Below are 114,778 nucleotides of genomic sequence, written 5' to 3'. Positions count from 1 at the left end.
TCGACAAAATACATTCCCTGCCGGACCAGGACGTGGCGGCGTTCGGACCGGCCAGCCTTGTGGTCAGGACCACCAACGACGTCCTGCAACTGCAGAACATCACGGTGCTCGTTTTGAGCATGCTGGTGGCAGCTCCCGTCATGGGTATCGGCGGCGTGATCCTCGCCGTCGAACAGGACGTGGCCCTGTCCTGGATCGTTTTCGCGATTGTTCCCGTGCTGCTGCTCATCATGCTGTTGATAGTGCGCAAGCTCGTCCCGCTGTACCGCGAGGGCCAAAACCTGGTGGACCGGATAAACGGCGTGCTCCGCGAACAGATCCTGGGGACCGCGGTCATCCGGGCATTCGTCCGCCAGCCCTTTGAGATGAAACGGTTCGAGGCCGCCAACGACGCCTTGACAAAGAACAATCTCCGTTCTGCCCGGATCGTCGCGGCCATGCTTCCGCTCGTCATGATCGTGGTCAACCTCTCCTCCGCGGGCGTGGTCTGGCTCGGCGGCCACCGCATCATCGCCGGAGACATGCAGCTGGGTGCACTCACGGCGTTCATCGCCTACATCATGCAGATCCTCCTTGCGATCATGATGGCAATGTACGTGTTGAGCACGGCGCCCCGCGCGGCTGTCAGCGCCGAGCGCGTCACCGAGGTGCTCAACACGGATTCCGAAACGGTCTTGCCGGGCAACGGTGCCGGCGGGTTGGTCCGCCCCGCGAGGCCCGAAGGCTTGCGCTTCGAGAATGTCGTTTTCGCCTACCCTGGAGCCGAAACGCCCGTACTCGACAGCATCACCTTCCATGCGGCTCCGGGGACCACGACGGCGGTCATCGGCTCCACGGGAAGCGGCAAGTCGACCATCGTCAGCCTGGTGCCGAGGCTGCTCGAGGTGAGCAGCGGAAGCATTTCGCTCGATGGCCGGGACATTGCCGGGGTTCCCCTCGGGGCCTTGCGCGAGCAGCTCGGCGTCGTGCCCCAGGAGAGCTGGTTGTTTCGCGGAACCATCGCCGAGAACCTGCGGATTTCGCTGCCCTCGGCCACGGATTCCCAGTTGTGGCATGCCCTTGAAACCGCGCAGGCAGCGGATTTCGTGAATGAGCTGCCGCAAGGACTGGAAACCATGTTGTCCCAAGGCGGCGCCGGGCTCTCCGGCGGCCAGCGACAGCGTTTGTGCATAGCCCGCGCCATTCTGCGCCCGGCATCCGTCTACCTCTTTGACGACAGCTTCTCGGCGCTGGACACCGTCACGGAAGCAAAGCTCCGTGCCGCGCTTGAGCCGGAACTGCGCGGGGCAACCATCATCATCGTCGCCCAACGCGTCAACACCGTGGTGTCGGCGGACCAGATTCTGCTCATCGACGAGGGCCGCCTGGTGGCGCGGGGGACCCACGACGAACTTCTTGGTTCCTCGGAAACCTACCGGGAAATCGTGGCGTCCCAGCTGGAAACGGAAGAAGCCGCGTGAGCAGCGCAAGCGAGCTCCTCGCCGTCACAGGGAAACCATCGCGGTCGCTCCTCCGCCTGGTGGGCTTGATGAAGCCCGCCCGGGGAATCATGGCAGTGGCGATCCTGTGCATCTGCGGTTTCGTCACCCTCAATGTCGTGGCGCCCAAAATCCTCGGCGACGCCACCGACGTCATCGCGGCCGCAGTGTTCGGGGCGAAGTTCGACACGGCGCGATTTGTCTCCCTGCTGCTCGTGGCCGCAGCCATGTATTGCGTCACGGCGCTGTTCAGCTGGGCGCAGGGCCGCCTCAACGCCCTCGCCGTGCAGCGCCTCGCACACGATCTCCGGGAAGCCGTGGAAGCGAAACTGCACCGGCTTCCCGTGGCGTACTACGACGGCCGTTCCCGGGGCGACGTCCTGAGCCGTGCGACGAACGACCTCGACAACGTGTCGCAGACGCTCAACCAGCTCCTCTCCCAGCTCTTGACCTCAACGTTGATGGTCCTCGGTTCCCTCGGGATGATGCTCCTCCTTTCGCCCCTCCTCGCCGTCGTGTCCCTCTTGGCCGTTCCGGTATCGGCCCTGGCCTCGATTGTCGTGACCCGACGCTCGCAGAAATACTTCGTCCGGCAGTGGGAGGCCACGGGCGACGTGAACTCACTCGTGGAGGAAACGGCAACAGGCCATGAGGCCATCAAGCTTTTCAACGCCCAGCCCGCCATTGCGGCCCGCTTCGCTGCCCACAACGATGGCCTGTACGCCGCCAGTTCCAAGGCACAGTTCGCTTCGGGATTGCTGGTACCGCTCATGGCTTTCGTGTCGAACGCCAGCTATGTGGGGGTTGCGATCGTTGGTGCCCTCCAATTCCTTGCCGGAGCGATGAGTATTGGCGGCATTCAAGCGTTCATCCAATTCAACCGGCTCTTCAGCCAGCCGCTTGGACAGATCGGCGGCATGGCCCAGGTACTGCAATCGTGCGCAGTATCCGCGAGCAGGGTCTTCGAACTGTTGGACGCCGATGAAATAACGGGGGAGCCCGGGGAGCCGGGCGCTGGTTCCCGGGCCGACGCCCGCCCGGGCTTTGATGGGCGGTTTGATCTTCCTGCCGGGAGGGTTGCCTTCGAACGCATCTCCTTCAGCTACCGGCCGGATGCCCCCCTGATCCAGGACCTGTCCTTCCATGTTGAACCGGGACAGACGGTGGCGATCGTCGGGCACACCGGAGCGGGCAAAACCACGCTGGTCAGCCTCCTCATGCGCTTCCACGAACTCGCATCCGGGAGGATCACGATCGACGGCGTGGACATCGCCGGCATGCGCCGTGACGCGCTCCGCCGGAATTTCGGCGTCGTCCTCCAGGACCCGTGGATTTTCACCGGGACCATCAGGGAGAACATCGAGTATGGACGGCCAGGTGCCAGCGAGGCCGAAATCGTGGCCGCCGCCGAGGCGAGCCACGTTGACCACTTTGTCCGCTCGCTGCCCAACGGGTATTCAACCATGCTCAGCAACGGAGGAGATCCCCTCAGCCAGGGCCAAAGGCAATTGCTGAGCATCGCGCGGGCACGGCTCTCCGGGCGCCCCATCCTGATCCTGGACGAGGCGACAAGTTCGGTGGATACCCGCACGGAAGTCCTTATCCGGCAAGCGATGCACAGGCTGCGGAGCAACAAGACGTCATTCGTCATTGCGCACCGCTTGTCCACCATCCGCGACGCTGATCTAATTCTCGTCATGGACCACGGACGGATCGTTGAACACGGCACCCATCATTCCCTGCTGAAGCTTGGCGGGCACTATGCCCGGTTGCATGAAGCACAGTTTGCCTCGGGAGGCGGGGAGCTCGCCGAGATGCCCGTGAGGTCCGCCAAGCATCGCGCCGGCCAGGGCGGCAGGGAAGCCTCATGAGCCCGCTTGAGTTTCCAGGTTCCTGGCGTCCCAACCAGTCCAGCACCGTTGCCCTGTACGAGCAGCTTCGGCTCCGCATCATCGAATTGGCCGACGGCGGCACCCTGGCTGTCGGCAGCAAACTTCCGGCTGTGCGGAGCTTGGCCGAACAGTTGGATGTCGCTCCCCACACGGTGGCCCGTGCCTACAAGGAACTTGAAGCTGCGGGAGTAGTCGCAACCCGTGGGCGCAACGGAACAGTCGTGTGCGCACGGGATGACCGCTGGAGCGCATTGGCGGCAGTCGCTGCGAGCTACTCCGCGGCGGCCAAGGCGCAGGGTGCCAGTTTCGCCGAGGCGGTGCAGCTTCTGGCTGCCGCTTACGACGCCGATTGATACCCGTCAGTAGGCCGTGGGATGCCGCATGGAAATTCGAAGAAGTTTTCGATTAGCATTAGTGGGTGCCTAAAGCCGTAGCTGAAGTCCCCGCCGTCGAATCCTTCGCAAGCGTTTCCGCGCAACCACCCGCCGCGCCCGTAAGACATGACCTGTCCCGGCTCGTGGTCAAGGGAGCGCGTGAACACAACCTCCGCAACGTCGATCTCGACCTTCCCCGTGACGCCATGATCGTTTTCACGGGCTTGTCCGGATCCGGCAAGTCGTCCCTGGCTTTCGACACCATCTTCGCCGAGGGCCAACGCCGGTACGTGGAGTCACTGTCTGCCTATGCCCGCCAGTTCCTGGGCCAAGTGGACAAGCCGGACGTGGATTTCATTGAGGGCCTTTCCCCGGCAGTCTCCATCGACCAGAAGTCCACGAGCAAGAACCCGCGCTCCACGGTGGGCACCATCACCGAGATCTACGACTACATGCGCCTTCTCTGGGCACGTGTCGGCCGGCCGCATTGCCCGGTGTGCCACGAACCGATCACGCGCCAGACGCCGCAGCAGATCGTGGACCAGTTGCTGGAGCTCGAATCCGGCACCCGCTTCCAGATCCTCGCCCCCGTCGTCCGCGGACGCAAGGGCGAATTCGTCGAGCTCTTCAAGGAGCTCACCGCCAAGGGCTACTCACGCGCCCGGGTGGACGGAGACCTCGTCCAGCTGAGCGATCCGCCCAAGCTCGGCAAGCAATTCAAGCACTCGATTGAAGTTGTCGTGGACCGTCTGGTGGTCAAGGAAGGAATCAGCCAACGGCTGACCGACTCGATCGAAACCGCGCTCGGACTTGCCGAAGGCCGCGTGCTGGTCGAGTTCGTGGACCTCGATACCGAAGACCCCGCACGGATCAGGGCTTTCTCCGAAAACCTTGCCTGCCCCAATGAACACCCGCTGGCCATCGACGAAATCGAGCCACGCTCGTTCTCCTTCAACAACCCCTTCGGCGCCTGTGCGGCCTGCAGCGGTATCGGCACCAAGCTCGAAGTCGATGAGGAATTGGTGGTCCCCAACCCGGAATTGTCCTTGAACCAGGGTGCCATCGCGCCTTGGTCCCTCGGCACTGCCACCACGGAGTACTGGAACCGTCTCCTCGAGGGCCTCGCCCTGGAGCTCGACTTCTCCATGGACACCGCCTGGGAAAAGCTGCCGCAGGAAGTGCGGCAAACGGTGCTGCATGGCAAAGACCACAAGGTGGTGGTGCAGTACCGCAACAGGTTCGGCCGGGAGCGCAAGTACAGCACGGGCTTCGAAGGCGCCATCCAGTACGTCCACCGCAAGCACGGCGAAACGGACTCGGATTGGGCTCGCGACCGCTACGAAGAGTACATGCGGCAGATTCCTTGCCCGGAATGCAACGGCGCCCGGCTTAACCCGGCCTCGCTCTCCGTGCTGATCAACGGCAAGTCCATCGCCGAAGTAGCGGCCCTCCCGATGCGGGACTGCGCGGACTTCCTCGGCAGCCTCACGCTCACTGACCGCGAGGCCCAGATTGCCCACCAGGTCCTCAAGGAGATCCAGGCCCGCCTGACATTCCTCCTGGACGTCGGACTCGAATACCTGAATCTCGAACGGCCGTCCGGAACGCTTTCCGGCGGCGAAGCACAGCGCATCCGGCTCGCAACACAGATCGGCTCCGGCTTGGTAGGCGTGCTGTACGTCCTCGACGAGCCGTCCATCGGACTGCACCAAAAAGACAACCGCCGCCTCATCGAGACGCTGACGAGGCTTCGCGACCTGGGCAACACACTGATCGTGGTCGAACACGACGAAGACACCATCCACGAGGCCGACTGGGTGGTGGACATTGGACCCGGCGCCGGCGAGCACGGCGGCCAGGTGGTTCACTCCGGTTCCTACAAGGAGCTCCTGGAAAACACGAACTCGCTGACCGGCGACTATTTGTCCGGACGGCGCAAGATCGACATCCCGGCAAAGCGGCGCAAGTACGACAAGAAGCGCGAGCTCAAGGTCATCGGCGCACGCGAAAACAATCTGAACAACGTCGACGCCGCCTTCCCGCTGGGCCTCTTCACAGCAGTCACGGGAGTCAGCGGTTCAGGGAAGTCCACCCTGGTGAACGAGATCCTTTACAAGGTGCTTGCCAACAAGCTCAATGGGGCAAAGCAGGTCGCCGGCCGGCATCGCTCCGTGCAGGGCCTTGAGCACCTCGACAAGGTGGTTCACGTGGATCAGAGCCCCATCGGGCGGACCCCGCGTTCCAACCCGGCCACCTACACCGGCGTCTTCGACAACATCCGGAAGCTCTTCGCGGAGACCACCGAAGCCAAGGTCCGCGGATACCAGCCGGGACGCTTCTCCTTCAACGTCAAGGGCGGCCGCTGTGAGGCGTGCTCCGGTGACGGCACCCTGAAGATCGAGATGAACTTCCTGCCGGACGTCTATGTTCCCTGCGAGGTGTGCCACGGCGCGCGCTACAACCGGGAGACCTTGGAGGTCCACTACAAGGGCAAGACGATCGCCGACGTCCTCAACATGCCCATCGAGGAGGGGGCCGAGTTCTTTGCGGCATTCACCCCTATCGCCCGGCATTTGAACACCCTCGTCGACGTCGGCCTCGGCTATGTCCGGCTCGGGCAGCCCGCCACCACGCTTTCCGGCGGCGAGGCGCAGCGCGTGAAGCTGGCCTCGGAACTGCAGAAGCGTTCGAATGGCAGGAGCGTCTATGTGTTGGACGAGCCCACCACGGGCCTCCATTTCGAGGACATCCGCAAGCTGCTCATGGTGCTGCAGGGCTTGGTGGACAAGGGCAACACCGTCATCACCATCGAACACAACCTTGACGTCATCAAGTCCGCCGACTGGATTGTGGACCTTGGCCCGAATGGCGGTTCAGGCGGTGGACGCGTCGTGGCAACGGGCACCCCCGAACAAGTTGCCAAGTCGACGGAAAGCCATACCGCTACCTTCCTCGCAGAGATTCTCGCCTAGTCCTGGGTGAACGGCCGGGGAAAATTTCGAGTGCGCTCGAAGAATTCCCTGGCCGGCATGTGAGTTTCAGGCATGCCTCAACTCGTGAGAAACTAACCCGGTGACTCAAACAATGGTGCCCGTAATCTTTGATCTGGACGGCACCCTTGTCGATCCTGCAGGTGGCATAACCGGCGGCATCGCCGCGGCCCTGGGCGAAATGGGCCTCCGTGTCCCGGAACAAGCCGTGCTGGACTCCATGGTCGGACCCAAGCTCAGCGATTCCCTGGAGCACATTGCCGGGGTTCCCGCGGGAAAAGTCGACGAAGTCATCGGGCTGTACCGCGGCTACTACCGTTCCGAGGGAATAGGCCAAAGCCGGCTCTATCCGGGCATCCGTGAACTCCTGGAGTTCTTCGCGGAGTCCCGGCGGCCGGTTGCGGTGGCCACCCAGAAACCACAGGGCCTGGCACGCATCGTCCTGGAGCATCACGGCATTGCCGGTTTCTTCGCCTCCATCTGCGGCGCTTCGGACGACGAGTCGATGGCCGCCAATACAGCTCCGGGCAAAGTGGCAATCGTTGGTGCGGCGCTGGCCACCTTGCATTCCCAGCCTGCCGTGATGGTCGGGGACCGTCACCAGGACGTTGCAGGTGCCATGGCCAACGGACTCGACTGCATCGGGGTCAGTTGGGGATTCGCGCCCGACGGCGAGCTTCGGGAGGCGGGCGCCGTCGCCGTCGTCGACACCGCGGAGCAGCTGCTGAAGAAGATCGAAGAACTTGACGCTGTCCGCGCGGCGGCCCTGAGCGAGGTGCAGAACGATGGAAGCCTTTGATGTCATCCGATGGACCACGCGCGGACTGATCTCCGGCACGTGCAGGCCCACGGTCATCGGCCTGGAGAACGTGCCCAAGGAAGGGCCGTTCATTGTGGCCCCGAACCATTTGTCCTTTCTCGACAGCGTGATCGTCCAGGCCCTGATGCCCCGTCCGGTGGGCTTCTTTGCCAAAGCCGAATACTTCACCACCACAGGCTTCAAGGGGCGCGCGATGAAGGCGTTCTTTCAGGCCGTTGGATCCATTCCTGTGGAACGTGGAGAGCAGGCAGCCAGTGTGCAGGCCCTCAAGACCCTCCTGGACATCCTGGAGAACGGCAGGGGCATCGGAATCTATCCGGAAGGGACCCGCTCCCGTGACGGCTTGCTGTACCGCGGGCGCACCGGCGTCGGCTGGCTCGCCCTGACCACGGGTGCGCCCGTCATCCCGGTCGGCCTGATCGGCACGGACAAGCTGCAGCCGGTGGACCGCAATACTGTCCGTCCGCAGCATTTCACCATGAAGGTCGGCGGGCCGCTCTATTTCGAGAAGACAGGTCCCGACCATTCCTTGCCTGCCCGGCGCGAAGTGACTGACAAAATCATGGATGCCATCGCGGTGTTGAGCGGCCAGGAACGCTCAGCCAGCTACAACCAGAGCAAGTCCGCGGAGTAGCTTCGGCGGGCCGGTCGGCCCGTACGGGGGAGTGCGATTCCCTTACTAGACTGGATGCGTGGCAGATCCAGCGAGTTATCGACCCCAGACCGGAGAAATCCCCACCACCCCCGGCGTCTATCGGTTCCGGGATCCGCATGGCCGTGTCATCTACGTGGGCAAGGCGAAGAACCTCCGTTCCCGGTTGAACTCATACTTCGCCAACCCTGCCGGCTTGCTGCCGAAGACGTATGCCATGGTGCACGCCGCCAGCAGCGTCGAATGGACCATGGTGGGCAGCGAGCTGGAGTCGCTCCAACTGGAATACACCTGGATCAAGGAATTCAAGCCGCGCTTCAACGTGGTCTTCCGGGATGACAAGACCTATCCATACCTCGCCGTGAGCATGGGGGAGAAGCTCCCGCGGGTCCAGGTCATGCGCGGTGAACGCCGCAAGGGAACCCGCTACTTCGGGCCGTACACGGCCGGCGCCATCCGCGAAACCATGGACACCTTGCTGCGGGTCTTTCCGGTCCGCAGCTGCAGTCCCGGCGTGCTGAAGCGGGCCCAGGCCAGCGGCCGGCCGTGCTTGCTTGGCTACATCGACAAATGCTCGGCCCCGTGCGTCGGCCGAGTCACCGCGGAGGAGCACAGGGCGATTGCCGAAGACTTCTGCTCGTTCATGGGCGGCGAAGCGAAACGCTTCATCACGCGCCTCGAAAAGGACATGGGCGCCGCCGTCGCCGAGCTGGACTACGAGCGGGCGGCCCGGCTCCGGGACGACATCGTTGCGCTGCGCAAAGTGTTCGAGCGCAACGCCGTCGTGCTTTCCGAGGACACGGACGCCGATGTTTTCGCCCTGCACGAAGACGACCTCGAGGCTTCCGTGCAGGTTTTCCATGTCAGGGGTGGCCGGGTGCGCGGCCAACGGGGCTGGGTCGTCGAGAAGGTCGAAGACGCCACCAGTCCGGAGCTTATCGAGCACTTGCTGCAGCAGGTTTACGGGGAGGACAGCGACAACCAGGGCCGCATTCCCCGCGAAATCCTCGTGCCGGAGATCCCGAGCAACCACCATGAACTGCTTGAATGGCTCGGCGGCCTGAGGGGCGCCAAGGTGGATATCCGGGTGCCGCAGCGCGGCGACAAGGCTGCCCTCATGTCCACCGTCCGGGAAAACGCCGAGCAAGCGCTGAAGCTTCACAAAGTCCGGCGTGCCGGCGACATCACCGTCCGCTCCCAGGCGCTCCAGGAACTGCAGGAAGCCCTTGAGCTTCCCGTGCCGCTGCTCAGGATCGAGTGCTACGACATTTCCCATGTGCAGGGCACCAACGTGGTTGCGTCCATGGTGGTGGTGGAGGACGGACTCCCCAAGAAAGCCGACTACCGGAAGTTCTCCATCACCGGCGCTGCGGCAACAGACGATACGGCGGCGATGCACGACGTCCTGACCAGGCGTTTCAGGCACTACCTGCAGGACAAATCAGCACAGCTCCCGAAGAGCGGAGAGGTTCCGAACCCCGGCGCCGGGGAACCGCCGTCGGACGACGCCGCCCTCACGGGAGCCAAGGCGAAATTCGCCTATCCGCCCAACCTCGTCGTCGTCGACGGCGGGCAGCCCCAGGTCAATGCGGCCGCGCGCGCACTCGCGGAACTGGGGATCGACGACGTCTACGTCGTGGGCCTCGCCAAGCGCCTCGAAGAAGTCTGGTTGCCGGACAGCGACTTCCCGGTGATCCTGCCGCGCACTTCGCAGGGACTCTACCTGCTCCAGCGCATCCGCGACGAAGCCCACCGGTTCGCCATCACCTTCCACCGGCAGAAGCGCGGCAAGGCCATGACGGTCTCGGCCCTCGACGGCGTTCCGGGCCTCGGCGAGGCCAAACGGAAGGCACTCGTGGCCCATTTCGGTTCCCTCAAGAAGATCAAGGCGGCAACGGCCCTCGAGCTCACGGCCGCGAAGGGGATCGGCCCGGCGCTGGCCGAAGCCGTCGTCAACCACCTGGCCGCAGCAGGTGCCTCCGGAGAGGCTGCTCCTGCAGTGAACATGACCACCGGCGAAATCCTTGAAATTTAGCTAGGGTAATAAGCGGACCGCTCCCGAAAGCGGTCCGCCTTTGGGCCATCCCACAAACTTTGGACCATCTCAGAAACGGGGAAACTTGATGTCAGAGCCAACAGCAGGATCCGGCGCGGAGCAGGACGGTCTGGTACCCGTCAAGCCTGTCGAAGCGGAACTGCTGGTGGTGACCGGCATGTCCGGAGCAGGCCGGAGCACGGCATCGGACGCCCTGGAGGACCACGGCTGGTACGTCGTCGAAAACCTCCCGCCCCAGATGCTCGGAACGCTGGCGGAAATCGTCTCTCACGCGCCCCAGTCCATCCCCAAGCTCGCCGTCGTCGTGGACGTACGCAGCAAAGGCCTCTTCACCGATATCAGGACGGCGCTCGGGGCGCTCAGCGCCAGTGGAATCACCTTCCGCCTCCTCTTCCTGGATGCCAGCGACAACGTCCTGGTGCGCCGCTTTGAGCAGGGCCGGCGCCCGCATCCGCTCCAAGGCGGTGGCCGGATCCTGGACGGAATCGCGGCGGAACGCGACGTACTGAAGGAACTCCGGGAATCGGCCGACGTCGTCCTGGATACCAGTACGTACAACGTCCACGGCCTGGCGACCGCCATCACCGAACTCTTCACCGACACAGGCCCTGTGGCGTTGCGCTTGAACATCATGAGCTTCGGCTTCAAATATGGATTGCCCGTGGACGCCAACTTCGTCGCGGACGCGCGCTTCATTCCCAACCCGCACTGGGTTCCGAAATTGCGTCCGCACACGGGACTCGACGCCGACGTCAGCGATTATGTCCTCGGGGCCGATGGAGTCAAGGACTTCATCGACCGCTACGTCCTTGCCTTGGAGCCCGTCCTCGACGGCTACCGGACGGAAAACAAGCACTACGCCACGATTGCCGTCGGTTGCACGGGCGGGAAGCACCGTTCAGTCGCGGTCGCCGTCGAACTGTCCAAACGGCTGGCGCAATATCCCCGCGTCACCGTCACCACGAGCCACCGCGATCTGGGTCGCGAGTAATGGGGGTCCTCACCGGACCCCTGCCGCTGGTTCCACCGAAGGGCGCCCCGGGCAGCCAGCCTGCGAAGGGTCCCACAGTGGTGGCGCTCGGCGGCGGACACGGACTTTCCGCCTCGCTGTCGGCGCTGCGGCTGCTGACCTCGGAGCTGACCGCGATCGTCACCGTTGCCGACGACGGCGGATCCTCCGGGCGGTTGCGCGAGGAGTACGGCGTCCTTCCGCCCGGCGACCTTCGCATGGCGCTGAGCGCCCTGTGCGACGACACCGACTGGGGGCGCACCTGGCGGGATGTCATGCAGCATCGCTTCAAGACGCCGAGCGGCCGCCAAGGTTCCCTCGACGACCATGCCATGGGGAACCTGCTCATTGTCACCCTCTGGGAGCTTTTGGGCGACGCCGTCGCGGGCCTGAAATGGGCAGGTGCGCTTTTGGGTGCCCGCGGCCAGGTCCTCCCGATGTCCTCCCAACCGCTGAACATCGAAGGCGACGTCCGTGTGCCGTTGCCCGGGGGCGGGTACGAACTCCAGTCCGTCAAGGGCCAGGCCAAGTGCGCCGTTGCCGGATCGCTCGAAAACGTAAGGCTCCTCCCGGAAGATGCGCGCGCCTGCATCGAAGCGCTGACGGCCATCGAGCTCGCGGACTGGATCATTCTGGGTCCCGGCTCCTGGTACACCTCCGTGTTGCCGCATTTGCTGCTGCCCGAAATGCGCCAGGCCTTGTGCGACACACCCGCCAAACGCTGCCTGACGATGAACCTCGCCATGGACACCAAGGAAACCTCCGGGATGTCCGCTGCTGACCACCTGGATGCCTTGCGCCACTACGCGCCGGAGTTCAGCGTGGACGTTGTCCTGGCCGATCCGTCGTCGATATCGGACCTCAAGGAATTCGAACGCGCGGCCGGGATGATCGGTGCCGAGGTGGTCTTGGGTAAAGTGGGGGCGTCGAGCCGCCGTCCAGTCCACGACCCGCTGCGTCTGGCATCGGCGTATCACGATATCTTCGGGAATAGTTAGGAACATGCGATGGCACTGACCGCATCGGTCAAGGAAGAACTTTCCCGGCTGGACATCAAGAAGTCGTCCGTCCGCAAGGCCGAAGTCTCGGCCATGCTGCGTTTTGCCGGCGGACTGCACATCATTTCGGGCCGCATCGTGATCGAGGCAGAGGTTGACCTCGCCTCGACGGCGCGGCGGCTGCGCGCGGCGATCGCTGAAGTCTACGGGCACCAGAGCGAGATCATCGTCGTCTCCGGCGGGGGACTCCGGCGCGGTAGCCGCTATGTCGTCCGGGTAGTGCGCGACGGCGAAGCCCTCGCCCGCCAGACCGGCCTCCTGGACGGCCGCGGACGGCCTGTGCGTGGCTTGCCGTCCGCCGTCGTCAACGGCTCGGCGTCGGACGCGGAGGCTGTGTGGCGCGGCGCGTTCCTGGCCCACGGTTCCCTCACCGAACCCGGCCGGTCCTCATCGCTCGAGGTCACATGTCCCGGACCGGAATCTGCACTTGCCCTGGTAGGCGCTGCCCGCCGCCTCGGCATCCAGGCCAAGGCGCGGGAAGTGCGCGGAGTGGATCGCGTGGTCATCCGTGACGGCGACACCATTGCCGCTCTGCTCACCCGGATGGGCGCCCATGACGCCCTCATGGTGTGGGAGGAACGCCGCATGCGCAAGGAAGTCCGGGCCACGGCCAACCGCTTGGCGAACTTCGACGACGCCAACCTGCGGCGTTCGGCCCAGGCCGCCGTCGCCGCCGGCGCGCGCGTGGACAGGGCCTTGGAAATCCTGGGCGATGACGTCCCCGACCACCTCAAGTACGCGGGCGAGCTCCGGGTGGCCCACAAGCAGGCCAGCCTGGATGAATTGGGCCGGCTTGCCGATCCGCCCATGACCAAGGACGCCATCGCGGGAAGGATCCGCCGGCTCCTGGCCATGGCAGACAAGAGGGCCGGTGACCTCGGGATCCCGGGCACTGAGGCAAATGTGACCCCCGAAATGATGGACGAATAAAGCTCCCGTCCTAGAATCGGGAGAGTGTAGATTTCCGGCCGGTTCGCCGGTCGGATGAACAAAACGAGAGTTACCAACCGGACCCCGGTCCACTGCATTGGAGGATTTCGTGACAGAGTACGTACTGCCCGAGCTCGGCTACGACTACGCAGCACTTGAGCCGCACATTTCGGCGAAGATCATGGAGCTGCACCACAGCAAGCACCACGCTGCCTATGTAGCAGGCGCCAACAACGCTTTGGCCCAGTTGGCCGAGGCCCGCGACAAGGGCGACTTCGCCAACATCAACCGCCTCTCCAAGGACCTCGCGTTCCACACCGGTGGCCACATCAACCACTCCGTGTTCTGGAACAACATCTCCCCGGACGGCGGCGACAAGCCCGAGGGTGAGCTGGCTGCAGCCATCGACGATGCCTTCGGCTCCTTCGATGCATTCCGCGCCCAGTTCACTGCAGCCGCCCTCGGCCTGCAGGGATCCGGCTGGGGCTTCCTCGCCTACGAGCCCATCGGTGGCAACCTGCTCATCGAACAGCTCTACGACCAGCAGGGCAACGTCGCCGTCGGCACCACGCCCCTGCTCATGCTGGACATGTGGGAGCACGCGTTCTACCTGGATTACGTCAACGTCAAGGCTGACTATGTCAAGGCTTTCTGGAACATCGTCAACTGGGCTGACGTCGCGAAGCGCTTCGAAGCGGCCCGCGCGAACGCCACAGGGCTGATTGTCCTCTAGGGACACTCCTGCCGCATCGGTGCGTGACGCGGAATACACAAGGATGTAACAAACTTCACATTCAGGTGAATTTCGCCCAAATACCGGATTGTCTGCCCCCGCAGTTGCGGGGGCAGACGTAGTTAAACGTAAGATGGGTCACGGAAGGCGGTTAGCCTTCAGCAATGTGGCTGGTCGCCCTCCGATCTGATAATCACTTCTGCCCAATGATGTGCGGGAATTGTTAGTTGGAATCAAGATCCGACTCACTAGGTGTGCTTGCAAGAGCACCAAGGAGACTGAATAGTGACCACCCGTATTGGTATCAACGGCTTTGGCCGCATCGGCCGCAACTACTTCCGCGCAGCACTCGCCCAGGGTGCGGACCTCGAAATTGTTGCGGTCAACGACCTCACGAGTCCCGAGGCGCTTGCCCACCTTCTGAAGTACGACTCCGTCGGCGGTCGGCTGACCGAGACCGTTGAAGTCAAAGAGGGCAACCTCATTGTCGACGGCAGCATCATCAAGGTCCTTGCCGAGCGCGATCCTGCCAACCTCCCCTGGGGCGAACTGGGTGTTGACATTGTCATCGAGTCCACGGGCTTTTTCACCAAGGCTGCCGCCGCACAGAAGCACATCGATGCAGGTGCCAAGAAGGTCCTGATCTCCGCGCCTGCTTCCGACGAGGACATCACCATCGTCATGGGCGTCAACCACGAGCTCTACGACCCCGCGGCACACCACATCATTTCCAACGCTTCATGCACCACCAACTGCCTCGGCCCGCTGGCCAAGGTCGTCAACGACGCCTTCGGCATCGAGCGTGGCCTGATGACCACGGTGCACGCCTACACGGCAGACCAGAACCTGCAGGACGGCCCCCACAGCGACCTTCGCCGTGCACGCGCCGCAGCGATCAACATGGTTCCCACCTCCACGGGTGCCGCCAAGGCGATCGGCCTCGTCCTCCCGGAGCTGAAGGGCAAGCTCGACGGCTACGCCATCCGCGTTCCGGTCCCGACGGGTTCCGCCACGGACCTCACCGTCACCGTCTCCCGCGAAGTGACCGTTGAGGAAGTCAACGCCGCTCTCAAGGCAGCTTCCGAGACCGAGCAGTTCAAGGGCATCCTGAGCTACACGGCAGATCCGATCGTTTCTTCGGACATCGTCGGCGATCCCTCTTCTTCGATCTTCGACTCCGGCCTCACCAAGGTCATCGGCAACCAGGTCAAGGTTGTTTCCTGGTATGACAACGAATGGGGCTACTCCAACCGCCTCGTTGACCTCACGGAGCTCGTCGCATCCAAGCTGGGCTAGGGTAGACACATGACTTCTCACACCCTCAACGAACTGATCGCTGAAGGTGTCCGCGGGCGGTACATTCTTGTCAGAAGTGACCTGAATGTGCCGCTCGACGGCTCTACAGTGACCGACGACGGCCGCATCAAGGCCTCCCTCCCGGTCATCGAAAAGCTCTCGGACGCCGGTGCCCGCGTGCTCGTCACGGCCCATCTGGGACGCCCCAAGGGCGCTCCGGAAGCCAAGTACTCCCTCAAGCCCGCGGTAGCGCGGCTTGCGGAGCTCGCGCCATTCAAGGTCCAGCTCGCGGAAGACACCGTCGGTGAGTCCGCCAAGGAGCTGGCCCGGTCTTTGGGCGACGGTGACGTCCTTGTCCTGGAAAACGTCCGCTTCGACGCCCGCGAAACCAGCAAGGACGACGCCGAGCGCGGCGCCTTCGCCGATGAGCTCGTGGCCCTGACCGGTGACAACGGTGCCTTCGTGGATGACGCCTTCGGGGCCGTCCACCGCAAGCACGCCAGCGTTTACGACGTCGCCACCCGGCTTCCTTCCTACCAGGGGGACCTCGTGCACACCGAGGTGGAGGTTCTTCGCAAACTCACCACGGATACCCAGCGCCCGTACGTCGTGGTTCTCGGGGGATCCAAGGTCTCGGACAAGCTCGCTGTGATCGACAACCTCCTGGGCAAGGCTGACACCATCCTCGTCGGCGGCGGAATGCTCTTCACGTTCCTCGCGGCGGTTGGGCACAAGGTGGCGGGCAGCTTGCTCGAAGCAGACCAGATCCCCGTGGTCCAGGACTACCTCAAGCGCGCGTCCGACGCCGGTACCGCCTTCGTCATCCCGACCGACGTCGTGGTCGCCAGCCGCTTCGCCGCGGACGCTGAACACGAAGTGGTTGCGGCAGACGCGATCGAAGACAGCTCGTTCGGGGCTTCCGGCATCGGCCTGGACATCGGACCGGTATCCGCAGCGGCTTTCGCCGAGCAGATCAAGGCCGCCAAGACCGTCTTCTGGAACGGCCCCATGGGCGTCTTCGAATTCGAAGCCTTCTCGGGCGGCACCCGTGCCATCGCCCAGGCTTTGACCGAGACGCAGGCATTCACCGTGGTAGGCGGCGGCGACTCCGCCGCAGCTGTCCGGACCCTCGGTTTCGAGGACTCCCAGTTCGGACACATCTCCACCGGCGGCGGCGCCAGCCTGGAATACCTTGAAGGCAAGGAACTTCCCGGCCTGAGCGTTCTGGACCGCTAAGGCTACACGGCCGGCGGGGCGCCCTTCCTGGAAGGCAAGCGCCCCGCCGGCTTTCCCTATCTCAACGCATCTTTGGAGCACACGTGACAACTTCTGCCAACGGAAACTTCATCCGCAAGCCCTTCATCGCCGGTAACTGGAAGATGAACATGGACCACGTCCAAGGCATCACCCTGCTGCAGAAGCTGGCATGGACCTTGTCCGACGCCAAGCACGACTACAGCCGGGTGGAGGTTTCGGTCTTCCCGCCGTTTACCGACCTGCGCGGCGTGCAGACCCTCGTTCAGGGCGACGAGCTGGACGTCGTCTACGGCGGCCAGGACCTTTCGCAATTCGACTCCGGTGCATACACGGGCGATATCTCCGGGCAGTTCCTCAACAAGCTTGGCTGCGCCTACGTCCTCGTGGGACACAGCGAACGCCGCACCATCCACAACGAGGACGACCAGGTCCTCAACGCGAAGGTCAAAGCCGCCTTCCGCCACGACGTCACGCCCGTCTTGTGTGTCGGCGAGGGCCTTGAGGTCCGCCAGGCCGGCACCCATGTGGAGCACACGCTCGCCCAGCTGCGCGCCGGCGTCGAGGGCCTCTCCGTGGAGCAAGCAGGCGAACTGGTTGTCGCCTACGAGCCTGTCTGGGCCATTGGGACCGGAGAAGTCGCTGGTCCCGAAGACGCGCAGGAGATGTGCGCGGCGATCCGCTCGGAGCTCGCCTCATTGTTCGACGATGCGGTGGCCGCCAAGACCCGCCTCCTCTACGGCGGCTCGGTCAAGGCTAACAACGCGGCAGCAATCATGGCCGAAAGCGACGTCGACGGTTTGCTCGTGGGTGGCGCGAGCCTGGACCCCGCCGAGTTTGCTAACATTGTCAGGTTCGAGAGCCACCTCAGCGCGGCTTAGTCCGTTTTAGGTTCCGCTCCCGTTTTCCGCTCTTCTGAAAGGCCGTCGTGGACGTTCTTCAAGTTATTCTGCAGATCCTGCTGGGCATCACCAGTCTTCTGCTGACGCTGCTCATCCTCCTCCACAAGGGGCGGGGCGGCGGGTTGTCCGATATGTTTGGCGGTGGCATGAGCTCAGGATTGAGTTCTTCAGGTGTCGCAGAGCGAAACCTCAACCGCTTCACCATCGTTTTGGGCTGCACATGGGGCGTCGTCATCATCGGGCTTGGCCTCATCATGCGTTTCACTTCAGGCGGAGACTCCTAGCACTGCCCGTGTCGGGATCCTCCGATTAGACTAGGCTGCATGGCCTTCACCGCCATGCAGCCGAACTCTCAAGGGGATCGACGATGGTTCATGGTACTTCCGGATTCCGGGGCACACGGGCCGGCGTAACAGCCGGATCGGCCCCGAGAAACCAGCCCGACTCTGTTGTTGGCGAAAGCCTGCCGCGTATTCGTGTTCCCTATTGGTGCGCCAAGGGACATGAAACGCGGCTTGTTTTCGTTAAGCTCCCGGAAGATCAAATCCCGATTCGGTGGGACTGCCCTAAATGTGGCCTGATTGCCGTGCGCGAACAGGGCGAGGCCACCATGGAACGTGCGGACGAGGAAGTCTTCAAGAGCCACCTGGACTACGTTAAAGAAAGACGCTCCAGCCAAGACGCGGAGATTGTCCTGGCCGGAGCGCTCAAGCGGCTACGCGCCCGCGGGATCCTTGCGGATGAGCTGCTGGGGGACACGTGAGGCCGCGTTTTCATCGATGAGCCATAGGGTCCTCGACCGGCCGCTAGGACCGGAGGCGGGAACCTGGACCGGGTTGGCCCCTGCGAGGGCCAGTCCGACAGCCCCGGCCTTGTCCTCGCCCGCCACGACCATCCAGATTTCCTCGGCCGAATTGATCGCGGGCAACGTCAGCGAAATCCTCGACGGCGGCGGCTTGGGGGAGTTCTCGACCCCCACGACCGTACGGTCCTTCACGCGGATACCCGCTTGCTCGGGGAAGAGTGACGCAATGTGCGCATCCGGACCCACGCCGAGGAGCAGGACGTCGAAACGCGGCAACTCACCGGCCTCCTCCGGACGGTTGTCCGAAGCGTCGGCGGCGTGCTCGGCGGCAGCTGCGGCCTTGAGCCGGGCCGCGTAGTCCGCTGCGGCCTCGTCCGCCGTGTCGAACTCGTCCGTTGAACCCGGTTCGTGCACCCGGGCCGGGTCAACCGGCAAGCTGGCAAGCAACGCCTCACGCGCCTGAACGGTGTTGCGGTCCGTGCTGTCCTTGCCAACGAAGCGCTCGTCACCCCACCAGAAGTTCACCCGGGACCAGTCAACAGCCGGCGCTGCTGGCGAGTCGGCAACCGCTTTCAGGGTGCCGATGCCCACGGTACCGCCGGTGAGGACCACAGTGGCTTCCCCGTGCTTGTCCTGGATGTCCACCAGCTTGGTGATGAGCCGCGCTGCGATCGCGGCCATCAGGACGGCGGAGTCGGGATGGATGCTTACTCTGGGGTCGGCGCTCACTGGGACGGTCACTCCTTGCTATTGGTTCGGGGCAGTCCCATAGTAATCACTTCTCCGAAGACATCGTCCGGATCAAGGCGACGCAATTCTTCGGCGAGGCAATCCCGGAGGCTTCGGCGGGGCAGTGAGATCCGCTGGGCGGGCTGGCCCGGCTGAGTCAGTTCCGCCACGGTGAGGCCCGGACGGACCAGCTGGACGTCGCCCGTGGCGCGGCTGAGCCGCACCCTGCGGATGCCTGTTCCCGCCGGGTCGGCGACGATCTGGACCGGAGCGTCGAGGAACAGGGTGAGCCAGGCGGCCAGCAGCAGGGTGCTGGGCGAGTCCGAAGCCCCCTCGACGGCGATGGCCGTGACGGGGGATTCGTCCACCTGGTCCAGGGCTGCCGCGAGCTGGAGGCGCCAGTTGGTCAGGCGTGTCCAGGCGAGGTCGGTGTCCCCGGCGCGGTACGTCTTCCGGATCCGGGCAAGCGCCGCCGCGGGGTCGGCTTCGTTGGCCGAGTCCGTGATGCGGCGGTGCGCGATGCGTCCGATCGATGTCTCGCAGGCGTTCTCGGGTGCGCCGTGCGGCCACCAGGCCACGATCGGCGCGTCCGGGAGGAGCAGTGCGGCGACGAGGGACTCGCTTTCCTTGGCGAGCTCGCCGTAGCCGCGCAGCACGATGACCTCGGAGGCTCCGGCGTCGCCGCCCACCCGGATCTGGGCGTCGAGGCGGTTGGGCGCTTCGCTGCCTGCGTCCGCGAGGACGATGATCCGGCAGGGGTGTTCGCGGCTGGCCTCGTTGGCTGCCTCGATGGCTTCTTCCTCGAGGCCGGACTTCGTGACGACCACGAGGGTCAGGACGCGTCCAAGGGCGATCACCCCTCCCTGCTCGCGCAGGGAGGTGATCTTCTTGGAGATCTTGGAGGTGGTGGTGTCGGGAAGATCTACGATCATGGCCTTCTCCAGGTTCGTCCGTCGCGGGCAAGGAGCTCGTCGGCCGAGGCCGGGCCCCAGCTGCCGGGAGCGTAGGGTTCGGGCTGTTCGTCGAGGCCGGCCCAGTATTCCTCGAAGGGGTCCAGGATCTTCCAGGACTCCTCGACTTCCTGGTGCCGCGGGAAGAGCGGGGGCTCGCCCAGCAGCACGTCCAGGATGAGGCGTTCGTAGGCTTCGGGGCTGGACTCGGTGAACGAGTGTCCGTAGCCGAAGTCCATGGTCACGTCGCGGACTTCCATCTGCGTTCCCGGTACCTTGGATCCGAAGCGGATGGTGGCCCCCTCGTCGGGCTGGACGCGGATGACCACGGCATTCTGGCCGAAGTCGTCTTCGCCGTGGCCGCGGAAGAGCAGGTTGGGCGCCCGCTTGAACACCACGGCGATTTCCGTGACGCGCCGGCCCAGGCGTTTGCCTGCCCGGAGGTAGAACGGCGCACCGGCCCAGCGCCGGGTGTTGATGTCCAGGCGGATGGCCGCGTAGGTTTCCGTCTTGGAATCGGCCGGAATGCCGTCTTCCTCGAGGTAGCCCTGCACGAGCTCGCCGCCCTGCCAGCCGCCGGCGAACTGGCCGCGGGCGGAGTGGCTGGAGAGGTCCTCGGGGAGCCTGACGGCTGCGAGGACCTTTTCCTTTTCGGCACGCAGGTCGTCGGCGTTGAAGGAGATGGGCTCCTCCATGGCGGTCAGGGCCAGCAGCTGCAGGAGGTGGTTCTGGATGACGTCGCGTGCGGCGCCGACGCCGTCGTAATAACCGGCCCGTCCGCCGGTGCCGATGTCCTCGGCCATGGTGATCTGGACGTGGTCGACGTAGTTGGCGTTCCAGAGCGGTTCGAACAGCTGGTTGGCGAAGCGCAGGGCCAGGATGTTCTGGACCGTTTCCTTGCCCAGGTAGTGGTCGATGCGGAAGACCGCGTCCGGCGGGAAGACGGACTCCACGATGTCGTTGAGCTTGCGCGCGGACTCCAGGTCGTGCCCGAACGGCTTCTCGATCACTACCCGGCGCCACTGCCCGTCGCCGGCCTGCGCCAGTCCGTGCTTGGAGAGCTGTTGGCAGACCTGCTCGAAGGCCTTGGGCGGAATGGACAGGTAGAAACCATGATTTCCGCGGGTGCCGCGGGTTTCGTCCAGTTCGTCCAGGGTGGCGCTGAGGCGCTTGAACGCCTGGTCGTCGTCGAACTCTCCCTGGACGAAGCGGATGCCCTCGGAGAGCTGGTTCCAGACGGCGTCGTCGAACGGGGTCCGGGAGTGCGCCTTGACGTTCTCCTTGACCTCGTTCGCGAAGTCCTCGTTGCTCCAGTCCCGCCGGCCGAAGCCGACGAGCGCGAAGCTCGGCGGCAACAGCCCGCGGTTGGCTAGGTCATAGACCGCCGGCATGAGTTTCTTGCGGGCGAGGTCACCGGTGACTCCGAAGAACACCAATGACGAAGGCCCTGCGATGCGGTTCAGGCGCCGGTCCCGCGGATCCCGGAGGGGATTGCGGTGGCTTGCCTTTCCGGTGGACCGGTAACCGATTTCAGTTTCTGGCATGTTTGGGTTTGTGCCTTAGCTTTCGAGCGCGCTGGCCTGGCCGGCCAATGCGGCGACGATGTCCTGGAGCTGGGCGACACCGGCTCCGCGGTCCGTGAGGTGCAGCCGTAGGACCGGACGGCCGTGGTCCTCAAGAACCTGGGCATCGCCGGCGGCCTGGGCCGCAATCAGCTGACCGAAAGTGAACGGCCGTTCAGGGATGGCGATGTCGCCGCTTGCGGCGGCCGTCACCTGCAGGAACGAACCGATGGCCGGTCCGCCCTTGTGGAATTGTCCGGTGGAGTGAAGGAAGCGCGGGCCCCAGCCGAAAGTCACCGGCCGGCCGCTGACTCCGGCGAGCTCGTCGCGGATGCCTTCGAGCTGCGTGAAGGCGATCCGGTCGAAATATGCCTGGACGCTCAGGTAACCGTCCGTGCCGAGTTCGCCGAGGAGCGCCTTGACGGCGTCGGCGGCCGTTGCAGCGTCGCCGAGCCACGCACCGCCGCGGACCTCGATCGCGCCGTCGACGAAGTTCGCCGGCGTCGGCTCGGGACGCGCGTCCAACAGGCCGCGTGCGGCGATCTTGGCTGCCTCGACGTCGGGCTGGTCAAACGGGTTGATGCCCAGCAGGCGCCCTGCGACCGAGGTGGCGAATTCCCAGACGAACATCTGGGTGGCCAGGCCGCCTGCGATGGCTGCCTCGTTTTCGCCGAGTTCGACGTCGGATTCCGCACCGACGAGCCGGATCACCAGGACGTCGTCCGCGCCGCTGCTGACCTCGGGAGCGGAAGGACCTGCAACAACGGGCAGAACCCCCGTGCCGAGCTTGCCGGTGGACTCGGCGATGAGTTGTTCGGCCCAGTCCGCAAATCCAACGATTCCGGAACCGTCCTCGACGATCACGATCTTGTTGCGCAGCGGGGTGGTTCCGCCCAGTGCGGCACCGAGCCGGAGCCCGATGTTTTCGGGGGAGTCCTCGTTGAGGATTTCCGCTGCTTCCTCGGCCTCATCCAGGAACGCCTGGATGTCGACGCCGGCGAGGCCGCTCGGGACCAATCCAAAAGCGGTCAGCGCCGAAAAGCGGCCGCCAACGTTCGGGTCGGCGTTGAAGACGGCACGGTAGCCGGCTTCGCGGGACGCCTTGTCCAGCGGGGAGCCGGGATCGGTCACGATGACGATGCGGCTCTTGGCATCGATGCCGGCCTCGGTGAAGGCCCGCTCGAATACCCGTCGCTGCGAGTCGGTCTCCACGGTGGAGCCTGACTTGGAGGAGACCACGATGGCGGTCTCGGCGAGGCGGTCCGCGAGGGCAGCACCGACTTGTTCAGGGTCTGTGCTGTCCAGCACGGTCAGCTCGACGCCGGCGGTGCCGGCAATGACCTCGGGGGCAAGCGAAGAGCCGCCCATGCCACACAGGACAATGCGGGAGACGCCTTCGGCCCGGAGGGCATCCCGGAGTTCCAGGATTCCTTCGACCAAGGGCTGGGAAACGGTTGCCGCTTCCACCCATCCGAGACGGATGGCGGACTCGGATTCGGCGTCCGGACCCCACAAAGTGTGGTCCTTGGCGAAAATCCTGGTGGCAATCCGGTCTTCGACAAGTGCCGGGATGTGCTGCTCGATGGCCTGCTGCGCAGCACCGCTGGCGTCGTAGCTGAGAGTGCTCATGTGGGTTAGGAAGCCTTCCGTGCAGAGGCGAGGGCGCCTTCGACGTCGGCCAGAAGTTCCTTCCAGCTGGCGACGAACTTGTCCAGGCCCTCGGATTCGAGGATTGCGACGACGTCGTTGTAGGAAATGCCCAGCCCCTCCAGGTCGTTGAGGACGCGGTTTGCCTCCTCATACGTGCCGGAGACGGTGTCACCCGTGACGACGCCGTGGTCGAACGTGGCGTCGAGGGTCTTTTCCGGCATGGTGTTGACGACGCCCGCGGCGACCAGTTCGGTCACGTACAGGGTGTCCGGGTAGGCCGGGTCCTTGACGCCGGTGGAGGCCCACAGCGGGCGCTGGGGCAGTGCGCCGGCCTCGGCCAGGACTGCCCAGCGCTCGGTGGAGAACAGCTCTTCGTAGACCTGGTACGCGAGGCGGGCGTTGGCGACGCCTGCCTTGCCCTTGAGGGCCCTGGCTTCATCGGTGCCCAGGGCATTCAGGCGCTTGTCGATCTCGGTGTCCACGCGGGAGACGAAGAAGGACGCCACGGAGTGGATCGTGGAGAGGTCGTGGCCGTTTTCCTTGGCCAGCTCCAGGCCGGACTGGAAAGCGTTGATGACGGCGCGGTAGCGCTCCAAGGAGAAGATCAGGGTCACGTTGACGCTGATGCCCTCGGCGAGGGTTGCCGTGATGGCGGCGAGGCCTTCAAGGGTTGCCGGGATCTTGATGTGGACGTTGTCCTTGTTGACCTTCTTGTACAGGTGCTTGGCCTCGGCGATGGTGCCTTCGGTGTCCCACGCCAGGCGGGGATCCACCTCGATGGAGACGCGGCCGTCCACACCCTTGGTCGCTGCCGCGACCGGGGCGAAGAGGTCGCAGGCATCCGCGACGTCGGTGGTGGTGATCTCGAAGACGGTCTCTTCGACGGACGCGCCCTTGGCGGCCTTTTCGGCGATCACGGCGTCGTAGTCGCTGCCGGCGGTGATGGCAGCGTGGAAGATGGACGGGTTGGTGGTGACACCAACCACGTTCTTCTCGTCGATGAGCTTCTGCAAGGTGCCGCTGGAAAGGCGTTCCCGGGAAAGGTCGTCAAGCCAGATGGACACACCGGCGTCGGAAAGCTGCTGGGTGGGAGTCGTAGTCATTTCTTAATCTCCTTGGAAATCTGTTCGTTGCTGTCGGATTCGTCTCGGACGCGTTTCAGCTGCTGAGACCCGCGAGGGAGTCCTTGGCAGCAGCGGCGACTGCTTCTGCCGTGATGCCGAACTCCTTGAAGAGGCGCTTGTAGTCCGCGGAGGCGCCGAAGTGCTCGAGGCTGATGGATCGTCCGGCGTCGCCGACGAATTCCTTCCAGCCCAGGGCCAGGCCGGCTTCGACCGAGACGCGGGCCTTGACGGCGGCGGGGAGCACGGATTCGCGGTACGCGGAGTCCTGCTTGTTGAACCACTCGACGCACGGCATGGAGACGACGCGGGTGGCGATGCCTTCGGCCTGGAGCGCTTCGCGGGCATTCACTGCGAGCTGGACCTCGGAACCGGTGCCGATCAGGATGACCTCGGCCGGGACCGTGGCGCCGTCCTTCGAAGCTTCTGCCAGGACGTAGCCGCCCTTGGCGACGCCGGCGGTGGAGCCGAAGGTGTCACCCTCGGCAACGCCCTCGCCGCGTGCGTAGGTCGGGATGTTCTGGCGGGTCAGCACGATGCCTGCCGGGTTCTCGTGGTTCTCGAGCATGGTCTTCCATGCTGCCGCGACCTCGTTGGCGTCGCCGGGACGGACAACATCCAGGCCCGGGATGGCGCGCAGGGTGGACAGTTGTTCCACCGGCTGGTGGGTGGGGCCGTCTTCGCCCAGGCCGATCGAGTCGTGGGTCCAGACGTACAGCGACGGAACACCCATGAGCGCGCCGAGGCGGATCGCGGGACGCTGGTAGTCGCTGAAGATCAGGAACGTACCGGAGAACGCCCGGGTGCGGCCGTGCAGCGAGATGCCGTTCACGATCGACGCCGCGGCGTGCTCGCGGATACCGAAGTGCAGGACCCGGCCGTACGGGTTGCCCTTCCACGCGCCGGTGGAGCGCGAGGCCGGGATGAACGACGGCGAACCCTCGATGGTGGTGTTGTTGGACTCGGCGAGGTCGGCGGAGCCGCCCCACAGTTCCGGAAGGACCGGGCCGATCGCGTTCAGGACCTTGCCGGACGCGGCGCGGGTGGAGACTTCCTTGCCTGCTTCGAACACCGGAAGCGCGGAGTCGAGCTCGACCGGAAGCTTCTTGGCCTCGATGCGCTCGAGCAGCGCAGCGCCCTCGGGGTTGGCGGTCTGCCATGCTTCGAAGGATGCCTGCCATTCGCTGCGCTCTGCTGCGCCGCGTTCGACGACGGCGCGGGCGTGCGCCAGGACGTCCTCGTCAACCTGGAAGGATCGCTCGGGGTCGAAGCCCAGGACTTCCTTCAGGGCTGCGACTTCCTCTGCGCCAAGGGCGGAACCGTGGATCTTGCCCGTGTTCTGCTTCTTGGGCGCCGGGTAGCCGATGATGGTGCGCAGCGAGATGATGGACGGCTTGGACGTCTCGGCCTTGGCGGCGAGCAGCGCGCCGTAGAGTTCCTGGACGTCTTCGACGTATTCGCCGGTCTTGGTCCAGTCCACGCGCTGGGTGTGCCATCCGTAGGCCTCGTAGCGCTTGAGGACGTCTTCGGTGAAGGCCACGTCGGTGTCGTCTTCGATGGAGATGTGGTTCTCGTCGTAGATCACCACGAGGTTCCCCAGTTCCTGGTGCCCGGCCAGGGAAGAAGCTTCCGAGGTGACGCCTTCCTGGAGGTCGCCGTCGGAGGCAATGACCCAGATGGTGTGGTCGAACGGGCTCTGCCCGGCGGGAGCATCGGCGTCGAACAGGCCGCGTTGGCGGCGCTGCGAGTACGCGAAGCCCACCGAGGAAGCCAGGCCCTGGCCCAGCGGGCCGGTGGTGATCTCGACGCCGGCGGTGTGCTTGTATTCCGGGTGGCCCGGGGTCAGCGATCCCCACGTGCGCAGGGCCTCGAGGTCCTTCAGCTCCAGGCCGTAGCCGGAAAGGAACAACTGGATGTACAGGGTCAGCGATGTGTGGCCGGGGGACAGGATGAACCGGTCACGGCCGATCCAGTCCGGGTGCTTCGGGTCGTGGCGCATCAGCTTCTGGAACAGCAGGTAGGCGGCCGGCGCAAGGCTCATGGCCGTGCCGGGGTGACCGTTGCCGACCTTCTCGACGGCGTCAGCGGCCAAAACGCGGACGGTGTCCACGGCGCGCTGGTCCAGGCTTGTCCAAGTCAGTTCTTGCTCTTCCAAATGTGGCACGTAAACCGAGCCCCTCTCTGTGCTGACGGCTGGTGGCGGCACATGGCAAGCCTCGGGCACAGGATGGCGCCCGCTGCGAAGTGTCTACCAGCCGTTCACCATTGAAACGTTGATCTATCATCCAGACATGCAAATCTGAGAATACGCTTTCTCGGAAACCTGCGTGAGCTGATCTGCAGACAGCTTAGCCCGGTTCGCGGCCCCAAATGGTGGGAATCCCAAAAAATGGACGCATATTCCGTTTTATGAATCACCTCGACGGCAAAGCGCCGGTGAACTTTCGGAAATAACGGAAGGTTCGCCGGTGCCGTGGCGTCGGACAGGCCACGGTATGATATCTGGAGGCCACCAGCGGCGCGTGCGCCATCGATTGCATGCATGGATCGAATGCACGCTTCACCCCGTGCCCCGGATTCGGAGGTGCCAGGATGAACAGGCGCCGCCGCTGCGAGAACACCAGAGCAAAGAACAGAGTGACTGCCAACGTGAGCACAACAGATACGCCCCTCAACGCTTCCCCGGCTGTGGGGAAGGGCGGAATGTCCCGTAAGTTCAAGGCGTATCTGGCACTGACCAAACCCCGCGTGATCGAGTTGCTGCTGGTCAGCACCTTGCCCACGATGATCTTCGCCCAACGGGGCTTCCCGTCCATCGGGTTGATTCTGGCTACGTTGGTGGGCGGCGCCTTTGCCGCCGGCAGCGCAGGGGTCTTCAATTGCTACATCGACCGCGATATCGACAAGTTGATGCACCGGACCGAAAAGCGTCCCCTTGTGACCGGGGAAGTCACCCCACGCGAAGCTCTCGTCTTCGCGTGGATCCTTGGGGCCGCGTCCATCGCCATCCTGTGGTTCGGGGCCAACCCGCTGTCCGCTTGGCTGGGCCTCGGTGCAATTGTTTTCTACGTTGTCATCTACACGATGATTCTCAAGCGCCGCACGGCACAGAACATCGTGTGGGGCGGCGCGGCCGGCTGCTTCCCGGTGCTGATCGCCTGGGCCGCGGTGACCAACACCGTCGAGTGGCCCGCCGTCGTGCTCTTCATGGTGATCTTCCTGTGGACGCCTCCGCACTACTGGCCGTTGTCCATGCGCTACGGCGAGGACTACCGCAACGCCAACGTCCCCATGCTGGGCGCCATCGCCGGCGCCAAGGTGGTTTCCGTCCAGGTGGTCCTGTACGCCTGGGCCATGGTGGTGTGCTCGCTGCTTTTGGTGCCGGTTGGCCGCGCGGGCTGGGTCTACACCATCGCCGCCGTCCTCGCGGGCGCCTGGTTCCTGTATGAATCCCATGCCCTCTACAACCGGGCACAAGGCGGCGACGTTTCCAACAAGGGAGCCATGAAGGTCTTCCACGGTTCCATCAGCTACCTGACGCTTCTCTTCATCGCCCTCGCGGTGGACCCGTTCATCGGTTCCCCGATCATCGGCGGCTGACGTTCCCCGTCCCCGCAGGACGCCCGCCCACCTTCAGGGCCGTTTTCCCACACGCCCGCTCACCTGTAGCGGTAAAACGAAAGACCCTCGCTCACGTCGCATGACGTGAGCGAGGGTCTTTGCTTTGGCTTGCGCAGAGGCCATCAGCCGCCAGGTGCTAGAGCTTCGGGCTGAACCGTGCCACATCCGCCGCGTTCGTGGCGGCGCCCATGAGCAGGGCGGCACCCAGCATGTGAATTCCCACGAGGAGTGCGGGAATGCCGTTGTAGTACTGGGTGAAGCCGATGACCGCCTGCAGGACCGTCACGGCGAGCAGCAGCAGCGCAGCTGTGCGGAACAGGCCGGTGACTCCCTTGCGCAGGACGAAGTAGACAGCGAAGACGGCACCCGCCGTGATGAGGTACGCCGGCACTGCGTGGATGTGCGAGACGAGGTCCCAGTCGAGGTCGTTCCGCGGCGCGTTCGCGTCCCCGGCGTGCGGTCCGGCACCGGTCACGACGACTCCCAAGCACACCGCAACCGCCGAGAAGAACGCGACGGCGGTCATGACTGGGCTCATGGCTCCTGGAATCGCTGCCAACGGCCGCTTCATGAACCGCCCGGTCCGGCCATAGGCGCGGTTGACCAGCAGGGTGGAAAAGACAACCAGGGCCATGGAAACCAGGAAGTGCAGTCCGACAACCCAGGGGTTCAGGTTGGACAGCACGGTGATGCCGCCGATGATGGCCTGTGCCGGAATGCTGGCCAGCAGGCCCACGGCCAGCAGGAACAAGTCGCGGCGTTCCTTGCGGAGGTTCCACAAATACACAAGCATCAGGACCGCGACGGCGGCCAATGCGAACGTCAGCATCCGGTTGCCGAATTCAATGAAGCCGTGGATGCCCATCTCCGGCGTATTCACCAAGGATCCGCTGGTGCAACGAGGCCATGTGGGGCAGCCGAGCCCTGAAGATGTCAGCCGGACCGCGCCCCCGGTGACCACCAGGACCACCTGGCCGATCAGGGACAACATCGCCAGCCTGCGGATCGTGCTGTTGACTTCCGTGGGCAGCTTGTCGGCCAGCTGCTGGATGGACTTCGGGAGGCGGGAAGCCGTGCTCACAGTGTTCTCAATTCTCGGTACTCAATTCATGCTGACGGTTCGGTTCCACTGCGGGACACTCAATTCCATTTGAACCAGCGGACGGCGGCCATGCCAGGAACGACGGTCCACAGCAGCAGCACAAGAACATACGGAAGGGAGACGCTGCCATGGAGGAAAGCATCCCTGAGGGACTGCCCCAAGGCTCCTGAAGGCAGGAAATGCACAATGCTCTGCGCCAGGTCCGGCAGACGCTCGGCAGGAACCACGATTCCGCCGAGGGCGCCCAGCAGGATCCAGAGCAGGTTCGTGATGGCGAGGGTTGCCTCAGGCCGGACGGTGCCGGCGACCAGGAGCCCGAGCGCAGTGAAGGCGGCAGCGCCGAGAACCAAGAGGCCGAGGCCCGGAAGCCAACCTTCGGGCCGTGGATGCCAGCCGAGCAACGCGGCGACGGCGCCGATCACCAGGATCTGGAGGACCAGGACTGCCAAGACGGCGATGATCTTGCCGGCAATGAGTCCGGTCCGGCCCAGGGGGGTGGTCGAGAGGAAGCGGAGCACGCCGTAGCGGCGGTCGAAGCCGGTGGCGATGCCCTGGCCCGTGAATGCCGTGGACATGGCACACAGGGCGAGGACACCCGGCGTCGCGATGTCCACCCTGCTGGCGCCCAAGCCGTCGAGCAGTGGCGTCACGGTGAGTCCCACCAGGGCCAGCAAGGGCATGATCACCGCGAGGATCAGCTGCTCGCCGTTCCTGATCATGGTCAGGGTCTCGTAGCGGCCCTGCAGGAGGATCCTGCGCATCAAGGTCGCCGGTCCGGCGTGGTGTGTGCTGCGCAAAGGGATTGTGCTGGTCATCGGATATCCCTTCCGGAAATGTCCAGGAAAACGTCTTCCAAGCTGCGCGCCTCCAAGCGGAGGGACGCCGGCATGATGCCCTGCTCTGCCCACCAGGCCGTCAGCTTCGCCAGATGCTGCGGCGTCAAGGTGCCCGCAATTGCGTAGCTGCCTGCCCGGCTTTCGGTGACGGTCAGTTCGTGGCCGATGGCCGCGGCAATATCGAGGCCGGCCGGGGCGTCGAAGAACAGTGTGCGTTCAGTCACCCCGTCCATGGCCTCATGGCCGTGGCTCAACAAGTCGGCGACGGTGCCCTCTGCGACGTTGTGGCCGGCGTCGATGATGTAAACATAGTCCGCAAGCCTTTGCGCATCGTCCATGAGGTGCGTGGTCAGGATGATACCCATGCCGGCATCCCGCAGTTCGGCGATGAGCTCGAAGACGATTTGGCGGGACTGGGGATCGAGTCCAGCGCTGGGCTCGTCCAGGAACAGGACTTCGGGATTGCCGATCAGGGCAGCCGCAAGCGAGAGCCGCTGCTTTTGGCCGCCGGACAAGCGGCGGACGCCGGTGCGGCTGAAGGTATCGATGCCCAAGCGCTCGACGAGTCCGTCCAGCGGAAGCGGATTCCGGTACATGCCCGCAATGTGCCGAAGCAGGGGGATGGGACGTGCCGACGGCGGGAGGCCGCCGTCCTGCAGCATGACGCCGACGCGTGAACGGAGGTCTGCGCCGGCGGTGTCGGGATCTTCGCCGAGGAGTCCGATGCGGCCGCCCGTACGTTTCTGGAGGCCTTGGGCACATTCGAGCGTTGTCGTCTTGCCGGCGCCGTTGGCACCCAGCAAGGCGGTGATCTGGCCGCGTTCTGCGAACATTGAGAGGCCGCTGACTACCCGCAGCATTTTGCCGTCAAGGGAAGCCAGCGGGCCAACGTCCTTGATGAGTCCGTCAATGGTGAGGACAGGGGATTCGGGGGATCGCACCAAAGTATTCTACGTGAAGTAGTAGGCCTGCGGAGGGCAAGCCGCCGCAGGCCAGCCTTGCCTTACTGGATGCGCGGACTAAATTACGACATGATTGTGTTGTGTATTCCATGAGGAGTTCTGTTTCCGTGCCCGCAGGGCATAGCGCGGTCATACCCGTGCCCGGTGGCACTGCCGTTGGCGTCGCTGATGCAGAAGACCGCACCCGGAACCGCGTTCTCAACGCGGTGTTGGAGCATGGCCCCGTCAGTGCGGCTGAACTCGGCGACATGCTCGGGTTCACCCCTGCCGCTGTCCGCCGGCATCTGGATCACCTGCAGCGTGCCGGTGTCATAGAGGTAAAGCGCGTCGCGAAGGCGGGTGCCGGCGCGGGCCGGCCGGCCCGGCGCTATGTCCTCAGCTCCCAGGGGCAATCGAAGCTCGGCGATGACTACCTGAACATCGCGAGTTCCGCCTTGCGGCGGCTGAGGGACCTCGCAGGCGAAGAAGCCGTCAGGGACTATGCGGTGGAGCGCTTTGCCGAGATGGAGGCGCGCTACGCACCCGAAGTCGACCGCGCGGGTTCCGACATCGCCGCCAGGGCTGTGGCGCTGTCCAAGGCGCTGAGCCGTGACGGGTATGTCGCATCGGCAGCGTCGATTGAGACCAAGGCGCCCCTGCCCGCATCCCTTTCAAGCGTGCAGCTCTGCCAGGGCCATTGCCCCATCCAGCAGCTCGCCGCGGAATTTCCAGTTTTTTGCGACACTGAGACCGAACTGTTTTCCCGTTTGGTCGGCGTCGATGTCCGCAGGCTTTCCACCCTCGCGCAGGGCGGACACGTCTGCACCACCCACATTCCTACCGGCAGGCCGGCCGCCAAGGAGGCCCTCGGGTTTCCGAAGCTGCCGGCCGCGCCCCATGTCGAATCCAACAATCAGTAAGAAAGGCCGTGATGACGGGTCAATTAGCTGAAGGAACAGCAGAGAAAGCGCTAGCTGACGGTGCTGTGATCTCGGAGATTCTGGAGAAGAATCCCGAGCTGCACGGTATTGGCACCTACGAGTACGGATGGGCTGACAAGAACGACGTCGGCGCCAACGCACGCCGTGGTCTCAACGAAGAGGTAGTCCGCGACATTTCGGCCAAGAAGAACGAGCCGGAATGGATGCTGGACCTGCGCCTGAAGGGCTTGAAGTACTTCGACCGCAAGCCCATGCCTACCTGGGGTGCAGACCTCTCGGGCATCGACTTCGACAACATCAAGTACTTCGTGCGCTCCACCGAGAAGCAGGCTGCCACGTGGGAAGACCTCCCCGAGGACATCCGCAACACCTACGAGAAGCTGGGCATCCCGGAAGCCGAGCGCAGCCGCCTCGTGTCCGGCGTGGCCGCGCAGTACGAGTCCGAGGTTGTGTACCACCAGATCCGCGAGGACCTGGAAAAGCAGGGCGTTATCTTCCTGGACACGGACACCGCGCTCCGCGAGCACCCGGAGATCTTCCAGGAGTACTTCGGCACCATCATTCCGGTGGGCGACAACAAGTTCGCGTCGCTGAACACGGCCGTGTGGTCCGGCGGTTCCTTCGTGTACGTCCCCAAGGGCGTCCACGTGGACATCCCGCTGCAGGCCTACTTCCGCATCAACACCGAGAACATGGGCCAGTTCGAGCGCACCCTGATCATCGCGGACGAGGACTCCTACGTCCACTACATCGAAGGCTGCACCGCTCCGATCTACACGTCGGACTCCCTGCACTCCGCTGTGGTGGAAATCATCGTGAAGAAGGGCGCCCGCGTCCGTTACACGACCATCCAGAACTGGTCCACCAACGTGTACAACCTCGTCACCAAGCGCGCCATCTGCGAAGAGGGCGCCACCATGGAATGGATCGATGGCAACATCGGCTCGAAGGTGACCATGAAGTACCCGGCCGTCTACCTCGTCGGCGAGCACGCCAAGGGTGAGACCCTGTCCATCGCCTTCGCCGGCGAAGGCCAGCACCAGGACACCGGCTCGAAGATGGTCCACATCGCGCCGAACACCAAGAGCTCCATCATTTCCAAGTCCGTGGCCCGCGGCGGCGGTCGTGCAGCCTACCGAGGCCTGGTCCAGGTCCGCGAAGGAGCCAAGCACTCCGCCAACACCGTGCGTTGCGACGCCTTGTTGGTAGACACCATTTCCCGTTCCGACACCTATCCCTACATCGACATCCGCGAGGATGACGTGGTGATGGGCCACGAGGCCACCGTTTCCCGAGTCAGTGAGGAGCAGCTCTTCTATCTGATGTCTCGCGGTATGCCCGAGGACGAGGCCATGGCCATGATCGTGCGAGGCTTCATTGAGCCGATTGCCCGTGAGTTGCCAATGGAATACGCCCTTGAACTCAACCGCCTGATTGAACTGCAGATGGAAGGATCCGTCGGTTAGCAATGACTGAAATCACTACTGAAAAGGCCCGCATCGGCGCGCCATCGGCCAAGCCGTTTATCGACGGATTCACCGAAGAGGGCGAGAACCTCTCACCGGTCAACACCGGTACCAACACGTCTTCCACCTCGGAAAAGACGTCGGAGCAGGCACCTTCGGCGGGGCCGCTTGCAGGCGCCTCGGCCAAGAGCCACTCCCACGGCGGCGGCGTTGGAATTCCGGACAGCTCGCGCGCAGGTCGGCTGACCTCGTACAAGCTGGCTGACTTCAAGCCTCTCACCGGGTTGGAAGAAGACTGGCGTTTCACCCCGCTCAAGCGGCTTCGCGGCCTTCACAACGAGGTCCTCTCCGGTTCGGCACCGTCCGTCGCCGTGACCGCCCCTGAGGGCGTCGTCGTCGAGACCGTGGGGCGGGACGACGTCCGCATCGGCTCCGCGGCCATTCCGGAGGACCGCGTGTCCGCCAATGCCTGGGAGAACTTCGCCGAGGCCACCGTCATCACGGTGCCCGCCGAGCTCCAGCTCGACGGCGAAGTGTCCGTCCTGCTGACCGGCACCTCCACTGAAGCTTCCGCCCAGCACATCGTGATCGTGGCAGGCCGCTTCTCGAAGTCCCGGATCGTCCTGGACCACCAGGGCAGCGCGATCGTTTCTGAGAACGTCGAAATCCTTGTCGAAGACGGCGCGGACCTGACGGTCATCTCGCTCCAGGAATGGAACGACGACGCCGTTCACGCCTCTTCGCAGCAAGCCAAGCTGGGCCGTGACGCCAAGTTCAAGCACATCGTGGTGAGCCTCGGCGGCGACGTCGTCCGCATGACTCCGTCCACGCGCTTCACCGGGCCGGGCGCGGAAGCCGAGATGTTCGGCTTGTACTTCGCCGACGCGGGCCAGCACCTCGAGCAGCGCCTGTTCGTTGACCACGCCGTGGCCAACTGCAAGTCCAACGTCCTGTACAAGGGCGCCCTGCAAGGCCGCAACGCACACACCGTGTGGGTTGGCGACGTCCTGATCCGCAAGGAAGCAGAAGGCACGGATACCTACGAGGCCAACCGCAACCTGGTCCTCACGGATGGCGCACGCGCCGACTCGGTTCCGAACCTTGAGATCGAAACCGGCCTGATCGAAGGTGCCGGCCACGCCAGCGCCACCGGCCGCTTCGATGACGAGCACTTGTTCTACCTCATGGCACGCGGCATCCCCGAAGACGTTGCCCGCCGCCTGGTGGTCCGTGGCTTCCTCAACGAGATCATCCAGCAGATCAAGGTACCGGCGCTCGAAGAGCGCCTCACCGAAGCTGTTGAGCGCGAGCTCGCCGCGAGCGACAACTAATACAAGCCAAGCAGGGAAAACAGACTATGAGCGATCAGCCACAAGGCGAACTGGTATGCAACGCCAACGAGATCCAGGTCAAGCAGGCGCTGCGCATCCTGATCGATGACTACCCCGTAGCCATCGTCAAGGATTCGATGGGACAGATCCACGCCATCGGCGACACCTGCTCGCATGCGGACATTTCGCTCGCCGAGGGTGAAATCGAAGGCTGCGCGATCGAATGCTGGGGCCATGGCTCCCAGTTCGATCTCCGCACCGGACAGCCCTTGCAGCTCCCTGCCTATGACCCCGTCCCGGTCTTCGCCGTCACCCTCGACGGTGACGACGTCTACGTGGACGTGACCAACGTTGTGAACGGCGCGTCAGTACAGAACTACTGAGCGCCAAGTGCCTAAAGACTTACGAAAGAAAGAAGAGCATGTCTACTCTTGAGATCAAGGACCTGCACGTCAGCATCGAGACGGAGCAGGGCACCAAGGAGATCCTGAAGGGCGTCAGCCTGACCATCAAGACCGGTGAGACCCACGCGATCATGGGCCCCAACGGTTCGGGCAAGTCCACCTTGGCTTCCACCATCGCCGGCCACCCGCGCTACAACGTCACGAGCGGCACCATCACGCTCGACGGCGAAGACGTGCTGGCCATGAGCGTTGACCAGCGCGCCCGTGCCGGCGTCTTCCTGGCCATGCAGTACCCCGTAGAGGTTCCGGGCGTCACCATGACCAACTTCCTGCGCACGGCCAAGACCGCAATCGACGGCGAAGCTCCTGCCCTCCGCACCTGGACCAAGGACGTCAAGGCGGCCATGCAGCAGCTGCGCATCGACGCCGACTTCGCACAGCGCAACGTCAACGAGGGCTTCTCCGGCGGCGAGAAGAAGCGCGTGGAGATCCTCCAACTCGAGCTCTTCAAGCCGAAGTTCGCCGTGCTTGACGAGACTGACTCCGGCCTGGACGTCGACGCGCTCAAGGTCGTCTCCGAGGGCGTCAACCGCGCCCACGCCACGGGCAACATGGGTACTTTGCTCATCACCCACTACACCCGCATCCTGCGCTACATCAAGCCGGACTTCGTCCACGTGTTTGTCGATGGCCAGGTTGTCGAAGAGGGCGGCCCTGAATTGGCCGACCGCCTCGAAGAAGAAGGCTACGACCGTTATGCCACCGGCGCCGGCGCAGCCACCATTGCTGCTGCCGCAGCAGCACAGGCCTAGTTAGGACTCCCGCCATGACCGAAATCAACGCGGCTCGCACCAGCCTCGAGGACGTCGAGGAGGCGCTCAAGGATGTCATTGACCCGGAACTCGGAGTCAACGTGGTGGACCTTGGGCTGCTCTACGGTCTGAAGTACTCGGAGGAGGACGGCGCTCTGCTCATCGACATGACGTTGACGACGGCGGCCTGCCCGCTGACCGATGTCCTTGAAGAGCAGGTCGGCCAGTCCCTCGACGGCATCGTCGACGACTGGCGCCTCAACTGGGTATGGATGCCGCCATGGGGTCCCGAGCGGATCACGGACGACGGCAAGGACCAGATGCGGGCCCTCGGCTTCAACATCTAGGAAAACCCTCGACGACGGCCGGTCACCTTCCGCGGAAGGTGACCGGCCGTCGTCGTACCCGCACAGCGTCATAGAACGGCGCGTACCCGCGGCAGGGGCTAAAATTCGATGATGCCTTTCCTGGACAAACTTCAGCTCTGGGCCGGTGAGCGCCCCGACGACACCGCCGTCGTCGTCGGCGGCAAGCGGCTCAGCTGGGCTGACCTTCGGGACGCCGCAGCCTTGCGCCTGGGCGGGACGCCCGCGACGGCGGTACTCGCCGAAGCGAATTCGCTGGACTTCGTGGTGTCCTACACGGCCGCGGTCGCCGGCGAGCGTTGCTGCGCCGTGCTGGACCCGTTGTGGCCGCGCGCCATGATCGATGAGGTCACCGAGAGGATCGGACAAGCCGGGCCCGCCACCGGCCCGACCGCCACAGGCGACGAGCTGTCAGACGGCGGTCCGGACTCCACGTTCCTGATCGGCCTGACGTCCGGAACCACGTCCGTTCCCAAAGCCTTCACCCGTTCACGGCGATCATGGCAGGTTTCGTTTGACGCCTCCATCGAATTCTTCGGGCTGACCCCCGAGGACAGGACGCTCGCGCCCGGGCCGCTGTCCGCGAGCTTGAACCTGTACGCCCTGTCGGAATGCCTTTATGCCGGGGCGCCCTTCCACACTTTGGAGACCTTCGACGTCGGCGATGCCCATGCGGCCATCAGCTACGACGGCGTCACCCGACTGGTCCTCGTGCCTACGATGCTGCGCCTCCTGAGCGAACGCGGCCTGGCTGGAGGAGTGGACGCATCCGGCGTGCGCAGCATTATCTGCGCGGGCTCAAAGCTGGACGCCCGCACCCTGGAGGCGGCGAGGCGGTGGGCACCGAACGCGGCAATCTTCGAGTACTACGGTGCGTCCGAGCTCAGCTTCGTTTCCGGAACGCGGCTTGCTGCCGGGGAGCCGCTCGACGCCGGTGGCACCGGAATCGGCGGACCGTTTCCCGGCGTCGAACTCAGAATCATGGACGACGGCGGCGCGGAGCTGCCCGACGGGACCGACGGGAACATCTGTGTCCGCTCCGGCATGGTCAGCAACGGGTATTTGTGGGGCGACGACGGCCAGGCGCTGCGCTGCCTTGACGGTTGGTACACGGTGGGGGACCAAGGCTATGTGGACTCCGGTGTCCTGCATATCCTCGGCCGCCGGTCTGACATGATCATCACCTCCGGGAGGAACGTCTATCCCGACGAGGTGGAACTTGCCTTGGCATCGGTCCCGGGGGTCTCGGCGGCCGTCGCGGCCGGAATGCTCGATGATGTCCGCGGCCAGAAAGTCGTGGCCGGAATCGTTCCAGCGTACGGTTCGGTGACGGCAACACAGGTCAAGACAGGCCTGGACGGCCTGCTCGCCCGGGACAAGCGGCCCCAGCGGTATTTCGCGCTGTCGGAATTGCCCGTGACGGACCGCGGGAAGGTCAGCCGCCGGATGTTGCTCGACTGGATTGAGAACAACGATCCGCGGGCGAAGCCCCTTGCCTAGCCGTGATCCGGTCACAGGGCCGGACCCTTCGCACCAACCCGTGATCATCGCTGCCCTGCGTACACCCATCTGCCGGGCCAACGGACAACTGAAGGCGCTGCGCGCCGAAGAACTCCTCTCCCCGGTCCTGCGCTCACTGCTGACGGCAACGGGTATTGCCGGCTCAGACGTGAACGACGTCGTGATCGGCAATGCCGTGGGTGGCGGCGGAAACCTGGCCCGGTATGCCGCCTTGCACGCGGGACTGCCGCTGGAAGTTCCCGGACTGACCGTGGACCGACAGTGCGGCTCTGGACTCGACGCCATCGTGCTGGCGTCCCGGCTCGTGGTCGCCGGCGGTAATGGCGTCTTCCTCGCCGGGGGAGTGGAGAGCATCAGTACAGCTCCCTTGCGTGCCAGGCGGAACCAAGACCCCGACGGCGAGCCGGACTTCTACACCCGCGCCACCTTCGTGCCGCCCGGGTTCGGGGACCCGGACATGGGGGTGGCCGCTGAAAACGTAGCGCGGGAGTGTGCCGTCAGCCGCGAACAACAAGACGAGTTCGCCTTGCGGAGTCACCAGCGCGCCGTCGCTGCCGGTGCCGCCGGCGCGTTTGCCCCCGAAATTGTCCCCGTGCAAGCAGGGGAGGCCGTGGTGCAGGCGGATGACGGACCGCGGGCTTCGCTCAAGGCCGGACTCATGGCCCGCTTCCCGCCGGCATTCGTACCGGACGGCACTGTGACGGCCGGAAACTCGTGCTTCGACGCCGACGCGGCCTCCGCCGTCGTGATCACTTCACTGGAGCGGGCACGTCAACTGGGCGCCCCCGACGGGCTGCTGGTCCTGGGCTGTGACACCGCGGGCGTGGACCCGGAACTGCTGGGCATCGGGGCGTCAGTGGCGGCCAAGCGCTTGCTGGCGGAGCTTGGTCTTGAACCCGGGGAACTGGACCTCGTGGAATTCAACGAGGCTTTTGCTTCGCAGACCCTCGCGTGCCTTGGCGCGCTGGGAGTGGAACCGGCACGGGCGAACCTCGACGGCGGAGCGTTGGCCCTGGGACACGCTTACGGTGCGTCCGGGGCTGTCCTGGTGACGCGGTTGCTGGCCCAGGCACGCAGGACGGCCGGAGCGCAACCGGGCCGGCAAAGCCTGGCGCTGGCGATGATCAGCATCGCAGGCGGAATGGGCACCGCGGCGATGTTCCGCTACGCGCAGTTGCAGGGCGATTAGTCTTCGGCGTCGCCAAGGCCGCGCGCGGCCAGGGCATCGCCGGTCTGCCGGGCATAGGCGACCGTCGTGATGAATACCGGCAGCACCAGGGCACGGGGATTGCGCTCAAGGCCGCGCGCCCGGGCTGCGTCGCGGACATCGGAAAATGCGCCGGCGATGAACGGAAGGCTGCGCAGCATGATCGCGATCGTCAGCGCGAAGCGCTCAGGGTCCGCTCCGAAACGCTTGAACGGCTTGGACAGGGCCACCACTCCGTCCAGCAATGCTTGCACGGGAGTCGTGACCGTCAGTACCGACGCCGCCACGACGCAGACAAGCACATTGAGCACAATCCGCGCGGCGACAGGGCCGCCCAGTTGCCACCACTGGAAAGCGCCGATCGCAAGGAGGATGGGCGTTACGAGCCACACGGAGCGCCCGAGCCGTTTGAAGCCCGCACCGCTCAGCAGGAAGAGCCCGCACATCACTGCGAGGACCACTGCCGAGACAAGCCAATCGACAATGAGGAACGATGCGAGGCCGCAGCCGGCAACCAGCAGGAACTTGAGCCATAGGGGAGTGCGGTGCACGATCGAGTCGCCCCGCACGTAGTTGGGGATCAGGACCCCGTGGCCCCTCACGTCGCCTCCACCTTGCCCTGCGGGGATTCAGCCGCGCACAGCGCGCGGTAGTGTTCGACGGCGGCGGTTGCTCCGCCGTCGAACACTATCCGTCCGCAATCCACCACGAGGGCGCGATCCGCTTCGAGGGCAAGGTCGAGATCGTGGGTGGACATGATGATCTGTTGCTCCAGGCCCGCAAGGGTCCGCCTGAGCAGCTCCCGGTTGCGCAAGTCCAGCAGGGTCGAAGGCTCGTCGAGGACCAGCACGGCCGGGTCCACCGCGAGGACGGCCGCGAGGGCGAGCAGTTGGCGTTCTCCGCCGGAGAGCTCATAAATACTCTGGTCGGCGAGGTCCAGGATCCCGAACCGTTCCAGCACGGCTTCCGCACGGGCAGCACGCTCTGTTGAGTTCTTGATGGAGCGCCGCAGGGAGAGTTCCACGTCTTCCCGGCCGGTCGGCATGACCAGCTGCGACAAGGGATCGGTGAAGACGAAGCCCACCTGGCTGCGGACCTGGCGAACGTCCCGAACGCTGTCTGCGCCGTTGACGCTGACGGTGCCTTCGCTGGGAGCCACCAGGCCGTTGAGCAAGCGCAGCAAGGTGGATTTTCCCGAGCCGTTGGCCCCGATGACCGCGATGCGTTGCTCGGTGAGTTCCAACGAGACGTCCCGCAGCAAAGTCTTGGGCGCCGGACTGCCATCAACGGCTACGTGCACAGAGACTTCGCTGAGAATGATGGTGTTCATCTACTGATTGTGCCCGCTCTATTTGACGCGGCGGACCAGGATGTCCGGGAAGGCCTTGTGTAGCGAGACCGCAATGATCGCCGCCAGGACGTTCTTGATGATGTCCCCGGGGTAGTAAGGCAGGTCGGCCAGGAACGCCTTGGCAAAGTCGAACTTGCCGTTGACCATGAAGCCAAGCACTCCGAGGCCGTGGATGAGGACGATGGTGCTGGCCATCGCCGCGGCAAACAGGAAAACGGTGCGGTACTTGACGGTCTTGCGGATCACGATGGCCGCCAACCAGCCGGTTGCGGCCGCCGCCAGCGGAAACGCAATGATGTATCCGGCCGACGGTGTCGCCAGGATACCGAGCCCGCTGCGACCCCCGCTGAAGATCGGCAGTCCCGCGAAACCGAGCAGGGTGTAAAGGCCGACGGCGGCAAAAGCGCGCCCGCCGCCGAGCACGAGGCCGGTCAGGATGACGGTGAGGGTCTGCAGGGTGATCGGCACGCCGAGTGCGCCGACCGGAATACCCGGAATCAGCGTTGAGGCGGCCACGAGGGCCGCGAATACCGCGATGAGGCCGATGTCCGTGGACGTCCAGCGGGTGCGGGGGGAGGTTCGTCGCGTGGATGCGGTTTCGGTGCTGCTCATGGTGTGTCCTGTCTCTGCCTTGGGGGCGGGGGAATCCCTGAAACCGACACTACAGAGCAGCCTGACACGGAATTTTGTAGGGTGTCCACGAGCAGCACCACAAGGCCTTGGGCCCTAGGTACAAAGGCGGCGCTGCTCGCGGGCGGAGTCGTGGCTAAGCTTCGACATCCTCAGCAGCCGGGGTGAAGCCCGCGCGGTCCACCTTGCGGTGGTAATGCATACCGGCGAGTCCTCCCAATGCCGCGGCGATGAGGGTCACCGCTGCCACCACGATGGCGGCGACGATGCCGATGGTGCTGAGCTGTCCCTCATTCACCGGAATCCTCGGGAAGCTGTTCACGCTGGCGAGGATATTGAACCGCGGTCCGGCGAACAAGCCCAGCAAGGCCACCAGCACGGCGACGATAACCGCCCAAAACCAGACCATGAATCCTTGCCTGACGCCGTTGAACCGGGCCATGCGTCCGGCAACGTAGCCGCCGCAATAATAGGAGAGGAACAGGATCACCAAGAGCGCGATGATCCCCGCGATGCCCACGGGCTGCGATGACGCGAGGTTCGCCGCATCACTGGCGTTCGCGTTGTTGGCGAGTCCGACGGCGATCCCCGCGGCTGCGAGGAGGGCGACCAAAAGCACTGCCATTCCGGTGGCGGTCAGCCAGCCGAAAAAGGCGGAGCCGATCTTGATTCCGCCGAACTGCTCCTTTTCGCGGGCGATGACGGTCTCGCGGGTGGCTGCGGTGGGGTCGGTAGCGGCGGGAACTGCCGGATAGCTGCTCGTTTCGTCCACGTAACCGGAGCCGCTTCCACGCACATCACCTACCCGCTCGTTCCGTGCTTCAGCGGCGTATGGGACTTCACCCTGGGCGCGCTCGGCCCGGACGTGCTTGCCATCGGATCCTGCTGTACTGCTCATCGAGAGCCTCCCTCGCAATTGTCCTACCTTCACCTAACCACGCGCCGAAAATAGTAGCAAGGGTACTTACTATTTCCTGATCATCCGCGCCCGCCCTTGCCGCTGGCGAGTGTGGGACCTTGTGGGCGGTAGAATCGTAAAGGCCGTTTGTTCGGCCCTTCCACTTCAGCTGCGCCGTGACCTCCGGTGCTGCGGGTGTTCCCCATTGAAAGGCATCCCCCGAATTGATTACCGTCCAGGAACTCGAACTGCGCGCCGGCGCCCGCCTGCTCATGGACCAGGTGAGCTTCCGCGTGGACAAGGGGGACAAAATCGGTCTGGTGGGACGGAACGGTGCGGGCAAAACGACCCTCACCCGCGTCCTTGCCGGCGAGGGACTGCCCGCGGCGGGCAAAGTCGCCCGCAGCGGTGAAATCGGCTACTTGCCCCAGGATCCGAGGACTCCGGACATGGAGCAGCTGGCGCGCGACCGCATCCTTTCCGCCCGCGGGCTCGACGTGGTGGTGGGAAAGCTGAAGCAGGCGCAAACGGACATGTCCAGCGAGGACGCCACCGTTCAGCGCAAAGCCATGAACCGCTACGACCGTCTCGAAGCCGAGTTCCTTGCGGGAGGCGGTTACGCGGCCGAGGCCGAGGCTGCTGCTATTTCCTCCAACCTGGCTCTTCCCGAGCGGCTCCTGAACCAGCCGCTCAAGACCCTGTCCGGCGGCCAGCGCCGGCGCGTGGAGCTGGCCCGGATCCTTTACTCGGATGCTGAGACCCTTCTCCTGGACGAACCCACCAACCACCTTGACGCAGACTCCATCACCTGGCTCCGCGACTTCCTCAAGGGCCACCAGGGCGGGCTGATTGTGATCAGCCACGACGTGGAGCTCCTCGAGGCGACAGTCAACAAGGTTTACCACCTGGACGCCAACCGGGCGCAGATCGACTTCTACAACATGGGTTGGAAGCGCTACCTGCAACAGCGCGAAACCGATGAACGCGCCCGCAAGCGCGAACGCGCCAATGCCGAGAAGAAGGCCCAGGTCCTCATGGACCAGGCCAACAAGATGCGTGCCAAGGCCACCAAGGCCGTCGCGGCGCAAAACATGGCGAAGCGTGCCGAGCGGCTGCTCGGAGGCCTCGAAGCAGTCCGCGAGAATGACCGCGTGGCAGCCTTGCGTTTCCCGGATCCAGCTCCGTGCGGCAAGACTCCGCTCACGGCAGAAGGCCTGAGCAAGTCCTACGGCTCCCTGGAAATCTTCACCGACGTGGACCTGGCAATCGACCGGGGCTCCAAGGTGGTCATCCTGGGCCTCAACGGTGCAGGCAAGACCACCCTCCTGCGGATGCTCGCCGGGGTGGACAAGCCCGACACCGGCGACATCGTCCCGGGCCACGGGCTCAAAGTGGGCTACTACGCCCAGGAACACGAAACCCTGGACCACGAACGCACCGTCCTGGAGAACATGCGTTCATCCGCTCCAGACATGAAGGACGCCGAGGTCCGCGGGATCCTCGGTTCCTTCCTGTTCTCGGGCGACGACGTCGACAAGCCGGCGGGCGTGCTTTCCGGCGGTGAGAAGACGCGACTGGCCCTCGCCACGATCGTGGCCTCGAGCGCCAACGTGCTGCTCCTGGACGAGCCCACCAACAACCTCGACCCCGCCAGCCGCGCCGAGATCCTCGGTGCCCTGCGGAACTATTCCGGCGCCGTCGTCCTCGTCAGCCACGATGAAGGCGCCGTGGCGGCGCTGAACCCGGAACGCGTCGTCTTGCTTCCGGACGGTGTCGAGGACCACTGGAACGAAGACTACCTGGACCTCATCACCCTCGCTTAGGGGAGCGGGTCAGGGCATTTCCCACGGCACGGAGGCAAGCGGGCGGCCTAGTTCGATGTAGCTTTTCAGATTGGACAGGACCGCCGACCAGCCGCGGCTCGCAATGGCGAGCTGTTCGTCGTCGGCAATGTTCCTGTGATGGACGGTGAGCCGGGCAATACCGTCATGTGATTCGATGGTGAAAGTGACCACATCGGGCTTCACCACCTCCGGAACCGAGGGATCCTCCCACGTGTTCACGAGGCGCGCCGGCGGCGTCGCTTCGAGGATGGTTCCCACGACGTCGGCAGTTCCCGAGCCATCCGTGCGCTGGTGCTCCCAGCGTGAACCTGCCTTCCAGTCCGAGACATTGGCATGGCCCCAGTACTCGGCGCTTTGGGCTGCATCCGTCAGTGCCGTCCAAATCTGGTCCGGGGTGCCTTCGATGTACGTGACGTAGGTGTATTCAGCCATGCTCACCAGCCTAGCCGCAGGGCGGGCCGGATCAACGCCTCAGCGGACCTTCAGGGGCTGGGCGGCCGTAATCCGTTGGAGTTCGCCGTAGCTGATGGAGAACATCGAGTTATGGTCACCCGCGCCTGCCCAAAGAAGTGGGTGCTCCTGGAGCGAGATGTCGAGGATCGTTCGTATGGGCTGCGGGTGTCCAAGGGGAGCTACGCCGCCCACGGCCTGGCCGGTGTGCTCCAGCACGAACTCAGGGCTGGCACGGCGGATCCTGGCTGTTCCCAGGGAGGCTGCCACGAGGGCGGTGTCCACCTTCGCGGCCCCGCTCGCGAGGATCAGCAGGGGTGCACCGTCAAGTTCGAAGACCAGGCTGTTGGCGATGGCCGCAACATCGCAACCGAGCAAGGATGCTGCCGCAGCCGCGGTGGGGACTTCGTCGTCGAAAGTCCGCACCGTGTCTTGTGCTCCGGCGGCGGTCAGCGCCGACTTCACATTCAAGACGGGGGCGGGGGCCGCTTCAGTACCCTTGTGCATCCAGGATCGCGTCTTCCTCTTCTTCGGCCGTCGGCCGCTTCGATTTCCGGGGTGCGGGTGCCTTGCGACGAGGCATCGCGCCGAGTTCTTCCTCTTCCTCGTCCTGGGCGTCGATCAGCGCGTTCCGCGCCTGTTGCCTGGCCGCGTAGCCGAAACCGACGAACATCAGCACGCCGAAGGCGAACCATTGCAAGGAGTAGGAGAGGTGGGTGCCCTCGTCCGTGGCCGGTTTGGCGAACGGCGCGGGCATCACCTGGGCAGCCGGCGATTCCGAGGCCAACTGCCCGTAGGCGCCGGTCAAGATGGGGTAATGGAGTTCCGCGGCGTAGGCAGGAAGATCGATCGATTGCAACTGGCCGTCTACCGCGCCGCGGCCCAGGTCGGCTTCTGAAGCCTGCAAACGTACGACGACGGTGACGTCGCCGGCCGGCGGGGCCGGGATGCTGTCCGGGTGGCCGGGAGTCTTGTTTCCGATGGGCAGCCACCCGCGGTCCACCACCACGGCGTCGCCGCTCGACAAGCGGAACGGGACCACTACCTCGTATCCGGGTTGGCCATTGAGGGGACGGTTACGGACAACGCGTTGGCCCGAAACGTCATAGCTCCCATGGAGTTCCACCTGCGCCCATTCCCGTTCAGGGTCCAATGATTGGAACTGTGCCTTGGCAGCCGAAAAGGGAAGGGGGGTGGCCGAGTAGTTGTTGACGACTCGATTGATTTCCGCCAAGGTCTCTGCCCTGCGGTCCATCTGCCAGCGGCCCAGCAAAACGCAGCCGGTGGCAAAGACCAGGGCCAGGACGAAGTAGCCCAGCCACTTGCTGGAAAAAAGAAAACGATACATTCAGCGGGCCTCGCCTGTGTCAGTGGTCTTGTCGAAAGGTACTGTCTCTTTCCACAGGCCTCGGGTCTGCAAGTAGTCCTCCAACCATTCCCGGTGCTCATCGCAGGACAACCACACCTTGCGGCGCTCCGGAGTATGGATACGGGGATTGTTCCACAGGAGCTGCCACGTGGCAGCCGCGCGGCATGCCTTGCGCGAACATACAGCCGCAGGCGAGCCATCGGGCCCGGCGTGCTGTTCATTCTCCAGCCCCAGCCCGCCCAAAGTGAAGATGTTCATGAAGCCGCCTGTTCTTCCCCGCTGAACGGATAGGTGCGTTTTACGCCGCCGGTGTAGTCATCGGGTTCCGGGCCGGTAGCGTCCCCGCTGCCAGCGTCGTCGTCGATGAGTTCGCCCTGCAAAACGGTGACGGGCGCCGCGGGCGGTTCCCCTTCTTCTGCAGGCGACGCTTCCAGCTCCACGGCCGGGACGTAGTCCAACAAGGCATCGCTGTGGACTTCGGCTTTGTCGCTGCCGTTGGCGATCACCACGGCAATCCAGGGCAGGAACACGGCACCGGCAACGGCGATGATCTTGAACCAGCCGTCGACCACGAAAATGAGGATGAGGCACACCAAGCGGATACCCATCGCCACGGCGTACTTGATCATCCGTTCGCGCATGTCGTCCGAGTGGGCGGCAGCGGCGTCGGTAATGCTGTGCACCACGGGGTCGCCCGAAACGGCGTCCGGACCCCCTGGCGCCTGCAGGGGACTGCTATCTCTTGTCACGGCTGATTCATCACGCTCCAACGGCTCCCCTCAATTCTCTCACCCCGGAACGGGCCTCCCAAACCGCGCCGGGCGCAGCTACCCGCGGCCACGGTCTCCCGGCGGCTAAGATCGATGCAGGAAATCACCCACTTTCAAGCGGCATATTGCTGCCGCGGAACTCTGGAGACCAGCATGTCTGAAGCAGTATCAAACGCCCGCAGTGTCCTGATCACGGGCGGAAACCGCGGCATCGGCCTGGCTATCGCAGAGGCATTCCTCGCCAACGGCGACAAAGTTGCCGTGACCTACCGCAGTGAAACACCCCTTCCGGAGGGCATCCTCGGCGTCAAGGCAGATGTGACCGACGAGGCCTCCCTCGATGCCGCGTTCAAGGAAGTCGAGGCGGCCCACGGGCCTGTCGAGGTTTTGGTAGCCAACGCCGGAATCACCAAGGACACGCTTCTCCTGCGCATGAGCGAGGAAGATTTCACATCCGTCATCGACACCAACCTCACCGGTGCCTTCCGGGTCATCAAGCGTGCCTCGAAGGGCATGATCCGTTTGCGCAAGGGGCGGGTTGTGTTGATCTCCTCCGTGTCGGGCCTCTACGGCGCCCCGGGACAGATCAATTACTCGGCCTCGAAGGCGGGCATGGTGGGCATCGCCCGTTCCCTGACCCGGGAACTTGGCAGCCGGGGGATCACCGCGAACGTGGTGGCACCGGGTTTCATCAACACGGACATGACCGCGGAGCTTCCCGAAGACACCCAGAAAGCCTATTTGGCGAGTGTTCCGGCCGGCCGCTTCGCCGAGGCATCCGAGGTCGCCAACGTGGTCCGGTGGATCGCCAGCGATGAAGCCGCGTACATCTCCGGTGCTGTCATCCCCGTGGATGGCGGCCTGGGCATGGGGCACTAGGCCAGGGTTCCCGCTGGCATGATTGACTCGGGACTTATGGAACGTGGATGTTTTGCACAGGTCGGATGTTTTGAACAAGTTGGACGCTTTGAATAAAGGAGCACGAATGGGACTGCTGGACAACAAGACGGCAATCGTCACCGGTTCTTCGCGCGGCATCGGCGCTGAAGTAGCCAAGATCCTGGCCGGCGAGGGCGCTGCCGTCGTCGTCAACTACCGCCAGAAGGCCCCCCGGGCCAACAAGGTAGTGGGCGAGATCCAAGCGGCCGGTGGCCATGCCGTCGCCGTCGGCGCGGACCTGACCACCCAGGAAGGCGTCCAGGCGCTGGCCAGCGCGGCCATGGAGGAATTCGGTTCGCTGAACGTCCTCGTGCTCAACGCTTCCGGCGGCATGGAATCCGGCATGGAAGAGGACTACGCCCTCAAGCTGAACCGCGACGCCCAGATCAACATGCTCAACGCCGCTGTTCCGCTGATGCCGGAGGGGTCCCGCGTGGTGTTCGTCACGAGCCACCAGGCGCACTTCGTCGAGACCGTTCCCACGATGCCCGAGTACGAGCCCGTAGCCCGCAGCAAGCGCGCCGGCGAAGACGCACTGCGTGAACTGCTTCCGCACCTTGCCGACAAGGGCATCTCGCTCGTGGTGGTTTCCGGTGACATGATCGAAGGCACCGTGACTGCGACCCTGCTGGACCGCTCCAACCCGGGCGCCATTGAGGCCCGCCGGGCCGAGGCAGGCAAGCTGTACTCGGTGGAGGAATTCGCCGCCGAGGTGGCGAAGATGGCCACGGCCGACGTTGAGAGTGGCCACACCGAATACGTCGGCGGCGCCGACTACTTCGGCAGGAGCGCTTTTTAGATTGCAAACACGAAAGAGCGGCCGGGACTGTCTCTCTGAAATACCCAGTCCCGGCCGCTCTTTCGTTGCGTGTGAAATGCCGCCTAAACGCCGGCGATATGCCGGACCGCGTCCAGGTACGGCATGTTGATGGCGGCGTCCGCTACCGCCCGGACGGCGGGCTTGGCGTTGAATGCCACACCGATCCCGGCCGCGCCCAGCATGTCGAGGTCATTCGCGCCGTCGCCCACCGCGATGGTGTGCTCCAGGGCGATTCCCTCGGCAGCCGCCCATTCTCGGAGGTACTTCTCCTTGGCGGCGCGGTCGATCACGTCGCCAAGGACCTTGCCTGTCAGGAAGCCGTCAACGATTTCAAGTTCATTCGCGATCCAGTAGTCCAGCCCGAGTTCCTCCGCGATAGGCCGCAGGATCTGGTTGAAGCCGCCGGACACTACCGCCACCGTATGGCCGGCCGCCTTGAAAGCGGCCACGAGTTCCGCGGCACCCTCGCTCAGGCGGACCTCGGCGCGGACGGCGTCGACGACGGCGGACGGCAGGCCCGCGAGGACCGCCACCCGGGCATGGAGGCTTTGTGCGAAGTCCAGTTCGCCGCGCATCGCGGCCTCCGTCACGGCCGCTACTTCTTCGCGTTTCCCGGCGTGTGCGGCCAGCAGTTCGATCACTTCCTGCTGGATCAGGGTGGAGTCCACATCCATGATCAGGAGCTTGCGCGAAGCGTCACGCAGTGCGTCGGTGACGATCGCGGTGTCCATGCCCGGTGCCGCCGCCTCGGAGACCCTGCGCCGGATGCCTGACAAGTCGGCGACAGTAGCCCCGTCAACGGCCAGGCCCATGGTGTAGACCCCGAAGCGCTCGTCGCCGGATTGCGACTCCGACGTGAAGGAAGCCCCCGAACCGGACAGCACCCTGCGCAGGTGTTCAAGCTCCGGAAGGGACAGATTCACGCCATAGCTGACGGCGGTCAAGTTCGAACTCATGGCTGCAATCTTAGCGAGCGGGGAACCGCCGCCCGAACTCGTGTTTCATTCACGCCGTCGCGCAAACCATGTGACCGGAGTTCCAGTTATCTATCGCCCCTATTTTTGTCCTAGTGTCTACTCCTATGAGTGATGTTCTTGAATTGGCTTCCGTCAGTGTTGTCCGAGGCACCAAGACCCTGTTGGACAAGGTTGACTGGCAGGTCAATGAAGGCGAGCGCTGGGTCATCCTCGGTCCCAACGGTGCCGGCAAGACCACTCTCCTCCAGATCGCTGCCGCCCGGATGCACCCCACGAGCGGGAAAGCCGGGATCCTTGACGAGACGCTGGGCCGCGTGGACGTCTTCGAGCTCCGCCCGCGCATCGGCCTTTCCTCCGCAGCCTTGGCCACCCAGATCCCGGAGCAGGAAAACGTACTGAACGTTGTGGTCACCGCCGCTTATGGCGTGACCGGCCGCTGGCGCGAAGGATACGAGCGCGACGACGAGCGCCGCGCCTTCGGCCTTCTCAACGAGTGGGGGATGGGCCCGCTGTTGAACCGCTCCTTCTCCTCGCTTTCCGAAGGTGAGCGCAAGCGGGTTCAGATCGCCAGGGCGCTCATGACCGATCCTGAGCTGCTCCTGCTCGACGAGCCGGCCGCGGGCCTGGACCTTGGCGGACGCGAAGAGCTCGTCCACAAGCTGGGTGAGCTCGCCCGCGACGAGGACGCTCCCGCCATGGTCCTCGTGACCCACCACCTTGAAGAAGTTCCTCCGGGATTCACCCACGCCATGCTGCTTCGTGACGGCGGCGTGGTTGCCGCGGGACCCATCGAGGAAGTCCTGACAGCAGAACACCTCAGCAACACCTTCGGCCTGCCCCTGGACGTGACCGAGAACTCCGGCCGCTACACGGCCACCGCCCGCCGCTAGGCCGGGCAGCGAGAATCAGTGGAGATCCTTAGCGGCATCCTGGTCTTTTTCGCGGGCTTGTGGGCCGGAACCATCAACAGCGTTGTCGGCTCCGGTACGCTCGTGACGTTCCCGGTCCTCATTGCCCTCGGCTACGCACCCGTCACGGCGACCATCAGCAACGCCATGGGGCTTGTCGCAGGCAACGTGACGGGAGCCTGGGGCTACCGCCACGAACTCAAGGGCAGGGGCAGCCAACTGCTGCGCCTCTTGCCGGCGTCGCTTCTTGGCGGGATCACGGGTGCCTGGCTGCTGCTGCACCTCCCGGAGAAGGTCTTTTACTACGCCGCTCCAGTCCTCATCGTCGTCGCGCTGCTCATGGTGCTCTTCCAACCCAAACTCCAGCGGTGGGTCCAGGACCGGGCCGGCAACCCGGAGCACGCCATCCAGGACAAGCGCCACACCGTGGTCCTGGTGGTCCTGGTGTACCTCGCCGGGGTCTATGGCGGTTATTTCGTGGCGGCCCAGGGCATCCTGCTGGTCGGCATTCTGGGTGTCTTCATGACGGGCACCATCCAGAACGCCAACGCCATGAAGAACATCCTTGTGTTGGCCGTCAACGTGGTGGCAGCGTGCTCCTACCTCCTGTTTGCCTTTGGCCGGATCGAATGGCCTGTCGTGGCCGTCATCGCGGTCAGTTCATTGATCGGCGGACTGGTGGGCTCAAAAGTGGGACGGCGTTTGAAGCCCCTCGCGCTGCGCATCGTAATCTTTGCGCTCGGCATCGTGGCCCTCGGCTTCATGGTCGCCAACCTGCTGAAATAGGAACCTAGTGACCTTCCACTACCTCGAAACCGCTGACGACCCGCGTGTTGCCGACTACACCCAACTGACGGATGTCCACCTCCGCAAGCTCCGCGAGCCCGTCGAAGGCATGTACATCGCAGAATCGTCACGGGTGCTGAGACGCGCCCTCGCGGCCGGGCACCAGCCCCGTTCCTTCTTCCTGGCGGAGAAATGGCTGGAAGACCTCGACGACGTTTTCCAACAGTTCCCCGAGGTACCGGTCTATATCGGCAAGGCTTCCCTGCTCGAAGAAATCACGGGATTCCATCTGCACCGCGGTGCCATGGCTGCCATGCATCGGCCCGCGCCGGTGCCCCTTGAGGAACTCCTGGCCGGGGCACAGCGCGTGGCGGTCCTCGAGGACGTCGTCGACCACACGAATGTCGGCGCCATTTTCCGTTCCGCGGCCGCGCTCGGAGTGGACGCCGTGCTCGTGTCCCCGCGCTGCGGGGATCCCCTGTACCGCCGCAGCGTCCGGGTGAGCATGGGCACTGTGTTCCAGGTTCCCTGGGCGCGGCTCGAGTCCTGGCCGGGTGACCTTGAACGGCTCAAAGAGCAGGGCTTCACCGTCGCCGCCATGGAGCTGACCGACGACGCAGTGGACCTCGACGATCTTGCCGCCGGCAATCCCGGAAAGCTCGCCCTCGTCCTCGGCACTGAAGGCGCGGGCATGAGCCCGGAGACGCTCGCCGCCGTCGACCTCGCCGTAAAGATTCCCATGCGCGCGGGCGTCGACTCGCTCAACGTCGCTGCCGCCTCGGCCGTGGCTTTCTGGGAACTGCGCCCGCGCGACTGACGCGGTTGGTTCAAGCAAGGTGTGGTTTCCGCTATGATTGATTGTTGGCCCGGCACTGGGTATCTGTTTCAGTGCGCGGACCGAATCCATTCATACCTGGCAGCTGGCAAAATCCAGCTGCGTGAACAAAAGGTCCCATTATGAAGTCTGATATCCACCCGAAGTACGAAGCTGTTGTATTCAACGACCTGGCTTCCGGCGTCAAGTTCCTGACCAAGTCCACCGTGTCTTCTTCCAAGACCATCGAGTGGGAAGACGGCAACACCTACCCGGTCATCGACGTCGAAATCTCCTCGGAGTCCCACCCGTTCTACACGGGCAAGCAGCGCATCATGGACTCTGCAGGCCGCGTCGAGCGCTTCAACGCTCGCTTCAAGGGCTTCGGCGGCAAGAAGTAATCAACTTCACCTCCAAGCTTCTGTGAAAGCCCGCACCCGCCGGACCTCCGGTGGCTGCGGGCTTTTGCGTTTTCCGGCAGGATGGAAGCCATGACTTCCAGCATGGCTTTCGAGCAAGACGAACCGCGGCTCCATGGTGAATACAAGGTCCCGGGCGGAAAGCTCGTGGTGGTCGACCTCGACGTCGTCGACGGGCAGTTCGCGCACGTCTCGCTCAGCGGGGACTTCTTCCTGGAACCGGACGAGGCTCTCCTGGACATCAACCGGGCGCTCACGGGCCTTCCGGAAAGTTCGACGCCGGTGGAGATCTCCGCAGCCGTCTCCGCCGCATTGCGCGCGGACACTGTCCTGTTCGGCTTCTCAGCCGATGCGGTCGCCGTCGCTGTCCGCAGGGCGCTGTCCAAGGCCAGCGGGTGGGCGGACCACCAATGGGAGGTCATCCCGCCGTCGGTCCTTCCCACGCACCTCAACGTCGCGTTGGACGAGGTCCTCACCGAGCAGGTCGGGGCCGGGCTGCGCAGCCCCACCTTGCGCTTCTGGGACTGGGAAGAGCCGTCAGTGGTGATCGGCAGCTTCCAGTCCTACCGCAACGAGGTGGATCCCGACGGCGTGGCGCGCCACGGCATCACGGTGGTCCGTCGCATCAGCGGCGGGGGAGCCATGTTCATGGAAGCCGGGAACTGCATCACCTATTCGCTTTATGTGCCGCAGAGCCTGGCGGATGGCATCAGTTTTGCCGATTCCTATGCCTTCCTGGATGCGTGGGTCATGGCCGCTTTGGAAAAACTGGGCATTTCGGCGTTCTACGTCCCGCTCAATGACATCGCCACCGAGCAAGGCAAGATCGGCGGCGCCGCGCAAAAGCGCCTCGCCAACGGCGGAATGCTGCACCACGTCACGATGAGCTATGACATCGACGCCGACAAGATGGTCGAGGTCCTGCGCATCGGCAAGGAAAAGCTCTCCGACAAAGGGACCCGCAGCGCAAAGAAGCGCGTCGATCCGCTCCGGCGGCAAACCGGACTGGCGCGGACGGACATCATCAAGGCCATGCAGGAGGTTTTCACCGAGCGCTACGGCGCCGCGGAGTCCCGCATCACCGACGCCGAACTGGCAATAGCCCGGGAACGGGTGCAGTCAAAGTTCGGTACCGAAGAATGGCTGCACCGTGTTCCTTAGCCGGCCACCTGGAAGCCGGCCGCTTGGGCCGTCAGGGCCCGGAACAAGTGGCTTCGCTGCTCGATGACGATGCGCCGGAGCCCGCGCGGAGCCGCCGTGTGGGCGCTCAGCCACTCGTCCGTGCGCCGGAGCACCGGATGATCCGCCGGAGCCATGCCGTCCCGCAGATCCTGGGTTGTGGGGAACAAGCCCCGCACAATCCGGCTTGCGATCTCGATGCTCCGGGACTGCCAGACATCCTCCAAGCAGGTGAAGTACGGTTCCGTGAAGCCATCCAGGAGTCCGGACGGTGCAAGGGCGAATCCTGCGATGGTCGCGCTCAGAATCTCATTGGAGAGCCCGGTGTCGTTGACGGCGGCATTCCATGCGGCCGTCTTGACGTCGGCACTCGGACGGGCAGCCGCGGCCAGGGCATGGCCTTCGCGTCCCGACGCGGTGCGGTCCACGGCGAGCTCGGCATCCAGTTCCGAGAGCGTGGCCGCTCCGTTGGCTGCCAATGCTTGCCACAGGCTCCACCGGAGATCCGCATCCACCGTGAGGCCGTGCACTGTCACGCTTCCGGAGAGAATGCCGCGGAAGTACTCAACATACGCGCCGTCATGGCGCGACAACTCCGCCAGGGTCCTGGCCCACGCGAGTTGCTGGTCGGAACCCGGCTGGGAGGTCCTCAGCTGCATCGCGCTAGCCGCCATCAGGCCCTTCCGGACCTCATCGCGCTGCGGAGCAGGGACGTAACGCTCGACGGCGGTCACGGCGTTGCCCAGGACGTTGAGGAGCACGCCGATTCCCGGTTCGGCCGGGGCGAAGCGTTCGACGGCGGTGACGTACAGCGCCGCCGGAGTGACGGCGTCGCGCGCCGAATCCCACAAAGCAGTCCAGCACAAGGCCCGGGCCATAGGGTCGCTGAGGCGGTCCAGGGAGGAACGTACCGTTGCCTCGGACCCCGCATCCAGGCGGACCTTGGCATAGCTGAGGTCCTCGTCGTTGACGAGAAGGAGGGCCGGGCGCGGTTTGCCCGCGAGTTCCGCGACGGGGGTGTCGGCACCGTCGGCGTCGAGCTCGATGCCCTCCGTGCGGAGCAACCGGCCGTCGTCGTCAAAGGTGTAAAGACCGATCCTGAGCCTATGCGGCCGGTGTTCCTGCTTGCCCGTGACGGGATCCACGGAGTCCTGCCGCAGGGTGACCGCTGCCATGGCATCGCCATTCCCCGAGATCTCCGCCGCAAGGGTGGAGATGCCCGAGGTCTGCAGCCATTGCCGGGCCCAGGTTCCAAGGTCCCGGCCGGATGCCGCGCCCAGGGCTTCGAGGAGGTCGGCGAGCGAGGTGTTGCCGTACTCATGATCCTTGAAGTAGCGCCGCGAGCCGGCAATGAACGCCTCGAAACCGACGTAGGCTACCAATTGCTTGAGCACGGACGCGCCCTTGGCATAAGTAATGCCGTCGAAGTTCTGCTTGGCGGCTTCCAGGTCCGGAATGTCGGCGACGATCGGGTGGGTGGTGGGCAACTGGTCCTGCAGGTACGCCCAGGACTTGCGCTTGTTCGCGAAATTCACCCACGCGCGGTCCCAGTCCGTGGCCTTGTCCACGCCGAGTGTGCCCATGTAGTCGGCGAAGGATTCCTTGAGCCAGAGGTCGTCCCACCAAGTCATGGTCACGAGGTCGCCGAACCACATGTGGGCCATCTCGTGCATGAGGGTGTTGGCGCGGGCCTGGTACTGGGCATCGGTGGCCCGCGAGGTGAAGACGTACTTCTCCGTGAAGGTGACGAGCCCGGGATTTTCCATCGCGCCGAGGTTGTACTCCGGCACGAACGCCTGATCGTACTTGCCCCACGGGTACGGGTAGTCGAAGAGATCGTTGAAGAAGTCCAAGCCGTTCTTCGTCAGCCGGAAAAGTTCCGCGGCGTCGAAGGACTCCTGCATGGATGCGCGGCAATAGAGCGCCAGCGGAACCTCAAGGTTCGTCCCGTCGTCGAGCGTCGTGCTCCAATGGTCCTCGGCGCGGAAATAGGGACCGGCGAGAACGGTGGTGATGTAGGTGGACATCCGCTTGGTGGTGGCGAAGTCCCAGCGGCTCGTGGCCGGATCGCTCGTCAATTGCGTCCGGGAGACCTCGGCGCCGTTCGAAGCCACCTGCCAGGCGGACGGTGCCATGACGTGGAAGGTGAATTCGGCTTTCAGGTCCGGCTGCTCGAAGTTCGCGAAGACGCGGCGGGCATCCGCCGGTTCGTATTGCGTGTAGAGGTAGCACTGCCCGTCTGCGGGGTCGACGAAGCGGTGCATGCCCTCGCCGGATCTGCTGTAAAGGGCGGTTCCGGTGACCGTGACCTGGTTTTCGGCCTGGAGATTGTTGAGGTGGATCCTGTCGCCGTCCACCACCTCGGCGATGTCGAGTCCTTTTCCGTTGAGGAAGACGCTGTGCACGCCGCCGTGGATGAAATCCAGGAACGTGGAGGAGCCGGGCTCCGCGGAGAAGTTGATGACGCTGCGGCTCGTGTACCCCGGCACTCCGGCATCGGAGGCTTCGCGGACGTCAAGGGAGACATCGTAGCTGTGGGTGCTGATCAGGGCTGAACGGGTGGCGGCTTCGGCGCGCGCCAAGTTGTGATTCGACACCCCGCTATCTAATCATGAGCAAGACCGCACCCAAGCCCAGGAGGGCGATAAGGAACCAGGAGCAAAGCGCTACGAGCACGGCACGGCCGCCAGTATGCAAGAGGGTACGGACGCGGACCGCGGAACCCAGCCCGAACAAGGCCGAGGCGAGCAGGATGTCCTGCAGCCCTCCCGCGGCGTCCAGCACGCCAGGGCCCAGGCCGCCCACGGAACGCACGGCCACCATCGCGATGAACCCGAGCACGAAGAGAGGGACGATCGGCGGGAACTTACCGCCGTCGTCGTCGGCCTCGGCGCCGTTGCGCGACTTCAGCCTCATGGACGAGCGTTGCGCAAGGCCCGCTCCGGCGACGACGGGGGCCAGCAGGACCACCCTGGTCAGTTTCACGACGACGGCGAGCGCCAGCGCCGCCGGGCCGGCGGTCTGGGCGGTAGCTACCACTTGTCCGACGTCGTGGACCGAGGCGCCGGTCCACGCCCCGAATTGTTCGGGGCTCAGGCCCAAGGGGTGCATGAGCAGGGGCAGGACGCCGATGGCGAGCGTTCCGCACAGGGTCACCAGGGCAACGGGCAGGACCGTGTCCTGGTGTTTGATGCGGCGCACCGCGGCCATCGCTCCGATCGCCGAGGCCCCGCAAATGGAGAAGCCGGTGGCTATCAGGAGGGCGCCATCGCGCGGAAGCTTTACCAGCCGGGCCAGCCCGTAGGTGCCTGCGAAACTGAGGAGCACGACGGCGGCAATCAGGACGAGCGCAAACCAGCCGAGGTTGAGGACATCCACAACGCTGACCTTCAGTCCCAGCAACACGATGCCTGCCCGCATGTGGTGCTTGCCGGCGAAGTCGAGGCCCGGGCGGGCGCGTCCGGCAGCCCAGGTTGCTGTGCCCGGTATATTTGCAGCTAACAAACCCAGCGCTACAGCGGCTGTCATGGCAGGGATGGGGGGAAGCAGGGCATGGACACTGAAGGCAAGTCCGGTGGCTGCCACTGCCATGACGATCCCGGCTCCCCATCGGGAGACGGGGATCGGCAAACGCTTGGGGTGCATTCGTCAACCTTGATGCATGCAGGCGCTGAAATGCGAACCGGGTTCACACTTGGTGTCGCAACATGCAGAACGCGAAATGCGTTCGTAATCGAAAAGGTGATTGTCTGAATCCCATGTCAGAGCTATTCCGGGATTACTCCGAGGCCGCCGTCCGTTCCGGCGCCTACGACGAAATGTTCGCCCCAGGCACCGTTGCCCGAAAATCATACGGCCAGGTGGACGGCGCACTCCGCGAGCTTTCGCTTGCCGATGTGAGCGCCCGCGCTGAGTCGATGGCGCGGACCTTCCTGGACCGGGGCGTGACCTTCGATTATGCGGGGGAGGAGAGACCCTTCCCGCTAGATATCGTGCCGAGGGTGATTCCGGCTGATGAGTGGGATGTGCTTGAACGGGGGGTAAAGCAGCGCGTCCGCGCGTTGGAGGCGTTCCTGGATGATGTCTACGGCCGCATGACGGTGGTCGCTGACGGCGTCGTGCCGCGGGCATTGGTCACCACGAGTGCCCATTTCCATCGGGCGGTGCATGGTTTCGAGCCGGCGGGAGGCGTGCGCGTGCATGTCTCCGGTATCGACGTGGTCCGCGATGCGGCCGGCACGTTCCGGGTGCTGGAGGACAACGTCCGCGTGCCTTCGGGCGTGTCCTACGTGTTGGAGAACCGCCGGGCGATGGCAAAGGGTTTGCCGGAAGCGTTCGGGCAGCAGCACATCCGTCCGGTCGAGGAATACCCGCGCCGCTTGCTCTCGGCATTGCGCAAGACGGCCCCCTCCGGGGTGGACGACCCGACCGTGGTGGTCTTGACCCCCGGGGTCTTCAACAGTGCCTACTTCGAACACACCCTGCTGGCCGGGTTGATGGGCGTCGAACTGGTCGAGGGCAGGGACCTCATCTGCCGCGGAAACCGGGTCTACATGCGCACCACCGCCGGTGAGCAGCGCGTGGATGTGATTTACAAGCGGATCGACGACGAGTTCCTGGATCCGCTGCAGTTCCGCTCCGATTCCATGCTCGGTTGTCCGGGACTGGTGAACGCGGCCCGGGCAGGCGGAGTGACCATCGCGAACGCCGTTGGAAACGGGGTGGCCGACGACAAGCTGGTCTATTCCTACGTGCCTGACCTGATCCGGTACTACCTGCACGAAGAGCCGGTGATCGCCAACGTGGAGACTTTCCGGCTCGAAGAGAAGGAAGCCCGCGAGCAGGTCCTCGACCGGCTCGAGGAACTCGTGGTCAAGCCGGTCGACGGGTCCGGAGGCAAGGGCCTGGTGATCGGTCCGGATGCTTCACGGGACGAGCTGGATGCTTTGCGGAAGCGGGTGCTGGCGGATCCGCGAGGTTGGATCGCGCAGCCCGTGCTGCAGCTTTCCACCGTGCCCACCCTCTCGGGAGACCGCTTCGGGCCCCGCCACGTGGACCTGCGTCCATTCGCAGTGAACGACGGCGACGACGTCTGGGTGCTGCCGGGCGGACTGACCCGGGTGGCACTGAAGGAGGGCTCGCTGATCGTGAACTCTTCACAGGGTGGTGGTTCCAAGGACACGTGGGTACTCTCGGACTCCCCGCAATTGCCCGCGGCAGAGCTGCCCCGTTCGGCCATCACGGTCCGTGAACAGGTCTCGGTCTGGCCGGTCGAAAGCAACTGGCGGGACCGCCAATCGGACCAGCAGCAGTGATCGGTCACGCCGTGGTGCCGGAGCAGGACACATCCATCGTTACAACGCAGGACCCGAAGGAGGCACAGCCACATGCTGAGCCGTATTGCTGAATCCCTTTTCTGGATCGGCCGTTATGTGGAGCGGGCCGACGGAACGGCCAGAATCCTGGACGTCCATCTCGAACGCCTGAACCACCTTCCGCTCGAGGAACAACGCAGCGTGGCGAGGGAACTCCTGGCTGTCATGGGAGCCCGGCCGCAGAGCGAGGAGTTCGGCTTGCCGGAGCTGCTTCACGCCCTCGCTTATGACAAGACGAGTGCCACCTCCATTGCCGGGTCCCTGGGGGCTGCGCGGGAGAATGCGCGGCGTGCGCGCGAGACCGTGTCCTCCTCATTGTGGGAGAGCCTCAACACCACGTACTACGGGCTGAACCAGCATCGCAAGGATGTCGTGGGGACGTACCGTTTCTGCAACTGGGTACTGGAACGCACCGCCATGGTCAGGGGCCTCGCGGACACCACAGTGAGCCACGACGAAAGCTGGCTCTTCCTGGTCCTCGGCCGCTCGCTCGAACGGGCCGATATGACCGCGCGGATGCTGTCCACCAGGGATGTCCTCTCCGCGGGAATGTCCTGGGTGAACATGCTGCGTTGCGCCGGGGCCTACGAGTCATTCCTGCGGACCCGCCGTGCGGCCTTCGGAGACCAGCACGCTGCCGAGTTCCTTCTGCTGGACCGTTTGTTCCCGCGCTCCATCGTCTTCGCCCTGCGCGACGCCGACGAGTGCCTCGCGAAGTTGGATCCCTCGGCGCAGCGGGTGGGCTTCATCAATGACGCCCGCCGGATCGTCGGCCAGGCCCGTACCTTCCTTGAGTTCCACCGCACGGACGATCTCATGTCCGAGCTGCCCGAGCATATGGACCGGGTGCAGAAGGCCGTCACACAGGCGTCCGACGCGATTTCCCGTAAGTACTTCAATCAGGCGGATGAACTGGCCTGGGTGGGAGAAGTTTCATGACCCGGCTGAGCATCGTCCACAAGACGGCCTACAAATACAACCGCCGCGTGACCCTGTCGTACAACGAGGCGCGCATGACCCCGCTGACCGATCCGCAACAAGTGGTGCTTGAGTCCTCGCTGAAGATCACCCCGTCGCAGGCTGCGGTGAGCACCTACCGTGACTATTGGGGCACCCGCGTCACCGCCTTCGATATGCAGATGCCGCACGAGCGCCTCGAAGTGGTGGCCACCACCACCGTTGAGGTCCACCGGGTGGAACGGATGGCCCTGGACGAAGAGATCGTCGGCTGGGATGTGATGGCTTCCGACGAGATTCGGGACCAGTTCAGCGACTGGTTGCCCCAGTCGCAGCTCACCGGTCCGGGGGAGGAAGTCCTCGGGATCATTCCAGCCGTCGTGGCCGGCAAGAATCCGCACGAGACGGCCATGGCCATCTTCGAATGGATGCGCGGCGAAATGAGCTATGTGAAGGGCACCACCGGCGTTACCACCAACGCCGAGGAAGCCTGGAACCAGCGTCAGGGAGTCTGCCAGGACCTGGCGCACTTGGCCATCGGCTCCCTCCGCAGTTGCGGCATCCCTGCCCGGTACGTGTCCGGTTATATCCATCCGCGGCCCACGGCCGAGATCGGTGAAACAGTCGCGGGCCAATCCCACGCGTGGCTGGAATGGTGGGACGGCGAATGGCGCAGCTGGGATCCCACCAACCACAAGCCTGCCGGAGACCTCCACGTCACCGTGGCGCGCGGCCGGGACTACCGGGACGTGCCTCCCCTGAAGGGCATCCTGTCCGGGGGCGGCGGCTCGGGTCTCACCGTGACCGTCGAGATCACCCGGCTCACCTAGGAGGCCCGCGGCCCTCCGCCTGGTCTTACCAGGGGGAGGGCTTGTAGTCCTTCAGGAAGACGCCGTACTGGTCTTCGCCGTTTTCGCCCATCACGATCGGATCGTAGACACGCGCCGCACCATCGACCAGGTCGAGCGGAGCATGGAAGCCTTCCTCCATGAGCCGCACCTTGGTGTAATGCGGGCGTTCATCAGTGATCCATCCGGTGTCGACGGCGGTCATCAGGATCCCGTCGCTGTCCAGCATCTCTTGTGCGCTGGTCCGGGTCATCATGTTCAACGCGGCTTTTGCCATGTTGGTATGGGGGTGCCCCGGGCCTTTGTAGGCGCGGGAGAACTGCCCTTCCATGGCAGAGACGTTCACGATGTACTTTCGGTGTGCCGTGGAGCGCTTCATGGCGCCCCGGAGCCGGCTGACCAGCAGGAACGGCGCCGTGACGTTGCAGAGCTGAACCTCGAGCATCTCGAGCGGATCGACTTCGTCCACCACTTGGGTCCAGCTGTTGATGGCCGCAAGGTCGGGAACCAGGCCGCCGGCGTCGATCGCGGTACCTGTCGCGATCCGCGCCAACGACGCGGAGCCCGTGGACAATGCGAGCGAGGTAATCGCATCACCTGCCAGCACGGGATGATCGGTGACGCTTTGGGTGATGGCCAAGGGGTGCTTGTCGTGGGCATGGCCGAAGGTGACCAGCTCCGGACCGCCGTTGGCTGCCTGCAGGGCCTCGGGCAGGGGCTCATCCTCGGCATCCACCAGGGGCTTGTACGCATTCCCCGAACGCCGGACAGTCTGGGCGGCGTTGTTGATGATGATGTCGAGCGGGCCGGCTTCGTTGAGGGAGTCCGTGAGCGCCATGACCTGTGAGGGATCCCGGAGGTCAATGCCCACAATCCTGAGCCGGTGCAGCCAGTCCGCGCTGTCTTCCATGGCGGCGAAACGTCGTGCCGCGTCCTTGGGGAAGCGGGTGGTGATGGTGGTGTGCGCGCCGTCGCGGAGCAAGCGGAGGGCGATGTACATGCCGATCTTGGCCCGCCCGCCCGTCAGGAGGGCACGGCGTCCGCTGAGGTCCGTGCGGGCATCGCGTTTACTGTGGCTGAAGGCCGCGCATTCCGGGCACAACTGGTGGTAGAACGCGTCTACTTGCGTGTAGTGCTGCTTGCAGATGTAGCAGGGCCTGGACCGGATGAGGTGGCCCGCGATTTCGCCCGTGGCCGAGGTAGCCAGCTTGTTCCCGCGGGTCTCGTCGTCGATCCTGTCCGGGGCTGCGGTGGCAGTCAACGCAATGACAGCACGATCGGCTTCCGCGATCTCGTCCCGCTTGGTGACCCGGCGGTGGCGCTTGACGGCCTTGAACATCTTTCCCGTGGCACGACGGATGGCGACGTAGTCCGGGTGCTCCTCGTCGTAGGCGTGGATGGTGTTCAAGACCTTGAGGCAGGCCTGGATCTCTTCAGGCGTCAAATCGGCGGGGCTCATTGGGTCAATTTTACAGGGTCGGGCACAGCAAAGCCTCCCGTGCGGCAGTGGCGGGAGGCCTGCTGCCGCCCGGGAGGCCGGGGGGCTGTCCTGGTTCCGGGGTTCCGGGTCAGACCTCTACCGAGGAAGCCTGGATTTTCGTGACCTGCTCCGCGGAGTCCCTGATGTCGGGGAACTTCTCGGTGGCAGCCTTGATCGCCTCCGGCACCGAGCGGCGGTATTCAGCCGCCAGGGCGAGCTCGGAGGCCTCCGGCTCTGGTACCACCTGGTCCTTTGCGAGCACGGTGATTCCGGATTCGGTGACCTTGAAGCCGCGGGCCCGGTCGAGGTCGGGATCCAAGCCAATGGCAGCCCCGGCGGGCACTTTCACGTTTTTGTCGATGATGGCTCGCTTGACCACGGCACCTGCACCGATGCGCACCTTGTCCATCAGCACCGAGTCCTGGACCCTGGTGGCCGGTCCTACGTAAACATCGTTGGACAGCACGGACCCTTCCACGATTCCGCCGGAGATTACCGAGCCACTGGCCACGATGGAGTCCAGCGCGGTGCCCACGGTGCTGTTCTCGCCCCGGACGAACTTAGCCGGCGGTGAAATACTCTGCCGCGTGTAGATGGGCCATTCCGAGTTGTACAGGTTGAATATCGGAACGGGTGAAATCAGGTCCATGTGGGCGTCATAGAACGAATCGATGGTTCCAACATCGCGCCAGTACGTGCGGTCGCGCTCTGTTGAACCGGGAATATCGTTGAGCGTGAAGTCGTAGACGCCCGCCTCACCCTGGGACACGAAGTAGGGGATGATGTCGCCTCCCATGTCGTGTTTGGTGTCCAGGCGCTCCGCATCGATGCGAAGTGCTTCCACCAGGGCGTCGGCGTCGAAGACATAGTTGCCCATGGAGGCAAGGAACTGCGAGGGATCAGCGGCGAGGCCTTCCGTTTCGGCAGGCTTCTCCACGAACGCCGAAATTTTCTGCGGATCGTTCTTGTCGACCTCGATCACGCCGAACTGGTTGGCCATGTTCAGCGGCTGTCGGACGGCCGCAACTGTGGCCTTGGCGCCGCTGGCCACATGCTGTTGGACCATCTGCTGGAAGTCCATGCGGTAAACGTGGTCCGCACCGACAACGACAACAATGTCGGGGTTGGCGTCGTGAATGAGGTTCAGGGACTGGTAGATGGCATTCGCGCTGCCGAGGAACCAGCTCTTGCCCACGCGCTGCTGGGCAGGAACCGAGGCCACGTATCTTCCCAGCTGGGTGGACATCCGCCAGGTCTCGGAAATGTGGCGGTCAAGACTGTGCGATTTGTACTGGGTCAACACCACGATCTGGAGGTACCCGGAATTGACCAGATTCGAGAGAGCGAAATCGATCAATCGATAGCCCCCCGCAAACGGCACCGCAGGTTTTGCCCTGTCTGCCGTCAATGGCATAAGGCGGTTTCCTTCGCCGCCAGCCAACACAATTGACAATACTTTCTTCAACGCCATGGTGTTTGCTCTCCCTGTACGTCTTTGTAGCCCCCGAAAAAAGCCCGGGTTGCCGGACCCTTTCACACTAGAACACATACTCCGGAAGGACTACGTTAGGTAGCGTGCGCGTAGACATTGTGACTAAAGAGTTTCCACCCGAAATCTATGGCGGGGCCGGTGTGCATGTTGCCGAGCTCAGCCGCGTCTTGGCGAAGCATGTGGATCTGCAGGTGCGTGCCTTCGGCGCGCCCCGTGATGCGGACTTCCACGGTGCGACGGTGACGTCGTATTCCACTCCGGATGATCTGGGGGCCGCGAATGCCGCCGTCCAGACCCTCGGGGTGGATTTGCGCATCGTGCCGGACATCGCCGGAGCGGACCTGGTCCACTCCCATACCTGGTACGCCAACATGGCCGGCCACCTGGCGTCGCTGTTGCATGGGATACCCCATGTGCTCAGCGCCCATAGCCTGGAGCCGTTGCGGCCGTGGAAAGCGGAGCAGCTCGGTGGTGGTTACGCGCTGTCCTCATGGGTTGAAAAGACTGCCTATGAGGCCGCGGCCGCCATCATCGCCGTCTCGGAAGGCATGCGGAAAGACATCCTGCGCAGCTACCCGAACGTGGACCCGGCCAAGGTGCGAGTGGTACACAACGGCATCGACGTCGAGATGTGGCAGCCGGACCACGGCGAAGACGCTATTCGCGCCCTCGGCATCGACCCCGCGAAGCCCAGTGTGGTCTTCGTGGGACGCAACACGCGCCAGAAGGGTGTTCCGTACCTCTTGAAGGCGGCCGCGAGCCTCCCCGACGATGTGCAGCTTGTGCTTTGCCTGGGTGCGGCGGACACCCCGGAACTCGCAGCGGAAACGGCCCGCCTCATCGGCGACCTGCAGAGCAAGCGCGACGGGGTCCTGGTGATCGAACGCATGCTTCCGCGGCATGAGCTCATCCAGGTGCTAAGCCATGCCACGGCCTTCGCCTGCCCGTCGATCTACGAGCCCCTCGGCATCGTCAACCTCGAGGCCATGGCCTGTGGCGCAGCCGTGGTGGCGAGCGCAACGGGCGGCATCCCCGAGGTGGTTCAGCACGGCGAAACGGGACTGCTGGTGGAGCTGGAGCAGGTCACGGACGGTACCGGCACCCCGCTGGATCCCGAGAAGTTCGTCGCCGATTTCGCCGCTGCCCTCAACGAGGTGGTGTCCGATCCCGCACGGGCCAAGGTCATGGGCGCCGCGGGCCGCGTCCGGGCGGAGGAGCACTTCTCCTGGGAGTCGATCACCGAAACAACCCTCGAGGTGTACCGCTCAGTCCTCGCCCCCTGACCCACCAGCCCAACTAACTCGCAGTTAATGTCGTTTTGAGGGCTCATAACGACAACAAATGCGAGCTAGTTGGGAAAGAACGACGACGGCGCCGGGCCCCTCAGCGGGGGTGCGGCGCCGCCGTCGTCGTTAAAGGATTCGGCAACTGTTCACCGGCCGGTCACGGCAGGATGCTAGCTGGCTTTCCTCCCCTTCAAGGCGAGGAGGCTCTTCTCCTCGGCGGGGGCGTTGCCGCCTGCCCGTTGCGCCTGGAAGTAGCCGCGGGCCTCGTCCTGTCGGACCTTCTCGGCCCCCGAGGCGATGGGCGCCCGCAAGTGCTCCTGACCGTAGCCGAAGGAATCGACCAGGTCGCGGGCGTGGGGACGGATCTTGACGAGCAGCCGGTTGATGTAGGCCCCCACGGTGCGTCCGCGCTGCATGGAAAGGCGGCCGTTCATGAGGTACCAGGAGAGGTGCTTTTCGATGAGCGAGAGGCCGAACAGGTCGCGGAGCCAGGTCAGCACTTTCAAGGTATCCGGATCGCCGACCTTGCCGAGGGCTTCCGTGAACGCTTCCCATTGCAGCAGTTCGGCGTGGGCCTGGGCGGCTTCAATCAAATCGTCCTGGTGCTGGTTGAACAATGCGGCGCCCTGATGCTGCGGGAGCTTGTTCGCACCCTTGAGAGCAGAGCCCACCTCAGCCACCATGGACTGCACCCGGTCTGTCAGGAGCGTGCGTTGGCCTTCTTCGTCGCGCAGGGCCAGAGCGGCTTTCTGGACTGATCCGGTGTCTGCCACGAACTGTGCCACTTGCCGCAGGCCGGTCCGGTTGATGGCGACGTCGGCAGCCTGGGCAGCCACGAAGCGGGCCAGCACGCCAAAGTCGACGTTGCGGAACTCCTTGGCGTAGTCGGCCAGGAGGCGCTTGGCGACGAGCTGGAGAAGCACGGTGTTGTCACCCTCAAAAGTGGCGTAGACGTCCAGGTCCGCACGGAGCGAGGCGAAACGGTTCTCGATAAGGAATCCGGCGCCGCCGCAGGCCTCGCGGCACTCTTGCAGCGTGTCGAGGGCGTGCCAGGTGCTCATGGGCTTGAGGGCCGCCGCGAGGGTCTCGAGGTCCTGGCGGTCGGCGTCGGTGTCGTGACGGCCGGAGAAGACGTCGTCGAACTTTTCGAGCAGCTGCTCGTGCGCGAAGCTCGCCGCAAAGGTGGTGGCAAGCCGGGTGAACAAGCGGCGCTGGTGCCGCTGGTAGTCCAGCAGGACCTCCTCGTCGGTAGGGGAAGAAGCGTTGAACTGGCGCCGTTCGGCGGCGTACCGGATCGCGGTGGTCAAGGCCACCTTGCTGGCGGCGACAGCGGCTCCGTCGAGGGAGACCCGGCCTTGTACCAGGGTGCCGAGCATCGTGAAGAATCGCCGTCCGGGGCTCGCGATGGGCGAGGTGTACTCGCCTTCGGGGGAGACGTTGCCGTAGCGGTTGAGCAGGTTGGTGCGCGGGACACGCACATCGCTGAAGTGCAGGCGGCCGTTGTCGATCCCGTTCAGGCCGCCCTTGACGCCGTCGTCCTCGCCGCCGATTCCGGGCAGGAACTCCTTGGTGTCCGGGTCCCTCAGCTCGACATAGAACGCGTGGACGCCATGGTTCACGTTGCGGGTCACCAGTTGGGCGAACACGACGGCGGCCAGGCCGTCCTCGGCTGCGTTGCCGATGTAGTCCTTCCATGCGGCGCGGAACGGGGTGTTGATGACGAACTCCTGGGTGGCCTCGTCATACGTGGCCGTGGTGGCGATGCTCGCCACGTCGGAGCCGTGTCCGGTTTCGGTCATGGCGAAGCAGCCGGGGATCTCCAGGCTCATGATCCCGGGCAGCCACGCGTTCTGGTGCTCCTCCGTGCCGAGGTGCATCACCGCTGAACCGAAGAGACCCCACTGCACGCCGGCCTTGATCTGCAGTGAGGGATCCGCAGTGACGAGCTCCTCGAAGCCGGCGATGTTGCCGCCGTGGTCATCCGACCCGCCGAGGCTGGCGGGGAAAGCCCGGTGCACGGCATTGTTGTCCACGAGGTACTTCAGCTGCCCGAAGACGCGCTTGCGGTGTTCGGTATGCGTCAAGCCTTCGATCTTGTGCACCTCGGGGCGGCCCGCGAGGTCACGCGCCGTGTGGCGAATGTGGCCCCACTTGCCGAGCAACAGTTCGCCAAGGGCCGCGACGTCCACGGTAGGGTCGGCCGCAACGGGCTGCGGGGTTGACGGCGTTCCGGCGGACGCCCGGCTGGAGGAGGTACGGTCCACTACTTCAGTCATGGTGATTCCTTCTTTGGTTCCGAACAACGTGGAGTCATTGCTGATATTCAGGGGAGTTGATCTTGAGTTCCGGGGCGATTCCCACGCACAGCCAGTCAGTGATCCGGGCCGCCATCGTTTCCTGGTCGGGTTTTGCGGCGGAGGCAGGGCTGCCGAGCCACCTTTCGCCGGCGTTGCGGACCAACCCGATGGCCGCGGTGGGCCAGTAGTCGATCAACGCTTCCTTTTCCGCCCCCAGGTGTTCGCGCATCGGCCGGGCGATCATGGCACTGATCGACTCGAAGAAGTGGCCGAGAGCTCCCGAGGCGGCAATGGCATCTTGCGCCGACGGTTCCCCTTGGGAAAGCCGCGTGATGAACGCGTAGACGGCGGGGCTGGACTCCGCCATCTGCAGGTATGCGGAGACCATGGCGAACAAGCCTTCGCGGGGAGTCTGGGCGCTTTCGGCCGCTTCCTTCATCCGCCGTTGCATTTGTCCCAGTACTACTTCGCCCATTGCCTGCTGGAGGCCGGCTTTGTCCCCGAAGTACCGGTAGTACACCGACTTGGAGGTACTTGCCGCGGTCGCGATGTCTTCCATGGAGGCGTCGCTGCCCAGCGCATGGACGGCCTTGCGGGCGGCCTTGATGAGATCGCGTCGGCGTTCTTCGCGGTGGGCCTGCCAGCGGGCGGCGCGGCCGTCGACGGCGGGAGCCTCGCCGTCCGCGGGGAGCGGAGTGCCGGCGTCGTTTTCGGCAGGAAGTCCTAGGCTGGGGATGTTCACGATACTCAGCGTATCAGGTACGCTGGGTATCAGTAACCCGATGTGATCATAAGGAGAAACGCATGCCTGCAGCAGCACATTCCGCGAGCGCACCACACGAATCCCCCGCAACCCAGGGCACGCTCCGCAGGGCCGTGGTGGTTGGCGGGAACAGGATTCCCTTTGCCCGGACCGGGGGCGCCTACACCAAATCATCGAACCAGGACATGCTGACGGCGGCCCTCGACGGACTGATCGCACGTTTCGGGCTTCAAGAGGAGCGGATCGGTGAGGTAGCCGCCGGAGCCGTCCTGAAGCACTCCCGCGACTTCAACCTGACACGCGAAGCGGTCCTCGGTTCGGCCCTTTCCCCGGAGACGCCCGCCTACGATCTCCAGCAGGCGTGCGCCACCGGTCTTGAGACCGTCCTGGGCCTCGCCAACAAGATCAAGCTGGGCCAGATCGACTCGGCCATCGCGGGCGGCGTCGACTCTGCCTCGGATGCCCCCATTGCCGTGAGCGAAGGCCTCCGCGAAGTCCTGCTCGACCTCCATCGCGCCAAATCCCTGCCCGATCGGCTCAAGGTCCTCTCGCGGCTGCGTCCCAAGGACCTCGCCCCGGATGCTCCAAACACCGGGGAACCCAGGACCGGCCTGTCCATGGGGGAGCACCAGGCGCTGACCACGGCCCAGTGGAAGATCAGCCGCGAGGCGCAGGACGAGATCGCGTTCAATAGCCACCACAATCTCGCCGCGGCCTACGAACGTGGCTTCTTCGATGACCTCGTGACTCCGTACCGGGGGCTGAGCCGTGATTCGAACCTCCGGCCCGACACGTCCATGGAGAAGCTGGCCACCCTCAAGCCCGTCTTCGGCAAGGGCCTCGGCGCGGAGGCGACCATGACGGCCGGCAACTCCACCCCTCTCACGGACGGTGCCTCCACGGTGCTCCTCGGCAGCGAGGAATGGGCGGACGCCCGGGGCCTGCCCAAGCTGGCCGTCGTCGTCGACGGCGAGGCTGCCGCCGTCGATTTCGTCCACGGCAAAGACGGACTCCTCATGGCTCCTGCCTTTGCAGTGCCGCGGCTCCTGGCCCGCAACGGGCTGTCCTTCGAAGACATCGACTTCTTCGAAATCCACGAAGCCTTTGCGGGAACCGTCCTGAGTACGCTCGCCGCGTGGGAAGACGAGGAATTCGGCCGCACCCGGCTGGGATTGGACGGTTCACTCGGCAAGATCGACCGTGCCAAGCTCAACGTCAACGGTTCATCCCTTGCCGCCGGCCATCCCTTTGCCGCCACTGGCGGACGAATCGTCGCTTCGTTGGCGAAGATGCTCCACGAGAACGGTCCGGTGAACGGTCGTCCGGCCCGCGGACTGATCTCCATCTGCGCTGCCGGAGGGCAGGGAGTCGTGGCGATCCTTGAGGCGTACTCCGCTCCGGAAGGTCGGTAACCGGCGTGACCGACAAGTACACACAGTTTGTGAGCCACGGGATCGGCAAAGACCTGGCGAAAAAGCTCGGCCTGCCCCAACCTGCCGTGCTCCGGAGGTACCAGCCGGGAGAGCCGCTGGTACCGGGACCCGTCCTGGTGCTCGGGAGCAGCAACGGCAAGACCGCGGGCTCCGACGAATTGGCTGCCGCCCTGGTGGGCTGGGGCCTCGACGTCCGGCGTTCGGCCTTGCCCAAGGAAAGGCTGGGGGCGATCATCCTGGTGCTCGACGGCGTCGAACATCCCGATGAGCTTGCCGGACCCGTTCTCACCGCGGCCCCGTCGATCCGGGATTTGGCCCGCAGCGCAAGGGTCGTCACGATCTCCCGCACCTCCGCCTCCGCGGCCAATCCGGCCGTTGCTGCCGGCCGGCAAGGAGTCGACGGACTGCTGCGGTCGCTGGCCAAGGAACTCCGGGCAGGTGCCACGGCCAACGGCATTCTCCTCGGGGACGGCGCCGGCACCACGAGCCCCAGCACGCTCGGGGCGCTGCGCTTTTTCCTGTCCGGTCGGTCCGCATTCGTGGATGGCCAATTCCTGACGGTCACGTCGGGCACGGGCCGGCTTCCCGCCGACGCCGACAAGCCCCTGGCGGGTAAGATCGCCGTCGTCACGGGCGCCGCCCGCGGCATCGGAGCGGCGATCGCGCGGACCCTGCACAGGGACGGCGCCCGGCTCGTGGTGGTGGATATTCCGGCTGCGGGGGAGCACCTCGCCGAGGTCGCCAACGAGGTCCATGGCACTGCACTGCAATTGGACATCACGGCTGAGGACGCCGGGAAGCGCATCATCGACCACGCCGTGGAACGCCATGGCGGACTCGATATCGTCATCCACAATGCCGGCATTACCCGGGACAAGCTCCTGGCCAACATGGATGAGGGACGCTGGAATTCCGTCATCGGCGTGAACATCGCTTCGCAGTTGCGGATCAACGAGGCGCTCCTGGGCTCGGACCTGCTGCACAAGACCCCCCGGATCGTGTCCGTGGCGTCCACGAGCGGAATCGCCGGCAACCGCGGGCAGACCAACTATGCGGCTTCCAAGGGGGGAGCGATCGGCATGGTCAGGGCCACGGCGCCCTTGCTCGTAGAACGCGGCGGCTCCATCAACGCCGTCGCGCCCGGCTTCATCGAGACCGACATGACCGCCCGGATCCCCTTCGCCACCCGGGAGGTGGCCCGCAGGCTCAATTCGCTGCAGCAGGGCGGCCTGCCCGGAGACGTAGCGGAGGCAATTGCATTCCTGGCATCGGATGCGGCCGCGGGTATCACGGGTGAAGTGCTCAGGGTCTGCGGACAGAACCTGGTGGGCGCATGAGCACGGAACAACCCCTCATCCTGGGAGATCTGCCGTCGCTCTCGAAGCTGTACGTGAATGCGGCGGCGACGGCGGCGCGGCGGAGGTTGCTGGGGTTCCCGGCTGCCACCGCCCTGCCCCAGGGGAGCCACGAGGTCCGCGGGGTGCGGGCCGACGTCGCGAACCTCACCGAGTACCAGCACCTGATCGGGGAGACCGCGAGTGACGCGCTGCCGGCCGGCTTCATCCACGCCCTCGCGTTTCCGGTCTCCATGAGCGTGCTGAACCGGGACGACTTCCCGCTTCCGTTGCTGGGGATGATCCATTTGAAGAACCAGGTGGAGCAGTTGCGGGCCGTTCACTTCAGTGAACCGCTCGACGTCCGGTCCTGGGCCGATAACATGCGCGGCCACAGGGCTGGAACCCAGCTGGACGTCGTCGCCGAAGTCCGCTCAAGCAATGACGGGGCGCTGCTCTGGCGCGGCATCTCGACGTACCTCGCCAAGGGGGTCTTCCTTCCGGGATTCGACAAGGCCCCCGAGGCCGCCGCGCCAGCGGAGTTCAGGGCGCCCGCACCAACCGCAGTCTGGCAGCTCGGAGTGGATACGGGCCGCCTTTACGCTGCGGTATCCGGAGATTTCAATCCGATTCATTTGAGCCTCCTCTCGGCCAAGGCGCTGGGCCTGCCGCGGTCAATCGCGCACGGCATGTACCTCGCCTCCAGGGCCCTGGCCGACGTTGGCTCGGTGAAGGCGGAAGCGTTCCGCTGGGACGTGAACTTCGAGGCACCCGTGTACCTCCCTGCGCGGGTGGCCTTGGAAATCGGCACGGTCCACTCCTCGTCAGGTTCGTGGGAGCGTTCGGACTACGTCGCCTGGAGTCCGCGAAGCGGCAGGAGGCACTTCAGCGGCTCCGTGACGGCCCTGTAAGGCTCCGGTCTCGGTTTTCAGGAACGGCTACGACGACGGCGGTCACCCACGTGGGCCGCCGCCGTCGCCGTTCCCCGCGGAGCGAGGTCGGCAGTCCTGATGACTGCCTCGAATGAATGAGCGGCAATGCAATTCAATAAATGTGATGAACGCGGCATTAGCGTCCGAAAAAGCAAATTCAAAGTTAAACAAACAAAGCCTGGAATTATCATAATTCCAGGCCTTGCAATTGTGCGCGGAGGGGGACTTGAACCCCCACCCCCTTTCGAGGACTAGCACCTCAAGCTAGCGCGTCTGCCATTCCGCCACCCGCGCAGGTGGTGTTCGGAGCGTTCGTTCTGCGCCTCTCGGCGCTTCTCTTTCCTCCGAAGCAGCGAGAAAAACTCTAACACGGTTTCTGGGAAATAAAAAAACCGGAGCGCGAGACGGCGCTGTCAACGGCAATTGGGGCCTGCCGATCGGCGCCAAAACGCGGGAAAGCACGCGGCCAAACGGGCATGCGGTGGGTAGGCTGAGGGAAGCGCGCGGGGAGCGTCAGCACCACCTGCCTTCCCGCCGGAGTTCGTCCATCCCAGCCAGCAAGGAGAGTTCCATGACTGATATCCGACCCGAGGACGAAGTAGTCCGGATCTGCCAGGAACTCATCCGCATAGACACCTCGAACTTCGGCGACGATTCCGGTCCCGGGGAACGCGCCGCAGCTGAATACACGGCGGCGTTGATTAATGAAGTGGGATTGGACGCGGAAATCTTTGAGTCGGCTCCAGGCCGGGCCAATGTGGTCACGCGCATGGCGGGCGAGGACCCCTCGGCCGGCGCCCTCGTGGTGCACGGTCACCTCGACGTCGTTCCGGCCCTCAAAGACCAGTGGACTGTTGACCCCTTCAGCGGCGAACTCAAGGACGGACTCATCTGGGGACGCGGCGCCGTGGACATGAAGGACATGGACGCCATGATCCTCTCGGTCATGCGTGACTTCGCCCGCACGGGACGCAAGCCCAAGCGCGACATCATCTTCGCGTTCTTCGCCGACGAGGAAGCCGGAGGCAACCACGGCGCGCGCTACGCCGTCGAGCACCGGAGGGAACTCTTCGACGGCGCCACGGAAGCGATCTCCGAAGTGGGTGGCTTCTCGGCCACCATCGGAGGCCAGCGCACTTACTTGCTCCAGACGGCGGAAAAGGGCCTTTCCTGGCTGCGCCTCGTGGCACACGGCAGGGCCGGGCACGGTTCGCAAATCAACACGGACAATGCGATCACCCGCCTGGCCGGGGCTGTCACCAGGATCGGCGAATACCGCTGGCCGATTGAGCTGACCCCCACCACCCGGCAGTTCCTCGACGGCGTGACGGAACTGACCGGCGTCGAGTTCGATCCGGACAATCCCGAGACACTGCTCAAGGAACTCGGCACCGTAGCGCGCTTCGTCGGAGCTACCCTGCAAAACACCTCGAACCCCACCTTGTTGAGCTCCGGGTACAAGCACAATGTCATCCCCGAATCGGCGGAAGCGCTGGTGGACTGCCGCACGCTGCCCGGCCAGCAGGAGTTGGTCTTCGAAACCGTCAAAAAACTCGCTGGGGACGGGGTGGAGGTCAGCTACGTCAACAAGGACGTGTCCCTGGAAGTGCCGTTTGCCGGCAACCTGGTGGACGCCATGATCGACGCCCTGCATACGGAAGACCCCGGCGCCAAGGTCCTGCCTTACACCTTGTCCGGCGGCACCGACAACAAGTCGCTCAGCAAGATCGGCATCACAGGCTACGGATTCGCCCCGCTGATGCTTCCGGAAGAGCTCGACTTCACGGGCATGTTCCACGGGGTCGACGAACGGGTTCCGGCCGATTCGCTCAAGTTCGGATCCAGGGTGCTCAACACCCTGCTCAGTAACTACTAGGGAGAACCCCTTGATTCCCGAGGAGATCCTGCCGGACGAGCTGCTCGAGCGCATCCGGGCGCGGGCCGCAGGCTATGACCGGAACAACGTGTTCTTCCACGAGGACCTTGAGGAGCTCGCCGCGGCGGGATGCCTGAAGATCTTCGTTCCGGAGTCCGACGGCGGACTGGGGCTCGGGCTCGAAGCCGCGGCGGCGCTTCAGCGCCGGCTTGCCACGGCTGCTCCGGCCACGGCATTGGCCGTCAACATGCACCTGGTCTGGACCGGCGTCGCGCACGTCCTGGCGGCCCGTGGCGACAGCTCCCTTGACTTTGTGCTGAAGGAGGCCGGACAGGGCGAGGTCTTTGCGTTCGGGATTTCCGAACCGGGTAACGACTCCATGCTCTTTGATTCAGGCACGACGGCGGAACCGCAGCCGGATGGCGGGTACAGCTTCACCGGGCGGAAGATCTTCACGAGCCTGTCGCCGGTGTGGACCCGCCTCGGCATCTTCGGCAAGGACAGCGGCGCACGGGAGGGGAGCGGTGAGCTGGTATTCGGCTTCCTCCACCGGGACTCGCCAGGCCACGAGACACTGGATGACTGGGACACCCTGGGCATGCGGGCGAGCCAGTCGAACACCACGCTTCTCCACGGTGCCGTGGTGCGGCCGGAGCGGATCTTCCGGAAACTGCCTGTAGGACCCAATCAGGATCCGTTGATCTTCGCGATCTTCGCGTGCTTCGAAACACTACTTGCCGCGGTCTATACGGGCATTGCGGAGCGGGCATTCAAGCTGGCCGTCGATGCCGTCACGCGCCGGACCTCGGCCAAGTACGGCGGCCGAAGCTTCTCGCAGGACCCGGACATCCGCTGGAAGATCGCTGACGCCGCCATGGCCATGGATTCCATCCAGCCCCAGTTGGCCTCGGTGGCCCGTGACGTGGATGCCGTGGTTGATCACGGGGCGCAGTGGTTTCCAAAGTTCGTGGGCCTCAAGGTGCGGGCCACGGAGAACGCCCGGAGCATGGTGGATGTGGCCATCCGGGTTTCCGGAGGCTCAAGCTACTTCCGCGGCTCGGAACTCGAACGGCTGTACCGCGATGTGCTGGCCGGGATCTTCCATCCGTCCAACGATGAATCAGCGCACACCACGGTAGCCAACGCGTGGCTGGGCCCGCTCGAAAGCTGAAACGCTCGGAAGCTGGAGCGCGGGACCCTGAAATAACGGCTGTGCTGCTATACGGTGCGCTGCACGTTGAGTACCTTGCGGCGCAGCCAGAACCGGCGACCGCCGCCGATATAGAGGATGCTCCGCTCCAGTTCCCACTTGCCGTATTCGGAGTGCTCCACGAGCCGACGTCGCGCCTCGGGCAAGGAATCGTCAGGGCTGACGGTCAGCACGAGATACTCGTACTGCCTTGCGTAGTCCCGCTGACGCTCCACTGAACTGCTCAGAAATTGTTCTCTCATCCCTCTCCATTTTCGTCTTTTTCGGGCTAACGTGAAGTCATGAGCATCGATCCGCGTGTCGCGCTTCAGTCATTGACAGCCGCCTTGGAAGAGCACCTGATTGCCGCTTCCGCCCGCCGTGGCGAAGGAGATCCCACCGTGGAGGCAGCGTTTTTTGCCGTCGCAGATGCCTTTGAGGTATATGAGGACTCACTATACGAGGCCTACTCGGAAGTCACACCCCTTCAGGTGTTCGACGACGATGAAGAGGATGACGACGAGGAGAATAATGAACTCCTCGATGAAGACGAGCTGGAGATCCTTGATCAGTGATGCAGGCTCAGTAATGCAGGCCAGCAATGGGGGGCCGGCAGCGCCGGAGTAACAGCTAGGTCAGACCGCTGAAACGTCCTCCAATGCCCGGGAAATCTCAGCGGGAAGGGGCGCCAGCTGTGCGTCGAGCAGTTCCTTGAGCTGGACCGCATTGCGTGCTCCGACCACGGCCGTGGAGACGCCTGGGCGGGAGAGCAACCAGCTCAGCGAGACGTCCACGGCGGACCGTCCCAGGCCACGAGCGGCCATGGCCACCGCTTCGACGATCCGCGCCCCCCGCGCGTCGAGGTACTTTTCGACGTAACCGCTGAGGCGGCCTTCGGCCGCACGTGATTCAGACGGAATCTGCCCACGGTACTTGCCGCTGAGCACCCCGCGGCCGAGGGGGCCCCACGCCATGAGTCCGAGTCCTGCGTCTTCGACGGCGGGCACCAGCTCGTCTTCGGGCTTCCTGTGCAGGAGCGAGTACTCGGATTGGTTGGCCACCACGGTGAACCCTGCGACAGCCGCGGCCTTGGCGGTCTGCCAGCCGTTGTAGTTGGAGATGCCGACGTACCGTGCGCGTCCCGAGCGCAGCGCGAGGTCAAGGGCGGAGAGCGTTTCGTCCAGCGGGACGTTGCCGTCCCAGGCCTGCGCGAACCAAATGTCGACGTAGTCAGTCCGCAAACGGGCAAGGCTCGCGTCGAGGGCGGACAGCATGGCTCCGCGGGAGGCGTCCACGCTGCGCCGGCTGTCCGACGTCGAGATCCCCGCTTTCGTGGAGAGGGCAACCTCCGATCGCGACACGACGTCCCCCAGCATGGAGCCCAGGAGTGCTTCGGCTTGTCCGCCTGCGTAGGAGGCCGCGGTATCGATCATGGTGCCGCCCGCGGCGATGAACGTATGGAGCAACTCCCGTGCATCCTGCTCGTCCGTTTCTTCCGCCCAGGACATGGTGCCCAGGGAAAGGGTGGACACCCGAAACCCGCTGTTGCCGACGTAACGCTGCTGCATAGCTGATAGCTTACGGGGAGTTCGCCTAGATCATGACGTAGGGTCTATTCACGTGAACTGGATAGAAGCAGCCTTCCTTGGCCTCGTGCAGGGCCTGACAGAATTCCTACCGATTTCTTCAAGCGCGCACCTGCGAATTGTCGGCTCGTTCCTGCCCAATGCGGCGGATCCCGGGGCTGCTTTCACCGCCATCACGCAACTGGGTACCGAGACGGCCGTCATCGTCTTCTTTTGGCGCGACATCGTCAGGATTGTCCGTGCCTGGTTCGGATCGTTGCGCGGCAAGGTCTCCAGGGATGATCCCGACGCGCGGATGGGGTGGCTGGTGATCCTCGGCAGCCTTCCGATCATCGTTCTCGGCCTGCTCTTCCAGGACCAGATCGAATCCGTCCTGCGTAGCTTGTGGATCGTGGCCACCATGCTGATCGTCTTCGGCATGATCCTTGCGGTAGCCGACGCCGTGGGCCGGCAGGAACGCGAGCTGAGCCAATTGACCTTCAAGCATGGCATCCTTTACGGCTTGGCTCAGGCGATGGCGCTCATCCCGGGCGTCTCCCGCTCCGGGGGAACCATCACCGCCGGCCTGTTGATGGGGTACACCCGGGAGGCGGCTGCACGCTATTCGTTCCTGCTGGCCATACCCGCGGTCTTCGGCAGCGGCCTCTACCAGTTATACAAGGTGGTGTCGAAGGAAGGAATCACCGGGCCTTTCGGCTTGCCGGAAACAGCCTTGGCCACGGTTATCGCCTTTGTTGTGGGCTTCATCATCATCGGCTGGTTCCTCAAATTCATCTCCACCCACAGCTACCGCGTCTTCGTGTGGTACCGCATTCTCCTGGGACTCGCCCTCTATGTACTGCTCGGTTTCAATGTCATCAGCGCCTAGCACTATGGTTGAGGCTGTGAAATCGTGGATCTCCCGCCCTGTGCCTGAACTACCCGGCAGCATGCCCTCTTTGAGGCTGTTCGATACCGCCCTCAGGGCCGTGGTGGAGGTCGAGCCACGCGCGGAGCAATCCATGTACGTGTGCGGCATCACCCCCTACGACGCCACCCACATGGGACACGCGGCGAGCTATGTCGCCTTCGACCTGCTCAACCGGGCATGGCGGGACAGCGGCCAGCGGGTCGCGTACGTCCAGAACGTCACCGACGTCGACGACCCCCTGCTTGAGCGCGCCACCGCCACCGGCGTCGATTGGCGCGAGCTGGCGGCGAGCCAGATCGAGCTTTTCCATACCGACATGGACGCCCTCAACGTGCTGGCCCCGAACCATTACATCGGCGCAGTGGAGGCGATCCCGATGATTGTCCCGGCCATTGAGAAACTGATCGCGGACAAACTCGCCTACCGCGTGCACGGTACCGGCGGCGAGCCCGACGGCGACGTGTATTACGACGTCGAGGCAGCCGGCAAAGCGTCGGATAGCCCGGACGCGTGGACGCTCGGGGACATCTCCGGGCTCGGTGAAGTGGAAATGCTGGAGCTTTTCGCCGAACGCGGCGGCGATCCGGGCCGTTCCGGGAAGCGGAATCCCCTTGATCCTTTGCTGTGGCGCGTTGCCCGCGACGGCGAGCCGCACTGGCCCGGCGCGAGCCTCGGTGACGGACGTCCGGGCTGGCACATTGAATGCACCGTCATCGCCCAGAAGTACCTGCCGGCTCCCTTCACCGTGCAGGGCGGCGGATCGGACCTCGTCTTCCCGCACCACGAGATGGGTGCCGGACACGCGTATTCGCTCAGCGGCGTTCCCTTGGCGCACCACTATGCCCACGCCGGAATGGTGGGCCTCGACGGCGAAAAGATGAGCAAGTCCAAGGGCAACCTGGTCCTCGTGTCCAAGCTTCGCGCCGCAGGCGAAGAACCTGCCGCAATCCGCTTGGCGATCCTGGCCCACCACTACCGCTCGGATTGGTCCTGGACCGATGAAGGCTTCGCAGAAGCCAAGGAACGGCTCAACACGTGGCGGGCGGCCCGGGATATCGCTCCCGAGGGGACGGCGGCGCAGCTGCTCACTCGGATGCGTGCCGAGCTCGCCAACGACCTCAACGCTCCCGGCGCGGTTGCCGCCGTCGATGCCTGGGCCGCTGCGGCCCTTGGCAACCCGTCCAACGCGAATCCGGGCGCCTTCGATTCCGCGCTGGTAAGCGACGCGATCAACGGATTGCTTGGCGTCGAGCTCTAATATCCAAACAACGCGGGGTCGCTTACGGCCCATAATGTCCCTTTGGACGGGCCGTAAGTGACCCCGCGTTGGCTTAGATGCGCACCGCACCCCCGGAGACGGCCCGTCAGGGCTTGTCCTTGCCCCTGCGCTTCAGGTAGCGCTCGAATTCGCGCGCTATGGATTCGCCACTGGCCTCCGGGAGGTCGGCCGTGTCCTTGGCCTCTTCGAGCTGCCGCACATAGGCGGCGATTTCCGGGTCTTCCGTGGCAAGTTCGTCCACTCCGCGCTCCCACGCCTCGGATTCCTCGTTGAGGGCATGGGTGTCCAAGGGCACCTGGAGCAGATCCTCGATCCGGTTCAAGATGGCCAGTTGCGCTTTGGGAGACGGTGGCTGGGCCACATAGTGCGGCACGGCTGCCCACAATGACACCGTGGGCAACCCCGCGAGCAGCGCGAACTCCGCCAGCACACCCACAATGCCTACCGGCCCCTCGTACTGCGACGCCTCAAGGTTCAAGCGCTGCCGCAGTCCGCTGTCGTCCGAGGTAGTGCTGACGGGGATCGGCCGGCTGTGCGGTACGTCGGCCAGAAGCGCGCCGATCAGCACCACGTAGTCAACCTTGAGCGTCTCGGCGTGGACCAGAAGCTCGGCTGTGTAGGCGCGCCAGCGATAGGAAGGCTCGGTGCCGAGCACGAACACCACGTCGACGTTGCTGTCCGGGACGCTCGCCTTGTAAAGGCGCGTGGAAGGCCATTTCACTTTGCGGGTTCCGGCGGCCGTGCGTCGAACGGTCGGCCTGGTGAACTGGAAGTCGTAGTAGTCGTCGGCATCAACGGATGCCACTTTCTTTCCTTGCCACAACTTGTTCAAGTAGTGGAGGGAATCGCTGGCCGCCTCGCCGGCGTCGTTCCAACCTTCGAAAGCCGCGAGCATCACGGTGATGCGCTGGCCTTCGGCTACAGGCTGGAGAAGGCGCTCAGGCTCGGGTGTTGTGGCCTGTCCGTCAGGGGCTCCGTCCAAACTGTTCATTCACTCACCCTACGTCCAACACCGCCACCCATGCATGGCGTGAAGTGACCGGCGTGGCCACACTTCGCCCCCGGCGTAGAACGGCAATTGCCTTCCGTCGTTCCACGTAGACTTTAGGCATGCTTGCTTCAGCCACCCAGCCCTTTGTAAAAGCCGAGCTCAAAGCCGCACTATGGGACATGGATGGCACCTTGGTGGACACCGAGCCATACTGGATTGCCGCGGAACGCGCCCTCGTGGAGTCCCATGGTGGCGCTTGGAGCCATGAACAAGCCATGCAGCTCGTAGGGCAGTCGCTGATGCATTCGGCCGGCATCCTCCAAACGGCTGGGGTGAACCTGGAAAAGCGCGAGATCGTCGACTCCTTGAGCGCCCGGGTCATCGACCGTCTCCGCGTCGAGGTGCCGTGGCGGCCCGGTGCCAAGGAATTGCTTGACGAACTGTATCAATCAGGCGTCCGCTGCGCCCTCGTGACCATGTCGGAAGGCCCCATGGCGCGGGAGGTCGTGGCCAACCTCTCCAAGCCCTACTTCGAGTTCCTCATCACGGGAGACACCGTGAGCCAAGGAAAACCCCACCCGGAGGCTTACCTTGCCGCCGTCGAGCGACTCCAGGACACAGACCCCGGGCTGACCGCAGACCATTGCGTCGCACTCGAGGACTCGGTCCCGGGAGTTGCGTCCGCGATTGCCTCAGGCGTGGTGACTGTGGGGATCCCGCACCAGATGCCGCTGCCGGAGGATCCCCGCCGGGCAACCTGGGACACCCTTCAGGGCAGGAAGGTCGCCGATCTGGAAGCGCTTGTTGCCGCCAGGGCCTCCGCGAATGCGCCCGCCGGGACTCTCCTTGGACGGGCGAACTAAGTGAGCACTCCCCGGAATGGTGGCCATAGCACTCGTCGCGGCAGTAAAGACGGGATTCCCCTCGGCCGGATAGCGGGAATCCCCGTGTACCTCGCTTACTCCTGGTTCATCATCGCGGCGTTCACGGTGATCGTCTACGGTCCAGCTCTGCTCATCCGGGAGCACTCGCTCGGCATCGCCGCGTACTTCGTTGCCTTCGCCTACGCGGTGCTCCTTGCCCTTTCCGTACTGGTCCACGAGCTCGCCCATGCCCTGAGTGCCAAGGCGTTCAACTGGCCCACGGAGAAGATCGTGCTGAATCTCTGGGGCGGACACACACAGTTCGAGAGCTTCATTGCGTCGCCCGGCCGCTCAGTGGTGGTTGCCTTGGCAGGACCCGCAGCCAACTTTGTCCTCGCGGGTGGGGCCTGGCTGGTGCTTCAGACCGGTATCTTCACCGGTGCGGGGGACACCCTGACAAATATCTTCATGTGGGCCAATTTCCTCATCGGCATCTTCAATGTCCTCCCGGGCCTGCCCTTGGACGGAGGCCGCTTGGTGGAGTCCGCGGTATGGAAAGCCACCGGCAGTCAGGAAAAGGGGACAGTGGCGGCGGGCTGGGCGGGACGGATCATCGTGATCGTCCTGGTCGTGTGGATCGTAGTACTGCCCGTGCTGAGCGGAAATACCCCGGATCTCAGCTACATGCTCATCACGATCCTGGTCTGCAGCTTCCTGTGGATGGGAGCCTCGGGCGCCATTCAGCAAGCCACGCTCCGCGGCCGCCTTCCCTTGGTGAGCGCCGCGGCCTTGGCCGAACCCGCCGTCGGGATTCCGAACTCGGCCACCGTCGCCGACGTCCTGCGGGTAGCACCTTACGGCACTCCCGCCGTCGTGATCTGCGGACCCGACGGCCGGCCTCAGGGCGTTGTCGATCCGCATGCCACCGCAGCCGTGCCGCCCTCCCAGGTTTACACAACGCTGGTGACGGCGGTTTCGACCCCGCTCGCCGAGGGCGCCTACGTCCCGTGGAGTTCCAGCGGCCAGGAACTGATCCAGTATCTGGCGCAGCTCAGCGGCACTGAATACGCCGTCGTGGACGAAGTCGGTACGGTCATGGGCCTGCTGCGGCAGCAGGCCGTAGTGACAGCCATTACAGGTAAAGTAGCCCGACGGAGCGGACGCCCGTAGGACCTTCCCGGTAGAGTTACCTGCCGGCCGTGAATTAACCCGGCCGCGCATCACCAAGCAGTAACTGTGGCAACAAAAGACGGCCCAGCCGTACAGGAGCGAGGAAATCCCCATGAGCAGCGAAACCGCCGCCAACTTCACGGCCACCGGCGCCGCCGACACCGCCCTTCAGCCGACGGGTGCGGCACGGCGCCGAGGGCCGTTCCGCGTGGGCGAGCGGGTTCAACTCACGGACGAGCGCGGCCGGATGAACACCATCACCTTGGAGGAAGGCGGAGCCTTCCACACGCACCGCGGCTTCCTCAACCATGACGAAATCATCGGCCAGGTTGATGGCTCCGTAGTCGCCAACAACATCGGCCAGCAGTACCAGACGCTCCGGCCGCTGCTCTCGGACTTCGTGTTGTCCATGCCCCGCGGCGCAGCAGTGGTCTACCCCAAGGATGCCGGGCAGATCGTCACGATGGCCGATATCTTCCCGGGTGCACGGGTTGTGGAAGCCGGCGTTGGTTCGGGCGCCCTTTCGATCTCCCTGCTCCGCGCAGTGGGGGACAACGGTTACCTGCACTCTTTCGAACGTCGCGAAGAGTTCGCGGACATCGCCCGCGGCAACGTGGAAACAATTTTCGGCGGCCCGCACCCCGCCTGGAAGATCTCGCTGGGCGACTTCCAGGAGGAAGTGGTCCGCAGTGAAGAGCCCGGATCCGTGGACCGTGTGGTGCTGGACATGCTCGCTCCTTGGGAATGCCTCGACGCCGTAGCCACCGTCCTGGCCCCCGGCGGCGTGTGGATCAACTATGTGGCCACGGTGACCCAGCTTTCCCGCACTGCCGAAGCCATCCGCGCCGACGGCCGGTTCACGGAACCGGACGCCTGGGAGTCCATGGTCCGTGGCTGGCATCTTGAGGGCCTCGCTGTCCGCCCCGACCACCGCATGGTGGCCCACACCGGCTTCCTTTTGGTCACCCGCCGCCTCGCCGACGGCGTGACCGGAATCTCCGTCAAACGGCGTCCGTCCAAGACCGAGTTCAGCGAAGAGGACTTGAACGCGTGGACACCGGGCGCCGTAGGGGAGCGCGCGGTTTCCGACAAAAAACTGCGTCGGGCGGCACGCGATGCGATTGCCGGCACCCACGTCAAGGACGACCCCACGCCTGCTTCCTGAGGAAACATCACAAACTGGTCCGCATTCCGGATGTCACAGGTTTCCCGACGCTTTTGAGGGCTAAGGTCTATTTATAGAAAGCGGGAAGGAGCTGATGCTTCGTGGATACGTCGAACAATGACTTCGGGCGAACGACGCCGGAGGAGCCAGCGAACAAGGCTGTGACTGAGGGAAAAGCGGGACACGGGGGTGGAGCAATCCAGCCGGTGGACGACTCCGCGGAACTCACCGTCGCGGAACGCCAGATCAACATCCTTCGAGACAAGCTGCGCCACATCGACCGTCAGCTTGCCGCCGCCACCCAGAACAACACCAAGCTCGTGACCATGCTGGAAACGGCGAAGGCCGAGATCCTGCGGCTCAAAGGAGCCCTCGAGCAGGACGGCCAACCGCCGTACAGCTTCGGGACGATCCTGCAGATCAATCCGAGGCGCCAGCCAACGGCAGGCAGCACGGGCCAGGCGGCCACTGAGGAGTCGGTAGACATCTTCAACGCCGGCCGCAAGATGCGCGTGGGCGTCAGCCCGCTCGTGAACCTCAACCAGCTGGCCGTCGGACAGGAAGTCCTCCTCAATGAGGCCCTGCTCGTGGTGACCGGACTGGGGTACGAACGGGCAGGCGAACTGGTCACGCTCAAGGAGATGCTCGGCACGGACCGCGCCTTGGTAGTGGGCAGGGCCGATGAAGAGCGCGTGGTGAGGCTCTCGGGTGCCTTGCAGAAAGTGCACCTGCGGGTCGGTGACGCCCTGTCCCTCGATTCCCGCACCGGCTACGCCTTGGAGAAGGTTCCCCGGGCAGAGGTCGAAAACCTCGTCCTCGAGGAAGTCCCGGATATCACCTACGAGGACATCGGCGGCCTGGGCCCGCAAATCGAACAGATCCGCGACGCGGTGGAACTCCCGTTCCTGCACCCGGACCTGTACCGCGAACACGGGCTCAAAGCACCCAAGGGCATCCTCCTGTACGGGCCTCCGGGCTGCGGCAAGACGCTGATCGCCAAAGCCGTTGCCAACTCGCTGGCCGCCCGCGCCTCCGAACGCGCCGGCAACGTGGACCTGAAGAGCTACTTCCTGAACATCAAGGGACCTGAACTCCTTGACAAGTACGTCGGCGAAACAGAGCGGCACATCCGCCTGATCTTCGCCCGCGCCCGGGAGAAGGCTTCGGATGGCAGCCCCGTGGTGGTGTTCTTCGATGAGATGGACTCGCTGTTCCGCACCCGCGGCACCGGTGTCTCTTCCGACGTCGAAACAACCATCGTTCCGCAGCTCCTGAGCGAGATCGACGGCGTCGAACGGCTGGACAACGTGATCGTGATCGGCGCTTCGAACCGCGAAGACATGATCGACCCGGCTATTCTCCGTCCCGGCCGCCTGGATGTGAAGGTCAAGATCCAACGGCCGGACGCCGAAGCGGCCGCCGATATTTTCGCCAAGTACATCACCACCGACCTTCCTTTCCACGCGACGGATCTGGCAGAGCACGGCGGCGACGTCCAGGCCACGGTCGACGCCATCATCCAGCGCACCGTTGAAGCCATGTACTCCACGGAGAAATCCAACGAGTACCTCGAAGTCACGTACGCCAACGGCGATACCGAGATGCTCTACTTCAAGGACTTCAACTCCGGTGCCGTGGTCCAGAACGTTGTGGACCGGGCCAAGAAGTACGCCATCAAGGACCTCCTGCTGACCCAGCAGAAAGGCCTGCGGATCGACCACTTCCTGCGCGCCGTCGTCGACGAATTCCGCGAGCACGAGGACATGCCCAACACCACCAACCCGGATGACTGGGCACGCATCTCAGGCAAGAAGGGCGAACGCATTACCTACATCCGCACCATCGTCCAGGGCAAGGCCGGCCAGGAGCCCGGGAAGTCGATCGAAACGACTCCCAACACCGGCCAGTACCTGTGACGGCCCGGCCGGAAGGCCTGCCTTCGGACAGGCTTCCCGTCGGCGGGGCCATGCGGGTCATGGGATCGGAAACCGAATACGGCATCCATTCGCCCTCCGCGCCGGGGGCGAACGCCACGATGATGTCCGCGCGGATCATCCAGGCCTACGCCAACCTGACGCGGCAACGGGCGGCCGGCGGCGCCGAGACCCGTTGGGACTATACGGACGAAGAACCCCTGCATGACGCGCGCGGTTGGACACTCGAGCGGAGTGCCGCCGATCCCAGCCAGCTGACTGACAGGCCCCCGGTGCTCGACGCCGAGGCCGTCGCGCTGGCGTACGGACGCCAGGAGCTGGAAGCCGACGGCAGCGACGAGTCCGGATCGCTGCTCATGAACATGGTGCTCGGCAACGGGGCCCGGCTGTACGTGGACCATGCCCATCCTGAATATTCCAGTCCCGAGGTCACGAATCCCCGTGACGCCGTTGCCTGGGACGCGGCCGGCGACCTCGTCGCCTTGGCCACCGTTCGGAAGGTGGCCGCCGATCCCGACCTGCCGCCCATCAACCTGTACAAGAACAACACCGACAACAAATCGGTGTCCTATGGGTCCCACGAGAACTACCTCATGCCGCGCTCGGTGCCTTTCGGGGACATCGTCCGGGGCCTGACGCCGTTCTTCGTCACCCGCCAGGTCATCTGCGGAGCCGGTCGACTCGGCAAGGGCCAGGACGGTTCAACTGCCGGATTCCAGATCAGCCAGCGGGCGGACTTCTTCGAAGCCGAGGTGGGACTGGAAACCACCATCAGGCGTCCGATCATCAACACCCGGGATGAACCGCACGCCACCGCGGACAAGTACCGGCGCCTGCATGTCATCATCGGCGACGCCAACCTGAGCCAGGTGTCGAACTACTTGAAGTTTGGCACCACGGCTTTGGTCCTGAGCCTTATCGAAGCCGGCCAGGCTCCGAAGATCGAAGTACATGAGCCTGTGGCGGGCCTGCAGGCCATCAGCCATGACACCTCCCTGACCGCCACCGTCAGGCTTCTTGACGGACGGCGGGTCACCGCGCTGGATATCCAGTGGATGTACTACGAGGCAGCGGCCAAACTTGGCCAGGAGACCGGGGTTTCCGATTCCTTCAGTGGAGACGGCCATACCCGTGACGTCCTGGAACGGTGGGAGTCGACGCTGGGGCTCCTGGGTAGCAACCCCGCGAGTGCCGCGTCTTCCGTCGAATGGCTGGCCAAGATGTCCCTGCTCGATGGCTACCGGAACCGTGACGGCCTGGAATGGAACGACGCCCGCCTGGGGCTTGTCGATTTGCAGTGGTCCGACGTGAGGCCGGAGAAAGGCCTGTATTACAGAATGCTTTCCCGCGACCGCATGCAGACGATCGTCGACGACGCCACGATCAGCCGCGCCGTCGTCGAACCGCCGTCGGACACCCGGGCGTATTTCCGCGGGAAGTGTGTTTCCAGCTTCGGCAAGGACGTGGTCGGCGCCAGCTGGGATTCAGTCATCTTCGATGTTCCCGGCATCGGGAAACTGCAGCGGGTACCCACCAGGGAACCCCTCCGCGGCACCGAAGCACTCACCGGTCAGTTGTTTCGGAAGCATGCCACAGCCGGTGCATTCCTCCGTGAATTGCTCGGCCTGGACCCGGCCCCGCCCGCCTGAACGGGCAGCTGAGGAACGGCCGCCAAACGGGCCCGACAAAACCGCAGCGTCACGGCCCGCCCCGTGGCAGTATGGCATTACAGGAAGTCCCCGTTGCCGGGGATGGACAGAATGGAGAAGGAAATGGCAGCTCAGGAGCAGCAGCAACCGCAGTCGCGAGACGTCGAGACAGAGGCCGACGCCCCCGAGGCACCGCCCGCAGCGCCAGAGGCACAGGCCTCGGTCGCCACGCAGGGCGTTGACGATCTCCTCGACGAAATCGACGGCGTACTTGAGTCGAACGCGGAGGAATTCGTGCGGGCATTTGTGCAAAAGGGCGGTCAATAGCCAGCCGCCAGCCAAGCCAAGGGCCCGGCCGGCGCGAGGCCGCCGGGCATCGGATGTCAGAGTCGAAGGAGCGCAGCAATGCAGGATCCATCAGCCGGCCACCTGGCCACCCAAGCAACGTCTTCGTTCATAGAGCATCTGCAACGCTCCAGGCCTGAACTCCTTCCCTTCAACCAAGCGCTGCCTGCGGGACAAATTCCGCTGGTGCCCCATGCCACGACAATCGTCGCCCTGAGCTACCCAGGCGGCGTCCTGATGGCGGGGGACAGGCGTGCCACCATGGGCAACGTGATCGCCAGCAGGCACATCGAGAAGGTCTTCCCGGCCGACGAATATTCCGTCCTGGGAATTGCCGGGACAGCAGGCCTGGCTATCGACATCACACGGTTGTTCCAGGTTGAACTGGAACACTACGAAAAGATCGAGGGCACACTGCTGAGCCTGGACGGCAAAGCCAACCGGCTTGGAGCCATGATCCGTGGAAACCTGCCCATGGCGATGCAGGGCCTTGCGGTGATCCCGCTCTTCGCTGGGTTCGACCAGTCGGCCGGCGTGGGACGGCTTTTCTCGTACGACGTCACCGGCGGACGATACGAGGAATTGGAGCACCATTCGGTCGGATCCGGTTCCGTCTTCGCACGTGGCGCCTTGAAGAAGCTGTGGCGGCCGAACCTCACTGAAGACGAGGCCGTCGCCGTCGCCGTCGAAGCCCTCTACGACGCCGCCGACGACGACTCCGCCACCGGCGGTCCGGACCCCGTCCGGCAGCTCTGGCCGGTGGTGTATACCGTCAACCGCGCCGGCGCCCGCCGCGTGCCGGAACGGGAATTGGCGGCGATCGCAGGATCCATTGTTGAATCGCGCGCAGTTGCCGGACGGGAGGCCTGAGATGACCCAGCAGTTCTATGTTTCGCCCGAGCAACTGATGAAGGACCGCGCGGATTTCGCGCGGAAGGGCATCGCCCGCGGCCGTTCCGTCGTCGTGATCAGTTGTGCTGACGGCATCGCGTTGGTGGCGGAGAACCCTTCGCCGTCGCTCCATAAGATCGGTGAGATCTACGACAAGATCGCGTTCGCCGCCGTGGGCAAGTACAACGAGTTTGAGAGTCTTCGCCAAGCAGGCGTCCGCTACGCCGACGTCCGCGGCTATTCGTACGATCGCGAGGACGTCACGGCCCGCGGCCTGGCCAGCGTCTACGCGCAGAGCCTGGGCGCAGTCTTCACCGCGGAACAAAAGCCCTTCGAGGTGGAGCTCGCAGTCGCAGAGGTCGGGCATACGCAAGCCGGCGACCACCTTTATCGGCTGACTTTCGACGGTTCGATCGCCGACGAGAACGGTTTTGTGGTGATGGGCGGCTTGGCCGAGCAAGTAGCCGAGACCGTGGCCGGCGGTTGGAAGGCCGACCTCAACCTGGCCGGCGCACTCCGCCTGGCGGTCAAGGCGCTGGCCACGGACAAGGAAGTCGACGCACTGCCCGGCACCGCCGTCGAGGCCGCAGTCCTTGACCGGAGTCCGGAAAGCGGACGCGGTTCCCGACGGGCCTTCCGGCGGCTCCGGGCGGACGAAATCACGCAGCTGCTGGCAGGGGAGGCCTGAGATGGATAAAAGAATATTCGGGATTGAAACCGAGTTCGGCATTTCGTATTCGAGCCCGGACTCGCGGCCATTGGCTCCCGAGGAAGTCGCCAGGTACCTCTTTCGGAAGGTGGTGAGCTGGGGACGTTCCTCCAACGTCTTCCTGACCAATGGCTCGCGCCTGTACCTGGATGTCGGTTCGCACCCGGAGTACGCCACTGCGGAATGCGACGACCTCGCGCAATTGATTGCCCACGACCGGGCCGGGGAACTCATTCTCGACGACCTCGTCGATGAAGCGCAGGCGCGGCTTGCGGCGGAGGGATTCAACGGAACGGTCTACCTGTTCAAGAACAACACCGATTCCGCCGGCAATTCCTACGGCAGCCATGAAAACTACCTGATTCCGCGGCGCGGCGAGTTCTCGCGGCTCGCCGAGATCCTCATTCCCTTCCTCGTGACGCGGCAGCTGATCGCCGGCGCGGGCAAGGTCCTCAAGACGCCCCATGGGGCCACGTTCGCGTTCTCCCAACGTGCCGACCACATTTGGGAAGGCGTGTCCTCCGCGACGACGAGGTCCCGCCCGATCATCAACACCCGTGACGAGCCGCACGCCGACGCCGAGTTCTTCCGCCGTCTGCATGTGATCGTCGGTGATTCCAACATGTCCGAAACCACCGCCCTGTTGAAAGTGGGAACGGTGGACCTGCTCCTGCGCATGATTGAGGCCGGAGTGATCATGCGGGACATGCGCATGGAGAACCCGATCCGCAGCATCCGGGAAATCTCCCACGATCTGAGCGGTAAGGCCTTGGTGCGCCTGGCCAACGGCCGGCAACTGACGGCCCTGGACATCCAGCGCGAGTACCTCGCAAAGGTCACCGCCTTCGTGGCATCAAATGGAGCCCACAATCCGCACGTGCCGCTCATCCTGGATCTTTGGGAGCGGACGCTCGACGCGATCGACAGCGGCGACACCAGCGGAATAGATACGGAAGTTGACTGGGCCATCAAGAAGAAGCTGATGGACGGCTACATGCGCCGCCATGGAATCGGCCTCGACTCCTCGAGGATCGCGCAACTGGACCTGACGTATCACGACATCTCGCGCAAGCGCGGGCTCTTCTTCCTGCTCCAGTCGCGCGGTGCGGCGAGGCGCCTCGTGGCTGACACGGACATCAAGGATGCAGTGGATGCGCCGCCGCAGACCACCCGGGCAAAACTGCGTGGCGACTTCGTCCGGCGCGCCCAGGAACTCGGGCGTGACTACACCGTGGATTGGGTCCATTTGAAGTTGAACGACCGCGCGCACCAGACGATTTTGTGCAAGGATCCCTTCCGCAGCGTCGACGAGAGAGTGGATGCCCTGCTGGACTCGATGAGCTGACTCCCAGCTTCACCAGCTACTCTGGAGGTTGGCCTTTTAACAGGCCGCTACGCGCATGGCCGAGCCCGGCCCGGCCATGCCCTCCTTTTGCCCCGACGAAAGTTCAATTTGTGCGACGTCTACTAGCAATTCTTATCCCCGGCCTTTTGCTGCTCACCGCCTGCGGCGGAAGTCCAGCAACAACAGCAACCCCGGAGCCCACCAGCCAGTCCGCCGGCGATGTCGCCAAGCTGGATTCCCTCAAGGTCTCCGATAATGGAGACAAGAAGGCCCCCGGCCTGGATTTCACCAAGCCGTTGGACGTAACGCAGCCGACCATCAAGATGGTCAGCGACGGCACCGGTGACAAAGTGAAGGCCGGACAGGTGGCGCAGATCACCTACATTGCCGTCGACGGCAAGGACGGCAAGACACTCGAAGACACCTTCCCGACAGGGTCGCAGCCGGTCGAACTGAACGACCAGCTCAAGACCGGCAGCGCTGTGCTTTACAACGCGCTGGTCGGTGCGAAGGTCGGCGCCGACATCGCTTTTGCCGTCCCGGGAACTCCGGCTTCTGCTGAAGCAGCGGCAACGTCATCCCAGCTGGTGGTCTTCAAGGTCACCGGCGTCAAGGACGCAGTCAAACCCTTGGACAAGCCTGAGGGCGACACCGTGACTCCGCCCGCCGGCCTCCCCACGGTCAAGGTCGACGACAAGGGAATTCCGCAGATTTCCGTTGACGGTGCGAAGGCGCCGTCGGCCCTCGTCGCCCAGGACCTCATCAAGGGCAAGGGCGCAGTCGTCAAGGAAACGGACACCCTGACGGTCAACTACGTCGGCGTCACCTTGGCTGACGGCAAGAAGTTCGACTCGAGCTACGACAAGGGCCAGACCGCCAGCTTCGCGCTGAACGGCGTCATCAAGGGCTGGACTCAAGGCCTGACGGGCAAGACCGTCGGCTCCCGTGTCCTCCTGGTCATCCCCAAGAGCCTCGCATATGGCGACGCGGCCGCAGCCCAGGGCCAGCCCACGGGCGACCTGGTCTTCGTCGTGGACATCCTGGGCGCCCAGTAGCCTTCCGCAATTATCCGAAACACCGTAGCTATCACATTGAGGAGTACCCATGTCATTTGGTCAGCGCGATTACGACCGCACCAAGCCGGAGATCGACTTCCCGGAGGGCGACGTCCCCACGGAACTCGTTATCAAGGACATCATCGTTGGTGACGGCGCCGAGGCCCAGGCCGGCGACACCGTCTCCACCCACTACGTCGGCGTGGCTTGGTCCACCGGCGAGGAATTCGACGCATCCTGGGGCCGCGGCGCGCCGCTGGACTTCCGAGTGGGCGTCGGCCAGGTCATCCAGGGCTGGGACCAGGGACTGCTCGGGATGAAGGTCGGCGGCCGCCGTCGCCTCGAGATCCCCTCCGAGCTTGCTTACGGTTCCCGCGGCGCAGGCGCGGCCATCAAGCCGAACGAAGCCCTCATCTTCGTGGTGGACCTCGTGGCAGTCCGCTAGGTTTCACAGCATGGGAAGGCGCGTCTGCAGCCGGAGAAATCCGGCCGCAGACGCGCCTTCCGCCTTTGGCGGCGGAATTTAGTAACGTTGCAAGGGTGTCCGCATCACGTACCGAACGACTCCTGAACCTGTTGATTGCCCTTCTGAACACGAGATATGGGCTGTCCCGGGCCGTTCTCAGGCAGAAGGTCTATCACGACGCCGGCGGCAGCGACGTCGCGTTCGGACGCATGTTTGAACGCGACAAGTCAGACCTGAAGCAGTTTGGCTTCGAGATCGAAACGCTCTTCGACCACGGATTCGGCGCGGACGATCCCGCCTCGACCCGATACCGCATCGGCAAGGAGTCCAATCGCCTGCCGTACGTGCAGCTGACGCCGGCGGAGGGCACGGTCCTGCTCCTGGCCGCGCAGCTATGGGAGCGCGCGGCGCTCGGCTCAGCTGCGGCAAGCGCATTGCGGAAGCTGCAGGCTTCCGGCGACCTTGCCGACGTCCAACTCCCTGCCGGTGTCCAGCCGCGCATCAAGCCCGCAGGCCAGGCTTTTGACGACATCATCATGGCCATGAACGGCCGGCACCCCGTGAGTTTCGGCTACCGTGCCGCCAGCACCGGCAAGGACGAACGCCGCACCGTGGAGCCTTGGGGCCTCGGGAGCCGGTTCGGCCAGTGGTACGTGGTGGGCTTGGACAGCGCACGCCAGGCGAAGCGGTTCTTCCGGCTGTCCCGGATGACGAGCGATGTCCATGTCGAGACCGGGCATCACTGCGAGACACCTCCGGGGTTCGATATCCGCGCCGAACTGGACAGCCTCACCGAACTTCCTTTGCAGGAGGCCCACCTCGACGTCGCCGAAGGCCGTCTGCTCGGTCTTCGCAAGCGCGCGGTGAGTGTCACGGGGACGGCTGCCACCAGCGGCTCCCCAGGCGGCTGGGACCGGCTGTCGGTGCCTTTTCGGGACAGTGAGCTGCTCGCCGAGGAACTGGCCTCCTACGGTCCCCACGTCCGCGTCGCGGGACCTCCGGAGCTGCGCGATGCCGTGATCCGGCGGCTTGAGGCGGCCGCTGCGTTCGCCTCGAGCCCCGCCGTCGAGGTCCGCTTCTCCGGCGCCGGCCCGGCGCCGCTGGCACGTAAGCGGACCTCCGAAGACCAACTCAACCGCATGCTGCAGCTGGTCCCTTTCCTTGTCCACAACCAGGGCCTGCCGATCCAGGAAGTGGCGGACCGCTTCGGTGTGACCCGCGAGGAACTCGTGGCCGACCTGACCATACTGATTTGCTCCGGCCGGCCCGAGGGTTATCCGGACGACTTGTTTGACATCGATTGGGAGAACGAGCACGTCTACATCCGCGAGCACCTCGAACTCAACCGGCCCATCCGCTTCAGCGTTGACGAGGCTTGCGCGCTGCTCACGGGCCTGGCGACCCTGGGCGGGCTCCCCGCCCAGGCCGGAATGTCGGAGGATGAGCAGAGCGGCGCCCTGGAGTCCGTCACACTGAAGCTCACCGGCGCTGCGGGCGAGGCCGGCCGTTTGGCGGCAGCCGTCGCGGGACCACCCGTAACCCCCGCCGACGCCGGGGCGTTCGACACCATCACCCACGCGATCCAGTCGGGGCAACAATTGCGGCTTCGCTACTTGTCCCGGCAGCGCGACTCGATCTCCGAGCGGGACGTCGACCCTTTCCGGCTGTATTCCTTGGACAACACGTGGTATTTCGAGGCCTATTGCCATAGCAAAGCCGGGCTGCGGAACTTCCGCCTGGACCGCATCGAGGAAGTCACGCCCAATGGCCAGCCGGTTTCCCGGAGTTCCGCCGTCGAGGAAGGCGTTCCGGTGAAGCTGTACACGCCCAACGACGACGACGTCGTCGTCGTCCTCCACTTGACCCGGCAAGGCGTCGGACTGGCGGGCGACTATTACGCTGAGCGGACCGCCGTCCTTCCCGACGGCGGCTTGCTGGCCGAGATCCGGTTCGGAAATGCTGACTGGTTGCCGATGTTCGTCGCGCAGCATGGCGGTGCGGCCCGCATTTTGCAGCCGGCCGAGTTGGCGGACAAGTCGGCGGCGTGGGTGGCAGCGGCCCTCCGGCAGTACAAGCAGGCGGACCCGGTACAAACCGTGAAGGCTGGTTAGACTACTCAAATGCCTTGGTGGTCCTGGATCCTTCTGTGGGTCGCGCTGATTGCGGTATCGCTGCTTTGCTATGTCCTGTTGGGCGTTCGGCTTTTCCGGAAGTTCATGGCCACGGTGCGTGAACTGAGTGAGGCAGGGGAGGCGCTCGGGCACCGCCCGCACCTTCGCGAACATGCCGACGACGACGGCGGGGCCCCGGCGGATGTGTTCGGTGCGGCCGTTTTTGCCTCACCGGAACAGATGCGTCATGATTACGTGACGGCCAAGGCCTCCCGCCGGGAAGTGCGTCGCCAAAAGCGCGTTAAGCGCAAAGCAGAACGGGGCCAACCCCAGTCTCTGCACGACATCGAATTCAGTTAGACGTAGGATGTATTCCAACGAAAGGACTTCCCGTGGGACGACTATTTGATGGCCCTTGGCCAATTGTCATTATCATCATCGTGGCCCTGCTGCTGTTCGCGGCCCCCAAGCTGCCTGCCATGGCCCGTAGCCTCGGCCAGTCAATGCGCATCATCAGGTCCGAAGTCAAGGAAATGAAGAACGACGGGAAGCCTGCGGCCAAGGACGACACGGACCCCGTTGAGGGCAGAGTGGTCAACCACCCCGAAGCGAACAAGAGCGGCAACGACACTGACGTTCCGCCCGCAAACCGTAGCTAAGCAGTAGTGGCAACGAAGACAGGCCGCAAAGCCAACCCCGAAGGGCGGATGGCGCTCCTAGACCACCTGAGGGAGCTTAAGAACCGGCTGATCAAGTCTGCCATCGGCGTTCTCCTGGGCGCCGTGGCAGGGTGGTTCCTCTACGAGCCGGTGGTCAACAGCCTGTCGGATCCGTTGATCAAGATCGCCCAGGAGACCAAGCGGACCGCCGTCCTGAACTTCGCGAGCGTGGGAGATCCTTTCGACTTCAAGTTCCGCATTGCGATCCAGATCGGCTTGGTGCTCTCCAGCCCCATCTGGATCTATCAGGTCTGGGCATTCATTACGCCGGGCCTGACCAAGAAAGAGCGCCGGTACACGCTGGGGTACATGGCGGCCGCGGTGCCGTTGTTCCTGGCCGGGGTCTATGTTGCATGGACAGTCATCCCGAACGTGGTGCGTGCGCTGTTGCAGTTCACGCCGCAAAACGGGGCCAACAACATCGACGCATCCCAGTACCTGACGTTCGCCACGCACATGCTTCTTTTCCTCGGCATCGCGTTCCTGGTGCCGGTGGTGTTGGTGGGCGTCAACATGGCCGGCGTCCTGAGTGGCAAGACCATCCTCAAAGCCTGGCGCATCACGGTCTTCCTCGTGTTCGTCCTGGCGGCCGTTGCCGCGCCCGGTGCGGACGCCTTGTCGATGTTCATGCTCGCCGGCCCTCTCCTTGCGCTGTTCTTCGCCGCGATCGGGCTCTGCATGCTGAACGACAAACGGCGCGCGCGCCAGCAGTCGAAGATCGCTGCTGAGACGGATGCCACGGCCGACATCGCCACACGTGCTTCCGATCTGGAGAATCTCTAGTCTCACGGCCACTAGGCTTGAAGCATGTCCTCCAATTCAGGGGCCCTTTCGCCCTCAGAAGCCTTTCAAGCCGCAGCGCAGCGGAGTGCTGAGTCGAAGACCTACCTTGGCACTTTCGCCCAATCGCTGGAGTTCGAACTCGACGAATTCCAGCGCGACGCCTGCCGTTCGCTCCAGGAGGGCAGGGGAGTGCTCGTGGCGGCGCCCACGGGTGCCGGGAAGACAATCGTCGGCGAGTTCGCCATCTATCTGGCGCTCGAACGCGGACTCAAGGCGTTCTATACGACGCCCATCAAGGCGCTGAGCAACCAGAAGTTCTCCGAGCTCTCGGCGAAGTACGGCGTCTCGAACGTGGGACTGCTGACCGGCGATACCACCATCAACGGCGAGGCTCCTATTGTCGTGATGACCACTGAGGTCCTGCGGAACATGCTGTACGCGGACTCGGACACCCTCGGGGACCTTGGCTACGTGGTCATGGATGAGGTGCACTACCTGGCAGACCGCTTCCGCGGCGCAGTCTGGGAAGAAGTGATCATCCACCTGCCCAGCGAAGTGCAAGTGGTCTCCCTCAGCGCAACGGTGTCCAACGCAGAGGAGTTCGGCGCGTGGCTCGACACCGTGCGCGGGCACACCGATGTGATTGTCTCCGAGCACCGTCCCGTCCCTTTGTGGCAGCACGTCATGGTGGGGCGTGAGATCGTCGACCTCTTCGCCGGGGACACCAGCTTCGACGAGATCGCTCCGGAGGCACCCGACGGCGAAGCTCCTGCACCGGAGGCAGTGCGGGAGCCGGACCGGAATCCCCTGCAGAGGGAGTTCGAAGTCAACCCGGAGCTGCTGTCCATGGCCAGGGCAGAAAGCCAGATGAATTACCGTGGCCGCTTCGGCCATGGTGGGCGTAGTCGCCGCCGGCAGGACCGCCAGCGCGACAATACCGCCGCGGAGCAGCGCAGCCCGGTCCGCAAGGCCAGCCGGCCCCAGATCATCGCGAGCCTGGACCGCCAGGGATTGCTACCGGCCATCACCTTCATTTTCTCCCGCGCCGGCTGCGACGGGGCCGTGGCGCAGTGTGCCGCCGCCGGCTTGTGGCTCACGACGGAGCGGGAACAACAAATCATCGCATCCCGGGTGGATGAGGCCAGCCGTGAGATTCCGGCCGACGACCTGGATGTCCTGGGCTTTTGGAGCTGGCGCGACGGCCTGCTCCGCGGCCTCGCCGCGCATCACGCCGGCTTGCTGCCGACCTTCAAGGAGGTTGTGGAGACGCTCTTCGCGGACGGCCTGGTGAAAGCGGTGTTTGCAACGGAAACCCTTGCGCTGGGCGTCAACATGCCTGCCCGCTGCGTCGTCCTCGAGAAGCTCGACAAGTTCAACGGCGAAGCCCACGTCAACATCACCGCGGGGGAGTACACGCAGTTGACCGGCCGCGCTGGACGGCGCGGAATCGACGTCGAGGGCCATGCCGTGGTCCTCTGGCAACCGGGCACTGACCCTGCCGCCGTCGCCGGCTTGGCATCGCGGCGCACCTATCCGCTCAACTCAAGCTTCCGGCCCACGTACAACATGAGCATCAACTTGATTGCCCAGTTCGGCCGGCCCCGGGCACGGCAGATCCTCGAATCGTCGTTCGCCCAGTTCCAGGCTGACCGTTCCGTGGTGGGGCTCGCCAAGCAGGTTCGCAGCCGCGAAGAGTCGCTCGCGGGGTATGCGGAATCCATGAAGTGCCACCTGGGCGACTTTACCGAGTACGCCAAACTCCGGCGGGACCTGGGCGAAGCCGAGCAGTTTGCCTCGCGGAGCACCTCGCGGGCCCGCAAATCGCTGACCGTCGACTCCCTGACCCGGCTCATGCCCGGCGACATCGTCAAGGTTCCCGGCGGGCGTACGCCGGGCTACGCCGTCGTGCTCAATGCCGATCCCAACTCGCGTGAACCGCGCCCCGCCGTTCTCACGGACGACAACCAGCTGCATAGGATCGGCGCCCACGAAGTCGAAGGGCCGGTCGCTCCCGTGTCCTGGATCCGGATTCCGAAGTCGTTCAACGCGAAACTGCCCAAATCGCGCCGTGACCTGGCATCCGCCATGCGGAATGCAGTGCGTGAGGGACGCCCGCCGGCCCGCGGCACCAACCGGAGCGAGGACTTCGGCCGCGCCCGCTACCTGCCGGACCAGGAAAAGAAGATCGCAGACCTCCGCAGGGCGCTGCGCGCCCATCCTTGCCACGGCTGCAGTGAACGCGAGGACCATGCCCGCTGGGCTGAACGCTGGTGGAAATTGCGTCATGAAACCGATGGGCTCGTCCGGCAGATCCAGGGCCGCACCAATACGATCGCGAAGACATTCGACCGCGTGTGCGACGTCCTCGCCGCCTACGGTTACCTCCAGACGTCCGACGCCGGCCATGTCACCATCAGCGCGGACGGCCAGCGCCTGCGCCGGATCTACGGCGAAAAAGACCTGCTGATCTCGCAATCCATCCGCCAAGGGGCCATTAAGGACCTCGACGCCGCAGAACTGGCCGCGCTGGCGAGCACGATGGTCTACCAAGCGAAGCGCGACGACCGGGGCCTGCGACCCAAAATGCCGTCCGTGTCCCTCGAAACGGCCGTGGACATCGTGGTGCATGAGTGGTCAGCGCTGGAGGACGTCGAGGACAAGAACAGGCTGCCATTGACCGCCGAGCCTGAGCTTGGACTTGTCTGGCCCATCTTCAAATGGGCCAAGGGCCGCCACCTTCAGGAAGTTCTCAGTGGTACCGACCTCGCCGCGGGCGACTTTGTGCGCTGGGCGAAGCAGGTGATCGACCTGCTGGACCAGATGGCCAAGATTCCAGGGCTCGAACGTCGACACACCAAGATATGCCGCGAAGCGATCGACCTGGTCCGCCGCGGCGTGGTCGCGTACTCCAACGTCTCCTGACCCCCACAGATTCCCAGCAAGGAGCATATCCATGACCCATCCAGGCGTGCCCGCCGACAGCCGGCCCCGCAAGGTCACCATGTACCGGAACGGCTCTGTCTACACTGCCGCTGATCCCTTCGCGACCGCAATGCTGGTTGACGGCGACACCGTTGCTTGGGTTGGCTCGGAGCAGGCAGCGACGTCGATTGCCGACTCGTCGATGGAAGTCATCGATCTCCGGGGAGCCTTGCTGGCGCCCGGTTTCGTGGACTCCCACATGCACCTCACCGAGACTGGAATCGCTGCCGGTTCCCTCCAGCTGGCGGGGGTCCGCTCGGCGCGCGAATTGCTCGACGCCGTCGCCCGGGCCGCCAAGGATCTTGGCGCCTCCGGCTCCGTGCTTGGCCACGGTTGGGACGAGTCAGTGTGGGGCGAAAGAACCCTGCCCACACCGGAGGAGATCGATCGCGCCGCAGGCGGACGCAAGGTGTACCTGGCACGCGTGGATGCGCATTCGGCCCTTGCCTCGTCCTCCCTGGCATCCGCGGCGGGACTGGACGGCCTCGACGGCTACGACGGTTCCGCCCATGTCCTGGGGGCCGCCCACACTGCTGCCCGGCTGGTCGCCAGGCAGTTCCCCGACGCCGAACGCCGCCGATACCAGGAAGTGGCACTCCAGGAGGCTGCGGCCAACGGCTACGTCGCACTGGCCGAAATGGCGGCCCCGCACATTTGCAGTGTCGAAGACCTTCGCATGTCCGCCTCGTGGAACTCCGGGCCATGGAGCGAGGACAGGGCAGCCGTCCCCGGAATTCTTCCCTACTGGGGCGAACTGGCCACGTCGACGGAGCATGCCGCTGCCATCCTGGAGGGCCTGGACGTAGACGTTCTTGGCCTGGCCGGTGATTTGAACATCGATGGTTCGATCGGATCGCGAACGGCTGCCCTCAGCGCAGACTACGCCGACGCGCCGGGCCACCGCGGAAGCCTCTATGTCTCCGTCGACGAAGCCGCCCGCCACTTTGCGGCCTGTTCGACGCTCGGCATCCAGGCAGGCTTCCACGTCATTGGCGACGCGGGACTGAAGACGGCGCTGGATGCCTTGGACCTTGCCGCGTCGGAAGTAGGGGAGCAGCGCGTCCGTGCCGCTGCGCACCGGCTGGAGCATGTGGAAATGGCCGACGCCGGCGACCTCGCCCGGCTTGCCAAGTATTCGATCACCGTGAGCGCACAGCCAGCCTTCGATGCCGCCTGGGGCGGGGCCGGAAAACTGTATGAGCAGCGACTGGGGGAGCGAAGCCTTGCCATGAATCCCTTTGCTTCGTATTACTCCACCGGCGTGCCGGTGTGTTTTGGAAGCGACAGCCCGGTCACGCCGTTGCGGCCGTGGTCCAGCGTGAGGGCGTGCCTGGAACACAGCAATCCGGATCAACGCATTTCTGCACGGGCAGCGTTCCTCGGACACACCAGGGCCGGCTGGCGCGCGAGCAAAGAGCGCAATCCGTTCATGGGGCAATTGGTCCCCGGGGCTCCTGCAAGTTTCGCGGTGTGGGAAGTTGAGGAACTGATGGTGCAAGTGGCCGATGACCGAGTCCAGTCCTGGTCCACCGATCCACGTGCTCGAACGCCCCTCCTCCCGGCGTTGGACGGCGGCAGCGATCCCGCTTGCCTGCAGACAGTGCGCGAAGGCCAGGAGATCTTCGCGAGTGAAACTTTGCGGTCATAGTTCCAGATAGCCTGCTTGGCCTGAAGGCCCCTGACCTGCATGGATGAACAAAGCCCCAGCTCAGGGGGCGCTTGACACGATTTGTGAAGTCCGTAGCATTTAGGGTCAACAGACTGCCACAGGGAATACCTGGTTGTCTGGCCGCGGTCGGTTCCGGTTGTCAAAAACAGTCAACGGACCCGTTTCCCACGACCGTGGCACTCGTAGTGGGCAGGTCCACGGTGCTGCAGAAAACGGTTCGGCCACGAGTACAACGCGCGGGCCGGCACTGGACCTGGGCTTGTGGACCTGCCCGCGGCCAGTGGTGACCCTTGTGGCGGACGCCACAGATGTCCCAAAGTACGTCGGGTTGTCGTCCTATAATGGAGAGTTGCGCCTGAATGCCAGCCACGCTGCTGCTCCGGCCCACTGACCGCTCCATCAAGGAAAGGCCTCTTCTTGCGTGTCCTGACGATCATCCCCACGTACAACGAGCTGGAATCGCTACCCAAGACCCTCGGACGGCTGCGCGCGGCTGTGCCCGCCTCCGACGTCCTGGTTGTCGACGACAACAGCCCTGACGGCACGGGACAGCTCGCCGACAGCATCGCCGCCGAGGACAGCCAGGTCCACGTCCTGCACCGCAAGGGCAAGGAAGGCCTCGGAGCCGCGTACATTGCCGGATTCAAGTGGGGCATGGCCGCCGGCTACGACGTCCTGGTTGAGATGGACGCCGACGGTTCGCATCAGCCCGAGCAACTGCCGTTGCTGCTGGAAGCGATCAACGACGGCGCCGACCTCGCCATGGGCTCACGCTGGGTTCCGGGTGGCGGCACCGTGAACTGGCCGCTCTACCGCCAGGCGATTTCGCGCACGGGCAGCACCTATGCCCGGCTCATGCTCGGCTTGAAGATCAAAGACATCACCGGCGGCTACCGTGCGTTCCGCCGCAGCACCCTCGAGGCGCTCAAGCTGGACCAGGTCGAGTCGGTTGGGTACGGCTTCCAGGTGGACCTGGCGTGGCGGGTGGCCAAACTTGGACTGAAGATCGTCGAACGCCCCATTACCTTCGTGGAGCGCGAGCTCGGAGCCTCCAAGATGAGCGGCAACATCGTCGTCGAGGCCATGATCAACGTCACCAAATGGGGGCTGGCTTCCCGCTGGGCCGCGTTGACCGGGAAGAAGACCCGGGTCCCAAAGTAGGCCGGACACACAAAGGCCGGATCTGCGCTCTGCGAAGAGGGCGGATCCGGCCTTTGGCGTGGGCCTTGAAAATCGTGGCTGTTATGCCGAGCGGCGTTCCCCGCGACGTTCGCGCAGGATGTTCAGGCGGTCTTCGAGGATCTGCTCAAGCTCGGGAAGGCTGCGGCGCTCCAGCAGCATGTCCCAGTGTGTGCGGACGGCCTTCTCGTTGGTGTCAACGGGGCGTTCACCATCAACCAGGAGCGCTTCCTTGCCTGTCTTGGAAACCCAGACAGGAGGAATCTCGGCTTCGGAGGAGAAGGTAACGAAGACCTGCTCTCCGTCCGCGCAGCGGTATTCAACCCGTTGACGCGGCGCCGGCTCCACACCGGATTCGGTTTCCATGCTCTGGGCGCCAAGACGCATGCCCCGCAGGCTGCGATCGCTCATGATTACTCCCTCTGTCTGTTCGCGGAACCATGCTCCGCGCTAGCCGGACGCCGCGATGGCGTCGCCCGGACTACTGTCTGCACACGTTGCATCACTAGATGAAACGCCTGACCAAGCGTTAATGTTCCGTTCGGACTGAACCGGCCGGACAAATACACCATTATACGCGGATCGAAGCTGACAGGACAAAGCGAAGGGGACCGGCCAGTTAATCTGGCCGGTCCCCTTGCACGCCGTCCGCAGTTATGGCGACGGTTCCTGCGCAGCTGCAGTTGATTGCGCGTGTCCCGAACTTACGGCCGGTGTGCCCGCCGGGGCAGGGACCTCGGCTGACGGCTTCCCGGAATCGCTGAACAGGTCCGCCACGCCTGATCCACCGTTGGCGCCACCCAGCGCACCGCCGATGCCTTTGAGGGCCTCGCCGACCTCGCTGGGGATGATCCACAGTTTGTTCGATGATCCCTCCGCAATCTTCGGCAGGGTCTGAAGGTACTGGTAGGCCAGCAGCTTTTGGTCCGGGTTGCCCTTGTGGATGGCGTCGAAGACTTTCTGGATGGCCTGCGCTTCGCCGTCGGCGCGGAGGATCGCTGCCTTGGCGTCACCCTCTGCGGCGAGGATTGCTGCCTGCCGCTGGCCCTCGGCCGTGAGGATCGCCGATTGCTTGGTGCCTTCGGCGGTCAGAATCGCGGCACGCCGGTCGCGCTCGGCCCGCATCTGCTTCTCCATTGAGTCCTGGATGGAGTGTGGCGGGTCGATTGCCTTGAGTTCCACGCGTGAAACGCGGATTCCCCAGCGTCCGGTGGCTTCGTCCAGGACCCCGCGGAGCTGGCCGTTGATCTGGTCGCGCGAGGTGAGCGCTTCTTCAAGGTTCAAGCCGCCCACGACGTTGCGGAGCGTCGTGGTGGTCAGCTGTTCAACAGCCTGGATGTAGTTGGCGATCTCGTAGGTCGCCGCCCGGGGATCCGTGACCTGGAAGTAGACCACGGTGTCGATGGAGACAACCAGGTTGTCTTCGGTAATCACCGGCTGCGGCGGGAAGGAAACCACTTGTTCGCGAAGATCCAACAGCGGCAGCAGGCGGTCGACGAACGGGATGAGGATGGTGAGCCCGGGGTTGAGCGTGCGCTGGTACTTGCCGAGGCGTTCCACGACGCCGGCGCGCGCTTGCGGGATGATCCTGATCGAGCGGACCAAGACGATAATCACGAATATGACGAGAACTAGCAGCACAATCGCGGCTGCCGTTCCTCCCAAGCTGTCCATACATCTCCTTCATTCCCCAGTTACGTATTTGATGCGGTATGTGTGCGGCAAAATGCCGGTCGCTCGTCGCCGGACGCTCATCGTCGAACGTACGGCTTGAGCCATGGCGGGATGCTTCTCAGTGCGGGCTGTTTTCCGCCGTCAAGGCGACCACCGCCGTCGCGCCGTCAATCCTGGTGACCTGCACGGTCTGGCCGGCGTCGATGGTTTCCGCCGCGCTGCGGGCGCTCCACACGTCGCCACCGATTTTGACGAGTCCCGCCGTCGCGCTGACAGGCTCCATGACGAGGGCGGATTGGCCGATCAAGCGGTCCACGTTGGTGCGTTGCTCGGCGGGACCCTTGCGGAGATGCTTCAGCGCGATAGGACGGACAAAGGCGATCATCAGCAGGGACACGATGCAAAGGACGACGATCTGCAACCATAGATCGGCTCCGGCGAAGTCAGCGACCAGGGCAGCCAGCGCGCCGGCCCCGAGCATGATGAAGAAGAAGCTGAGAGTCAGCATCTCCACCACGGCGAAAGCGAGAAACACCGTGAGCCAGAGAGCCCACCAGTTGCTGCCAAGCCATTCAAACATCGTTCCCCCTGTTTCCGGACTTGCGGCGGCAGCCGGTCTGCCCCGGACTGCAGCGTCGGCAAGATCACAGTCGCTGTTTTTCCATCCTAGCCCGGTGCGAAGGTTACCGTTAGGAGCCTTGCTCCGGCGCTGTGAAAACGCTGAGGGTGAACTTCGCAGTGGCTTTGACTGACGTTTCCGCGGCCGTCGACGCGAGGAGTGCGGAGCGCTCGAGATGGTGGCCTGCGGGACCCATGAAGGCGACATCGGCGATGTCCCGCCCGCTGAGATTGAGATCCACGTCGAGTCGAACGGTGTCCGCGAGAGTGAAGTACTCCTGCATCGACTCGGCAAGTCGCTCGTCTTTGCCCGGCTCAATGCCCAGCATTCCGGTCCGTTCCGCAATCTCCCCAAGATGTCCGTCGCGCGGAGTCACCACGATCACCCGGCCGCCTGGACGCAGCACACGGGCGAACTCCGGTGGATTCCGAGGGGCAAAGACAACGATGAGGGCATCCACGGCGTGGTCCGCGAGCGGCAGGGGCCGCCAGATATCCCACACCAGGTTGATGGCGCCCGGATTCAACCTCGCAGCCCGGCGGAGGGCGAACTTTGAAATATCAATGCCGATGGCCGCTGCCGGAGTGCGGTCCAGCACTGTGCGCAGGTAGTGGCCGGTTCCGGTCCCCGAATCCAGGACGAGGGATCCCGGCGCCGCCAGGTCCGGGGCCGCAAGCTCCGCGATGGCCTCGGCAACGGGAGCATAATGGCCAGCGCCCAGGAAATCGTGGCGGGCTGCGACCATCTCGGCCGAGTCGGCCTCGAAGACCGTGCCCTTGCCGCTGAGCAGGTTGAAGTAGCCCTGTTTGGCGGAATCGAAACTGTGGCCGGCGACGCAACCCAGCGAAAACGGCGGAGCTTCGTTCAGGCGGAAAGGCCCGTTGCAGACCGGGCAGCGCAAGGAACGGACGGCGTCGGAAAGCATATGGACAATCCTACGGCGGCCGGAGTGGCGCATATCGCCCCGGGGTGACTGCGGCTAGGCTCACCAGCGTGAAAGCCGAACAACTCCCGCTGCTGAATGCCGTCTCTGCTCCCGCCACCCATCCCGATGGGACGCGCGCCGTCGTGTCGGTCACGCGGCCCGATTTCGACGCCGATGCGTACGTAGGGCAGCTCTGGAGCATTCCCTTTGACCAGGCGATGCCACCCCGGCGGATCACCCGTGGCTTCCGGGACACCGCACCGGCCTTCTCGCCGGACGGCAATGTGCTGGCATTCCTGCGGACGACGCCGGACGGCAAGCCGCAACTGCACGTGGTGGAGGCCGACGGCGGGGAGCCGAAAGCGATCACCGACCAGAAACTGGGCGTCTCCGAGTTTTCCTGGGCGCCTGATTCGCGCAGGATGGTGTTCTCCTCGCGGGTTCCCGAAGAAGGCCGCTACGGAACGGTTGACGGCGTCGGAGCCGGGAGCGAAGATCCGCGCCTGATCACCGGCAACCAATACAGGCTCAATGGCTTGGGGTTCACCGCGGACAAGCCGGCCCAACTGTTCGTCGTCGACGTTCCCGAGCCGGGAATGGAACCCCCCGTGGTTCCCGCCGGGAGGGCCGCCAAGGCTCGGGGGTCCGAAGCGGTTGGCTTGGTGCCGCCGGCGGTGCAGTTGACGTTCGGCGACGCCGACCACACCTCGCCGTCGTTCAGCAGCGACGGTACGAGCGTCTATTTTGTCGCTTCGCTCCACGAAGGGCACGACGCCGATATCGCCTCGGGTATCTATCGTGTCCCGGCCGCGGGCGGAGAGACCACGGCGCTGCGTCCGGACGCTGCGCCGCAGTCCGTCCATGAAGTCTGCGAATCCGTGAACGGTGAATGGCTGTTCTTCACGGCACAGGACCTCGGTGACGACGGCCTGGACTTCGTCGCGAGGAACACGGCGCTGTACGCCATGCCGGTCCGGGGAACCAGCGCGACGATGCTCAGCGACGTCGAAAACCAGGACATCGGCGGCCGCCTCGAAGCCCGTGGGGCGGACGGGGTGCTCGCGCTCAACACGAGCCGTGGGAGCGTCCAGCTGATCCAGTGGACAGCCGATGGCGAGAGCGAGGTCCTCGTCAAGGGGCCACTGGTCGTGATCGGAGCGTCCGCGGTGGGGGACGTCGTGGCTGTCACGTATGGGGACGCCTCGAGCAGTGGCGAGGTCGGCGTTCTGGAAAAGGGCGAATTCCGCTTGCTCACGGACTTCGCCAAGGGGTTCCGGGACGGAGCTACCGTCCTTGAACCGCATGAGTTCACCGCCACCGGCACTGACGGATACCCGGTCCATGGCTGGGCGGTCCTGCCGGAGGGGAACGGCCCCCATCCCGTGCTGCTCACCATCCACGGAGGTCCTTTCGCCCAGTACACGGGTGCCTTCTTCGACGAAGCGCAGGTATACGCCGAGGCGGGATACGCCGTGCTGATGTGCAACCCGCGCGGTTCCGCAGGATACGGCCAGGCGCACGGTGGAGCCATCAAGGAAAAGATGGGCACGGTGGACATGGCGGATGTGCTCACCTTCCTGGAGGGTGCGTTGGAAGCCTTTCCGGCAATGGACAGGGAATCGATCGGCATCATGGGCGGGTCCTACGGCGGATACCTCACCGCCTGGGTCATCGGCCATGAACACCGCTTCAAGGCAGCCATTGTGGAGCGCGGATTCCTCGACCCGGTCAGCTTTGCCGGCTCCTCGGATATCGGATGGTTCTTCGGCGGCCAATACACGGGAGGCTCATCCGAGCAGATGGCTGCCCAAAGCCCCATGGCCGTGGTGACTGAAGTGCGGACGCCCACGCTGGTGATCCACAGCGAAAACGATCTCCGGTGCCCGGTTGAACAAGGCCAGCGCTACTTCGCGGCCCTCAAGGCGCAGGGCGTGGAGGCGGCGTTGCTCCTCTTCCCGGGTGAGGACCACGAACTGTCGCGATCGGGCACGCCGCACCACAGGCGGCAACGTTTCGAGCAGATCCTGGCATGGTGGTCAACGCACCTGCCTTCCAGGGCAAATCCGCCGCGCGAAACCGGTTCAGTTACGCGTTGAGGAAACCGAGTCCGCTGCGTGCCTCGTCGATTCCGGGGTACGCCCAGTGGGCGGAGTACTCTCCATCGTTTGCCAGCGAACGCAGTTCGGCGCGATCCAGATAGATTCCGCCGTGCAGGTGGTCGGTCTCATGCTGGACTATCCGGGCCTGCCACCCGGAGAATCCGGCCGAGGTCGTGCTGCCGTCAGGACGCTGGTAGTGCAGGCGGACGTCGCGGTGCCGTGTCACCACGGCCTGGAATCCGCGCATCGACAGGCATCCTTCATAGAACGACGCCGTGGATGTCCCCTCGGGCTCGTAGCTTGGATTCAGTATCGCGAAGAAGCCCAGGGGCGTCCTCTGCCGGATCTCCGAGGCAAGAGGGTCGACATCGAAATGGTCTTCGAGCACAGCCAACTGCAAGGGGATGCCGAGCTGCGGCGCCGCGAGGCCCACGCCGGGAGCGGCATGCATGACATCCCGCATCCGCTCGATCAGCTGCGCCAATTCGGTGTCGTCGAGCTGGCCGTCATAGGGCGCTGCGCGCTGGCGCAGCACGGGATGGCCGACCTGCACGATGGGCGGGAGGCCTTCAAGACCGAGTAACTCCTGGACTGCGCTGCGGATTTCCGAGGCAGTAAATGTTGTGTCCGGGCCGGAAGGCAGGGGACGCGTCTCAAAGTCCATGGATTGAGCTTAGTGTCAGTGCATCGTGAACCGACGGGCAACAAGCTCCGAGAACAGGGGCAACGTGATGGCCCGACCGATCAGGGCGTTCCGTGCGCTGAGGACTTTTGGCGGCAGGGGGCGGCCGAGGGCCATATTCAGGCTGGCCTGCCAGATGGCTTTCTTCGCCGCACGTTGGCGGTCCCGCTCGAAACCGGCCAGCTGCTTGCCGGCGGGGCTGTTGGCGGATGTCCGCAACGCTTCGCTGATGATCGGCGCCAAGGCAACTGCGTCCAACCAGCCCAGGTTCATCCCTTGTCCGCCGATCGGGCTGATTTCGTGCGCAGCATCTCCGAGAAGGGCGATCCGTCCGTGGACCATCCGGGAGACCAGCCGCGACGTGACGCCGAAGGCGCTGATCATCGTATTGCTTGCTGAGTCCACCGCACCGCCGGTCCGCTTCGTGATGAGGGTGGCGAGCGCATGCGGAGTGGGTTCCTGGCACGGGGCGCCAAGCCGGACCACCCACCTTCGGATGCCGCCAGGGAGCGGAAAGGACTCCACGATTCCTGCCGGCTCAAGGAAAAGGACCGCGTTGTGGCCGTACAGCGATTCATCCCTGAAGTCGCCCATGACGTAGTAGTCGGGATAGGTGCGGAGGTGTGGCTCCAGTCCCAGTCCCGCGCGCACTGCCGAGTGTACGCCGTCGGCCGCCACCACGAAGCGCCCCAGGAACTCCACTGGAGCCCCGGCTTGCTGTCCCCGCAACCGCAGGTGCCCGCCGTCGTCGACGACTTCCTCAACGTGGACGCCTCGGTGGAGGGCGTCAGGATCCAGGTCGATGACCCTGGACTCAAGGGCCTGGGTGGTGAGGTATTGCGGAACCGAAAGGATGAACGGGTACTCAGCCGAGGCGCGGGCGAAGTCCATGTCGGCGACTTTCCGGCCGCCGCTGTACGCGGCACCGTGGCTGATCCGCACGCCTGAAGAGACCAGCGGATGGGCGGCGCCTACGGTGTCCAAAGCGGCCAGGGCAGGAGGATGTATTCCTATGGCGCGGGTCTGGCGGATCCGCGATTCGCGTCTTTCCAGAACTGCAACGCGATGCCCGTTTTGCAGGAGCAGAGCTGCCATGAACAGCCCGACAGGCCCGGCTCCAACCACCACGACGTCAAACATCGGGGACCTCGCCGGGCCGGTAGACCAGCAGGTTGTGCCACATGCCGTTCGATTCAACAGTCCAGGCCGGGGGAGTGGCGGCACGGAGTTCCACCGCTGTGTAGCTTCGCCTGATGGAGGTGAGGCCGTCACCGTGGATATAGGATCCGACGCCGAGGGGCCAGGATCCTGCCCAGAAGAGCGCGTATGCCACGCGACTGCGCTTGAGGTCGTTGTGCAGGGCGAGCCTGCGGCACAGGCGTTCGGAATCGCCGAGGAACGAGTCGAGTTCCGGGGCGGTCAGATGGTGGAGGACGTGGTTCGAAATAACGACGTCGAACGTGCGCCCTTCTGACACGAGCTCCGAGCTGAGTGCCTTTCGGTAGCTCACGCCCTCCACCGGCGGTGCGGAATTCGCAAAATGGAAGGCACGCTCGTCGGGGTCGATTCCCGTGACTTCCAGGCGGTAACCGTCCGCCGCGGCACGGCGCGCGAGGCTGCGGGCGACGTCTCCACCGCCGCAGCCGATGTCAAGGACCGTGGTGGGCGCCGCCGTCGTGAGCAACGGCTTGATCCGTGAGCTGTAGGTGGCGCGCCAGCCGGACACCACCGCGTTGACGATAGGAAAGCGCGCGTAGCTCCGGTTGAGGCGCTCGAGCTCGCAATCGGGGCGGTCCATGTCTTCGACGGCGGTCACATCCCGTGCGGCGAGAAAGCCTCTTGGGCGGGGGCGGGCAGCCATCACGGAGCCAGCATCAGAGATCCGGGGAAACCCGGGTGAACAGCCCTGTCTCCACGGTGAGGCCGGGGCCGAATGCCATGGAACAGATGCGCTCCTCCCGCTGTGCCGGAGCCTGTTCGAGGATGTGCTTCAGGACGAAGAGCACGGTGGCGCTGCTCATGTTGCCGTAGTCGCGAAGGACTTCGCGCGCGGGAATCATCTGTTCTTCGGTGAGTTCAAGTTTCGACTCGACTTTGTCGAGGATGCTGCGGCCGCCGGGATGGATGGCCCAATGCCTGATATCCCGGTAGGGGAGTCCGGCCAGGGAAGGGTCCTGCGCAAACAGCGGCTCAAGCGCGCCGGTGATGTGTTCCTCGATGATGTGGGGCACATACGTGCCGAGAACCATTTCGAAGCCTTCGTCGCCAATGTTCCAGGCCATGGCTTCTTCGCCGACGGGCGTCAGGACAGTCTCGAAATGATCCAGCCTGATCGCCGGGTCCGGCCCCTCAGGTTCGCGGGAAGCCACGACGGCAGCCGCCGCACCGTCCGCGAAGATCGCCGACCCCATGATGGTGTCCGGATCATTCGAGGTCCGGACATGGAGCGAGCAAAGCTCCACGCAGATGACCAGGACCACGGCGGAAGGATCGGCCTGGCAAAACTGCCGGGCCGCCCGGAGGGCAGGGAACGCGGCATAGCAACCCATGAAGCCAAGATGGTAGCGCTGCACGGCCGGACTGAGCCCGAGGGCCCGGACCACTTTGTAGTCGGGGCCGGGATTGAAAAATCCTGTGCAGGAAACAGTTATGACATGAGTTATGTCAAGCAAATCGATATCCGGACATTTCCCTACAGCGGCTTTGGCAGCCTCAATAAACAATTTGGTGGCTTCGACGGCAAAAATTTCATTGCGCACCTTGGTGCTGGGGCTAAGGACACGCCCCGTGGCGGGGTCGAAGAACGACGGATTCTCGGAATGATTATCAAGGGACAATTCGGAGACAGCAGTGAAGCGAGTATCGATCGCTGCTGAATCGAAGCAGGTTCGCACCAATCGGGATCCAAGCCGCGTCAGGCCGGGTTGGGAAGCGAAAACGTCGCGTGCTTGTGGTTGCACAAGCACGGTGGGCGGAACTGCAGTTTCCAGGGACCTCACGTAGACCGGCATGCTTCATTGTTGGCGACGAAGATGCCGTTGACAATGGCACAGCGTGGATATGTGGACGTTTTGAGGGGCATCGGCTGTTTCCGGGGATTCCCAAACGTTCTGCGTCACAAATTGAGGCGACGACCTACTAGTTCTAACAACAGCCCACTTTGTCCGCTCGCCTAGCGGCTGGACGGCAGGCAAAGTGGTCCTAAGTACTTTTGGGGAGGTGCGCAGGTATGCAACGGGAGCTGGATGTCGGGGTTGCGCGGGTCAAGGTGAACCGGCTGCGGCTCCGCTTGGCCGAGCTGGACCGCCAGGCGGGTGTTCTTGACCGACTGGTTGGCCAAGTGGTGAAGCTTGCTTTGGAGCTGTATGAGGCACAGGCGTGGAAGGCCTTTGGGCTGAGTACGTGGGCCGAGTTGGTGGAGGCTGAGCGGCTGGTCCTTCCACGTCTGGGAGGCAGCGCCCGGGTCAATGTCGCCATGGAGCTTGCGGCCGGAAATTTGTCGTTGCGTGCCATCGCCCCTGTCCTTGGCATATCCCACGGGACAGTAAAGACCCTGCTCGCGAAGGGAATCGCAGAAGGTGGAACGCTACCGCCTGTGACACTGTCGCTGGACGGCAAAAGACGCCCGAGTGCCCGCGTTGTACCAATCAATGTGATCGCAGGCGAACTGGTCCACGCTGATTCCAGCCCTGAATCCGACTCCGATTCCAACGCGGGAGTCTTCGATGTCGAGGGCTTCCTGGCGGATGTCGGCGCTTTGGGCGTGGATCACGGTCCTTCCGACGCGGCCGTGCTGGCTGAACTGCACCTGCGGGAGCTGATGGACTCCATCAGGAATATGGGGGCCTCGGAGCTTGTCGTGCAGCGGCTGCCCGAGGCGCATCCCGCACGACGACGCCGGCTGGCCGCCCAGTTCCACGCGGCAGCGGAACTAATGAGCGATGTTGCTAAGCAGTGGGGTGTTGCAGCGTGAGTCCCGGAGTCCGTAGCCGGTTTTCGACGCCAGCCGAACGGGACGCCCTTCTGAGGGACCTGGTAGAAACATGGCAGCGAGAGGGCCGGGACGGCCCGTCGACCAGCGAGCTGTTCGGTTCGTTTCTTCCGGCGCTGTTGTCCGGTTTCCAGCACGAGTTCCCCTCGATTGCCCCCGAGGACGCCCTGTTCTACGCCACGGAAGTTCTTTGCGCCAGCGGGATCCCCGCGGACGTCCCGGCCTGTGCCTGGCTTCTTACGGTGGTCCGCAATGGGCTGCGAACCTGGACGGTCACCCAACGCCACTGGCTCTCAGAGCGGGATGTTCGGGACGGCGTGTGGGCGCATCTGAAGAAGAACCAGGATCTGGGGGAGGGGACGCCGCTGGTATCGGTGTACGGACAGGAGTGCGAGTGGCCCCCGATTCCCCTGGCTATGACGCCCATGCCCGCCGGTTCATCGCCTCTTTGGCAGGAACTGAGGGCGTTGCTTGTCCGTGCCGGCTGGGATCGCGACGTCGCCGAGCACGGCCTGCAGGTGATTGAACAACGGGCGTCCCAACACCTTGAGGAGATCTCCTTCGGATCAGAGCCGGGGCCCGCGCTCTCCCGGTTGGAAACGAACAGGGTGTTGAGCTGCGTGCCCAGGGGCCACAAGAGGGCGCTCGTGGACTTCGTCTGCAGCGAACGCGGCTACCTCTGGGGCCGCCTCCACGGAATTTCCCCCGTCAACGCCCTTGCCCTGCCCGGGGTTCGCGAGGCGTTGGAATCGCTTATCTGGAACAAGGCGAGGCCCAAGAACTCTAGGACGAAGAGCTACGCGTCCCGAAATATGCATTCCTGTGAGGACATCCCTGCGTGACAGGGCCATCTCGTTCTGGACTGGAGTGGTGGGTCATGGCCAGGGGACTGCGGTGACCACGGTGTTGTTGGCGAACTGGGCTTGCCCGTCCATTGGCACGAAGGGGCTGGCAAGATCACACGTGACAACCCTCAGTAGGTGTGGGCCCTCGGTGGCAAAGGCATCTGCGGGCAAGGACGTTTTGGCCAGCGATTCGAGCCCGACGATCTTGTACCGGCACGTCACGCCGGCCTTGTCGGATAGGTAGAGGGGCATGCCCTTGGTCACGTGTGCGAGGGAAGCCATCGGCGCCAACGACCCATCCCGGAAGTTGACGTGCCCGGCCAGCAGGGTCGAGCCCTTCGTGGCACACCCAGGGGCGGACCCTATGTAGCGGGCGGCTTTGGAAGCATCCGGGACCACCAGGTAGCCGGAATCGTCACGGCCTTCGTCTACGAGCCCTACTTCGAGGTCCACGCCCGGGATGGAGAGCGTGCCAGGACGAAGGCTGGGGATCGCAGCCGGGCCAATGTAGGTGTCCGGTTCGGCGGAAGTAAACGCGGACAGGACAGGTATCGGTTGAGCCGGCGGGGGAGCGGGCGGTGCTGTGAAAGCCAGGACGCCTGCGGTGGCTCCGGCCACGCCAAACGAAGCCACGGCGGTCAGTGCAACCCGGTTCCGGCGGGCGCGGGAATGGTTGCGGGTTTGAATCATCGGATTTTCCTTGTTTGTTAGGCGGGGCACCCGGTGATCAGCCTCGGTGGCCGGCTCGGGGTGCCCCGCGTCAATTTGGTGGGGCCCGCCAAGGGGTGTTACCCGGCGTGTTCGTCCGGATACTCGGCAGGTGTTTTAGCTCCTCGGTTATCGAAGCGCCTGCGGTAGAACAGCCCAGCTCCTGCGAGGAGAGCCAGTGCGAGGGTGCTGGCACCTGCGATCAGCAGCGGCCCGTTCGGCCCGGCCTCCGGTGCAGACGTCGGCGCAAAGCCGGTGTTGATCATCAGGGCCGGCTTGTTCGGTGTAACGGTGACTGTTTCGGGGAAGGCGATGATGGTCTCGTTCTTTTCGCCGCAGTTGCCCTTGTGCAGCTGCGCTGTGAATGGTCCCTTGCCTTGGCCTTTGTCGATGGTCAGATTGAGCTCCTCGACGTACCCGTAGGTGCCTTTGTGGGCGATGGTGTGGCCCGGGTAGGTGATTTCACCCGTTGTAGTGACGTCCTGGTCCGTGGAGGTCCAGGTGGGGTTGGCGCAGACGGCCTGGGCGGATCCGTCGGTCGAATCGTCGAATTTGTACTGGTTCACTTTGGTGGTGACTTTGATGCCGGTGCCGGAAGGGATGGTGCCCGAGATCATTCCGATGTCGTGAGCCACGAGCGGCACGGTGCCGTTCTCGGAGGCTTTGGTGACAATCGAAGGTTTCTCGACCGGCACGGTTTCGTTGGGCAGCAGTTCCTTGCCGTCCCATGCCATGGTGGACTCGGTAGGGTTGATCTTCTCGGAGAAGTACAGGTTGGCTGTCTGGCCTATGGCCCACTTCTCGACGACGATCTTTTCCCATGGAACCTCGACGGCGGCGGTCCTGAATTCGCCGTTGCCGGTGACCTTGGTCGTCACGGTACCGATGACCTCGGCATCGGCCGGGGCGGCGTCGGTGCCGCCGGCAACCGGGGAGGCGGAGGTCAGGACCAGATCCGTTGTCACGGTGAGTTCTTTTCCGGGCTCGTTGCCGGTCACGGTGACGACGTCGTGGACCTTGCCGTTTTCAATGATCGATGCCTTGGTCGCGACCTCGGGCTGGTATTTCTGGATCGTCTCTTCGTTCGGGTCGTTGAAGCCTGCCGTCCAATCAGCACGGAAGTACTGCTGCAGTTCCGCGGGCTGGGCCGCCTTGGAGAAGCGGGCCACCGGGTAGTAATAGCCGGCCTTGTCCGCCGTTTTGTCCGCGGTCACCGTGATGTCGCCGGGTCCCGTCGCAGTGCCCGTCCCGGAGGCAACCTTCACCGCGGCGGAAGGGACTTGGGCGGCCGGGGTGAGTTTGACCTGGCTGTAGTACCAGTCGACGTCGAAGCGGGCCGGTACGCTCCCGCCGTTCACGAACGCCCAGTCATTGGTGTTTCCCGTGGACGTGTTCACGTGCAGGACGTCCACCAGGGGCTGGCCGCCCTCCACATATCGGGGAGCGGTCGAGCTCGCTACGGGCTGAAAATCGATGATCACTTTGGCATCGGCCGACGTTCCCGCGACGGGTCGTGCCCCGCCGGCAACGAGAAGGTTCTGGAACCCGGGCACCGAATAGGTTGTGGCTGACACCCCGGGTGCGTCGATCGTCAGTGTGACGGACACTATTCCGTTTCCGGTAGCCGCGAAGCTGAGTTGATCTCCGGTACGGAGGTTGACTGCATGGGAGTTCGTTCCTGACCACACGGCAGGGCCGTTCAGAACAGCGCGGGCCGAGAAGCCGCTCAGCTTGTTTCCGGCCGCGGAAACCAGTTCCGTTGAGGTGACTGTCCCGCCGCGACCGCTAGTGTCCACCGAGAGTTTCGGTTGGGCGGAATACGGACCGGAATTGGCCCGGGCGTCGGCCAGCATCGCGGCGGCCTGTGCGCGGACGGCCGGCATCTGCGGATCAGATGAGTCCCGGAGATTAGCGTAGGGAGCCCCGTTGCCGTTCCACGGCGCGTTGAACTTCGGGTCGGCTTCTTGGTGAGCGAGATAAGCCAGCGCGGGGTGGTTGGCAGGGTCGCCCTGGTATTTCTGGATCGCGTAGTTGAGTTGCGGGTTACCCAGGGACCCCACCGCCCCGGATCCGGCCGGGCCGGCCGGGATCCCGACGTCGAAGCAGAACGCCGTGGGACCTCCGGCGGCTCCGTTCAAGTTCAGGGATCCCAGCCACATCGACCAATCCCCAAACGCCCTGGCCGGCGGAGCCTTGACGGTGATGCCCGATTGGTGCATGCCCGGCAGGTCAGTTGCGGCGTGCGCGGCAGGCGCGGTCAAAACGCCACCGGTCCCGACGGCGGACAGAGTCAGTGCGCCGGCGGCTGCCAAGGCGCCGGTCTTGTAGATCGCCCGCCAGTTCCTTCCCCGTCCCGGCGGGTTGCCGGGGCCTCGTTCGAATCTTCTTTGGCTCACTTATATCCCCTTCTCTTCAACCGCGCCCATAGACGCGATGACCACGCTTCGGGTGGTCCTGTATGTAGAGAGCCGGACTAATCGCAGTCCGAGAGAAGGGTTTGGTTTGAGCTGTCGGTTTTGAGGGAGACATTTTTCAGAGCCTTCAACTGTCAAAAATTTGACAGTTGAACCCCTGGATTTGCGCGGACTTCTTTCATATTGCCAAGGACATCAGGCTGGTGTTTCCGGTAGTCGGCATGGCGGGCAGGAAGTCCATGTCCTTCGGGGAAGCGGTGGCCCAAGCGGCCTCGATCACGGTAACCCGGCGGTGTGAGTTACCTGTGGTTTTTGTGAGTTTGGTCCGGGGGAGTAGCCAGGGGATTCGGCCGATGAGGGCCACGGGTGTGAGTTTGGTGCGTTCGCACAAGTTCCGAGCCGTGCGCCGTGGTGGTGAACAACTTGCTAGAGACGGGTTGTGAGCTGTTGACCGAAGACGCTTTCATCGCCAGCGGAAAGCGCCGGTTCGATCAAGGATCGGGCATTCTTGTCCGTTCTCAATGCAGTTATCAGTCGCGACGTCGGAACTGACAGGTTGGATGAGACGACATCCGGCTCGATTCGTCTCATCCGGGTTGTTGGCTTCGTGTGTTTGGCCATGTCGCGGGCAGTTCGTTTCATGCAGAAGTCCGGCGGCCGTCAGCGATCTCAACAACTCACGATCATCCACGCTGACAACTTAACTGAGAATCCGTTAACTGACAGTTGAATGCGAAAAGTGACATATCTGGAATGAGAACGGACAGTTCTTGGAACCGATTCCACTCCCGTTGTT

General features: G+C 64.4%; 105 protein-coding genes and 1 tRNA gene (1 of these 106 cut by a window edge). 66 read left to right on the top strand and 40 right to left on the bottom strand.

The window, feature by feature from the left end; all coding sequences use genetic code 11:
• The 16 genes from KNN17_RS05255 to KNN17_RS05180 all read left to right on the top strand — a co-directional run.
• Positions 1–1,460 carry the 3' portion of an ABC transporter ATP-binding protein gene (locus KNN17_RS05255; protein WP_241707775.1) on the top strand. Its footprint begins 283 nt before the window's first position, so only the last 1,460 of its 1,743 coding nucleotides appear in the window; the start codon falls outside the window, past its left edge; its stop codon occupies positions 1,458–1,460.
• 89 nt (positions 1,461–1,549) lie between these two features.
• The gene (locus KNN17_RS05250) at positions 1,550–3,349 is read left to right on the top strand and encodes an ABC transporter ATP-binding protein (RefSeq protein WP_443627209.1); all 1,800 of its coding nucleotides are present in this window, start codon (positions 1,550–1,552) and stop codon (positions 3,347–3,349) included.
• Positions 3,346–3,723 carry a GntR family transcriptional regulator gene (locus tag KNN17_RS05245; protein ID WP_078108788.1) on the top strand — a complete coding sequence of 126 codons (378 nt, stop codon included), beginning with the start codon at positions 3,346–3,348 and terminating at the stop codon, positions 3,721–3,723. Before KNN17_RS05250 ends, KNN17_RS05245 begins: the two co-directional genes overlap by 4 nt.
• Before the next feature lie 65 nt (positions 3,724–3,788).
• Positions 3,789–6,716: an excinuclease ABC subunit UvrA gene (uvrA, locus tag KNN17_RS05240; RefSeq protein WP_241707774.1), complete on the top strand. Its 2,928-nt coding sequence runs from the start codon at positions 3,789–3,791 to the stop codon at positions 6,714–6,716.
• A 112-nt stretch (positions 6,717–6,828) separates the two neighbouring features.
• Positions 6,829–7,533, top strand: a complete 705-nt coding sequence (locus KNN17_RS05235; protein WP_241707773.1) for an HAD hydrolase-like protein — start codon at positions 6,829–6,831, stop codon at positions 7,531–7,533.
• A complete protein-coding gene (locus tag KNN17_RS05230) occupies positions 7,520–8,188 on the top strand; it encodes a lysophospholipid acyltransferase family protein (RefSeq protein ID WP_241707772.1) in 669 nt (222 codons plus the stop codon). The genes KNN17_RS05235 and KNN17_RS05230 overlap by 14 nt, the downstream gene beginning before the upstream one ends.
• A 58-nt stretch (positions 8,189–8,246) precedes the next feature.
• Positions 8,247–10,241: an excinuclease ABC subunit UvrC gene (uvrC, locus tag KNN17_RS05225; RefSeq protein WP_241707771.1), complete on the top strand. Its 1,995-nt coding sequence runs from the start codon at positions 8,247–8,249 to the stop codon at positions 10,239–10,241.
• 88 nt (positions 10,242–10,329) lie between these two features.
• Positions 10,330–11,253: an RNase adapter RapZ gene (gene rapZ / locus KNN17_RS05220; protein ID WP_078108793.1), complete on the top strand. Its 924-nt coding sequence runs from the start codon at positions 10,330–10,332 to the stop codon at positions 11,251–11,253.
• Positions 11,253–12,269, top strand: coding sequence for a gluconeogenesis factor YvcK family protein (locus tag KNN17_RS05215; protein WP_078108794.1), 1,017 nt, complete (start codon positions 11,253–11,255; stop codon positions 12,267–12,269). Before rapZ ends, KNN17_RS05215 begins: the two co-directional genes overlap by 1 nt.
• A gap of 9 nt (positions 12,270–12,278) precedes the next feature.
• Complete coding sequence (whiA, locus tag KNN17_RS05210) at positions 12,279–13,259, top strand: DNA-binding protein WhiA (RefSeq protein ID WP_133202987.1); 981 nt, start codon at positions 12,279–12,281, stop codon at positions 13,257–13,259.
• A gap of 109 nt (positions 13,260–13,368) precedes the next feature.
• Positions 13,369–13,992 carry a superoxide dismutase gene (locus KNN17_RS05205; protein WP_028267347.1) on the top strand — a complete coding sequence of 208 codons (624 nt, stop codon included), beginning with the start codon at positions 13,369–13,371 and terminating at the stop codon, positions 13,990–13,992.
• A 285-nt stretch (positions 13,993–14,277) separates the two neighbouring features.
• The gene (gene gap / locus KNN17_RS05200; protein WP_241707770.1) at positions 14,278–15,288 is read left to right on the top strand and encodes a type I glyceraldehyde-3-phosphate dehydrogenase; all 1,011 of its coding nucleotides are present in this window, start codon (positions 14,278–14,280) and stop codon (positions 15,286–15,288) included.
• A gap of 9 nt (positions 15,289–15,297) precedes the next feature.
• On the top strand, positions 15,298–16,524 hold the full coding sequence (locus KNN17_RS05195; RefSeq protein WP_241707769.1) for a phosphoglycerate kinase: 1,227 nt from the start codon (positions 15,298–15,300) through the stop codon (positions 16,522–16,524).
• An 83-nt stretch (positions 16,525–16,607) separates the two neighbouring features.
• Positions 16,608–17,423 (top strand): triose-phosphate isomerase, encoded by an 816-nt coding sequence (gene tpiA / locus KNN17_RS05190; RefSeq protein ID WP_241707768.1) that lies wholly within the window; start codon positions 16,608–16,610, stop codon positions 17,421–17,423.
• A 47-nt stretch (positions 17,424–17,470) separates the two neighbouring features.
• Entirely contained in the window at positions 17,471–17,728 is a 258-nt protein-coding gene (secG, locus tag KNN17_RS05185) for a preprotein translocase subunit SecG (RefSeq protein WP_074589634.1), read from the top strand.
• Between the two features lie 83 nt (positions 17,729–17,811).
• Positions 17,812–18,207 carry an RNA polymerase-binding protein RbpA gene (locus KNN17_RS05180; protein WP_078108799.1) on the top strand — a complete coding sequence of 132 codons (396 nt, stop codon included), beginning with the start codon at positions 17,812–17,814 and terminating at the stop codon, positions 18,205–18,207.
• On the opposite strand, the gene pgl is transcribed toward KNN17_RS05180, so the two are convergent.
• From pgl to tkt, 6 genes are read right to left on the bottom strand one after another with little or no spacing between them, the layout of a single operon-like run.
• Positions 18,160–18,978 carry a 6-phosphogluconolactonase gene (pgl, locus tag KNN17_RS05175; RefSeq protein WP_078108800.1) on the bottom strand — a complete coding sequence of 273 codons (819 nt, stop codon included), beginning with the start codon at positions 18,976–18,978 and terminating at the stop codon, positions 18,160–18,162. The genes KNN17_RS05180 and pgl overlap by 48 nt on opposite strands.
• Positions 18,979–18,986: 8 nt before the next feature.
• Positions 18,987–19,910 carry a glucose-6-phosphate dehydrogenase assembly protein OpcA gene (locus KNN17_RS05170; RefSeq protein WP_078108801.1) on the bottom strand — a complete coding sequence of 308 codons (924 nt, stop codon included), beginning with the start codon at positions 19,908–19,910 and terminating at the stop codon, positions 18,987–18,989.
• On the bottom strand, positions 19,907–21,472 hold the full coding sequence (gene zwf, locus KNN17_RS05165) for a glucose-6-phosphate dehydrogenase (protein WP_241707767.1): 1,566 nt from the start codon (positions 21,470–21,472) through the stop codon (positions 19,907–19,909). Before zwf ends, KNN17_RS05170 begins: the two co-directional genes overlap by 4 nt.
• 15 nt (positions 21,473–21,487) lie before the next feature.
• Positions 21,488–23,119 (bottom strand): glucose-6-phosphate isomerase, encoded by a 1,632-nt coding sequence (locus tag KNN17_RS05160; RefSeq protein WP_241707766.1) that lies wholly within the window; start codon positions 23,117–23,119, stop codon positions 21,488–21,490.
• Positions 23,120–23,124: 5 nt separating this feature from the next.
• Positions 23,125–24,243 carry a transaldolase gene (tal, locus tag KNN17_RS05155; RefSeq protein ID WP_078108804.1) on the bottom strand — a complete coding sequence of 373 codons (1,119 nt, stop codon included), beginning with the start codon at positions 24,241–24,243 and terminating at the stop codon, positions 23,125–23,127.
• 55 nt (positions 24,244–24,298) lie between these two features.
• Positions 24,299–26,416: a transketolase gene (tkt, locus tag KNN17_RS05150; protein ID WP_241707838.1), complete on the bottom strand. Its 2,118-nt coding sequence runs from the start codon at positions 26,414–26,416 to the stop codon at positions 24,299–24,301.
• 482 nt (positions 26,417–26,898) lie between these two features.
• Between tkt and KNN17_RS05145 the strand changes: the two genes are divergently transcribed.
• A complete protein-coding gene (locus KNN17_RS05145) occupies positions 26,899–27,861 on the top strand; it encodes a heme o synthase (RefSeq protein WP_078108806.1) in 963 nt (320 codons plus the stop codon).
• A 157-nt stretch (positions 27,862–28,018) separates the two neighbouring features.
• Here KNN17_RS05145 and KNN17_RS05140 read toward each other — a convergent pair whose 3' ends face one another.
• Genes KNN17_RS05140 through KNN17_RS05130 form a run of 3 tightly spaced genes read right to left on the bottom strand, consistent with a single transcriptional unit; the run spans position 28,019 to position 30,761 of the window.
• Entirely contained in the window at positions 28,019–28,963 is a 945-nt protein-coding gene (locus KNN17_RS05140; protein WP_241707765.1) for a COX15/CtaA family protein, read from the bottom strand.
• 59 nt (positions 28,964–29,022) lie between these two features.
• The gene (locus KNN17_RS05135; RefSeq protein WP_241707764.1) at positions 29,023–29,799 is read right to left on the bottom strand and encodes an ABC transporter permease; all 777 of its coding nucleotides are present in this window, start codon (positions 29,797–29,799) and stop codon (positions 29,023–29,025) included.
• A complete protein-coding gene (locus KNN17_RS05130) occupies positions 29,796–30,761 on the bottom strand; it encodes an ABC transporter ATP-binding protein (RefSeq protein WP_241707763.1) in 966 nt (321 codons plus the stop codon). The genes KNN17_RS05135 and KNN17_RS05130 overlap by 4 nt, the downstream gene beginning before the upstream one ends.
• 101 nt (positions 30,762–30,862) lie before the next feature.
• On the opposite strand from KNN17_RS05130, the gene KNN17_RS05125 reads away from it, so the two are divergent.
• The 8 genes from KNN17_RS05125 to KNN17_RS05090 all read left to right on the top strand — a co-directional run bounded on the left by KNN17_RS05125 (position 30,863) and on the right by KNN17_RS05090 (position 38,790).
• The gene (locus KNN17_RS05125; protein ID WP_241707762.1) at positions 30,863–31,681 is read left to right on the top strand and encodes a helix-turn-helix transcriptional regulator; all 819 of its coding nucleotides are present in this window, start codon (positions 30,863–30,865) and stop codon (positions 31,679–31,681) included.
• A gap of 11 nt (positions 31,682–31,692) precedes the next feature.
• Entirely contained in the window at positions 31,693–33,168 is a 1,476-nt protein-coding gene (sufB, locus tag KNN17_RS05120) for a Fe-S cluster assembly protein SufB (protein ID WP_078108810.1), read from the top strand.
• Between the two features lie 2 nt (positions 33,169–33,170).
• The gene (sufD, locus tag KNN17_RS05115) at positions 33,171–34,499 is read left to right on the top strand and encodes a Fe-S cluster assembly protein SufD (RefSeq protein ID WP_241707761.1); all 1,329 of its coding nucleotides are present in this window, start codon (positions 33,171–33,173) and stop codon (positions 34,497–34,499) included.
• 26 nt (positions 34,500–34,525) lie between these two features.
• Complete coding sequence (locus tag KNN17_RS05110; RefSeq protein WP_078108812.1) at positions 34,526–34,882, top strand: non-heme iron oxygenase ferredoxin subunit; 357 nt, start codon at positions 34,526–34,528, stop codon at positions 34,880–34,882.
• A 38-nt stretch (positions 34,883–34,920) separates the two neighbouring features.
• Complete coding sequence (gene sufC / locus KNN17_RS05105; RefSeq protein WP_241707760.1) at positions 34,921–35,715, top strand: Fe-S cluster assembly ATPase SufC; 795 nt, start codon at positions 34,921–34,923, stop codon at positions 35,713–35,715.
• Positions 35,716–35,729: 14 nt separating this feature from the next.
• Positions 35,730–36,062: a metal-sulfur cluster assembly factor gene (locus KNN17_RS05100; protein ID WP_059389266.1), complete on the top strand. Its 333-nt coding sequence runs from the start codon at positions 35,730–35,732 to the stop codon at positions 36,060–36,062.
• 111 nt (positions 36,063–36,173) lie between these two features.
• Complete coding sequence (locus KNN17_RS05095; protein WP_241707759.1) at positions 36,174–37,580, top strand: class I adenylate-forming enzyme family protein; 1,407 nt, start codon at positions 36,174–36,176, stop codon at positions 37,578–37,580.
• Between the two features lie 40 nt (positions 37,581–37,620).
• The gene (locus KNN17_RS05090) at positions 37,621–38,790 is read left to right on the top strand and encodes a thiolase family protein (RefSeq protein ID WP_308196772.1); all 1,170 of its coding nucleotides are present in this window, start codon (positions 37,621–37,623) and stop codon (positions 38,788–38,790) included.
• On the opposite strand, the gene KNN17_RS05085 is transcribed toward KNN17_RS05090, so the two are convergent.
• The 4 genes from KNN17_RS05085 to KNN17_RS05070 form a co-directional block, all read right to left on the bottom strand.
• Positions 38,787–39,410: an energy-coupling factor transporter transmembrane component T family protein gene (locus KNN17_RS05085; RefSeq protein ID WP_241707757.1), complete on the bottom strand. Its 624-nt coding sequence runs from the start codon at positions 39,408–39,410 to the stop codon at positions 38,787–38,789. The two genes, KNN17_RS05090 and KNN17_RS05085, sit on opposite strands and share 4 nt — an antisense overlap.
• Positions 39,407–40,138 carry an energy-coupling factor ABC transporter ATP-binding protein gene (locus KNN17_RS05080; RefSeq protein ID WP_241707756.1) on the bottom strand — a complete coding sequence of 244 codons (732 nt, stop codon included), beginning with the start codon at positions 40,136–40,138 and terminating at the stop codon, positions 39,407–39,409. Before KNN17_RS05080 ends, KNN17_RS05085 begins: the two co-directional genes overlap by 4 nt.
• A gap of 18 nt (positions 40,139–40,156) precedes the next feature.
• The gene (locus KNN17_RS05075; protein WP_241707755.1) at positions 40,157–40,771 is read right to left on the bottom strand and encodes a biotin transporter BioY; all 615 of its coding nucleotides are present in this window, start codon (positions 40,769–40,771) and stop codon (positions 40,157–40,159) included.
• Positions 40,772–40,925: 154 nt separating this feature from the next.
• Positions 40,926–41,687: a hypothetical protein gene (locus KNN17_RS05070; protein WP_241707754.1), complete on the bottom strand. Its 762-nt coding sequence runs from the start codon at positions 41,685–41,687 to the stop codon at positions 40,926–40,928.
• Positions 41,688–41,911: 224 nt separating this feature from the next.
• Here KNN17_RS05070 and abc-f point away from each other — a divergent pair, with 224 nt between their 5' ends.
• Positions 41,912–43,510 carry a ribosomal protection-like ABC-F family protein gene (gene abc-f, locus KNN17_RS05065; protein WP_241707753.1) on the top strand — a complete coding sequence of 533 codons (1,599 nt, stop codon included), beginning with the start codon at positions 41,912–41,914 and terminating at the stop codon, positions 43,508–43,510.
• A gap of 9 nt (positions 43,511–43,519) precedes the next feature.
• Here abc-f and KNN17_RS05060 read toward each other — a convergent pair whose 3' ends face one another.
• The 5 genes from KNN17_RS05060 to KNN17_RS05040 are packed head-to-tail and all read right to left on the bottom strand — an operon-like array spanning position 43,520 to position 46,120.
• Entirely contained in the window at positions 43,520–43,963 is a 444-nt protein-coding gene (locus KNN17_RS05060) for an SRPBCC domain-containing protein (RefSeq protein ID WP_078108838.1), read from the bottom strand.
• Positions 43,964–44,002: 39 nt separating this feature from the next.
• Positions 44,003–44,488, bottom strand: coding sequence for a YbaK/EbsC family protein (locus KNN17_RS05055; RefSeq protein WP_078108839.1), 486 nt, complete (start codon positions 44,486–44,488; stop codon positions 44,003–44,005).
• Positions 44,472–45,329, bottom strand: a complete 858-nt coding sequence (locus KNN17_RS05050) for an SURF1 family cytochrome oxidase biogenesis protein (protein ID WP_241707752.1) — start codon at positions 45,327–45,329, stop codon at positions 44,472–44,474. The genes KNN17_RS05055 and KNN17_RS05050 overlap by 17 nt, the downstream gene beginning before the upstream one ends.
• On the bottom strand, positions 45,330–45,608 hold the full coding sequence (locus KNN17_RS05045) for a hypothetical protein (protein ID WP_078108841.1): 279 nt from the start codon (positions 45,606–45,608) through the stop codon (positions 45,330–45,332).
• The gene (locus KNN17_RS05040) at positions 45,605–46,120 is read right to left on the bottom strand and encodes a DUF3099 domain-containing protein (protein ID WP_241707751.1); all 516 of its coding nucleotides are present in this window, start codon (positions 46,118–46,120) and stop codon (positions 45,605–45,607) included. Before KNN17_RS05040 ends, KNN17_RS05045 begins: the two co-directional genes overlap by 4 nt.
• A 153-nt stretch (positions 46,121–46,273) precedes the next feature.
• Here KNN17_RS05040 and KNN17_RS05035 point away from each other — a divergent pair, with 153 nt between their 5' ends.
• On the top strand, positions 46,274–46,999 hold the full coding sequence (locus KNN17_RS05035; RefSeq protein ID WP_241707750.1) for a beta-ketoacyl-ACP reductase: 726 nt from the start codon (positions 46,274–46,276) through the stop codon (positions 46,997–46,999).
• A 106-nt stretch (positions 47,000–47,105) separates the two neighbouring features.
• On the top strand, positions 47,106–47,858 hold the full coding sequence (locus KNN17_RS05030) for an SDR family oxidoreductase (RefSeq protein ID WP_241707749.1): 753 nt from the start codon (positions 47,106–47,108) through the stop codon (positions 47,856–47,858).
• A gap of 83 nt (positions 47,859–47,941) precedes the next feature.
• Here the strand turns inward: KNN17_RS05030 and serB are convergent, their stop codons facing one another.
• Entirely contained in the window at positions 47,942–48,835 is an 894-nt protein-coding gene (gene serB, locus KNN17_RS05025) for a phosphoserine phosphatase SerB (protein ID WP_241707748.1), read from the bottom strand.
• Between the two features lie 125 nt (positions 48,836–48,960).
• Between serB and KNN17_RS05020 the strand changes: the two genes are divergently transcribed.
• The 5 genes from KNN17_RS05020 (at position 48,961) to KNN17_RS05000 (ending at position 52,944) form a co-directional block, all read left to right on the top strand.
• Positions 48,961–49,746 (top strand): ABC transporter ATP-binding protein, encoded by a 786-nt coding sequence (locus KNN17_RS05020; RefSeq protein ID WP_059389255.1) that lies wholly within the window; start codon positions 48,961–48,963, stop codon positions 49,744–49,746.
• Positions 49,747–49,764: 18 nt separating this feature from the next.
• The gene (locus KNN17_RS05015) at positions 49,765–50,550 is read left to right on the top strand and encodes a sulfite exporter TauE/SafE family protein (RefSeq protein WP_241707747.1); all 786 of its coding nucleotides are present in this window, start codon (positions 49,765–49,767) and stop codon (positions 50,548–50,550) included.
• Positions 50,551–50,557: 7 nt separating this feature from the next.
• Positions 50,558–51,367 carry a TrmH family RNA methyltransferase gene (locus KNN17_RS05010; RefSeq protein WP_241707746.1) on the top strand — a complete coding sequence of 270 codons (810 nt, stop codon included), beginning with the start codon at positions 50,558–50,560 and terminating at the stop codon, positions 51,365–51,367.
• Between the two features lie 140 nt (positions 51,368–51,507).
• Positions 51,508–51,765, top strand: coding sequence for a type B 50S ribosomal protein L31 (locus KNN17_RS05005; RefSeq protein ID WP_009358283.1), 258 nt, complete (start codon positions 51,508–51,510; stop codon positions 51,763–51,765).
• Between the two features lie 81 nt (positions 51,766–51,846).
• Positions 51,847–52,944 (top strand): lipoate--protein ligase family protein, encoded by a 1,098-nt coding sequence (locus KNN17_RS05000; RefSeq protein WP_372489625.1) that lies wholly within the window; start codon positions 51,847–51,849, stop codon positions 52,942–52,944.
• Here KNN17_RS05000 and pepN read toward each other — a convergent pair.
• Together pepN and KNN17_RS04990 are read right to left on the bottom strand one after the other, a co-directional pair.
• Positions 52,941–55,559, bottom strand: a complete 2,619-nt coding sequence (gene pepN, locus KNN17_RS04995; protein ID WP_241707744.1) for an aminopeptidase N — start codon at positions 55,557–55,559, stop codon at positions 52,941–52,943. The genes KNN17_RS05000 and pepN overlap by 4 nt on opposite strands.
• A 4-nt stretch (positions 55,560–55,563) precedes the next feature.
• The gene (locus KNN17_RS04990; RefSeq protein WP_241707743.1) at positions 55,564–56,607 is read right to left on the bottom strand and encodes a YeiH family protein; all 1,044 of its coding nucleotides are present in this window, start codon (positions 56,605–56,607) and stop codon (positions 55,564–55,566) included.
• 113 nt (positions 56,608–56,720) lie between these two features.
• Here KNN17_RS04990 and KNN17_RS04985 point away from each other — a divergent pair, with 113 nt between their 5' ends.
• The 3 genes from KNN17_RS04985 (at position 56,721) to KNN17_RS04975 (ending at position 60,124) form a co-directional block, all read left to right on the top strand.
• The gene (locus tag KNN17_RS04985; RefSeq protein ID WP_078108850.1) at positions 56,721–58,277 is read left to right on the top strand and encodes a circularly permuted type 2 ATP-grasp protein; all 1,557 of its coding nucleotides are present in this window, start codon (positions 56,721–56,723) and stop codon (positions 58,275–58,277) included.
• 72 nt (positions 58,278–58,349) lie between these two features.
• Positions 58,350–59,276: an alpha-E domain-containing protein gene (locus KNN17_RS04980; protein WP_078108851.1), complete on the top strand. Its 927-nt coding sequence runs from the start codon at positions 58,350–58,352 to the stop codon at positions 59,274–59,276.
• Positions 59,273–60,124 carry a transglutaminase family protein gene (locus KNN17_RS04975; RefSeq protein ID WP_078108852.1) on the top strand — a complete coding sequence of 284 codons (852 nt, stop codon included), beginning with the start codon at positions 59,273–59,275 and terminating at the stop codon, positions 60,122–60,124. Before KNN17_RS04980 ends, KNN17_RS04975 begins: the two co-directional genes overlap by 4 nt.
• 25 nt (positions 60,125–60,149) lie before the next feature.
• On the opposite strand, the gene KNN17_RS04970 is transcribed toward KNN17_RS04975, so the two are convergent.
• On the bottom strand, positions 60,150–61,601 hold the full coding sequence (locus KNN17_RS04970; RefSeq protein WP_078108853.1) for an SDR family oxidoreductase: 1,452 nt from the start codon (positions 61,599–61,601) through the stop codon (positions 60,150–60,152).
• A 109-nt stretch (positions 61,602–61,710) separates the two neighbouring features.
• On the bottom strand, positions 61,711–63,093 hold the full coding sequence (gene glgC / locus KNN17_RS04965) for a glucose-1-phosphate adenylyltransferase (protein ID WP_078108854.1): 1,383 nt from the start codon (positions 63,091–63,093) through the stop codon (positions 61,711–61,713).
• 104 nt (positions 63,094–63,197) lie between these two features.
• Here glgC and glgA point away from each other — a divergent pair, with 104 nt between their 5' ends.
• The gene (gene glgA / locus KNN17_RS04960) at positions 63,198–64,397 is read left to right on the top strand and encodes a glycogen synthase (protein ID WP_241707742.1); all 1,200 of its coding nucleotides are present in this window, start codon (positions 63,198–63,200) and stop codon (positions 64,395–64,397) included.
• Positions 64,398–64,570: 173 nt separating this feature from the next.
• Here the strand turns inward: glgA and KNN17_RS04955 are convergent, their stop codons facing one another.
• A complete protein-coding gene (locus tag KNN17_RS04955) occupies positions 64,571–66,676 on the bottom strand; it encodes an acyl-CoA dehydrogenase family protein (protein WP_241707741.1) in 2,106 nt (701 codons plus the stop codon).
• Between the two features lie 34 nt (positions 66,677–66,710).
• Positions 66,711–67,433 carry a TetR/AcrR family transcriptional regulator gene (locus KNN17_RS04950; RefSeq protein ID WP_078108869.1) on the bottom strand — a complete coding sequence of 241 codons (723 nt, stop codon included), beginning with the start codon at positions 67,431–67,433 and terminating at the stop codon, positions 66,711–66,713.
• 68 nt (positions 67,434–67,501) lie between these two features.
• On the opposite strand from KNN17_RS04950, the gene KNN17_RS04945 reads away from it, so the two are divergent.
• From KNN17_RS04945 to KNN17_RS04935, 3 genes are read left to right on the top strand one after another with little or no spacing between them, the layout of a single operon-like run.
• Positions 67,502–68,872, top strand: a complete 1,371-nt coding sequence (locus KNN17_RS04945; RefSeq protein ID WP_241707740.1) for an acetyl-CoA C-acetyltransferase — start codon at positions 67,502–67,504, stop codon at positions 68,870–68,872.
• Between the two features lie 5 nt (positions 68,873–68,877).
• Positions 68,878–70,230, top strand: a complete 1,353-nt coding sequence (locus KNN17_RS04940; protein WP_241707739.1) for a 3-oxoacyl-ACP reductase — start codon at positions 68,878–68,880, stop codon at positions 70,228–70,230.
• Positions 70,227–71,138 (top strand): MaoC family dehydratase, encoded by a 912-nt coding sequence (locus KNN17_RS04935; protein ID WP_241707738.1) that lies wholly within the window; start codon positions 70,227–70,229, stop codon positions 71,136–71,138. Before KNN17_RS04940 ends, KNN17_RS04935 begins: the two co-directional genes overlap by 4 nt.
• 232 nt (positions 71,139–71,370) lie before the next feature.
• Here the strand turns inward: KNN17_RS04935 and KNN17_RS04930 are convergent.
• Positions 71,371–71,453: transfer RNA gene (locus tag KNN17_RS04930), tRNA-Leu, on the bottom strand.
• A 277-nt stretch (positions 71,454–71,730) separates the two neighbouring features.
• Here KNN17_RS04930 and KNN17_RS04925 point away from each other — a divergent pair.
• Together KNN17_RS04925 and KNN17_RS04920 are read left to right on the top strand one after the other, a co-directional pair.
• A complete protein-coding gene (locus KNN17_RS04925) occupies positions 71,731–73,035 on the top strand; it encodes a M20/M25/M40 family metallo-hydrolase (protein WP_241707737.1) in 1,305 nt (434 codons plus the stop codon).
• A 10-nt stretch (positions 73,036–73,045) separates the two neighbouring features.
• Positions 73,046–74,206 (top strand): acyl-CoA dehydrogenase family protein, encoded by a 1,161-nt coding sequence (locus KNN17_RS04920; protein WP_241707736.1) that lies wholly within the window; start codon positions 73,046–73,048, stop codon positions 74,204–74,206.
• 47 nt (positions 74,207–74,253) lie between these two features.
• Here KNN17_RS04920 and KNN17_RS04915 read toward each other — a convergent pair whose 3' ends face one another.
• On the bottom strand, positions 74,254–74,487 hold the full coding sequence (locus KNN17_RS04915) for a DUF5703 family protein (protein WP_078108891.1): 234 nt from the start codon (positions 74,485–74,487) through the stop codon (positions 74,254–74,256).
• A gap of 39 nt (positions 74,488–74,526) precedes the next feature.
• On the opposite strand from KNN17_RS04915, the gene KNN17_RS04910 reads away from it, so the two are divergent.
• Positions 74,527–74,799: a hypothetical protein gene (locus KNN17_RS04910; RefSeq protein ID WP_078108892.1), complete on the top strand. Its 273-nt coding sequence runs from the start codon at positions 74,527–74,529 to the stop codon at positions 74,797–74,799.
• Positions 74,800–74,859: 60 nt separating this feature from the next.
• Here KNN17_RS04910 and KNN17_RS04905 read toward each other — a convergent pair whose 3' ends face one another.
• A complete protein-coding gene (locus KNN17_RS04905) occupies positions 74,860–75,792 on the bottom strand; it encodes an aldo/keto reductase (protein ID WP_241707735.1) in 933 nt (310 codons plus the stop codon).
• A gap of 52 nt (positions 75,793–75,844) precedes the next feature.
• Between KNN17_RS04905 and KNN17_RS04900 the strand changes: the two genes are divergently transcribed.
• Both KNN17_RS04900 and mshC read left to right on the top strand, forming a co-directional pair.
• Positions 75,845–76,678: an undecaprenyl-diphosphate phosphatase gene (locus KNN17_RS04900; RefSeq protein WP_078108894.1), complete on the top strand. Its 834-nt coding sequence runs from the start codon at positions 75,845–75,847 to the stop codon at positions 76,676–76,678.
• 16 nt (positions 76,679–76,694) lie between these two features.
• Positions 76,695–77,978 (top strand): cysteine--1-D-myo-inosityl 2-amino-2-deoxy-alpha-D-glucopyranoside ligase, encoded by a 1,284-nt coding sequence (gene mshC, locus KNN17_RS04895; protein ID WP_241707734.1) that lies wholly within the window; start codon positions 76,695–76,697, stop codon positions 77,976–77,978.
• Between the two features lie 106 nt (positions 77,979–78,084).
• On the opposite strand, the gene KNN17_RS04890 is transcribed toward mshC, so the two are convergent.
• Positions 78,085–78,990 carry a PAC2 family protein gene (locus tag KNN17_RS04890; RefSeq protein ID WP_078108896.1) on the bottom strand — a complete coding sequence of 302 codons (906 nt, stop codon included), beginning with the start codon at positions 78,988–78,990 and terminating at the stop codon, positions 78,085–78,087.
• A gap of 119 nt (positions 78,991–79,109) precedes the next feature.
• Between KNN17_RS04890 and KNN17_RS04885 the strand changes: the two genes are divergently transcribed.
• The 18 genes from KNN17_RS04885 (at position 79,110) to KNN17_RS04800 (ending at position 100,007) form a co-directional block, all read left to right on the top strand.
• The gene (locus KNN17_RS04885) at positions 79,110–79,853 is read left to right on the top strand and encodes an HAD family hydrolase (RefSeq protein ID WP_241707733.1); all 744 of its coding nucleotides are present in this window, start codon (positions 79,110–79,112) and stop codon (positions 79,851–79,853) included.
• Entirely contained in the window at positions 79,854–81,023 is a 1,170-nt protein-coding gene (locus tag KNN17_RS04880; protein ID WP_241707732.1) for a site-2 protease family protein, read from the top strand.
• Positions 81,024–81,135: 112 nt separating this feature from the next.
• Positions 81,136–82,188, top strand: a complete 1,053-nt coding sequence (locus KNN17_RS04875) for a tRNA (adenine-N1)-methyltransferase (RefSeq protein WP_241707731.1) — start codon at positions 81,136–81,138, stop codon at positions 82,186–82,188.
• Positions 82,189–82,289: 101 nt separating this feature from the next.
• Positions 82,290–84,104 (top strand): proteasome ATPase, encoded by a 1,815-nt coding sequence (gene arc / locus KNN17_RS04870; RefSeq protein ID WP_241707730.1) that lies wholly within the window; start codon positions 82,290–82,292, stop codon positions 84,102–84,104.
• A gap of 50 nt (positions 84,105–84,154) precedes the next feature.
• Positions 84,155–85,771: a depupylase/deamidase Dop gene (dop, locus tag KNN17_RS04865; RefSeq protein ID WP_241707837.1), complete on the top strand. Its 1,617-nt coding sequence runs from the start codon at positions 84,155–84,157 to the stop codon at positions 85,769–85,771.
• A gap of 123 nt (positions 85,772–85,894) precedes the next feature.
• Entirely contained in the window at positions 85,895–86,098 is a 204-nt protein-coding gene (locus tag KNN17_RS04860; protein WP_078108941.1) for a ubiquitin-like protein Pup, read from the top strand.
• Between the two features lie 78 nt (positions 86,099–86,176).
• Positions 86,177–86,986 (top strand): proteasome subunit beta, encoded by an 810-nt coding sequence (gene prcB / locus KNN17_RS04855; RefSeq protein ID WP_241707729.1) that lies wholly within the window; start codon positions 86,177–86,179, stop codon positions 86,984–86,986.
• Between the two features lies 1 nt (position 86,987).
• Positions 86,988–87,695, top strand: coding sequence for a proteasome subunit alpha (gene prcA, locus KNN17_RS04850; protein WP_078108902.1), 708 nt, complete (start codon positions 86,988–86,990; stop codon positions 87,693–87,695).
• Between the two features lies 1 nt (position 87,696).
• Positions 87,697–89,061, top strand: coding sequence for a Pup--protein ligase (gene pafA, locus KNN17_RS04845; RefSeq protein WP_078108903.1), 1,365 nt, complete (start codon positions 87,697–87,699; stop codon positions 89,059–89,061).
• Positions 89,062–89,171: 110 nt separating this feature from the next.
• Positions 89,172–90,116, top strand: a complete 945-nt coding sequence (locus tag KNN17_RS04840) for an FKBP-type peptidyl-prolyl cis-trans isomerase (protein ID WP_241707728.1) — start codon at positions 89,172–89,174, stop codon at positions 90,114–90,116.
• 49 nt (positions 90,117–90,165) lie between these two features.
• Positions 90,166–90,561 carry an FKBP-type peptidyl-prolyl cis-trans isomerase gene (locus KNN17_RS04835; RefSeq protein WP_078108905.1) on the top strand — a complete coding sequence of 132 codons (396 nt, stop codon included), beginning with the start codon at positions 90,166–90,168 and terminating at the stop codon, positions 90,559–90,561.
• Between the two features lie 95 nt (positions 90,562–90,656).
• The gene (locus KNN17_RS04830) at positions 90,657–92,693 is read left to right on the top strand and encodes a helix-turn-helix transcriptional regulator (protein WP_241707727.1); all 2,037 of its coding nucleotides are present in this window, start codon (positions 90,657–90,659) and stop codon (positions 92,691–92,693) included.
• A gap of 9 nt (positions 92,694–92,702) precedes the next feature.
• A complete protein-coding gene (locus KNN17_RS04825) occupies positions 92,703–93,053 on the top strand; it encodes a hypothetical protein (protein WP_241707726.1) in 351 nt (116 codons plus the stop codon).
• Positions 93,054–93,085: 32 nt separating this feature from the next.
• Positions 93,086–93,352: a Sec-independent protein translocase subunit TatA gene (tatA, locus tag KNN17_RS04820; protein WP_078108908.1), complete on the top strand. Its 267-nt coding sequence runs from the start codon at positions 93,086–93,088 to the stop codon at positions 93,350–93,352.
• A 48-nt stretch (positions 93,353–93,400) separates the two neighbouring features.
• On the top strand, positions 93,401–94,195 hold the full coding sequence (gene tatC / locus KNN17_RS04815) for a twin-arginine translocase subunit TatC (RefSeq protein WP_078108942.1): 795 nt from the start codon (positions 93,401–93,403) through the stop codon (positions 94,193–94,195).
• A gap of 24 nt (positions 94,196–94,219) precedes the next feature.
• Entirely contained in the window at positions 94,220–97,117 is a 2,898-nt protein-coding gene (locus KNN17_RS04810) for a DEAD/DEAH box helicase (RefSeq protein WP_241707725.1), read from the top strand.
• A 31-nt stretch (positions 97,118–97,148) separates the two neighbouring features.
• Complete coding sequence (locus tag KNN17_RS04805) at positions 97,149–98,825, top strand: amidohydrolase (protein ID WP_241707724.1); 1,677 nt, start codon at positions 97,149–97,151, stop codon at positions 98,823–98,825.
• A gap of 438 nt (positions 98,826–99,263) precedes the next feature.
• On the top strand, positions 99,264–100,007 hold the full coding sequence (locus KNN17_RS04800; protein WP_241707723.1) for a polyprenol monophosphomannose synthase: 744 nt from the start codon (positions 99,264–99,266) through the stop codon (positions 100,005–100,007).
• 81 nt (positions 100,008–100,088) lie between these two features.
• Here the strand turns inward: KNN17_RS04800 and KNN17_RS04795 are convergent, their stop codons facing one another.
• From KNN17_RS04795 to KNN17_RS04780, 4 genes are all read right to left on the bottom strand, one after another.
• Positions 100,089–100,436 carry an RNA polymerase-binding protein RbpA gene (locus tag KNN17_RS04795; protein WP_059389983.1) on the bottom strand — a complete coding sequence of 116 codons (348 nt, stop codon included), beginning with the start codon at positions 100,434–100,436 and terminating at the stop codon, positions 100,089–100,091.
• A gap of 243 nt (positions 100,437–100,679) precedes the next feature.
• Positions 100,680–101,699 carry an SPFH domain-containing protein gene (locus tag KNN17_RS04790; protein WP_241707722.1) on the bottom strand — a complete coding sequence of 340 codons (1,020 nt, stop codon included), beginning with the start codon at positions 101,697–101,699 and terminating at the stop codon, positions 100,680–100,682.
• A 118-nt stretch (positions 101,700–101,817) separates the two neighbouring features.
• Positions 101,818–102,279 (bottom strand): NfeD family protein, encoded by a 462-nt coding sequence (locus KNN17_RS04785; RefSeq protein WP_078108913.1) that lies wholly within the window; start codon positions 102,277–102,279, stop codon positions 101,818–101,820.
• 109 nt (positions 102,280–102,388) lie between these two features.
• Positions 102,389–103,243, bottom strand: a complete 855-nt coding sequence (locus tag KNN17_RS04780) for a methyltransferase domain-containing protein (protein WP_241707721.1) — start codon at positions 103,241–103,243, stop codon at positions 102,389–102,391.
• Between the two features lie 68 nt (positions 103,244–103,311).
• Here KNN17_RS04780 and KNN17_RS04775 point away from each other — a divergent pair, with 68 nt between their 5' ends.
• Complete coding sequence (locus tag KNN17_RS04775; protein ID WP_241707720.1) at positions 103,312–105,339, top strand: S9 family peptidase; 2,028 nt, start codon at positions 103,312–103,314, stop codon at positions 105,337–105,339.
• On the opposite strand, the gene KNN17_RS04770 is transcribed toward KNN17_RS04775, so the two are convergent.
• From KNN17_RS04770 to KNN17_RS04755, 4 genes are read right to left on the bottom strand one after another with little or no spacing between them, the layout of a single operon-like run.
• Positions 105,329–106,006: a peptide deformylase gene (locus KNN17_RS04770; protein ID WP_241707719.1), complete on the bottom strand. Its 678-nt coding sequence runs from the start codon at positions 106,004–106,006 to the stop codon at positions 105,329–105,331. The two genes, KNN17_RS04775 and KNN17_RS04770, sit on opposite strands and share 11 nt — an antisense overlap.
• Positions 106,007–106,021: 15 nt before the next feature.
• Positions 106,022–107,164: an FAD-dependent oxidoreductase gene (locus KNN17_RS04765; RefSeq protein WP_241707718.1), complete on the bottom strand. Its 1,143-nt coding sequence runs from the start codon at positions 107,162–107,164 to the stop codon at positions 106,022–106,024.
• Positions 107,157–107,885, bottom strand: a complete 729-nt coding sequence (locus KNN17_RS04760) for a class I SAM-dependent methyltransferase (RefSeq protein WP_241707836.1) — start codon at positions 107,883–107,885, stop codon at positions 107,157–107,159. The genes KNN17_RS04765 and KNN17_RS04760 overlap by 8 nt, the downstream gene beginning before the upstream one ends.
• A 13-nt stretch (positions 107,886–107,898) precedes the next feature.
• The gene (locus KNN17_RS04755) at positions 107,899–109,035 is read right to left on the bottom strand and encodes a type III polyketide synthase (RefSeq protein ID WP_078108919.1); all 1,137 of its coding nucleotides are present in this window, start codon (positions 109,033–109,035) and stop codon (positions 107,899–107,901) included.
• 218 nt (positions 109,036–109,253) lie between these two features.
• Here KNN17_RS04755 and KNN17_RS04750 point away from each other — a divergent pair, with 218 nt between their 5' ends.
• Together KNN17_RS04750 and KNN17_RS04745 are read left to right on the top strand one after the other, a co-directional pair.
• Positions 109,254–109,997: a hypothetical protein gene (locus KNN17_RS04750; protein ID WP_241707717.1), complete on the top strand. Its 744-nt coding sequence runs from the start codon at positions 109,254–109,256 to the stop codon at positions 109,995–109,997.
• Positions 109,994–110,857 carry a hypothetical protein gene (locus KNN17_RS04745; protein ID WP_241707716.1) on the top strand — a complete coding sequence of 288 codons (864 nt, stop codon included), beginning with the start codon at positions 109,994–109,996 and terminating at the stop codon, positions 110,855–110,857. Before KNN17_RS04750 ends, KNN17_RS04745 begins: the two co-directional genes overlap by 4 nt.
• 33 nt (positions 110,858–110,890) lie before the next feature.
• On the opposite strand, the gene KNN17_RS04740 is transcribed toward KNN17_RS04745, so the two are convergent.
• From KNN17_RS04740 to KNN17_RS04730, 3 genes are all read right to left on the bottom strand, one after another.
• Positions 110,891–111,550, bottom strand: a complete 660-nt coding sequence (locus KNN17_RS04740) for a class F sortase (RefSeq protein ID WP_241707715.1) — start codon at positions 111,548–111,550, stop codon at positions 110,891–110,893.
• Positions 111,551–111,648: 98 nt separating this feature from the next.
• Complete coding sequence (locus KNN17_RS04735; RefSeq protein WP_241707714.1) at positions 111,649–113,964, bottom strand: hypothetical protein; 2,316 nt, start codon at positions 113,962–113,964, stop codon at positions 111,649–111,651.
• Between the two features lie 196 nt (positions 113,965–114,160).
• Positions 114,161–114,346, bottom strand: coding sequence for a hypothetical protein (locus tag KNN17_RS04730; protein WP_241707713.1), 186 nt, complete (start codon positions 114,344–114,346; stop codon positions 114,161–114,163).
• Positions 114,347–114,778 lie beyond the last annotated feature (432 nt).

Source organism: Arthrobacter bambusae (genome assembly GCF_022606295.1).
GTDB lineage: Bacteria > Actinomycetota > Actinomycetes > Actinomycetales > Micrococcaceae > Arthrobacter > Arthrobacter bambusae_A.
This window is presented reverse-complemented; position numbering and strand designations above follow the sequence as displayed.

What these genes read in the sequence shown, in the direction of transcription:
- KNN17_RS05250 (WP_443627209.1), top strand. Translation starts at nt 1,550, where the DNA reads ATGGCAGTGGCGATCCTGTGCATCTGCGGTTTCGTCACCCTCAATGTC.
- KNN17_RS05245 (WP_078108788.1), top strand. Translation starts at nt 3,346, where the DNA reads ATGAGCCCGCTTGAGTTTCCAGGTTCCTGGCGTCCCAACCAGTCCAGC.
- KNN17_RS05235 (WP_241707773.1), top strand. Translation starts at nt 6,829, where the DNA reads ATGGTGCCCGTAATCTTTGATCTGGACGGCACCCTTGTCGATCCTGCA.
- KNN17_RS05230 (WP_241707772.1), top strand. Translation starts at nt 7,520, where the DNA reads ATGGAAGCCTTTGATGTCATCCGATGGACCACGCGCGGACTGATCTCC.
- rapZ (WP_078108793.1), top strand. Translation starts at nt 10,330, where the DNA reads ATGTCAGAGCCAACAGCAGGATCCGGCGCGGAGCAGGACGGTCTGGTA.
- KNN17_RS05215 (WP_078108794.1), top strand. Translation starts at nt 11,253, where the DNA reads ATGGGGGTCCTCACCGGACCCCTGCCGCTGGTTCCACCGAAGGGCGCC.
- whiA (WP_133202987.1), top strand. Translation starts at nt 12,279, where the DNA reads ATGGCACTGACCGCATCGGTCAAGGAAGAACTTTCCCGGCTGGACATC.
- KNN17_RS05195 (WP_241707769.1), top strand. Translation starts at nt 15,298, where the DNA reads ATGACTTCTCACACCCTCAACGAACTGATCGCTGAAGGTGTCCGCGGG.
- KNN17_RS05180 (WP_078108799.1), top strand. Translation starts at nt 17,812, where the DNA reads ATGGTTCATGGTACTTCCGGATTCCGGGGCACACGGGCCGGCGTAACA.
- KNN17_RS05170 (WP_078108801.1), bottom strand. Translation starts at nt 19,910, where the DNA reads ATGATCGTAGATCTTCCCGACACCACCACCTCCAAGATCTCCAAGAAG.
- zwf (WP_241707767.1), bottom strand. Translation starts at nt 21,472, where the DNA reads ATGCCAGAAACTGAAATCGGTTACCGGTCCACCGGAAAGGCAAGCCAC.
- KNN17_RS05160 (WP_241707766.1), bottom strand. Translation starts at nt 23,119, where the DNA reads ATGAGCACTCTCAGCTACGACGCCAGCGGTGCTGCGCAGCAGGCCATC.
- tal (WP_078108804.1), bottom strand. Translation starts at nt 24,243, where the DNA reads ATGACTACGACTCCCACCCAGCAGCTTTCCGACGCCGGTGTGTCCATC.
- KNN17_RS05135 (WP_241707764.1), bottom strand. Translation starts at nt 29,799, where the DNA reads ATGACCAGCACAATCCCTTTGCGCAGCACACACCACGCCGGACCGGCG.
- sufB (WP_078108810.1), top strand. Translation starts at nt 31,693, where the DNA reads ATGACGGGTCAATTAGCTGAAGGAACAGCAGAGAAAGCGCTAGCTGAC.
- sufD (WP_241707761.1), top strand. Translation starts at nt 33,171, where the DNA reads ATGACTGAAATCACTACTGAAAAGGCCCGCATCGGCGCGCCATCGGCC.
- KNN17_RS05110 (WP_078108812.1), top strand. Translation starts at nt 34,526, where the DNA reads ATGAGCGATCAGCCACAAGGCGAACTGGTATGCAACGCCAACGAGATC.
- sufC (WP_241707760.1), top strand. Translation starts at nt 34,921, where the DNA reads ATGTCTACTCTTGAGATCAAGGACCTGCACGTCAGCATCGAGACGGAG.
- KNN17_RS05100 (WP_059389266.1), top strand. Translation starts at nt 35,730, where the DNA reads ATGACCGAAATCAACGCGGCTCGCACCAGCCTCGAGGACGTCGAGGAG.
- KNN17_RS05095 (WP_241707759.1), top strand. Translation starts at nt 36,174, where the DNA reads ATGCCTTTCCTGGACAAACTTCAGCTCTGGGCCGGTGAGCGCCCCGAC.
- KNN17_RS05080 (WP_241707756.1), bottom strand. Translation starts at nt 40,138, where the DNA reads ATGAACACCATCATTCTCAGCGAAGTCTCTGTGCACGTAGCCGTTGAT.
- KNN17_RS05075 (WP_241707755.1), bottom strand. Translation starts at nt 40,771, where the DNA reads ATGAGCAGCACCGAAACCGCATCCACGCGACGAACCTCCCCCCGCACC.
- KNN17_RS05070 (WP_241707754.1), bottom strand. Translation starts at nt 41,687, where the DNA reads ATGAGCAGTACAGCAGGATCCGATGGCAAGCACGTCCGGGCCGAGCGC.
- KNN17_RS05060 (WP_078108838.1), bottom strand. Translation starts at nt 43,963, where the DNA reads ATGGCTGAATACACCTACGTCACGTACATCGAAGGCACCCCGGACCAG.
- KNN17_RS05055 (WP_078108839.1), bottom strand. Translation starts at nt 44,488, where the DNA reads ATGCACAAGGGTACTGAAGCGGCCCCCGCCCCCGTCTTGAATGTGAAG.
- KNN17_RS05050 (WP_241707752.1), bottom strand. Translation starts at nt 45,329, where the DNA reads ATGTATCGTTTTCTTTTTTCCAGCAAGTGGCTGGGCTACTTCGTCCTG.
- KNN17_RS05045 (WP_078108841.1), bottom strand. Translation starts at nt 45,608, where the DNA reads ATGAACATCTTCACTTTGGGCGGGCTGGGGCTGGAGAATGAACAGCAC.
- KNN17_RS05035 (WP_241707750.1), top strand. Translation starts at nt 46,274, where the DNA reads ATGTCTGAAGCAGTATCAAACGCCCGCAGTGTCCTGATCACGGGCGGA.
- KNN17_RS05030 (WP_241707749.1), top strand. Translation starts at nt 47,106, where the DNA reads ATGGGACTGCTGGACAACAAGACGGCAATCGTCACCGGTTCTTCGCGC.
- serB (WP_241707748.1), bottom strand. Translation starts at nt 48,835, where the DNA reads ATGAGTTCGAACTTGACCGCCGTCAGCTATGGCGTGAATCTGTCCCTT.
- KNN17_RS05020 (WP_059389255.1), top strand. Translation starts at nt 48,961, where the DNA reads ATGAGTGATGTTCTTGAATTGGCTTCCGTCAGTGTTGTCCGAGGCACC.
- KNN17_RS05005 (WP_009358283.1), top strand. Translation starts at nt 51,508, where the DNA reads ATGAAGTCTGATATCCACCCGAAGTACGAAGCTGTTGTATTCAACGAC.
- KNN17_RS05000 (WP_372489625.1), top strand. Translation starts at nt 51,847, where the DNA reads ATGGAAGCCATGACTTCCAGCATGGCTTTCGAGCAAGACGAACCGCGG.
- KNN17_RS04990 (WP_241707743.1), bottom strand. Translation starts at nt 56,607, where the DNA reads ATGCACCCCAAGCGTTTGCCGATCCCCGTCTCCCGATGGGGAGCCGGG.
- KNN17_RS04985 (WP_078108850.1), top strand. Translation starts at nt 56,721, where the DNA reads ATGTCAGAGCTATTCCGGGATTACTCCGAGGCCGCCGTCCGTTCCGGC.
- KNN17_RS04980 (WP_078108851.1), top strand. Translation starts at nt 58,350, where the DNA reads ATGCTGAGCCGTATTGCTGAATCCCTTTTCTGGATCGGCCGTTATGTG.
- KNN17_RS04975 (WP_078108852.1), top strand. Translation starts at nt 59,273, where the DNA reads ATGACCCGGCTGAGCATCGTCCACAAGACGGCCTACAAATACAACCGC.
- KNN17_RS04970 (WP_078108853.1), bottom strand. Translation starts at nt 61,601, where the DNA reads ATGAGCCCCGCCGATTTGACGCCTGAAGAGATCCAGGCCTGCCTCAAG.
- glgC (WP_078108854.1), bottom strand. Translation starts at nt 63,093, where the DNA reads ATGGCGTTGAAGAAAGTATTGTCAATTGTGTTGGCTGGCGGCGAAGGA.
- KNN17_RS04955 (WP_241707741.1), bottom strand. Translation starts at nt 66,676, where the DNA reads ATGACTGAAGTAGTGGACCGTACCTCCTCCAGCCGGGCGTCCGCCGGA.
- KNN17_RS04945 (WP_241707740.1), top strand. Translation starts at nt 67,502, where the DNA reads ATGCCTGCAGCAGCACATTCCGCGAGCGCACCACACGAATCCCCCGCA.
- KNN17_RS04935 (WP_241707738.1), top strand. Translation starts at nt 70,227, where the DNA reads ATGAGCACGGAACAACCCCTCATCCTGGGAGATCTGCCGTCGCTCTCG.
- KNN17_RS04925 (WP_241707737.1), top strand. Translation starts at nt 71,731, where the DNA reads ATGACTGATATCCGACCCGAGGACGAAGTAGTCCGGATCTGCCAGGAA.
- KNN17_RS04915 (WP_078108891.1), bottom strand. Translation starts at nt 74,487, where the DNA reads ATGAGAGAACAATTTCTGAGCAGTTCAGTGGAGCGTCAGCGGGACTAC.
- KNN17_RS04910 (WP_078108892.1), top strand. Translation starts at nt 74,527, where the DNA reads ATGAGCATCGATCCGCGTGTCGCGCTTCAGTCATTGACAGCCGCCTTG.
- KNN17_RS04905 (WP_241707735.1), bottom strand. Translation starts at nt 75,792, where the DNA reads ATGCAGCAGCGTTACGTCGGCAACAGCGGGTTTCGGGTGTCCACCCTT.
- KNN17_RS04890 (WP_078108896.1), bottom strand. Translation starts at nt 78,990, where the DNA reads ATGAACAGTTTGGACGGAGCCCCTGACGGACAGGCCACAACACCCGAG.
- KNN17_RS04885 (WP_241707733.1), top strand. Translation starts at nt 79,110, where the DNA reads ATGCTTGCTTCAGCCACCCAGCCCTTTGTAAAAGCCGAGCTCAAAGCC.
- KNN17_RS04875 (WP_241707731.1), top strand. Translation starts at nt 81,136, where the DNA reads ATGAGCAGCGAAACCGCCGCCAACTTCACGGCCACCGGCGCCGCCGAC.
- dop (WP_241707837.1), top strand. Translation starts at nt 84,155, where the DNA reads ATGCGGGTCATGGGATCGGAAACCGAATACGGCATCCATTCGCCCTCC.
- KNN17_RS04860 (WP_078108941.1), top strand. Translation starts at nt 85,895, where the DNA reads ATGGCAGCTCAGGAGCAGCAGCAACCGCAGTCGCGAGACGTCGAGACA.
- prcB (WP_241707729.1), top strand. Translation starts at nt 86,177, where the DNA reads ATGCAGGATCCATCAGCCGGCCACCTGGCCACCCAAGCAACGTCTTCG.
- prcA (WP_078108902.1), top strand. Translation starts at nt 86,988, where the DNA reads ATGACCCAGCAGTTCTATGTTTCGCCCGAGCAACTGATGAAGGACCGC.
- pafA (WP_078108903.1), top strand. Translation starts at nt 87,697, where the DNA reads ATGGATAAAAGAATATTCGGGATTGAAACCGAGTTCGGCATTTCGTAT.
- KNN17_RS04835 (WP_078108905.1), top strand. Translation starts at nt 90,166, where the DNA reads ATGTCATTTGGTCAGCGCGATTACGACCGCACCAAGCCGGAGATCGAC.
- KNN17_RS04825 (WP_241707726.1), top strand. Translation starts at nt 92,703, where the DNA reads ATGCCTTGGTGGTCCTGGATCCTTCTGTGGGTCGCGCTGATTGCGGTA.
- tatC (WP_078108942.1), top strand. Translation starts at nt 93,401, where the DNA reads ATGGCGCTCCTAGACCACCTGAGGGAGCTTAAGAACCGGCTGATCAAG.
- KNN17_RS04810 (WP_241707725.1), top strand. Translation starts at nt 94,220, where the DNA reads ATGTCCTCCAATTCAGGGGCCCTTTCGCCCTCAGAAGCCTTTCAAGCC.
- KNN17_RS04805 (WP_241707724.1), top strand. Translation starts at nt 97,149, where the DNA reads ATGACCCATCCAGGCGTGCCCGCCGACAGCCGGCCCCGCAAGGTCACC.
- KNN17_RS04795 (WP_059389983.1), bottom strand. Translation starts at nt 100,436, where the DNA reads ATGAGCGATCGCAGCCTGCGGGGCATGCGTCTTGGCGCCCAGAGCATG.
- KNN17_RS04790 (WP_241707722.1), bottom strand. Translation starts at nt 101,699, where the DNA reads ATGGACAGCTTGGGAGGAACGGCAGCCGCGATTGTGCTGCTAGTTCTC.
- KNN17_RS04785 (WP_078108913.1), bottom strand. Translation starts at nt 102,279, where the DNA reads ATGTTTGAATGGCTTGGCAGCAACTGGTGGGCTCTCTGGCTCACGGTG.
- KNN17_RS04780 (WP_241707721.1), bottom strand. Translation starts at nt 103,243, where the DNA reads ATGCTTTCCGACGCCGTCCGTTCCTTGCGCTGCCCGGTCTGCAACGGG.
- KNN17_RS04770 (WP_241707719.1), bottom strand. Translation starts at nt 106,006, where the DNA reads ATGGACTTTGAGACGCGTCCCCTGCCTTCCGGCCCGGACACAACATTT.
- KNN17_RS04765 (WP_241707718.1), bottom strand. Translation starts at nt 107,164, where the DNA reads ATGTTTGACGTCGTGGTGGTTGGAGCCGGGCCTGTCGGGCTGTTCATG.
- KNN17_RS04760 (WP_241707836.1), bottom strand. Translation starts at nt 107,885, where the DNA reads ATGGCTGCCCGCCCCCGCCCAAGAGGCTTTCTCGCCGCACGGGATGTG.
- KNN17_RS04755 (WP_078108919.1), bottom strand. Translation starts at nt 109,035, where the DNA reads ATGCCGGTCTACGTGAGGTCCCTGGAAACTGCAGTTCCGCCCACCGTG.
- KNN17_RS04750 (WP_241707717.1), top strand. Translation starts at nt 109,254, where the DNA reads ATGCAACGGGAGCTGGATGTCGGGGTTGCGCGGGTCAAGGTGAACCGG.
- KNN17_RS04740 (WP_241707715.1), bottom strand. Translation starts at nt 111,550, where the DNA reads ATGATTCAAACCCGCAACCATTCCCGCGCCCGCCGGAACCGGGTTGCA.